This is a genomic window from Pseudomonas sp. PDM27 (assembly GCF_019219205.1).
Taxonomy (GTDB): domain Bacteria; phylum Pseudomonadota; class Gammaproteobacteria; order Pseudomonadales; family Pseudomonadaceae; genus Aquipseudomonas; species Aquipseudomonas laurylsulfatiphila.
The window spans coordinates 228,061-343,108 of record NZ_JAHUWF010000004.1 but is presented as its reverse complement, the minus strand read 5'-3'; the positions used below and the strand labels follow the sequence as shown (position 1 = coordinate 343,108).

Genomic DNA, 115,048 nt, shown 5'->3' with positions numbered 1-115,048 from the left:
TGCCGAGGTGCAGGCCGAACCGGACGACACCGCCAGATCCTTGAGCGCCATGATCAGCGACTCGCCTTCAACGTAGTTGAAGCTCAGGTTCAGGTTGTGCGGAACGCGGGCGGTCAGGCTGCCGTTGACGTACAGCTCTTCCAGGTGCTCGACCTGCTTGTAGAAACGGTCGCTCAGGGCCTTGATGCGTACGTTCTCGGCAGCCATGTCTTCCTTGGCTACGCGGAAAGCTTCACCCATGCCAACGATCTGGTGGGTCGCCAGGGTGCCGGAACGCATGCCGCGCTCGTGGCCGCCACCGTGCATGGTCGCTTCGATACGTACGCGCGGCTTGCGGCTTACGTACAGGGCGCCGATGCCTTTAGGACCGTAGGTCTTGTGGGCGGAGAACGACATCATGTCGACTTTCAGCTTCTGCAGGTCGATCTCGACCTTGCCGGTGGACTGAGCGGCGTCGACGTGGAACAGGATGCCCTTGGAGCGGAGCAGTTCGCCGATCGCTGCGATGTCGTTGATGGTGCCGATTTCGTTGTTCACGTGCATGACCGACACCAGGATGGTGTCGTCGCGCAGTTCGGCTTCGATCATCTCCGGGGTCACCAGGCCGTCAGTGCGCGGCTCGATGTAGGTCACTTCGAACCCTTCACGCTCCAGTTGGCGCATGGTGTCCAGGACAGCCTTGTGCTCGATCTTGGTGGTGATCAGGTGCTTGCCTTTGGTGGCGTAGAAATGTGCCGCACCCTTGATTGCCAGGTTGTCGGATTCAGTGGCACCGGAGGTCCAGACGATTTCGCGCGGGTCGGCGTTGACCAGGTCGGCCACCTGACGACGAGCGTTTTCAACGGACTCTTCAGCTTTCCAGCCGAACACGTGGGAACGGGACGCCGGGTTACCGAAGTTTCCGTCGACCAGCAGGCATTCACTCATCTTTTGCGCGACACGCGGATCAACCGGGGTGGTCGCAGAGTAATCAAGGTAAATCGGCAATTTCATGGACTATCTCCTAAATCAGGCTGGCTGGCGTGCCGCTAGCTCTTTGGCTGTCATTCGACGGCGGACGCTTCAATCTTGTCCAGGCGTGGCACCTTGCTGTTGCAACGGCGCTGGTCCTGACGCTGGGCTACTTCTTGCACCTCACGGCGAGTCACAAGGTCAGCCAAGCTGATACCGCTCAGAAATTCGTGAATCTGCAGGCTCAGGTCGCACCACAAGTGGTGGGTCAGGCAGGTGTCGCCTTGATGGCAATCACCCTGCCCCTGGCATTTGGTGGCATCGACCGATTCGTTCACCGCATCGATCACCTGGGCGACCTGGATGCCCTGCATGTCGCGGGACAATTGGTAGCCACCGCCCGGACCACGCACGCTGGACACCAGATTGCTGCGGCGCAATTTGGCAAAAAGCTGTTCGAGGTAGGACAGGGAGATGCCTTGGCGCTCGGAGATATCGGCCAGGGACACGGGCCCGTGCTGCGCGTGCAACGCCAAGTCAAGCATGGCGGTCACGGCGTATCGGCCTTTTGTAGTCAGTCGCATGGACAATTACCACGGAGTTCGGAATGAGGCGAGTATGCAATTCCCGAGTATTTAAGTCAACTATAAGACCTAGTACTTTAGTCGGGATTACCCGCAAAGAGCGGGCGCATCATAGCAGGGTCTGCGGCTTAATGGCACACCGCTTAGCGCAGCGCCATTACCCAAATACGACCCCCGATCCCTGTAGGAGCTGCCGAAGGCTGCGATCTTTTGACTTTGATTTTTAAAAAAACAAGATCAAAAGATCGCAGCCTTCGGCAGCTCCTACACAAAGGCGTCAGCTGGCCTGGGTCTGGTCTTTGTCTTTTACGCAGGCGAAGTCTTCTTCGCGCAGCTCAGGCAGATCTTTCGCACAGTAATTACTGCCCAGGTCCTTCAACGCCCCGCACATCCCCTCCAGACGCCCATCGACCGCCTGCAGGTGGTCGAGCAACTGGTTGATGGCGCGAGCCACCGGGTCAGGCATGTCTTCAGTCACGCCGTAGGCATCAAACCCGATCTTCTCGGCCATGGCCTTGCGCTTGGCATCCTGCTCTTCGTCGGACTTGACGATGATCCGCCCCGGAATCCCGACCACGGTCGCCCCCGGAGGCACTTCCTTGGTCACCACAGCATTGGAACCCACCTTGGCACCGGCGCCGACAGTGAACGGGCCGAGCACCTTCGCGCCCGCCCCGACCACGACGCCATCACCCAGGGTCGGATGACGCTTGCCCTTGTTCCAGCTGGTGCCGCCCAGGGTCACGCCCTGGTAAATAGTGACGTCGTCGCCGATCTCGGCGGTTTCACCAATGACGATGCCCATGCCATGGTCGATGAAGAAACGTCGACCGACCTTGGCCCCCGGATGGATCTCGATCCCGGTCAGCCAGCGGCCGAAGTTCGACACCAGCCGCGCCAGCCACTTCAGGTCCGCGCGCCACAGCATCGCCGACAAACGGTGAATCCAGATGGCGTGCATGCCGGGGTAGCAGGTCAGGACTTCAAAAGCGTTACGCGCCGCCGGGTCTCGATGGAATACGCTCTGGATATCTTCACGCAAACGCTCAAACATCATTAATCCTTCCGCTTTAGAAGCTCACCACGGGCCGCTTTCTGGGTTTCCGTGAGGATGCCACGCAAAATATTCATTTCCGCTCGGCTGACCGAGCTGCGTCCGTACAACCGGCGCAGGCGCGCCATCAAGTGCCGCGGTTTTTCCGGATCGAGGAATTCGATGGCCACCAGGGTTTGCTCCAGGTGTTCATAGAATCGCTCCAGCTCGTCCATAGTCGCCAGCTCGGCGCTCTTGACCGAAGCCACCTCTTCCTTCTCGACCTTGCTTGGCTGACCTTGGGCCGCCAGCCAGGACATGCGCACTTCATAGCTCAACACCTGCACCGCCGCCCCAAGGTTCAGCGAACTGAACTCAGGGTCTGATGGAATGTGCACGTGATAATGACATCGCTGCAGCTCTTCGTTGGTCAGGCCGGAATCTTCACGACCGAACACCAGGGCGATTTCCGCGCCCTGCCCGGCTTCCTCGACCACCTTCGTTCCGCATTCGCGGGGATCGAGCAGCGGCCAGGGAATGCGCCGGTCGCGGGCACTGGTACCCAGCACCAGGTTGCAGCCGACCAGGGCATCTTCCAAGGTGGCGACGACTTGCGCGTTTTCAAGGATGTCACCGGCACCGGAAGCACGGGCGTCGGCTTCGTGATGCGGGAACTGACGAGGCTCGACCAGCACCAGCCGCGACAAGCCCATGTTCTTCATGGCACGCGCAGCCCCGCCGATATTGCCCGGATGGCTGGTATTGACCAGGACGACACGAATGTTATGCAGCAAGGGAGGCGCTCTCGAACACGATAATCGGGAGCGGAATCTTACAGCTGAAGCTACCGTTAAGCCATGAAAGCGAACGTCGTCCTTCTCCTGTAGAAACTTTCTGATAGAATGCCCGGCTTTCTTTAACAACCTTAGGTGACACATCCATGCAGCCCATGCTGAATATCGCGCTGCGCGCCGCCCGCAGCGCCAGTGAATTGATCTTCCGCTCCATCGAGCGCCTGGATACCATCAAGGTCGACGAAAAAGACGCCAAGGATTACGTATCCGAGGTGGATCGCGCCGCTGAACAGAAAATCATCGACGCCCTGCGCAAGGCGTACCCGAATCACTCGATCCTGGGTGAAGAGACCGGCATGCACGCCGGCACCGGCATCGAAGGCGAAGAGTACCTGTGGATCATCGATCCGCTGGACGGCACCACCAACTTCCTGCGCGGCATTCCTCACTTCGCTGTCAGCATTGCCTGCAAATACCGCGGTCGTCTGGAGCACGCTGTTGTTCTGGACCCGGTTCGCCAGGAAGAATTCACCGCCAGCCGTGGTCGCGGCGCTCAACTGAACGGTCGTCGCCTGCGCGTCAGCGGTCGCACCAGCCTGGACGGCGCCCTGCTGGGTACCGGCTTCCCGTTCCGTGACGAGCAGATGGACAACCTCGACAACTACCTGGGCATGTTCCGCGCCCTGGTTGGCCAGACTGCCGGCATCCGCCGCGCAGGTTCCGCGAGCCTGGACCTGGCCTACGTGGCTGCCGGCCGTTTCGACGCCTTCTGGGAGTCGGGCCTGTCCGAGTGGGACATGGCTGCAGGCGCCCTGCTGATCCAGGAAGCCGGCGGTTTGGTGAGCGACTTCACCGGCGGTCACGACTTCCTCGAGAAAGGCCACGTCGTTGCCGGCAACACCAAGTGCTTCAAGGCAGTTTTGACGGCGATCCAGCCGCACCTGCCAGCCTCGCTGAAGCGCTAAGCTTCCCGCGACAGAAAAAGCACCCTGCGGGGTGCTTTTTTTATGCCTGGAATTTGATTCCCAACACACCACAAACCCAATGTGGGAGCGGGCTTGCTCGCGAAAGCGGTGGGTCAGCCAGCACCGATGTTTGATGTTAGACCGCCTTCGCGAGCAAGCCCGCTCCCACAGGGGGATTGGTGGTGATGCATAAATTGCGGGCACAAAAAAAGCACCCCGCAGGGTGCTTCTTTTTTATCCAGCTTCAGCAGATCACTGCCCCTGCTGATTCTCCGACAGGATCAACTTGCCTTCCTTATCCACCGGAATCTGGTTGCCCGGATCACGATCCATGCGCACCTTGCCTTCCTTGCCGTCCAGCGAATACCGCACGTCGTAACCTACAACCTTGTCACTGATGTCGTTGACCGTGTTGCAGCGGGTCTGGGTCGTGGTGTAGGTATCACGCTCTTGCATGCCTTCCTGCACCTTGTTGCCGGCATAACCGCCACCGACAGCACCCGCGACCGTGGCGATCTTCTTGCCGGTGCCGCCACCGACCTGGTTACCCAGCAAACCACCTGCCAATGCACCGACCACCGTACCGGCGATCTGATGTTGATCTTTCACCGGCGCCTGCCGGGTGACCGTTACATCCTTGCACACTTCACGTGGAGTCTTGATTTGTGTCTTGACCGGCTCAACGGCGAGTACTTGTGCGAACTCAGGGCCGCTTTTAACCAGGCTGTAGGTGGCCACAGCACCCCCGGCAGTCACACCGACAGCACCCAGTACAGCACCAACCAGCATCGACTTGTTCACATGAACCTCCTGGACCATCACATGCGGAACATGTCCGCGCTTCTCCCAGCCTTGGAGCACAAAAAAAGGCGCGAGTTCAACTCGCGCCTTTTTTGGACTACATCGCAGAGAGAAACTTCCCTCAAGGACGGTCGTCGACTTCCTTCTCGGTATTGGCAGGAGGAATCAGGTCTTCCGTGCTCAGGTTCAGCCAGATCAGCACCACGTTCGCGATGTAGATCGACGAGTAGGTACCCGCCAGAACACCGATGAACAGGGCGATGGAGAAACCGAACAGGTTGTCGCCGCCGAAGAACAGCAGGGCCGCGATTGCCAGCAAGGTGGAGATCGACGTCGCCATGGTCCGCAACAGGGTTTGCGTGGTCGAGATGTTGATGTTCTCGATCAGGCTGGCCTTGCGCAGGACACGGAAGTTCTCACGAACCCGGTCGAATACCACGATGGTGTCGTTGAGCGAGTAACCGATGATCGCCAGTACCGCCGCCAGCACCGTCAGGTCGAAGGTGATCTGGAAGAACGACAGGATACCGATGGTCACGATCACGTCGTGGATCAGGGACACGATCGCACCGACCGCAAACTTCCACTGAAAGCGGAACGCCAGGTAGATCAGGATGCCGCCCAGCGCCATCAGCATGCCGAGGCCACCCTGGTCGCGCAGTTCTTCACCCACCTGCGGGCCGACGAACTCGACGCGCTTGACCGACGCCGGGTTCTCGCCGCCGACCTTCTGCAAGGCCTCAGCGACCTGGTGACCCAGTTGCGGGTCTTCGCCAGGCATGCGCACCAGCAGATCGGTTGTTGCACCGAAGTTCTGCACGATGGCTTCGTGATAACCCGCGGTCACCAGCTGCTCACGCACCTTGGTGACATCGGCCGGACGCTCGTAGGTCAGCTCGATGAGCGTACCGCCGGTGAAGTCCAGGCCCCAGTTCATGCCCTTGTGGAAGACACTGAACAAGGCCAGTGCGGTAAGGAACAATGTGACGCCGAACGCAAAGTTGCGAACGCCCATGAAGTTGATTGTACGTAACATGGCAGCCCCTTAAATCCACAACTTCTTGAAGTCACGACCGCCGAAGATCAGGTTGACCATCGCGCGGGTCACCATGATGGCCGTGAACATCGAGGTAAAGATCCCGAGGGACATGGTCACTGCGAAGCCCTTGACCGGGCCGGTGCCCATGGCAAAGAGGATGCCGCCGACCAGCAAGGTGGTCAGGTTGGCGTCGAGAATCGCGGTGAAAGCCCGGCCGAAGCCTTCGTTGATTGCGCGCTGCACGGTCATGCCGGCGGCGATCTCTTCACGGATCCGCGAGAAGATCAGCACGTTGGCGTCGACCGCCATACCCATGGTCAATACGATACCGGCGATGCCCGGCAGGGTCAGCGTTGCACCCAGCAGCGACATCAGCGCCAGCAGCATCACCATGTTCACCGCCAGAGCGACGGTGGCGATGAGGCCGAAGAAGCGGTAGATGGCCATGATGAACAGCGAGACGAACAGCATGCCCCACAGCGACGCATCGATACCCTTGGTGATGTTGTCGGCACCCAGGCTTGGACCAATGGTGCGTTCTTCAGCAAAGTACATCGGTGCAGCCAGACCACCGGCACGCAGCAGCAGCGCCAGCTCGGACGACTCGCCCTGGCCGTTCAGGCCGGTAATACGGAACTGGGCACCCAGCGGCGACTGGATGGTCGCCAGGCTGATGATCTTCTTCTCTTCCTTGAAGCTCTGGACCGGCACGTCTTTCTCGACGCCGTTGACCACTTGCTTGGTGTAAGTGGTGACCGGACGCTGCTCGATGAAGATCACCGCCATGCTGCGACCAACGTTCGAACGGGTCGCACGGCTCATCAGCTCGCCGCCATGGCCATCCAGACGGATATTCACTTCTGGCCTGCCGTGCTCGTCGAAGCCGGCCTTGGCGTCAGTCACCTGGTCACCGGTGATGATCAGGCCGCGCTCGATCAGCGCAGGAGGACGGCCGCCTTCACGGAACTCGAAGGATTCGGAAGTGGCTTTCGAAGCACCCGGCTCAGCAGCCAGACGGAACTCGAGGTTGGCCGTCTTGCCGAGGATACGCTTGGCTTCGGCGGTGTCCTGCACGCCCGGCAGCTCAACCACGATGCGGTTGGCGCCCTGGCGCTGGACGATCGGTTCGGCAACACCCAGCTCGTTGACGCGGTTACGTACCGTGGTCAAGTTCTGCTTGATGGAGTATTCGCGGATTTCCGCCAGCTTGGCCGGGGTCATCGCCAGACGCAGCACCGGTTGACCATTGAGGTCGGCCGGAACAATGTCGAAATCGTTGAAGTTCTTGCGGATCAGCACACGAGCCTGTTCACGGCTGTCTTCATCAGCGAAGCCCAGCTGGATGGCACCATTGAGTTGCGGCAGGCTGCGATAGCGCAGCTTTTCTTTACGCAGCAGGCTCTTTACATCGCCTTCGTAGACTTTCAGACGTGCATCGAGGGCTTTGTCCATGTCCACTTCCAGCAGGAAGTGCACACCACCGGACAAGTCCAGGCCCAGCTTCATCGGGTGCGCAGCGAGGTTGCGCAGCCATTGCGGGGTGGTTTGTGCCAGGTTCAATGCAACGACGTAGTCATCACCCAACGCCTTGCGTACAACGTCCTTGGCCGGCAGCTGGTCTTCAGCCTTGGTCAGGCGAATCAGACCGCCCTTGCCGCCCTCTGCCAGCGTGGCAGCCTTGACGTTGATCCCGGATTCCTTGAGCGCAGCGCTCACGCGATCCAGATCAGCCTGATTGACCTGCAGCGCAGTGCTTGCACCGCTGACCTGAATGGCCGGGTCATCAGGATAAAGATTGGGAGCGGAATAAATCAGACCGACCGCCAGCACCGCCAGGATCAGAATGTATTTCCACAGAGGATATTTGTTCAGCATCACGCCGCCCGTTTATGACGCGGGGCGCCTTGCGCGCCCCGTCGATTGAAAATGAAGTTGAAACTTAGATCGCTTTGAGCGTGCCTTTTGGCAGCGTCGCGGCGATGGCGCCTTTCTGGAATTTCATTTCGACGGTGTCGGAAACTTCCAGAACGACGAAATCGTCGGCCACTTTAGTGATCTTGCCGGCGATGCCGCCGGTGGTCACAACTTCGTCGCCTTTCTGCAGGCTGCTCAGCAGGTTTTTCTGCTCTTTGGCGCGCTTGGCCTGTGGACGCCAGATCATCAGGTAGAAGATGACCAGGAAGCCGACCAGGAAAATCCACTCGAAACCGCCGCCCATAGGGGCTGCCGCAGGGGCTGCAGCGTCTGCCATGGCATTAGAGATAAAAAAGCTCATTTAGCACTCCAGTTGCAAATGTTGAATCTTGGGGTCAGGAAACTCAGTCCAAAGGCGGAACAGGTAACCCGCGTTTGGCATAGAAGGCATCGACAAAGGCGGCCAATGTACCCTGTTGAATAGCCTCGCGCAAACCAGCCATAAGCACTTGATAATGACGCAAGTTATGGATGGTATTGAGCATGCTTCCCAGCATTTCGCCGCACTTGTCCAGGTGATGCAGATAAGCGCGGGAGAAGTTCTGGCAGGTATAGCAATCGCAGGTCGGATCGAGCGGCGAATCATCATGGCGATGGAACGCGTTTCGGATCTTCAGCACGCCGGTATCGATGAACAGATGCCCATTGCGGGCATTACGGGTTGGCATCACGCAATCGAACATGTCCACACCGCGGCGCACACCCTCAACCAAGTCTTCCGGTTTGCCAACGCCCATAAGGTAACGAGGTTTGTCAGCCGGCATCATGCCTGGCAGGTAATCCAGCACCTTGATCATCTCGTGCTTGGGCTCGCCCACCGACAGGCCGCCAATGGCCAGGCCATCGAAGCCGATCTTGTCCAGGCCTTCCAGGGAGCGCATGCGCAGGTCCTGGTGCATGCCGCCCTGAACGATGCCGAACAGCGCCGCCGTGTTGTCGCCATGGGCTTCTTTCGAACGCTTGGCCCAACGCAGGGACAATTCCATGGAAATACGCGCGACATCTTCATCAGCCGGGTACGGCGTGCATTCGTCGAAAATCATCACGATGTCGGAGCCCAGGTCACGCTGGACCTGCATCGACTCTTCCGGACCCATGAACACCTTGGCGCCGTCGACCGGGGAAGCGAAGGTCACGCCCTCCTCCTTGATCTTGCGCATGGCGCCCAGGCTGAACACCTGGAAACCGCCGGAGTCAGTCAGGATCGGGCCTTTCCACTGCATGAAATCGTGCAGGTCGCCGTGCTTCTTGATCACTTCCGTGCCCGGGCGCAGCCACAGGTGGAAAGTGTTGCCCAGAATGATTTCAGCGCCAGTCGCCTCGATATCCCGTGGCAGCATGCCCTTGACCGTGCCGTAGGTGCCCACCGGCATGAAGGCCGGGGTCTCGACGGTACCGCGCGGGAAGGTCAAACGACCGCGACGAGCCTTGCCATCAGTGGCCAGCAGCTCGAAAGACATACGACAGGTGCGACTCATACTGTTTCCTCTGGGCCGCTTGGAGCGGGATTACGGGTGATGAACATCGCATCACCGTAGCTGAAAAAGCGGTAACCGTTGTCGACCGCGGCTTTGTAGGCAGCCATGGTTTCCGGATAACCGGCAAACGCCGAAACCAGCATCAACAGCGTGGATTCGGGCAAATGGAAATTGGTGACCAGGGCATCGACCACATGAAACGGCCGGCCAGGGTAAATGAAAATATCTGTATCGCCGCTGAACGGCTTGAGCACGCCATCGCGGGCAGCACTTTCCAGCGAGCGCACGCTGGTGGTCCCCACGGCCACCACGCGACCACCGCGAGCGCGACAGGCGGCAACGGCATCGACCACGTCCTGGCCGACTTCCAGCCATTCGCTGTGCATGTGATGGTCTTCGATCTTCTCGACCCGCACCGGCTGGAACGTACCCGCGCCGACGTGCAAGGTCACGAACGCCGTCTCGACGCCCTTGGCGGCAATCGCCTCCATCAGCACCTGATCGAAATGCAGCCCCGCCGTCGGCGCCGCCACCGCGCCCAAACGCTCGGCGTAGACAGTCTGGTAACGCTCGCGGTCGGCGCCTTCATCCGGGCGGTCTATATAAGGAGGCAACGGCATGTGCCCGACGCGGTCGAGCAGCGGCAACACCTCCTCGGCAAACCCCAGCTCGAACAACGCATCGTGACGCGCCAGCATCTCGGCCTCGCCACCGCCGTCGATCAGGATCTTCGACCCAGGCTTGGGCGACTTGCTGGAACGCACATGGGCCAGCACGCGATGACTGTCGAGCACCCGCTCCACCAGGATTTCCAGCTTGCCGCCGGAAGCCTTCTGGCCAAACAGCCGCGCCGGAATCACCCGGGTATTGTTGAACACCATCAAATCGCCGGGGCGCAAATGCTCCAGCAAATCAGTGAATTGACGGTGTGCCAGGGCGCCGCTGACCCCATCCAGGGTCAACAGACGACTATTGCGACGCTCGGCCAAAGGATGGCGGGCAATCAGCGAATCAGGGAGCTCGAAAGTAAAGTCAGCAACGCGCATGATGGGGTTCGTCTAGCAGGGCCGGGAAGTCTAGCGGAATTATCAAAAATTCTCCATGTACCTGATTGACCAGCGGTTATCTCATCTCTATACTTCGCCGCCATTGAGCCCTGATGGCGGAATTGGTAGACGCGGCGGATTCAAAATCCGTTTTCGAAAGGAGTGGGAGTTCGAGTCTCCCTCGGGGCACCAAAATTAAGAAAGGTCTTGCTTAGCAAGGCCTTTTTTTTCGCCCGCGATAAAGTGGCCAGCCCCCCACCGACAAACGCCCCGACAACGCACCAACCTGTAGGAGCTGCCGAAGGCTGCGATCTTTTGATCTTGCCTCTCTTCTGCCCTCCTCGCCGGAAGAACATTTCACAAGGATTCCCCCCATGGAATTGCACCTGGAAACCGTCGCCCTCTTCTCCCTCAAACTGGCTTATGAATCGGAAGGTCAGAGCCCGATTTTGCGGGATGATTTGGTGATGGGTGATTACCAGCGGGATGTGTTTGAGTTGCTGGTGCGGCGGGGGGATGTTGAGGGGATCCAGGTGAAGGTGGGTGAGTGTGTGGGGTTGGCGTTGGAGGCTGTTGGGGGTGTGGATAAGCCGTTGGGGCGGGAGTTGGGGAGGTTGGTGGGGGAGTTTGCCGGGATTCGGGCGATGGAGGGACTTGATGGGCCGCTTGTTGCGCTTAAGGATTATTTGAAAGACATTCAGTGAATGAGGCGGGCGGCTTGGAGCTCCCTGATAGTGGGCCGCCGCAGGGCGCTATTATAGCTTTTTTAATCTGCCCCCTCTTTTACCAGTGCTTTTTTCCACTGCGAGCTTAGATAAGTTAGTTCTGAAACCAATCGCCAAACACTTTAATCAACCATAACTGCGACATGAGGAAGATACAATTCAACCCCTTAAAATAACTAACCGAAAAGGAAGGCACTCCAGTTCCTAATTTAACTAGAATCAAAGAAAAATAACAAATTACCGATTTTTGCCCTCTAAAAATACAGCAGAATGGAGGGGGCAGATTTATTTATTACCCGAAATATATCCACCTCCTTACACCTACTTTTAGTGCTCCACCCACCAAAATTTATACATCAAGCTCATCTAAATATTTACATAAAAAGCTCCAATCTTCTCACCGTCCAAAAATAGCAATTTTTGCCTCGATTAAAAAATCCTCAAGCTCCTGTGGGTGCTCATCAATCCACATTTCACACACAACGGAAAACAGCCTATTGAAATCCCACCCAAACACCCGATTCACGTTATGGAAATAGTCGTGAAAATCCGAACCCGCTGCAAAGGCCTTTGCCTGACTAACTTTCACTTCGGAAACCATAAGCTTAGCAGCAAGGAATGCCGTCGGCTTTGACTTAAAGTAAGCCGCCATAAGTTCATCCGGAGCCAGGTTAGTAGGTAGAAAAAAATATTCCCCTCCTTTATTTAAAGCTGCTTTATTACCACGGCAGTCACCGTCATACAACCCTACAAATTTAAATCCTTTATGAGGAAATGCTAATCGACTCAAATCGGTAGAAACATGTCCATCAGAACCGGACTTATGATAATAAAAGCTATTTATAGAAAATTCCGTTGAACTATTAAACAAAGCCTTAGCAAACAAAATACCCCCAACATCTTCCAAAAATAGCATTCCTATTTTGGGAGAAACCAACCCCAAACTCTCAAGATGAGATGCCATACCATCCACAATGGAAAAACTTTTAATCCCCTCATCAGTCCTCAAAATCAAATGCACTCGACTAGAAGGTATTCTCTTTAGGATATGCTCCGAATGTGTCGCCAACATCAAAGTAATACCTAACCCAGCAACAACCTTTGCTAAAATATTTGTCAATCTTTCTTGACTCGCAGGAGGCAGAAAACTTTCTGGCTCCTCAACAAAAAGAACCTTACCCCCTTCAACATTCTCCATATACCTTACTAACCACCAAAAATAAAATAATGATAGTTCCCCCATCCCCATTCCGGAACTATCATAGACAACCCCACCCAACTCGACTCTAAAAAATGGAAAGGCAGGATAATCTTCGAATTCACCCTCGACCGTGGTCATCCAGACTCGACTATACTCATTCCCAGTTAGATAATTTATTACGCTTAATTCGTCTGAGGTCGCCAGACTTTCCCCATGCTGCTCAATCAACTCTATAATATTTGTTTGCTGGAGCAACATATCCTGAAAAAGTGGGATCAATGTGCAAGGATCAAACATAAAAGAAGCTAATTCCATTTCCGCTTGACCCGAGAAAGCCAAGCCTTTATCCGCCTCTTCATAATTTACATATTTTTCATACCCTACGCGATTTACCTTCAGATTAATTTTAAGCTTTGCATTCTGCAAAATAGGTGTTTTGAAGGGTGCACGATTACTGTATTCCCCAAGAAAAAGTATCGATATTACGATGATCGCCAGCGCATCATTATTCATTGTGGCAAGACTTCATAAACAGCTTCTCTACACGAATTTCCAAACTTTTCGCCGATCTCACCTACAACCAACCGCCTACGTCTCCTCCAATCACGGCATAAGCCATTTCCCAGCCAGCAATATATCTGCCACTCGCCCAATTCACTTAATATACTTCACGCAGACCCCAAAAATAATAAAAACAAGACTTAATAGCCAACATAACCCCCATGAGACAACTAGCATTCGTTTCAAACCCTTGGGAAATTTTTCGACTTCCGCAGCATTAACGATACCTCGTCTGACGGATATTCCCGGCATCATCAAAACCATAGTGAGAACCCCACTGCGCATAACTTTCCCAACAACACCGAAATCAGAAAATGCGGCCTTGTTAACTTTCACAAAATGACTATTACACAACAACGCTTCCGCTTTTTCGGTGTGAGCTTGCACAATATAAATCAACCATATCGCTACAAATAAAAGCGGACCAAGTATTATTAAAAATATCAAACCGACGTGGGCGTTATTCACTGCGCTATTTTCTCAAAGAGGAATTCGCCAATATATTCACCTGCCATTTCGCCTATCTTCCCTCCTTCGACCCCACCCACTGCACCGCCAACTACGCCGCATACGAGTGCACCAGGCCCGCCACTTGCGACACCTAACACCAACATACACCCAAAGATTGTAGCCTGCCCTCCAATGGCTCCTACAACGGCTCCACCAACAAGGCTTCCCGCCAAAGAAGAACCCTCGACGTACTTCGCCTTCGTACACTCATCCTCCCGTCCCAACGCACATGCCTGCTTGATCTTCAGCCCGGCAGAGGCAACCTCCAACGCAGTGCCAATGTAGACTCCTCGCTTGATCAGCATCGCCGCCCTGGCCACGCCACTAACCTTCTGCGCATAACCGGCAATCTCGCCAGTACTCATGTAACTCTTGGTCGAAATCCCCAGCATTCGTTTTATCGAACCTTGGGAACGAAGCCCCGAGCCGTAGGCGGCTACATTGCCCAATTGTTTTTCCAGCTTGACGAACAACCTGGCGCGTTCGCTGTAGAACCTGTCTCTGGCGGCAATAGATCCGCTGCGCAGATAGTTTTCATGGGCCTGCTCGATCTCCTCTAGCGTAGTCTTGATCGCAGCCATGTGTTTGCTCCACCCATCACTGACAACCCCGGCGCCAAAAGCGCCATCGTCGAGTAAGCCCTGCAGCAATTCGAAGTTGTCGAGAAAGAAGTCGTCGGCGTCGACTTGATTAGTCAGCAGAGCGAGGTGAATGTCCCTCGCTTTGGTCATCAAGTACGCCTCTTGATAGGTACTGGATGAGGTCGTTACATCACCGATGATCACTAACTCGCCTGCCAACACCACAGTGTTGGCGATATGGCTGTTGAGTGCATCAAACTTGGTTCTTGCAATGCCAGTTAGTCGCAGCTCGGCCTTGAGGGATTCAAAAGACTGGGTTCGGGAGTTGATAAACGCTAGAGGCTCTGTCATCTGTGCCTCACGAATATCTTTTATTGCCGATGCGATCCCAGCCGCCAGCTATGTTTCCGCCGCCTGCACCATCGCTGCGTTTTTGCTGGGTGTACACGGTTTTAATGCGGCCGTAATTCAGTTGCACGATTTCAACTGGAATGCCGGCTGCGGCATTTTGCGTGTAGTCGGCGATGATGACTTCCTCGAGCACGATCTCGTAGTACTTGAGCTTGTCGGTACCCGCCCGGCTCAGCACCAGGGTGACTTCTTTCAGGTGCTCACCGGCGCAACTGGCTTCCATCAGTTTGCAGCTGGATTTGTCCAGAGTTTTGGTAAAAGTGAAATGGCTCAGCGTTGTCCGGCCGGCAGTTGCGCCACCGGCAGAGCTGGCGGTGGCTGAAGTGCTTTGATAGGTGCTAAAGCTGTAGCCGCTCACTTCGATCCAGTTGCGGTATTTTTCGTCCAGCGCTTCGCCTGGAATACCTTCGATTTTGATAAAAGCATCAAACGCCATGGGACCGCTCCTTGGCAGGGTGGATTGTCTGGTTTTTAAAGGACCAGGAAATCTACGCCGTTCGGAATCAGCGATGACTCATTCAGCCATTGCCAAAAAACAGAATCAGATGTTTCCGACTCTGTTTCGGCGGTCGGATGTAGGACGTTTCCGCGCAGTAGGCATTGGAGGTGGGTTGTGGGGCGTCGTCAGCTTTGATGGTGGTTGGGCTGGCGCTTTCGCGAGCAGGCTCGCTCCCACAGGGGTAGCGGCGTACTTCAGCGCATCTGCTCCGTAGAATCGCCCTTGGTTCTGATGCTTCTTCTCACCGGTAATGCTTGCTATACATCAGCCATCGACAAGCCCTTTGGGCATTAGGCCAGTGTGTGAACGCCCCTTGCGGCACTCATCTAGACTTAATGGATAGTCGTAGGCAGAACCGAGCACGTCGCTTTGGTGCAGGTCGATCAATAGCGGCGTGGCAAGCTGCCCTTTATGCCCAGTAGAGGTGCGACGAAGATCGTGCCGGGCACAACAAGATGCCCGCTCAGGGTGCCCTGGCCAACGGCCAAATTGCCACGATACCGTGACGTGGTGTGAGTGCCGCAGCCGACACTTTCGGACGACCGACGACCTTCTGGTTTGTCCGTGACCGTGAGGATTGCTGAATGCCTGATGAGATGTTGCACCTGCCTGTGGTCAACAGTTTGCTGGAGCGCCACAAGGGCTCTGCGGGTGCGCTGTTGCCCATTCTTCATGATATTCAGGAGCGCATTGGGTACATCCCCGATGTCGCCGTCCCCGAGATTGCCCATGCCCTGAACCTGAGCCAGGCCGAGGTTCGTGGGGTGATCAGTTTTTACCATGACTTCCGTACTGCGCCGCCCGCGCGGCATATCCTGCGGTTGTGTCGGGCCGAGTCGTGCAAGAGCCGTGGTGCCGAGCAATTGGCTGCGCAGTTGCGTGAGCGTCTGCAACTGGATGACCACGGTAGTAGCGCCGATGGCAGCATCAGTTTGCGGCCGGTGTATTGCCTGGGTGCCTGTGCCTGTTCGCCGGCTCTGGAGCTGGATGGCCGGGTGCATGCGCGGCTGAGTGCCGAGCGTCTGGATGCGTTGCTCGACGCTTGCCGGGAGGACGCGTGATGCCGACTCTTTATCTGCCCTGTGATTCGCTGGCCCGTGCTGTGGGTGCCGACGAGGTCTCGACGGCCCTGATCACTCAGGCCAAGGAACGCAATCTGCCGCTGGAGTTGCAGCGCACCAGTTCGCGCGGGCTGTATTGGCTGGAACCGTTGCTGGAGGTGGACAGCCCGCAAGGTCGTATTGGCTTCGGGCCGCTGACCGCTGCCGATGTGCCGTCGGTGCTTGATGCGCTGCAAGACGAGCCGTCCGCTCATCCGCTGGCCTTGGGCCTGGTGGAGGAGTTGCCTTATCTGAAGACTCAACAACGCCTGCTGTTCGCCCGCGCCGGCATTACCCGGCCGCTGTCGCTGGACGATTACCGGGCCCATGGCGGTTTCGAAGGTTTGAACAGGGCCGTCACCCTTGGCGGCGAGCAGACCGCGACTGCGGTGTTCGATTCGGGCCTGCGTGGCCGTGGTGGTGCGGCCTTCCCCGCCGGGATCAAATGGCGCACGGTGCGTGCGACCGAAGCGGCGCAAAAGTACATTGTGTGCAACGCCGACGAAGGCGACTCCGGCACATTTGCCGACCGCATGCTGATGGAAGGCGACCCCTTCCTGCTGATCGAAGGCATGGCCATTGCCGGCCTGTGCGTCGGCGCCACTTACGGCTACATCTATGTGCGCTCGGAATATCCGGATGCCGTGGCCACCCTGCGCAACGCGCTGCAGATTGCCCGGGAGAACGGTTACCTGGGCGCCAATGTCGGCGGCAGTGGTCAGGCCTTCGATATGGAAGTGCGGGTCGGTGCCGGTGCCTACATCTGCGGTGAAGAAACCGCGCTGCTGGACTCTCTGGAAGGAAAGCGCGGGATCGTGCGCGCCAAGCCGCCGATTCCTGCCTTGAAGGGGCTGTTCGGCCAACCGACCCTGGTGCACAACGTGCTGACCCTGGCCTCGGTGCCGCTGATTCTGGCCAAGGGCGCGCAGTTCTATCGCGACTATGGCATGGGCCGCTCCCTGGGCACCATGCCCTTCCAGTTAGCGGGCAATATTCGTCACGGTGGGCTTGTGGAACGGGCTTTTGGCCTGTCGCTGCGGGAGCTGGTGGAAGACTACGGCGGAGGTACCGCCAGTGGTCGGCCGCTGAAGGCTGCACAGGTGGGCGGCCCGCTCGGCGCCTGGGTGCCGCCGTCGCAATTCGACACGCCGCTGGATTACGAAGCCTTCGCCGCCATCGGCGCGATGCTCGGTCACGGGGGTGTGGTGGTGGCGGACGACACCTTGGACATGGCCCACATGGCGCGTTTCGCGATGGAGTTCTGCGCCGAGGAATCCTGTGGCAAATGCACGCCGTGCCGCATCGGCTCGACCCGTGGCGTCGAGGTGATCGACCGCCTGCTGGCAGCGCCGGACGCGAGCGGTCGCGATGAGCAGGTGATCATCCTCAAGGACCTGTGCGACACCCTGCAATACGGTTCGCTGTGCGCATTGGGCGGCATGGTTTCCTTTCCGGTCGCCAGCGCCCTCAAGCACTTCCCCGCCGACTTCGGCTTGCAGCCCTCGGAGGCCGAGCAATGATTACTCTCTTCGACCCGAACACAGACATTGACCTTGGTACTCCTGCCCGCGAGAGCGAGGTGCAAGTCACCCTGAGCATCGACGGCCGCAGCATCAGCGTGCCCGAGGGCACCTCGGTGATGCGCGCCGCTGCGCTGCTGGGCACCACCATTCCAAAACTCTGTGCCACCGACAGCCTGGAAGCCTTCGGCTCCTGCCGCATGTGCCTGGTGGAGATCGACGGCATGCGCGGCTACCCGGCGTCCTGCACCACGCCGGTCACTGAAGGCATGAGCGTGCACACCCAGACGCCAAAGCTCGCGACCCTGCGCCGCAACGTCATGGAGCTGTACATTTCCGATCACCCGCTGGACTGCCTCACCTGCTCGGCCAACGGCAACTGCGAGCTGCAAACCGTGGCCGGCCAAGTCGGCCTGCGGGAGGTGCGTTACGGCTATGAGGGCGACAACCATCTGGCGGATGTGAAGGACACCTCCAACCCCTATTTCGACTACGACCCGAGCAAGTGCATCGTCTGCAACCGCTGCGTGCGCGCCTGCGAAGAGACCCAGGGAACCTTTGCCCTGACCATTACCGGGCGCGGTTTCGAATCCCGGGTGGCCGCTGCGGGTGGGGATAACTTCCTCGACTCGGAATGCGTGTCCTGCGGCGCCTGTGTGCAAGCCTGCCCGACTGCGACGCTGATGGAAAAAAGCGTAGTCGAACTCGGTCAGCCTGAACGCAGCGTGATCACCACTTGTGCCTACTGCGGCGTGGGCTGCTCGTTCCGCGCCGAGATGAAAGGCGACCAGCTGGTGCGCATGGTTCCGGACAAGAACGGCCAGGCCAACCATGGCCACTCCTGCGTCAAGGGGCGCTTTGCCTGGGGCTACGCCACCCACCCGGATCGCATCACCAAGCCGATGATCCGCCAGCACATCAACGACCCGTGGCAGGAAGTCAGCTGGGATGAAGCGGTGACCTACGCCGCCAGCGAATTCCGTCGGTTGCAGCAGAAATACGGCCGCGACTCCATTGGTGGCATCACCTCCAGCCGCTGCACCAACGAAGAAACCTATCTGGTGCAAAAGCTGGTACGCGCCGCGTTCGGCAACAACAATGTCGACACCTGTGCGCGGGTTTGCCACTCACCGACCGGCTATGGCTTGAAGCAAACCCTTGGCGAGTCCGCTGGTACCCAGAGTTTCGATTCGGTGATGCAGGCCGACGTGATCCTGGTGATGGGCGCCAACCCCAGCGACGCCCACCCGGTGTTCGCCTCCCAGCTCAAACGCCGCCTGCGTGAAGGCGCGCGGCTGATCGTCATCGATCCACGGCGCATTGATCTGGTGGACTCGGTGCACGCCCGCGCCGAATACCATTTGGCCCTGCGCCCGGGCACTAACGTCGCCATGCTCAACGCGTTGGCCCATGTCATCGTCACTGAAGGGTTGCTCAATCAGGCCTTTGTCGACGCCCGTTGCGAGGGCAGCGATTTCGCCAATTGGAGCGAGTTCGTCAGCCGTGCGGAGAACTCGCCGGAAGTGCTGGGTGCCATCTGCGGTGTGCCCGCTGCCGATATCCGTGCTGCGGCGCGTCTGTATGCCACGGGCGGCAATGCGGCGATCTACTACGGCCTCGGCGTCACCGAGCACAGCCAGGGCAGCACGGCGGTCATGGGCATCGCCAACCTCGCGATGGCTACCGGCAACATCGGCCGCGAAGGCGTGGGCGTGAACCCGTTGCGGGGGCAGAACAACGTTCAGGGTTCCTGCGACATGGGCTCGTTCCCTCACGAGTTGCCTGGCTACCGGCACATTTCCAACGAGGTGGTGCGGGCGCAGTTTGAACAGGCGTGGAACATCACCCTGCAACCCGACCCGGGCCTGCGCATTCCCAACATGTTCGAGTCGGCCCTGGCCGGCAGTTTCAAGGGCCTGTATTGCCAGGGCGAAGACATCGCCCAGAGCGATCCGAATACCCAGCACGTCACCGCAGCCCTGTCGGCGATGGAGTGTGTGGTGGTGCAGGATATTTTCCTCAACGAAACCGCCAAGTTCGCCCACGTGTTCCTGCCGGGCGCCTCGTTCCTGGAAAAAGACGGCACCTTCACCAACGCCGAGCGACGCATCTCCCGGGTGCGCAAGGTCATGGACCCGCTGGGCGGCAAGGCCGACTGGGAAGGCACGGTGGCCCTGGCCAATGCCCTGGGTTACCCGATGAACTACAAGCACCCATCGGAAATCATGGATGAAATCGCCAGCCTGACGCCGACTTTCACCAACGTCAGCTACGCCGAACTGGACCGCCACGGCAGCCTGCAATGGCCGTGCAACGCCGCGGCGCCAGACGGCACGCCGACCATGCACATCGAGGAATTCGTGCGCGGCAAGGGGCGTTTCATGCTCACCGGCTACGTGCCCACCGAGGAAAAGGTCAACACTCGTTATCCGCTGCTGCTGACCACCGGGCGCATCCTCAGCCAGTACAACGTCGGCGCCCAGACCCGGCGCACCGAGAACGTCGCCTGGCACGACGAAGACCGCCTGGAAATCCACCCGACCGACGCCGAGAGCCGTGGCATCAACGAAGGTGACTGGGTCGGCATCGGCAGCCGCGCCGGCCAGACCGTGCTGCGTGCGCGGATCACCGAACGGGTCGCCCCGGGCGTGGTGTACACCACCTTCCACTTCCCGGAATCGGGGGCCAACGTGATCACCACCGACAACTCCGACTGGGCCACCAACTGTCCGGAGTACAAGGTCACGGCTGTGGAAGTCAGCCGCGTTTATCACCCTTCGGAGTGGCAAAAGCGCTTCCAGGAGTTCAGCGAAGAACAGGACCGTTTGCTCAAGGATCGCCGCCACGCCCGTGGTGATAAAGCCGAGGTACGCCGATGAGTACTGACAACCTGATCAAGATGGCCAACCAGATCGCCCAGTACTTCGCCAGCCAGCCGGACCAGCAACAGGCGGTGCTCAGCGTGCGCAATCATCTGCAGATGTACTGGGCGCCGAGCATGCGCAAGGAATTGCTGGCCTGGCAGACGGAGCATAAAGGGGCGGACCTGCACCCGCTGGTGCAGGCGGCGGTGAGTGGGGCGGGTTGGGGGGCTTAGGTTCAACCTGCTGGCTGAACCCCTGTAGGAGCGAGCTTGCTCGCGAAAAACTCAAGGACACCGCGTTTATCCAGGATTTACGCGTTATCGTTGACGACCATCGCGAGCAAGCTCGCTCCTACACATCCTTCCGTGACGCTGTCACCGTCACTTCAATCGCCCGGACACTGATCGCCGCAAACGTCGCCGTCATCAGTACCCCATTGAAACCCAGCAGGATCGCCAGCACCCGTGACACGCCCAGTTTGGGTACCAGTTCTCCGTAGCCGATGGTCAGGCCGGTCACGAAGGCGAAGTAGACGCCGTCATACGGGCTCCACCCTTCCAGGTGGGCGATGATGAGGCCGAACGCAATGATCACCAGCAGCAGTATCGAGAAGATCGGCCACACCACTTTGAAGTAGAACCAGACGGCCTTGTAGAACTCGTGGCGGACGTTTGATGCTCGGGTGAGGTTCATGTCGTGGGCTTCCTGGGGTTTGACTGATGCACAGCGGTTCAATACCCCGTTCAGCTTGGCACAAGCGCTGAAAACTGCGACCAACGGGGCATCATCTCTAGCCAGGACTATGACAAAGATGACGCCCTCTGGACTATCCAAAAACCGCCCGGCGCCGGTGGATTCCTGTAGGAGCGAGCTCGCTCGCGATGGTCGTTAACGATTACGCGGGCTTCCTGGTTAAACGCAGCGCTCTCCAGTCCATCGCGAGCAAGCTCGCTCCCACAACAACAGTGCCAGGTTTATCCCTCAGTTCGCTTCGCTTTCCCGGATCAGCTTCTTGTTGATCTTGCCGACGCTGGTCTTGGGGATTTCGGCGACGAACTTGAACTGCTTGGGGATCGCCCATTTGTTGATGCGGCCGCCGTCGACGAAGGCCTGCAGGTGCGTCTCGAGGATCTTGCGGTCGAGGTATTGCCCCGGCTCGCACACCACCATGGCCATGGGCCGTTCGCCCCACTGCTCATCGACGATGCCCACCACCGCGACGGACATGACGCCCGGGTGTTCGCTGATCAGGCTTTCCAGTTCCAGGGAGCTGATCCACTCGCCGCCGGTCTTGATCACGTCCTTGATGCGGTCCTTGATTTCCACGCCGCCCTGTTTGTCGATCGAGGCCATGTCGCCGGTGTGCAGCCAGCCGTTGTGCCACAGCTCCGCGCCTTTGTCCGGGGCCTTCAGATAGCCCTGGGTCAGCCACGGCGCGCGCACCACGATCTCGCCCAGGGACTCGCCGTCATGGGCCACGTCGTTGCCCTCGGCGTCGATGATCTTCAGGTCGACCAGCGGCACCGGTGTGCCGGTCTTGATGCGGATCGGCAACTGGGCTTCGGCGGATAGCTGAAGGTCTTCGTCGCGCAGGTAGGTCAGGCACAACAACGGGCAGGTTTCCGACATGCCGTAGCCGGCGTGCACCACCATGCCTTTGGCGCTGGCTTCACTGGCGATGCCAAGCGTCAGCGCACTGCCGCCGAGGAGCATTTTCCAGCCGTCGAAACGGGTCGCCTTGCCTTCCTCGCAGTTGAGGATCATCTGCAGGATGGTCGGCACGCAGTGGGAGAAGGTCACCTTCTCTTCGCGGTACAGCTTGACCAGGCTGTTGGGTTCGTAGCGGCCAGGGTAGACCTGCTTGATGCCCATCAGGGTCGCGACATACGGCACGCCCCACGCATGTACGTGGAACATCGGCGTGATCGGCATGTACACATCGTCGGAACGCAGCAGCGGCTGGCCCTGATAGACGCCCAGGGTGCCGACGGCATTCAGGGTGTGCAGCACCAGTTGCCGGTGGCTGAAGTACACGCCTTTCGGGTCGCCGGTGGTGCCGGTGGTGTAGAACAGCGTGGCGACCGAGTTCTCGTCGAAATCGGGGAAGTCGTACTGGTCCGGGGCCAGGGACAGCAACTGCTCGTACTCACCGAGCACCGGCAGCGAGGTCGCGGTCGCCTCGTCATCGGTGAGCTGCAGGTAGCCTTTTACCGTTTCCAGCCGCCCGTGGATCTGTTCGACCAGGGGCAGGAAGTCGTCATGCACCAGCACCAGGTCATCCTCGGCGTGGTTCATGGTGAACAGCACCTGCTCCGGCGACAGGCGAATGTTCACCGTGTGCAGCACCGCGCCGATCATCGGAACGGCGAAGAAGCATTCCAGGTAGCGGTGGCTGTCCCAGTCAAGCAGGGCCACGGTGTCACCGGCCTTGACCCCGGCCGCCGTCAGCGCATTGGCCAGGCGCCGAATGCGCTGGTTCAGCGTCTGGTAGCTGTAGCGCAGTTTGTCGGCGTAGACGATTTCCCGGCCCGGCTCGTAACGCACGCCGGACAGCAGCAATTGCTTGATCAGCAAGGGATAGGCATAAGCGCCGTCGGCAGGCGGAATTATTTTTGTTTTCAGCATGGTTGGAGTTCCTTGTCCTTCGATCAGAACTGATCGGCTTTCAGCTCGTAGAGGCAGTCACTACCGGCCTTGACCGATGCGCTCAACGAGTGGATACGCGGCAGCAACCGGGCGAAGTAGAAACGCGCGGTGGCCAGTTTGCTGGTGTAGAAGTCGTCTTCGGCATCCCCGCTGATGACGGCCTTGGCCATGCGCGCCCACATGTAGGCGTAGGCGGTGTAGCCAAACACGTGCAGGTACTCGACCGAGGCCGCGCCGATTTCATTCGGGTTGCCCTGGGCCCGGTCCAGCAGCCACGCGGTCAGCTCGTCGAGGGTGTCCACGGCAGCATTCAGCGGCTTGGTGAACTCGTCGAGCTCCGCAGCGGCGTTAGCGGTAAAGTTGCGGATCTCCGAGGCGAACAAGCGGTAGAGCGCCCCGCCGCTGCCGACGATCTTGCGCCCGGCCAGGTCCAGGGACTGGATGCCGTTGGTGCCTTCGTAGATCTGGGTGATGCGCACGTCGCGCACCAGTTGCTCCTGGCCCCACTCGCGGATGTAGCCGTGGCCGCCGAAGACCATCTGACCGTGCAAGGTGGTTTCCAGGCCCATGTCGGTCAGGAATGCCTTGGCCACCGGGGTCAGCAGTGCCACCAACTCCTGCGCGCGATTGCGCGTGACTTCGTCTTCGCTGTACCTGGCCGTGTCCAGTTGCAACGCGACGTAGCTGGAGAACGCACGGCCGCCTTCGTTCAAGGCTTTCATGGTCAACAGCATGCGGCGCACGTCCGGGTGCACGATGATCGGGTCGGCGGCCTTGTCCTTGTTCTGCGCACCGGTCGGCGCACGGCTTTGCAGACGGTCGCGGGCGTAGGCGACGGCGTTCTGGTAGGAACGCTCGCCCTGGGCCAGGCCCTGGATGCCCACACCCAGACGCTCGTAGTTCATCATGGTGAACATCGCCGCCAGGCCTTTGTTCGGCGCGTCGACGATCCAGCCGGTGGCGCCATCGAAGTTCATCACGCAGGTGGCGGAGGCCTTGATGCCCATCTTGTGTTCGATGGAGCCACACGACAGCGTATTGTTTTCACCCAGCGAACCGTCGGCGTTGACCAGCACCTTGGGCACCAGGAACAGCGAGATGCCCTTCGGCCCCGCCGGTGCATCCGGCAGGCGCGCCAGTACCAGATGGATGATGTTCTCGGTCAGGTCGTGGTCGCCGCCGGTGATGAAGATCTTGCTGCCGCTGACCTTGTAACTGCCATCGGCCTGGGGTTCGGCCTTGGTGCGAATCAGGCCCAGGTCGGTGCCGGCATGGGCTTCGGTCAGGCACATCGAACCGGTCCAGGTGCCGGCGTACATGTTTGGCAGATAGCGTTGCTTGAGCTCTTCGCTGGCGTGGGCCTTGATCGACAGGCAGGCACCGGCGGTCAGCATCGGGTACAGGCCGAACGACAGGCTGGCCGAGTTGACCATCTCTTCGACCTGCGCCGAAATCGCCTTGGGCATGCCCATGCCGCCGTACTGCGGATCACCGCCGACACCGACCCAACCGCCCTCGGCGAAGGCTTGATAGGCCCCGGCAAAACCCTCTGGCGCGGTGACCGAACCATTGCTCCAGGTACAGCCCTGTTCGTCAGTGGCGCGGTTCAAGGGTGCGATGACTTCGCCAGTGATCTTGCCGGCCTCTTCGAGGATGGCAGCGGCGGTTTCTTCATCGATCACGTCAGCCAGGCCGGGCAAACTGGCCCAGAGCCGGGACACCTGGAAAACCTCGTTGAGTACGAAGCGCATGTCGCGCAGGGGAGCTTTGTATTCAGACATCTTGGCTTACTCGGAAGTGGTCAGGGCATGGGGCATGCCCGGACGTTCAGTGGATTCAGTGTTCTCGGCGGCGGTAGCGGAACCCGGCTGAGGGGCCCGTTCGCGCAGCAGGAAATACGACAGGGCCGGAATCAGGATCAGCGCACCGAGCATGTTCCACAGGAACATGAAGGTCAGCAGGATGCCCATGTCGGCCTGGAACTTGATCGGCGACCAGACCCAGCACACCACGCCGGCGGCGAGGGTGATACCCACCAGCCCGACCACCCGGCCGGTAAAGGACACGGCGTTGCGGTAGGCCTGGGACAACGGCAAGCCCTGGCGCTGGAAGTGCAGTTGCACGCTGAGCAGGTACAGGGCGTAGTCCACGCCGATGCCGACGCCGAGGGCGATCACTGGCAAGGTCGCGACTTTCACGCCGATGCCCATGGCCACCATCAGGGCCTCACAGAGGATCGAGGTCAGCACCAGGGGCAACAGCGCCACCAGCGTGGCCCGCCAGCTGCGGAAGGTGATCAGGCAGAACAGCGTCACCGCCGCGTACACGTACAGCAGCATGGTGTGATTGGCTTCGCGCACCACGATGTTGGTCGCGGCCTCGATCCCGGCGCTGCCGGCGGCGAGCAGGAACTGGCGATCCTCCGTGCTGTTTTCCTTGGCGAACTTATCGGCAATCGCCACCACGGCATCCAGGGTCTCGGCCTTGTGATCCTTGAGGAAAGCGATCACCGGCATCAGCGAGCACTCGGTGTTGAACAGCTCCGGGGAGTTGACCGAAGCTTGCTGCGCGGCGTAGTTGAGCACGTCCTGGTTGCGCTGGATGCTGTTGAGCTTGGGGTTGCCTTCGTAGGTGCCGGCGGTGATCTGCCGTACCGCGTTGACCAGCGAAGCCGTGGCCTGAACGCCCGGATACTGTTGCAGTTCCCAGGCCAGGCGGTCGGCGAGCACCAGGGTCTTGTAGTTCAGGCAGCCTTCCGGCGCGGTCTTGATCATCACCGCGAACAGGTCGCTGGACAGCGCGTAATGCTGGGTGATGTAGGCGTTGTCACGGTTGTAGCGAGAGTCGGCGCGCAACTCCGGCGCACCGCTTTCCAGGTCGCCGATCTTCAGGTTGAGGCTGACCACGTAACCGCCAATGCCCATCAGCACCGCGACCAGCACAGCGCCTGTGGCCCACTTGGCGGTGGTGAAGCGATCGAGCGCGTCCCACAACCGGCCGAAGCCTTTGTGCTTTTCGGCGCGGGTGTCGATTTTCAACGCGCGCTCGGCGGCCTTGGCGCCAACTCCGACGTAAGACAGTGCCACCGGCATCAGCAACAGCGAAGTGAAGATCAGCACCGCGACACCGATGCTGGCGGTGATCGCCAGGTCCTGGATCACCGGGATGTCGATCAGCATCAGCACCGCAAAGCCCACGGCATCAGCCAGCAATGCGGTGACGCCGGCGATGAACAGACGGCGGAAGGTGTAGCGCGCGGCGATCAGCTTGTGGGTGCCACGGGCGATGTCCTGCATGATGCCGTTCATCTTCTGCGCGGCGTGGGACACGCCGATGGCGAAGATCAAAAACGGCACCAGCACCGAATACGGATCGATGGCGTAGCCGAGCCAGGCGACGATGCCCAGCTGCCAGACCACCGCGACCAGCGAGCAGCCGACCACCAGCAAGGTGCTGCGCACGCAACGGGTGTAGGCGTAGATGATGGCCAGTGAAGTGACGACCGCCAGACCGAAGAACATCATCACCTGGATCAGGCCGTCGATCAGGTCGCCCATGAGTTTGGCGAAGCCGATCACCCGCACCTTGTAATGGCCGGTGCCTTCTACCCCGGACTTACGCGCAGCGCTGTCGCCGGCGTATTCGATCTTGTCGCGCAACTGCTCTTCGAGCATCTGCGAGAACGCGTGGTAGTTGATGCGCTGGCCACCGGCGGCGGCTTTGTCCAGCAGCGGCACGACCAGCATGGTCGACTTGAAGTCGCTGGCCACCAGGCTGCCGACAATGCCGGCGCGGGAAATGTTCTGGCGCAGCTGTTCGATCTGCTCAGGCTGCCCTGAATAGGTGTCGGGCATCACCGGGCCACCCTGGAAACCGTCCTCGGTGACTTCGGTCCAGCGCACTGCCGGACTCCACAGCGACTTCATCCAGGCGCGGTCGACGCCTTCGGTGAGGAACAGTTGGTCGTTGACCTGCTTGAGTACGTCGAGGTATTCGGGATCGAAAATATCGCCCTGGGTGTTCTCCACCACCACCCGCACCGAGTTGCCCAACCCGCGCAGCGAAGCGCGGTTTTCCAGGAAGTTCTGGATGTACGGCTGGCTCTGCGGAATCATCTTTTCGAAGCTGGGACGCAGCTCCAGGCGTGTCGCCGCCATGTAGCCGAGCACCACGGTGGCCAGGGCCATCAGCAGCATGAACAGCGGACGGAAGTTGAACACCAGGCGTTCCAGGCGGTTGCCGGAGCGGTGGTCGAAATCACGCAGATCGCGGATCACCGGCATGGCGTCTTGTTTGATGTTGCCCATGTCTGGGTTCTCGCTCTTAGGGTTCGAGGGCTGGATCGGCGGACAGCGTCCGGGCACCACGGCTTCCCGCCAGCACCAGGGCGCCGTCGGTGGACTGGGCAGCGCCGGCGACCGGCGTCGGTGCCGGTTGCCGCACCAGATGCATCTGCGCGCCCGTCCCCTGGCTGACCAGCATCTGCCCGCCCTGGGTGAACAAGCGATAATTGCCACGGGCATCGATCAGGCCCGCGGTGATGCTGACGCGCAGGCCGCTATCCAGCGCAGTCCAGCTCTGACCGCCATCGGTGCTGCGCAGCACGTTGCCGCGCAGGCCGTAGACCAGCACTTCGCCGGGCTTGCCGAGCACGCCGAAGAAGCTGCCCTGATACGGCGTCGGCACGGCATTGAAGCGTTGGGCGCTGTCGTCCCACTTGAGCAACAGGCCTTGCTCGCCGGCGATGTACAACGCATCGCCAGTGGAGGCGATGGCGTTGAGGTGAAAGCCCTGCGGGTTGTCGGTGCGGTCCTGGTATGGCGTCCAGGTCTGGCCGCCGTCGTCGGTGCGCAGGATCAGGTTGAACACGCCGACCACATAGCCGGTTTTTTCGTTGGCGAACCAGACGTCGAGCAGCGGTTTGTCCGCGCCCTGATCGACTAGTCGTTGGCCTTCCATAGCCAACTGGGGCCATTGCTCGTTGCCCGGCTCGGCCTTGGCCAGCGCCGAGTAATGTTTGATCAGCAATTCGCCGATCTGGCGACCGTCGAGTTGCTTCTTCCAGGTCGCGCCGGCGTCGCTGCTGTGCAGCACTACACCGTCGTTACCGACCGCCCAGCCCTGGGCTGGCGTTGAAAAATTCACGGCGGTGAGATCGGCGCTGACCGGCACGGCGGCCTGCTGCCAATGCTGACCGGCGTCATCGGAAAACAGAATATGGCCACGCTGGCCGACGGTAATCACGCGCCCGCCGGCGCGCGTCATGCCGGACAACGGGCTGTTGATCGCCAAGGCACTGGCCCTGGCGGGCAGGTCCAGTACATCGACGTATTCGGCTGCCTGGGCGATGCCCTGCGACAGGCCGAGCACAACACCGAACGCCAAACGCACAATATTATTTTTATACGAACACATGCTGCGTCCTCTTCGGAAAACCGCGTCGAGGCACACTTGCGTGTGCCTGACGGTAAAACCTCACGCCGTGCAGGTCATGTGGGAGCGAGCCTGCTCGCGATGGTCGTGAACGATGACGCGTGCTGTCTGGATGCCCGCGTCGCCCTCTGGTCCATCGTCGGAACGCCGCCCGGAGCAGGCTCGCTCCCACAGTGGATCGTGGCTTAGCGAATGCCGGCGCCTGCCAGGGATTCCGAAGACCACTGGGCCTTGGAGAGCGGCTCGATGTACTTGATGCCGCCGTAAGGACCGACCACACCGTTGATGTTGTACGAACCACCCACCAGGTCGTAGATCATGAAGGGCGTCGAGTCCGGAACCTGCTTGTCATAGCTCTGGCTCAGGAAGGCGAAGGAACCACGATAGAGCTGACCACGGGCGTCATATTGATCCGAGGCCAAAGCGGTCCAGCTGTCTTCGTCGAGGTAGAAGCGGCGCTTGGCGTAGATGTGACGGGCACCGGCCTTGAGGTTGCCTTCGACGACCCACACGCGGTGTTTTTCCCAGCGCACGAAGTCAGGCGACAGGTGATTGGCGGTGGTCAGCGACTTCGGATCCTGGACATAGGTCAGCTTGTAGGTGTTGTAGGGCACGATCATTTCCTGCTTGCCCACCAGCTTCCAGTCGTAGCGGTCCAGCGCACCGTTGAACACGAACACGTCGTCGTAGGTGCCCGCACCGGCGGTACCCGGGTTAGGCGTGTCGTAGGCCAGGCTTGGCGCCAGTTTCACTCGACGCTGACCCGGCAAGTACTGCCAGGCACGACGTGGCTGTTGCAACGGGTTGGCGGCGTCCTTGAGCATGATCGCCTCGCCGGCACGGCGCGCAGGGCCGGTGTACGCCAGCTTCATCTGGTAGTACACGTCGGCGCTGCTGATCGGCTGCGAGAGGTTTTCATAGATCGGGTAGGAGATGTTCGCCTGCCCGGTGGTCGCCAGGCTCGGCACACCGGCGGAGTCGACGTTCCAGGAGTCGTACTTGGAGCTGATGCTGACGCCCTGGTAGCGCAACAGGAAGTTCCACATCGCTTCGTTGCCCGACTGCGGAATCGGAAACGGAATGCCCGGCAGCACGTTGTCGATGGCCAGGCCACCTTCCAGGGACTTGGCGCCGCTGGCGTTCTTCACGCCGTTGTCCAGAATCGCTTGAGGCAGCGAAACGGTGCGGTGCGTCGGGAACACGTCGACACGGAACGTCGGGAAACGCTTGGCCAGTTCTACCGTGGTTGCCGTGAGCATGCCCTTGTATTGATCGACGTTCTTGCCGTCGATCACCACCAGCGGCTTTTCACTGGCAAACGGATCCGGGCGCATGCTGTCGCCGGCTTTGAAGCTGGCCGGCGCGGTGGTCAGGCCACCGTTGTAGGCGGGGATGGAGCCATCGGCGTTCCCGGCTTTTTCGGCGCCCACCAGCGTCAGGCTGGTGCCCAGTTTGGCGGCTTCCTGGGCTGAAACAGCGGCCTGTGCCTGGGCGGCGAAGACCATGGCCAGCGAAGCGGCCAACACGGTTTGTACAAATTTCATCTTGTTATTCTCCTGCTTGCATTGAGCAAATCAGTGGTGAATCAGAATGTTGTTTTCATCGTCAGGTACAGGGCGCCACGGTCCTCGGTCGTGGCACCACCGCCGGAGAAGGACGAGTAGCCGCCGGCGTAGCAGGCGTAGTTTTCGTTGCCGCTGAAGGCGTTCGGGGTGGAGCCGTCGCCGCCGTTCGGGCCGGTGCTCACACCGCTGACGTTGCACTTGTCGGTCTGGCCGAAGGAGTCCACGTACTTCAGGTCGACAAAGTATTTGTTGTACACAATGGCGCCCACGCCCACGGCATAGTTGCCGGTGTCCTTGGCCCCGCCACCGGAGACCGGCGACACGCCGTCGAGACCGACGTTGACGGACATTGGTGCGTTGAGATCGACACCCGGGAACACCTGGTACCAGGTCGGTGTGAAGTTGACTGCCAGGCCCCAGTTGTCACGGGTCGGCGCGTCGATGCCGCGATAGCTGTCCTTGCCCTTGTAGAGCGCTTCGTTCTTGCTATCGAGCTTGAGCAGGTTGCTGTAGTACAGCTCGGCCAGCACGGTGGCCTGATCGAACACCGGGGTTTTCGGCAGGGTCATCAGACCGTTGAGTGTCCAGTGCAGGGTGTCGCCTGTGGCGCTCATGCTGTCGCCACGGCTCGGGGTGTCGTAGATCACACCGGTGGCATCCGTACGTGCAGGCAGCAGACCCAGACCTTGACCCAGGCCCAGCGGGCTGCGGGTACTGACGATCGCCGGGATACTGGCCAGCGGCATGTTGTGGCGAACGTTCAGGTCCGAACCGACGCTGATCCCGCCGACATCCTTGGACAGACTCAGGCCAAGGATCTTGATGTTGTCGGCATAGGCCAGTTGATAGGTGGCGGTGTCCAGCGAATTGAGAGTGTTGATCACCGCAGGCACTTGCCCCGCCGGACGGGTGCCGTTCGGGTTGGCCGAGGTAATGCCCCTGGCGTCCAGATAGGCTTGCGGCAGGATTTCCGAGGTTTCGCGGTAGTAAACGCCGAGGGTGCCATCCAGCCACGCCGGCGACCACTTGGCCATGACGCCCCAGTCGCCGCTGTCATGCGGTGTCAGGTCCTTGCCGCGACGCACATTGGTCAAGGCGTTGCACGGCGCCAGGCCACAACCCAGCGGGCTGCCCGGTACCACGGCGTTGGTGTTGCCCAACAGGAACGATTGCGCGCCGAAGCCGACCAGGTCGGAACCGCCGTAATAGGTGCCCGCTTCCGGCAGGCGCGCGGCATCCCAATTGAGGAAATACTGGGCACCCACGGTCAGCTCGGGATTGACGGTGAACGTCATCGACAGCTGGTTACGCGGAACGAACAGTTCCTTGGCCTCGGTACCCGGCGACGCGGCAAGCTTGGCCAGGTCGAGGCCGGACTGGCCATAGCTGACCGAGTGCACCGGGTTGAGAATGGTCTCGCCCCAGAACACGTTGTGCTGGCCGGCCTTGGCGCTGAACATCGACTCCTCGCCCACTTCGGTGCTGTAGAACACGAAGGCATCGAGGATTTCGCCCGAAGGACCGCTGTAGTAGCGCTGGGCATAGTTACTCAGGTGCGGGCTGCCGTTGCCGACGTTGTCACGGGTGACCCCGGCCAGGCGCGGGTCGTTGGCAATCAGGCCCGAACGCGCATCGTTGCCGTTGACGAACGGGTTGGAATTGGAGCCGGTGTTGTCATAGGCCTTGTCGTACCAGCTGGCGGCGCTGACACGAAAACCCATGGCGTTCTTGTAGACCACATCCATTTCGGTCAACAGGTCGATACGGTTGGTGATGTTGGTGCCGGCCTTGCGGAAGTTGTAGTCGCCGTCGTTGTTGTTCGGCGTTCCCAACATGCGTTTGTCGGCGCTTTCGGTGCGCACGCCGTAGTTGTACTTGATGGTGTTATCCACCCGTACGTTCCAGTCCGGATTCCCCGTCTCGATTTCGGCCCCATGGGCCACCGGTACGGTTGCCGCGAGAATGGCCGAGGCCAGCAAGGTGTAGCGTGGAGCGGTGAAGCCGTGACTCTTGTTGTTGTGCATTGCGTTGTCTCCGCCTTTTTGTATTTGTTTTTAGCGCAGCCGCCCTCACGCAAACCTCTTCGTGTTTGCGTTTAAGGAATGAGGGCAAATGCCGGTGGCGTACTGCCAGTCCAGCTCCTTGTACTAGCGGTCCAGCTCCAGGATGAGTGTTTCGGCTTGCGGCCAGTGGCCAAATCCTGCGGCCGGATTGAGGTGACCGACATCGCCCAGATTGAGCAATTCGGCGCCCCAGCCTTCTGCCATGCGGGTGACCGCAGGCAGCGTGGCAAGGTGATCGTTGGTGCTGCCGGCCACGATGCTGCGAAATGGCAGCGGGCCTTGTGGCAGAGGATTCCAGCCCTGGCTACGCAGGGTTTCGGAAGATGGATAGTTTGCCGGCCAGACCGCATCGAGGTCCGGTGGCGCGGCCAGCAAAGCGCCCTTGATCGGACGGCTGTAGTGCGCAGCCCAGTGCGCGACCATCAGTACGCCGGCACTGTGGGCCACCAGAATCACCGGCCCGTCGATCTGCTCGAGTTCGTGCTGGATGGCCCGCACGCGAGCCATGCAATCGAGCTTGTCGGTCTCCAGCGGCGGGACGCTACGCACGTTGCTCAGCCTGGCTTGCAGCAACGTTTGCCAATGTTCGGCCACGTGCTCGCGCAGACCTGGAACGATCAGAACGGTGGCGGCAGTTTGCAGTTTGTCCACGGTCAACACCTTCGCTTTCTCGATAACTCGACTGGCTGTTTTCGCCAGGGGCTTTTTGTAGGGTCGACATTAAATTGAGCCCACCCGAAGCGCTTTACATTGGACGTCAGGCACTTTTCTTTTGATGACAAATTGTCGGACACTCAGACGCGTGACCGCCGGTCTAAAAACCCCGCAGGTTGGCGCAGGGTCACTGTAATCAACGGATGAGCGCTGATGGCTCCCTGCAGCGTAGAAGATGGGTGAGCGCACAGCATGAAAACCATCAACGACATGACAACTGTTCAACTGTTGATACGCTGGATATAGTCGCCACGCTCACGCCAATCACCACCGGCACAGGGAAGCCCTCGCATGACCAAGCTTGTTCGCGCCGCCGTCTTGACCAACTACCTTGAGGTCACCCAGTACCTGGGCTTCAACCCGCGCGACGTGCTGGCCGCTGTCGGCCTGAGCAGGGCCCAACTGCAAGCCCCTGAACACCGCATCCAGATCGATGCCGCCGTGCGCCTGCTGGAAGACTCCGCCGCCGCCAGCGGTTGCCAGACCTTCGGCCTGAGCATGGCCGAGTCGCGCCAGCTCTCGGACTTCGGCGTGGTCAGCCTGCTGCTCAGCCACCAGCGCACCCTGCGCGATGCCTTGCAGGTCGTGGTGGATTACCGACACCTGATGAACGACTCGCTGGCCATCTTCATCGAAGAGGCCGGCAAGATGGTGATCATTCGCGAAGAGGTGGTCACCGAAACGCCCATGCCCAGCCGCCAGGCCACGGAGCTGGCCATCGGTGTGATGTTCAGGCTGTGCTCGGCCCTGCTGGGCTCACACTGGCATCCCTACAGCGTCAACTTCATGCACCAGGCACCGGACAACCTGCACCTGCACCGCCGGCTGTTTGGCTGCAAACTGGAGTTCGGCAGCGAGTTCAACGGCATCGTCTGCCCCGACATCAGCCTCGACATGACCAACCCCAACGCCGACCCGGCCATGGCCCGCTACGCCCAGAGCTACCTCGACTCGCTGCAGGGCCACGAAGGCACCTCGATGCTGTTCGAAGTACGAAAGGCGATCTACCTGCTGCTGCCCATGGGGCGCGCCACCATCGAACAGGTCGCCCAGAGCCAGGGCATGAACGTACGCACCCTGCAACGCCGCCTCAAGGACGACGGCTGCGCCTTCAACGACGTGATCAACGACGTGCGCCGAGACCTGGTGCTGCGTTACCTGGACAACCCGAACTACTCGTTGAGTCGGATTGCCGACATGCTTGGGTATTCGATGGCGAGTTCGTTTACGCGGTGGTTTATCAGCCAGTTCGGGATGCCGCCGGCTTCATGGCGTGCGCAAAAACAATCCACGGCAAAACCTGTCGCCGGCCCGAAAGAATCCTGAGTCGAGCACACAAAAAAGGCTCTTCATGTAGGAGCCAGCTTGCTGGCGATGGACTCCAGTACGCCGCGTTCATCCAGATCTCACGCGTTATCGTTAACGACCATCGCAGGCAAGCCAGCTCCCACAAGGGACCGCGCCCACGCTAAAACTGTAGGAGCCAGCCTGCTGGCGATGGACTCCAGTACGCCGCGTTCATCCAGATCTCACGCGATATCGTTAACGACCATCGCAGGCAAGCCAGCTCCCACAAACGACCGCGCCCACGCTAAAACTGTAGGAGCCAGCCTGCTGGCGATGGATTCCAGTACGCCGCGTTCATCCAGATCTCACGCGATATCGTTAACGACCATCGCTGGCAAGCCAGCGCCTACAAGGGACCGCGTCCTAGTCCAAACCGGTGAAAGCAAAAAAAACGGCGACTGCTGGTACAGTCGCCGCGAAAGACCGGTGTTTGTGACACCGGTCGAGAGCCCCACGGCATGAGGAGTCAACGCCGTGTGGCCCTGCCATAAAACCTGTGCGTGACGAGGCGTTCAGAGCCCCCAGCGCAGCAGCAACAACACCAGCACGACGAGGAACACCGTCTCCCCCACCATCAGCAGGATCGGCTTGACCCCGACCGCCGCCAGCTCGCGCAAGCGGGTCTTCATGCCCAGGGCACTGATGGAAATCACCAGGCACCAGCGCGACAGTTCGTTGACCGTGCCTTGCACCGCAGGCGCGATCCATCCAGTGCTGTTGATGCAGGCCAGGATCAGAAAGCCAACGGCGAACCATGGCAACAGCGGCGGGCGCTTGCCGGTCGGGTCGGCGCCCTGCATGCGGGTGATCATCGCGGCGGTGACGATCACCGGCAGCAGCATGGCAACGCGCATCAGCTTGACTACTGTGGCCGTGTCGCCGGTCTCGGTCGACATGCTGTAGCCGGCGCCGACCACCTGGGCCACGTCGTGGATCGTGGCGCCGAGGAACACGCCCGCCACCTGCGGCGACAACTGCAGCCAGTTGGCGATCATCGGGTAAACGATCATCGCCAGGGTCGACAGCGCCGAGACGCCGATCACAGTGAACAGTGTGGCCCGCTCTTTCTGCGGATGGTTCGGCAGCGCCGCTGCCAATGCCAGGGCCGCCGAGGCGCCGCATATGGCGGTCGCGCCACCGGTGAGCATGCCGAACAGGCGCTGGAAACCCAGGGCCTTGGCGGCAATCACAGACACGCCGATAGTCACTACCACCAGGATCACCACCAGCGCGATCGGCTTCCAGCCCAGCGCGGCCATTTGCTCCAGGGTGATGCGCATGCCCAGCAGCGCCACGCCAATGCGCAGCACCGTGCGGGCGGTGAACTCGATACCGGCCTTGCACGGACCGTCATCGGCGAGAAAATTCAGGGCCATGCCCAGCAGCAAGGCGAATAGCATGACCGGCGCACCGTAGTGCTCGGACAGGAACGACGCGGCGGCCGCCACGATCAGGCTGACGATAAACCCCGGTGCCAGTTCGCGCGTGCGACTGTGGATGCGGGTGAGAGCAATGGCGCTCATGGCGCGGCCTCCTCGGAAACGATGACGATAAACGCCTGGCCGTCGATGATCTCGACCGGGTAGTTGGTGACTTTGACTTGCCTGGAGTTGAGCAAGTAACCGCTGTGCAAATCGAAGCGCAGGCCATGGGCGCAGCATTGAATCACCCGGCCCTCAAGGCGCCCGCCACACAGCGAAGCGCCCTGATGCGGGCAGCTGTCGTCGATGGCAAACAGCTGCCCGTCGACGTTGAACAACGCCAGGCTTTTGTCCTCGAATTCGAACAGCGCCCGGCCACCGGCCTGCGGGTGTTTGCCGGCCGGCACGGGAATGCGCCGGGTCATGCGGGCTGCCGCTCGCGATCACTTTCCTTGAGGGCCTCGTTCATAGCCCCGAGCAGCGCCTGAGCAGGTTGTGCACCGATCACCGTCATGCGGTTGTCGAACTTGAAGCTCGGCACGCCACTGGTCGCGCCGGGAGATCCTTCGAACGGCGTGGCATCGCCCTTCAGGCAATCGAGCAGCCCGTGCGCATCAACGCCGCAGGAGCGGGCAATGGCCAGCAAGGTCTCGCGGCAACCGAGGTTTTCGCGTCTCAGGAAGTAAGCGGCGAACAGGCGTTCGAGCAACATTTCACGCTGACTGGCATTGCCCAGTTCGCTGACACGCTTGAACAAGCGATGGGCGTCAGCGGTGTTGGGCATCGTCTCGATACGGCTGAGGTCGATGGCCAGGCCAACCGCACTGGCCGCCTGCTGGACCTGCTTCTGGCGCATGGTCATGGCGTCGGCATTGCCCAGGCGCTTGCGATAGAAATCGGCGAAGGGTTCACCCTCTACCGGTATCTGAGGCAATAACTGCACGCCATGCCACACCGTGGTGATCTGCACATCCGGGTGACGACTGCGAAACTGCACCTGCGCATGCTCCAGTTGGCGTTTGCCGATCAGGCACCAGGGGCAGATAAAATCGAAAAACACATCAATACGTAAACGACGACTCACAACTTCACCTCTAAACCCGCTTCACCGACAGGGTCAGGCACGCTCTGACCCTGAAGCCGGGCAATATCTTTGTGGTAATGACACTTGGCATAAAAGAACACCGCCGCCGCCGCGAGGCTGACCAGTGGCACCAGTTGAAACGCGGCATGCAGACCGATGAGGTCGGACACCCGGCCGGTGATGAACGGTCCCGGTGCCAGCCCCAGCATGTTGTTGGCCAGGGTCAGCGTGGCGAACGCCGTACCGTGCACCGAGTAATGGGTCAGGTTGGCAACCATCGCACCGGCGGGGCCGGTGGTGCCGGTGGCAATCGCCATGCCCAGGCAGATCAGCAGCAGTTGCACTGGCCCTGCCGGCAAGGCAAACGCCGCCGACAACAGCAGGCAACTGCCCAGGCAGAAGCCGATGGCCAGGCTGACCTTGCGCTCCGGCGAGTTGCGACACAGGCGATCGCTGAGCATGCCGCACAGGATCATGCCCGCACCGCTGCACAACACGATGATCGCCGCCATGCCGCCGGCCTTGTCGGTGGGCATGTCGTAGTAGCGATTGAGGTAGCTGGGAATCCACACCATCACCGTGCCGCCGACGAACAACTGCAAGCCGCTGGCGATATAGGTCGACACCACCGAACGGCTGGACCACAGCGTGCGCAGCGGACGCTTGACCGCGGCAGCCGTCTTGTTCGCAATCTGCGCGGCACGTTGTGGCGCAATGCGCGCCTCCTTGACGATGAGCGGATAAATCAACGCCAGCACCAGGCCAAACAATGACATGCCGGCGAACGACCAGCGCCAGCCCAGCTTGGCGGCAATCGCACCACCCAACGCCATGCCCAACACCGAACCGAACATCCCGCCCGCCATGAAGGCACTGGCCAGGGTGGCCCGCATGTGTTTGGGGAACACCGAAATCACCACCGCGATGCCCACGCTGCCGTAGGCGGCTTCGCCGACACCGACCATGAACCGTGCGATGAACATCTGCTGGTAGTCCTGCGCCAACGCGCAACCCAGGGTCGCCACGCTCCACAGGAACGCCATCAGCGCCAGGCTCTTGACCCGGCCGAAGCGGTCGGCCATCAACGACAGGGGAAACGTCAGCAGGCCGACCATCAGGGCAACGATGCCGCTGAGCAGACCCAGCTGTCCGTCGCTCAACGCCCACTCAGTCTTGAGCAGGGGGAATACCGCGTTCAGTACCTGACGCGACATGTAATCGGAAATCAACAGGCCGAACGTCAAGGCAAAGACGATCCAGGCATATTGGCGCGCAATGCCGACTCCGCTGGAGTCGTCATCGTCAGCGGCTATTGGGTGAAAGGCCATGCAGCCTCCTCAAGAGCTTTGTTTTATTTTTGTTATCAAGCGTGTAACGGTCAGGCGGACGAGAGGTCACGGCCTCTCGTCCCGACCCTCGGTCAACCGCGTTGCGGTACACCTTTTTGCCCAGCCTTGCGGTTGGGGGCCATGCCGTTGGCCAACAGGGTTTCTTCAATGGTTTCGTACTGCACACCGATGCGGTAGATCTCGCGGGCTTCTTTGCCGGTGGCGATTTCGCGGCCCAGTTCGTGGGCGATGCGCACGGTTTGCTGGATCTGCGCCACCGAGCCGAAACGATCGCCCTTGTGATCAATGATAGTGTCTTCATTGCCCACGCGCGGGTGCATGCCCATGGCCATCGACATGGTGTTGAACGGCATGACGTTCTTGAGCAGCGATTCGGAGGTCAGGGTGCAACCGTCCGGCGCGCGGTGGATGAAGTTGAAGAAGTTGAACGGGTTCGGGCCGTCGAAGCCGCCGCCGATGCCGATCCAGGTCAGGTTCAGCGGGCCCTTGTAGATGCCCCTGCGCACCAGGCGCTCGAGGGTTTCCATGGCGTGCATGCCGGTCAACTGGAAGTGCGGCTGGATGCCGTTGTCCATCAGGCGCTTGAGGTGCTCGGCAACCCATGCAGGGCCGGCCGGTACGGTCATTTCACTGTAGGCGGCCTGGGTCAGCGGATTGGCCAGGGAAGTGCCTTCCAGGTATTCCGGATACAGCAGCTCCATGATGTTCATCTGGGTGGTGTTGATCGCCACGGTGACCTGATCCGGCTTGGGGGTCAGCTCGGCCAGCATGTGGCGGGTGTCGTCGGACAGCCACTTGGCCGCTTCGCCATCGCTTTCCGGGGCGAAGGAAATCGAACCGCCGACCTGGATGATCATGTCCGGCACGGCTTCACGCACACCGGCGATCAGCTCGTTGAATTTCGACAGGCGCTTGGAGCCCTTGCCGTCCAGTTCACGCACGTGCAAGTGCAGCACCGTGGCACCGGCTTCATAGCATTCGACCGCTTTCTGGACTTGCTCGTCCATGGTCAGCGGGATGTCTTCCGGGAAGTCTTCCGGCATCCATTCCGGGCCGTACGGGGCCACGGTGATGACTACCTTTTCCATGTTTTCCGGGTGCAGCGAGTCGTCGAAGAATTGCATGGTCTACTCCAGTTCTTATGCCAGTTCTTATGATTGTCCCGCCCACCCGGGGTCGTGCCGGGTAAGCGTGTTTACGAGTGCGAATGCAGGTGGCGTTCGATCAGAACGTCTTGTCGCCGATGATCCCGGCACGTTCCATCTTGCGATGGCAGGGCGGGTAATCCATGACGGCGTAATGCTGGGTACTGCGGTTGTCCCAGATGGCGATGCTGTTCGGCTTCCAGCGCCAGCGCACCTGATACTCGGGGATGTACGCCTGACTGATCAGGTAGCGCAGCAACTCGCCGGCGCCGGGGTTGGCGTCCTGGCCGAAGCGCACCCGCTCAGGGGTGTGGTAGTTGCTGAAGTGGGTGGTGAAGGCGTTGACGAACAGCACCTTCTCGCCGGTTTCCGGATGGGTGCGCACCACCGGGTGCTCGGCGTCCGGGTACATCGCCTTGAGCGCCAGGCGTTTTTCAATCGGCATCGCCGCACCGAAGCTCGCTTCGATGCTGTGGCGGGCACGCAGGTCGGCGATCTTGACCTTTACCTCTTCCGGCAAGTTCGCATAGGCCTGGACCATGTTGGTCCACATGGTGTCGCCGCCCACTGGCGGGCATTCCACGCAACGCAGCACGCAGCCCATCGGCGGTGCTTCGCGCCAGGTGGCATCGGTGTGCCAGGCGTTTTCATAGCGGTCCATCGGCTGGTCCGGATTCTTGTAGATCCGCACCAGTCCCGGATGATCCGGATCACTGCCGGCCACCGGATGATCTTCCAGCTCGCCGAAGCGTCGGGCGAAGGCCACGTGCTCTGCGCGGGTGATGTCCTGATCGCGCAGGAACACCACGCGGTGCTTGAGCAACTGGGCGCGAATCTCGGCAAACAGACCGTCGTCATGCACCGCGTCGGCCAGGTTGACGCCGATCAGTTCGGCGCCAATGCTGCAGGTCAATTGTTCGACTTTCATGGCTGGCCGCTCCTTAAACGACGAAAATCGAAGAGCCGGTCGTCTTGCGCGATTCAAGGTCGCGATGGGCCTGCACTGCGTCCTGCAAGGCGTAGTGCTGGTTGATCTCGATCTTGATCCGGCCGCTGCCAACGTGGTCGAACAACTCGCCGGCCAGGGCGGCTTTTTCCGCCGGGTCGCTGATGTAGTTGGCCAGGGCAGGACGGGTCAGGTACAGCGAACCTTTCATCGCCAGCATCACCGGGTCGAACGCCGGGATCGGACCGGATGCGGTACCCACGCAGACCATCAGGCCACGGGGTTTCAACGAGTCCAGCGAACCCATGAAGGTGTTCTTGCCAACACTGTCGAACACCACGTTGACGCCCACGCCGTCGGTCAGTTCGCGAACGCGAGCGGCGACGTCTTCATGGCTGTAATTGATTGTATGGTCACAACCGTGAGCCCGGGCGATTTCCGCCTTTTGCTCGGTCGACACCGTGCCGATCACGTTCAGGCCCAGCAACTTGGCCCACTGCGAAACGATCAGGCCGACACCGCCGGCAGCGGCGTGCAGCAGGATGCTGTCGCCAGCCTTGAAGTCGTAGATGCGGCGCATCAGGTACGAAGACGTCAGGCCGCGCATGGTCATGGCGGCGGCGGTTTCGAAGCTGATGGTTTCCGGCAGCTTGATCAGCGGCGCGGCCGGGATCAGGCGCTCGGTGCTGTAGGCGCCAAGGGTATTGAGAAAACCGGTGTAGGTGACGCGGTCACCGACTTCGACGTTGGTGACCCCTTCACCAACGGCCTGGACCACGCCGGAAGCCTCGACGCCCATGCCATTGGGCATAGGAATCGGATAGGTACCATTACGGAAATAGGTGTCGGCGTAGTTCAAGCCAACCGCCACATGACGGAGACGAACCTGGCCTGGACCGGGTTCGCCGACTTCGACGTCCTCGTAACGTAGAACTTCGGGACCACCGGTTTCATAAAAGCGTACGGCTTTGGCCATTTTTCTTATTCTCCAATCTGCAATATGGGCGTGTTGCATCGAATTGCGCTGATTGGACTGTAAGTTGCCACCTGCCGCGATGCTTCTCATCAGACGACAATGGCTTTTCATTTCGTGACAGGCCTGACGCCCCCTCCTTCGCCCCGAAGCTACTCGACCTGGATCGGCCCTCTGGTCCCGGCGTCGCTGTCGCTCCAGTAGTCTTCGTTGATCAACCGTCGGTCGCCCTGAATGGTGAAAGTGAGCTTGCCTTGATGGAATTGCAGCGTACCGTCGGTGCGCTTGGCCTTGACCCGTTCGCCATTGACCCAGACGTTTTCTTTGGCGTCGATACGAATGGTGGCGACGGTCGTGCCAGCGTCACTTTTGGCGACCCACTGGCCGGCATAGGGGGGTGGGCTGGTTGTGCTGTCGGTAGCGGCCGGGGCCTGCGGGTTGCTGAACCCGGCCTTGGCATTTTCCGCCCTGGTTTTGTGGATGTCGCAGCCCTCCAGCTCGCTGACCTGGGTGCAACCGGAGGCTTCGAGTTGTTTGCGGTATTTGTCGTTGATGGCGTGGGCTGGGGATTGGGTGAATAGCAGAATGGCCAGTGCCGGCAGGATGATTTTTTTCATGTTTTTTCTTCTCCGATGGTGACTTTTGAAGGTCAAAATTCTGCGAGATAATTCACTGCACCCTGTATTTCTTTATTGTATATGCCTGGCAATCAACACGCACCCCGCACTCTGCAACACCGTACGCTCTACCCTCCACTTATTCCATGCGAGGCGCAGCCAAGAACCTCAACTGCAATCGACACAGTCACTCTGTATACATCTCTTTCGCAAAATGACCAAATTTCAATAATACGCCAATCAAAAATATTGCAGCAACGGAAACCAGGTGGCCGCACTAACGACCACCAAGTATCCACGCAACTAGTTAATTTATTCTGCTTTCTTCCAACCTTCTAGTCTTGTCGAGTTAAATCTACCCAACCTCTATTCCTCACCTGCACTTTCCCCGAATAACGCGTCATTGAAAACCTTATCTACCATATTTATATCGTTTTGCTTCTTAGCCTCAATATCACCCTCCAGCTTGCTGCGGGCGTCCGTCACCTTTGCTGCCAACGACTCCAACCTCTGCCCTTTCAACTCATTGTGATTATAACTGCTAGATCTCAGCTTATAATTTAAATGGTTGATTTCCCCCGACGCGCACTCTAACTGATCTTTCAAGGTTTCGAACTCAAAGTCCAATTTTTTTTGTATATGCGGATCCCACCCTGAACCTCCTCTCTTCTCCACAAACTCCGAGACGCCTTGGTGTACAAGTTCAATATTTTTCGCCAATGATTTCATATCACTATTATGCACTTTTTCATTAGTGACCGCCGCTGTAATTCTCGACACCATAGCATTCAAACAAATCATTTCACCCCCCAAAAACAATTATAAGCATACACATCACATATCAATCCGAAAGCCCGACTCAATTCCAGCCAAACAAATAAACAACTTTGAACCTACGACACAACACAGATATTAACTATCAATTTTCGCTCATCATATAAAACCTCGCCTCCTTCTTTCACTCATTTAAGACATATTCAATACAACCTTGATATACAGAGTCCCTACAATAAACGGCGCGCAACAGGTAACAGGCAACAGCAACCACTTGGGTTATCATCCCCACCCTCCGCGCCAAGCGCCTTGACCCCGGAAGTCCGTATCCTTGCTATCGCCTGCCCCGCAAACCGCATTGCCCCCCGTCCTCGTCGGGCCGTTGCTGCGGCGTCTTGAGTCGACGCGCCTGGTGCTTTGGCTGGTCGGGTCCCGGGCGCTGTCGCTGACCTTGCGCCTGGAGGGTGTCGGCGACATTGCCTTGAACAGCGGGCAGTGCACGATCATCCCGATAGGCACCCATGCCTTTGTCCATCTGATCGATGTGTCGCTGAACAGCGCCCAGCCCTTCGATACGCAGATTGAATATGACTTGTTGATAGACGGCGGTACGGGGGGAATCGCGGATTGGGCGCCGCATCTGTTGTATGGCCAGGCGCTGCGACCGAACCTGGTTGTGCGTGAGCGCATCGATCAACTGCTGCATGGCTCTTGCCGCAAACCCCATCATCCGGCGGCAGACGGCTTGCTCTGCGTCGACCGGTTGCTGGCGCAGGAGCATGCAGCCGAGGACCGCCCGGCACTGCTGATGATGACCGGCGATCAGGTCTATGCCGACGATGTCGCGGGGCCGATGCTGCGGGCGATTCACGCCTTGATCGAGCGCCTGGGCCTGTTCGGCGAGCACCTCGAAGGCGCTGTGGTCAGCGACAGCGCCAGGCTCTACGAGCATCCGGCCAGTTACTACCACCGTGCGGACCTGCTGCCGGCGCTGCAAAGCAATGAAACCCTGCGCGAGCGTTTCTTCGGTGGCGCACGCAAGCCGATCTTCACCAGCAGCAGTGCCGACAATCACCTGGTGACCTTCGCCGAAGTCATGGCCATGTACTTGCTGGTCTGGTCCCCAGTGCCCTGGACCCTGATTGCGCCCCAGGCACCGACGCTGACGCCGGAACGGCTCAAGCGCTACGCCCTGGAACAGACGCGCATCGATGCCTTCACGGCCGGCCTTGGCAACGTCGCGCGGGCCTTGGCGCATTTGCCGACGCTGATGATTTTCGACGACCACGACATCACCGATGACTGGAACCTGTCCGCCCAATGGGAGGAAACGGCCTACGGCCATCCGTTCTCCCGGCGCATCATCGGCAACGCGCTGCTGGCGTACATGCTGTGCCAGGGCTGGGGCAACAACCCGGATGCCTTCGCTGCCGTACTGGAGAAGGCCGTCGCGTTGAGCGCCAGTGGCGATGACCGCTACCTCGATAGCGCGGTCCAGGACGACTTGATCAATGATCTGCTGAAATTCCAGCACTGGCATTACGTACTGCCGACCACCCCGGCCATGGTCGTGATCGACACCCGCACCCGGCGCTGGCGCAGCGAAATGAATCTCAAGCAGCCCTCCGGCCTGCTCGACTGGGAAGCCCTGAGCGAACTGCAACAGGAACTGCTGGACCACCCGAGCGCGATCATCGTTTCACCGGCGCCGATCTTCGGCGTCAAACTGATTGAAACCGTGCAGCGGGTCTTCAGTTGGTGCGGTTATCCACTGCTGGTGGACGCGGAAAACTGGATGGCCCATCGCGGCGCAGCCCAGGTGATCCTGAACATTTTCCGCCACTCGCGCACGCCGGGTAACTACGTGGTGCTGTCGGGCGATGTGCACTACTCCTTCGTCTATGAAGTGCTGATCCGCCACCGCAAGGCCGGGCCACGCATCTGGCAGATCACCAGCAGCGGCATCAAGAATGAATTTCCCCCCACCCTGCTCGAGTGGTTCGACCGCCTCAACCGCTGGCTGTACTCACCACGCTCGCCACTGAACTGGCTGACCAAACGTCGACGCATGCGCATCGTGCCGCATGTCCCGGAACACGCCGAAGCCGGAGAGCGGCTGTGGAACTCGGCGGGGATCGGGCAGGTGTTCTTTAATGAAAAGGGTCAGCCGCAGGACATTTTTCAACACAACGCCAATGGCTCACCAAAGACACGAATGGTTGCGCCGGAGGGTGAGTACTAAAGGTATAACCCCTGTGGGAGCGAGCTTGCTCGCGATGGCGGCGTATCAGTCGACATCGATGTTGGCTTTGAGTCCGTCATCGCGAGCAAGCTCGCTCCCACAGTGATCCTCGTCAGGCACATAGGTAGAGGCAACTCGGCATGAACCTCACCCGCACCCTGATCATCGGCAACTCCGGCTCCGGCAAGAGCTGGCTGGCACAGCGGCTGGCCGAGCAATTGCGTGAGCCCTGGACCGATCTCGACCGGATTCACTGGCTGTCCGACGAACACAGCATCCCCCGCCCCCGCGCGGAAGCATTGGCCATGGCACGGATCGCGGCCGACGAGCAGCGCTGGGTAATCGAAGGAGTTTACGGCTGGATCGCCAGCGAAATCCTCCATCGCGCCACGGCGTTGATCTGGCTGAGCATCGGCGACGAGGAATGCGTGGCCAACATTCACCAACGGGAAACACAGGATGACGAACGGTTGGTGGCATTGCTGGAGTGGGCTGGCAGCTACCGCAAGCGTGATGACTCAAGTGGATTTGCTGCGCATCAGCGGTTGTTCGAAGATTTTGATGGCTCGAAGATCCACCTGCATGATCGGGCTGAAATCGCGGACTTCGCTACACAAATAACGCCCCCGTAGGAGCTGCCGAAGGCTGCGATCTTTTGATCTTGATTCTGCTGTCGCAGCTCCGCCACAGATCAAAACAAAAAGATCGCAGCCTTCGGCAGCTCCTACACACGCAGGTGTGTCAATCCTCCTTCACCACACCACTCACCCCCCTGACAATCATCTCCACCTCCCGCTCATCAAGCGTCAGCGGCGGTAGCAGGCGAATGGTTTTCCCCCGCGTGACATTGATCAGCAAGCCATGATCCCGCGCAGCGATCAGGCTCAGGTCGCGGATCGGTTGCTTGAGTTCGATGCCGATCATCAGCCCCTGACCACGGATCGCCATGACGTTCGGGTTGCCCGCCAACTCGGTGCGCAATCTGTCGAGCAGGCGCGCGCCCTGGAGCCGTGCGTTTTCCAGCAGCCCTTGTTCCTCAACGATATCCAGCACGGTGCAACCGACCCGGCAGGCCAACGGATTACCGCCGAAGGTGCTGCCGTGGCTGCCCGGCGTGAACAGTTCGGCCGCCTTGCCACGGGCCAGGCAAGCGCCGATGGGCACGCCGTTGCCCAGGCCTTTGGCCAGGGTCATGACGTCCGGAACGATGCCTTCGTGCTGGAACGCAAACCACTGGCCGGTGCGGCCGATGCCGGTCTGGATTTCATCGAGCATCAACAGCCACGAGCGCCGATTGCACAGTTCGCGCACGGCCTTGAGATAACCCGGTGGCGCCAGTTGCACGCCGCTTTCGCCCTGGATCGGTTCCATCAGTACCGCCACGATCCGCGAACCGTAAGCCTGTTGCACCTTGTCCAGCGCATCGAGGTCGCCGAACGGCACTTTGACGAAATCCCCCGGCAGCTGATTGAACCCCAGGCGCACCGCCGGGCCGTCGCTGGCCGACAAGGTGCCGAGGGTGCGGCCATGGAACGCGTTCTCCATGACCACCACCAGCGGCTGTTCGATACCTTTGTGCCAGCCATGCAGCCGGGCGATTTTCAGTGCGGTTTCGTTGGCTTCGGCCCCGGAGTTGTTGAAAAACGCCCGGTCCATGCCCGCCAGCCGCGTCAGTTTCTGCGCCAGCCGTTGTTGCCAGTCGATGCTGTAGAGGTTCGACGTGTGCAGCAGTAACCCTGCCTGCTCAACGATGGCGGCGACGATTTTCGGGTGGGAGTGGCCGACGTTGGTCACCGCCACACCGGCGACTGCATCCAGGTATTCGCGCCCGGCCTGATCCCACAGGCGAGTGCCCAGGCCCTTGTCGAAACTCAGGGCCAAGGGTTGGTAAGTGCTCATCAGGCAGGCGGCGGTCATGACGTCAAGCTCCAGCAAGGGTCGGTGTTTTTGCAGTATGGTTAGCCACCTGAGCTGGATAAACGCTGTAAAACTTCAATCATTTATAAGCTGGGCTTGATAATGGATCTGTTCCAGGCAATGAGCGTCTACGTGAAAGTGGTGGAGACCGGCAGCATGACCGCCGCCGCTTTGCAGTGCGATATGTCCACGACCATGGTCGGCAACCACCTCAAGGCCCTGGAGCAGCGGCTGGGTGTGCGCCTGCTCAACCGCACGACGCGGCGTCAGCGGCTGACCGAGTTCGGTGTCGCGTATTACCAGCGTTGCCTGGAAGTGCTGGGGCTGGTGGCCGATTCCGAGCGTCTGGCCGAGCAGGCCCTCGACGAACCGAGCGGGACGCTGCGCATCACCGCACCCCTGACCTTCGGCACCGAACGCCTGGCACCGGCACTGAGTGAGTTCAGCCGGCAAAACCCGCGGGTGAAACTCGACGTGGTACTGACCAACCGGCGCCCCGATCTGCTGGAAAACGGACTGGACGTAGCCTTTCGCCTCGGCGCGCTGGAGCCCTCCAACCTGATCGCCCGCCCGCTGATCGACTACACCCTGACCATGTGCGCGTCACCGGACTATCTGGCCCGTCGCGGCACACCGCAAACGCCTGAAGACCTGCGACACCACGACTGCCTGTCCTTTGCCTATCCGGCCGGGGATGACTGGCAATCGGTGCAAAAGGAATGGCGCCTGGCCGGGCCCGAGGGCGAAGTCAGCGTGGGGGTCAGCGGGCCGATGCTGATCAACAGTTCGGCCGGTTTGCATCAGGCGGCGCGGACCGGCATGGGCATCGTGATGATGCCCGACGCCCTGGTCGAGCAGGACCTCAAGGAGGGCAAACTGTTGGCCTTGATGCCGGATTACCGCCCGCCCAGCCGGCCGATGCACCTGGTCTATGCCCAGGATCGCCACCGCTTGCCGAAACTGCGACGCTTCGTCGAATTCGCCGTACAGATGTGGGGCAAGCACTAGTCGGCCGAACAGGCCATGCACTAATCTGCTGACAGGCGAGTCACTGGCAAGGAGAGCTCAGATGGGCGAAGCGTCGAATATCGAACCGTTGAAGTTCAATGTCGAAGACATGAGCGACGGCATGCTGCACACCATTCTCGAGCTGGTCAGCGACGGCATTTGGGACTGGAACGCCAACACCGGCTTCGTCTACCGCACGGCGCGCTGGTACGAGATGCTCGGCTATACGCCTCATACTCTGGACAACAACGTGCTGACTTGGGAAAACGTCATCCATCCCGATGACTACCCACGCGTCATGGCCCTGTTTGACGACTACCTGAGCCAGCGTGCCAGCGGTTATCAGGCCGAATATCGCTGCCGCATGCAGGACGGCAGCTACCTGTGGATAGAAGACCGCGGCCACATCCTGGCGCGCAATGCCGATGGTTCGGTAGCGCGGATGATTGGCGCGCACCGCAGCATTGAAGACAAGCGCCGACTGTTCGAGGCGCTCGAACGACGCAATCACTCCCTGGAGGCGTTGATCGAAGAACGCACTCAGGAGTTGTCACGGGTCAATCATCAATTGCAGCTGCAGCTCGAAGAAAACCGCAAGCTGGCGCAAACCGATGCGCTGACCGCCGTTGCCAATCGCTATCGACTCGAACAGGTCCTGCCCCAGGCCTGCGACCGTGCCCAGCGCTTTCGTGAACCCCTGTCCTTGATCGCCATGGACATCGACGACTTCAAGACCATCAACGATCACTACGGCCATGCCTTGGGCGATGCTGCGCTGGTGCATGTGGTCGAGATCGTCAAACGCTTCGTGCGCGAGGGCGACCTGCTGGCCCGTTGGGGCGGCGACGAATTCATCATGACGCTGCCCAACACCCCGTTGGCCGAAGCCCGGACCCTCGCCGAGAAGATCCGCCACGGCCTTGCGGACTTGCTGCCCGTGGGAGACTTTCAGGTGACCATGAGTTTCGGCGTGGTCCAGCGCTTTGAGGAAGAACAGCAGACTGGCCTGATGGCACGAGCCGATCAGGCGCTGTACCGCTCGAAAATCGCCGGCAAGAACGTGATCTCGGGATAACCCCTTACCTCCCCGCCTTCACCAGCACCGGTTGCTCCTGATAGCGATCCGGGTACAGCTGCTTGAGCTGCGCCACTTTCGGTAGATCGTTGATCACGATGTAGGGATAGGTCGGATGTTCGGTGAGAAAGTCCTGATGTTCCTCCTCCGCCGGGTAGAAGCCGTTGTAGCTTTCCAGCCGGGTCACGATCGGTTTGTTGAACGACTTGGCGGCGTCGAGCTGGGCGATGTAGGCCTGGGCGACTCGTTGCTGTTCGCTGCTCCTGGTAAAAATCGCCGAACGATACTGGGTGCCGGTGTCCGGTCCCTGGCGATTGAGTTCGGTCGGGTTGTGCGCCACCGAGAAGTAGATTTGCAGCAAGGTGCCGTAGCTGACCTGAGCAGGATCGAAAGTGACTTCGACCGACTCCGCATGGCCGGTATTGCCGTCGCTGACGCGCTCGTATTGCGCGGTATCGGCCGCCCCGCCCGCGTAACCGGAGACGGCGTTTTTCACACCTTTGACGTGCTGAAACACCCCTTGCACGCCCCAGAAACAACCGCCGGCGAACACCGCGGTTTCGCTGCGGGCCTGGGTGGTTTCGTCGAGGGCCGGCGGTGGAATGACGACGGCTTCTTCAGCACCACTGAGAGAGAACGCCGAGCATGACCCGATAACGCCAACGGTGGCCAATGCCAACAGCGTACGGCGCCAGGGGAACTGGTTTTTCATGTAAGGAACTCCTGAATGATCCAAGGGGGCAGGCAGTCAAAATCAGACGGTTCGGGGCACGAATTTCATCGCCAGGCCGTTCATGCAGTAGCGCAGGCCGGTGGGTTTCGGGCCGTCATCGAAGACATGGCCCAGATGCCCGCCACAGCGCCGGCAGTGCACCTCTTCGCGGACCATGCCGAACGCACGGTCCTGGCGGGTGGCCACGGCCTTGTCCAGGGGTGCCCAGAAACTCGGCCAACCGGTACGGCTGTCGAACTTGGTGGCCGAGGAAAACAGCGGCAGGCCGCAACCGGCACAGGCGAAGGTACCGTCACGGTGCTCGTTGTTCAGCGGGCTGCTGTAGGCCCGTTCGGTGCCCTCCTCGCGCAGGATGTCGTACTGCTCGTCACTGAGGATCGCGTGCCATTCACTGTCGCTGTGGGTCACTTCGAATGTTTCCGCTGCGCTGGCCTCACTGATCAAGGCCGAGCCTGTGGAAAACTTCGGCAACAGGCCGATTGCCAGGGCTGCAACGCCCAGTCCGCTGCTCGCTAGAAGAAATTTCCGTCGTGAAAACATGCTCGTCTCCAAAAATCCAGGGGTGTTTCATGCAACACAGCCTAGGCTTTGGGTGATCGCCAAATCCTCACGGGAAGTTAAACAATTCGTGATAACTCGGGCCCCGAAAAACCCGCACAATGGGTATGCCAACCTTGAACACTGCTATTGCTGTGGGAGCGGGCTTGCTCGCGAAGACGGAGTGTCAGTCGATGGTGATACTGGCTGACCTGACGCTTTCGCGAGCAAGCCCGCTCCCACAGGTTTTTTGAACATAAGCCGAATGGCATGCGCTCATTGCACCGAAGGATTGACCTGGATGGAACAGACCAAACGCGTCCTCGTGGTCGAGGACGACCAGCACATCGCCGACCTGATCTGCCTGCACCTTCGCGATGAGCAGTTCGAGGTGGTGCACAGCGCCGATGGCGATGAAGGCATGCGCCTGCTGCAACAGGGCAACTGGGACGCACTGGTCCTCGACCTGATGCTGCCCGGTGTCGACGGCCTGGAAATCTGCCGCCGCGCCCGGGCCATGGCGCGCTACACGCCGATCATCATCACCAGCGCGCGCTCCAGCGAAGTGCACCGGATTCTCGGCCTCGAACTGGGTGCCGACGACTACCTGGCCAAGCCCTTTTCCATGCTCGAGCTGGTGGCCCGGGTCAAGGCGCTGCTGCGCCGGGTCGATGCCATGGCGCGCAACCTGAAGATGGACGCCGGCAGCCTGCTCACCGACGGCCTGGCGATCGACCCGATCACCCGCGAGGTGGCCCTCGACGGCCGACGCCTGGATCTCACGCCCCGGGAATTCGACTTGCTGTATTTCTTCGCCCGCCAGCCCGGCAAGGTGTTTTCGCGCATGGACCTGCTCAACGCCGTGTGGGGCTACAGCCACGAAGGCTACGAGCACACGGTCAACACCCACATCAACCGCCTGCGCGCCAAGATCGAGGCCGATCCGGCGCAGCCCGTACGCATCCTCACTGTGTGGGGCCGCGGCTACAAATTCGCCACCGGGGAGGAGCCGCAGCCATGAGGCTGACCCTGACGCAACGCCTGTCCCTGGTGTTCGCCGTGCTGCTGCTGGTGTGCTGCGGCACGTCGGCGTGGATGCAGGTGCGCTCCAACCAGATGCATGAACAGGAAGTGGTGCAAGGCTTGTCCCGCGACCTGGCGCAGCACATCGCCAGCGACACGGTGCTGATGGACACCCAGGGCCTGATGCCCAACGCCGTGCGCGATTTGTTCAGCAAGCTGATGCAGGTCAACCCCAGTGTCGAGGTGTACCTGCTCGACACCGAGGGCAAGATTGTCGGCAGTGCCGCGCCCGAGGGCCGGATCCGTCGGGAGCGGGTCGACCTCGCGCCGATCCAGCGCCTGCTGCGGGGCGATCCGCTGCCGATTCCCGGCGACGACCCGCGCAGCGTCGATGCGCGCAAGGTGTTCAGCGCAGCACCGCTGAAGGTGGACGGCAAGCCGGTGGGTTATCTCTACGTGGTGCTGCTCGGTGAGGATCACGACCGCCTGGCCGAACGCGGTGCAACCAGCGCGGCGCTCAACACAGCGCTGCTGTCCATCGGACTGGTGGCATTGCTGTGCCTGATTGCCGGTCTCACCGCGTTTGCCCTGATCACCCGGCCGTTGCGCCGCTTGACCGAAACCGTGAGCCAGTTCGACATTGATGGCGTACCGGTCACAGCGCCCCTGCCCGTCGCGGTGGAAAAAGCCGCCAGCCACGATGAAATCGCCGTGCTCGATGCCGCGTTCCGGCAGATGCAGGCCCGCCTGGGCGAGCAATGGCGTTCGTTGACCCGCCAGGACCAGGAGCGCCGCGAACTGGTGGCGAACATCTCCCACGACTTGCGCACGCCGCTGGCCTCGCTGCACGGCTATCTGGAAACCCTGTCGCTCAAGGACGCCACGCTGTCCCCTGCCGACCGCCGTCGCTACCTCGGCATCGCCCTGGACCAGAGCCGCAAGGTCGGTGGTCTGGCGCAGTCGCTGCTGGAACTGGTGCGGCTGGAGCACGGCTTCGTGCAGCCGGTGCTGGAGCGCTTTTCCCTGACCGACCTGGCCCAGGACATCTTCCAGAAATTCGAACTCACCGCCGAGGCGCGCCAGGTCGAACTCAAGGCCTCGTTCGCGCCAAACGCCTCGGCTGCCTGTGCGGATCTCGGGTTGATCGAGCGGGTGCTGACCAACCTGTTCGACAATGCCCTGCGCCATACCCCGCCGGGTGGCGAGGTCGAACTGGGCCTGCGCCCGCAAGGGTCGTACATCGAAGTCACGGTCAGTGATACCGGCCCCGGCATCGCCCCGGAACTGCGCGAAGGTTTGTTTCTGCGCCCGTTCAATATCGGCGGCGCACGGCGCGATGGCGGGTTGGGGCTGCGGATTGTGCATCGCATCCTGCAATTGCATGGGCGCGAGATTCAATTGGTCGATGTGCCGGGACGGGGGGCGACCTTTCGGTTTTCGTTGCCGATCGATGAAGAGACAGCGTCGGCGCTGGCGGTGCGGTCGATGAACCTCAATACACCGAGGCAGGCCTGACAGACCGCAGCGCCTGTTTCGCGAGCAAGCCCGCTCCCACATTTGGAATGCATTCCCCTGTGGGAGCGGGCTTGCTCGCGAAGAGGCCAGCTCAAACAACATAAAATCCGGATCAGCCCCGATAGTCCGGTGCAATGCGCTCCAGCATCCGCAACAACGCCGCCCAAGCCAATTGCATCGCATCCGGATCACTCAACTCCCCCTCATCCAACGGACGCCCCGGATCATTGAACTGCCGCTCGGTGTGCGCGCAAACCTCCGCCGACGGCAACACCAGTTCACCGGCAGCTTGCGCCGCCAACTGAATGTCGCAGGCCTTTTCCAGGTAATACATGCGCATGAACGCCTGCCCAACCGTCTCGCCCACCGTCAGCAAGCCATGGTTGCGCAACATCATCACCGGCTTGTCACCCATGTCCGCCACCAGCCGTTGCTGCTCGCTCAGGTCCAGCGCCACGCCTTCATAATCGTGATAAGCGACACGACCATAGAACTCCATGGAAATCTGATTGACCGGCAACAACCCGCACTTCAACGCCGCCACCGCACACCCGGATTTGGTGTGGGTATGCAGCACGCATTGCGCGTCTTCCCGAGCACCGTGGATCGCACTGTGAATCACGAAACCCGCCGGGTTGACCGGGTACGGCGATGGCTCCACTGCGTGACCATCGAGGTCGATTTTCACCAGGTTGGACGCGGTGATTTCGTCGAACATCAGCCCGTAGGGATTGATCAGAAAGTGATGCTCCGGCCCCGGAATCCGCACCGAGATGTGGGTGAAGATCAAATCGGTCATGCGAAAGTGCGCAATCAGGCGGTAGCAGGCCGCCAACTCTTCACGCAGACGTTGCTCTGTCGATGTCATACCCCGGCAACCTCTTTCACAGTGCAATCCTCCAGCCCTTGCCCCAATGCCTCCCAGCCATCGAAACCCCGGCGAGCGATGAACACCAGGCGTGTGGCGTTGGTATGAGCGTCATCCAGTGCCGGCAGAAACTGACTGCGGGTGCCGACATGTTGCAGCCAGTGCGCCGTGCTGCCCGGCGTCAGCAACACCAGGCCTTTGACCCGGAATACATCGCTGGGCAGCGCCCTCAACCAGCCACGCAAGCACTCAACGTCGAGGGCCGCGTTGCTCTGCCACAACCAGCTGCTGAACATCTCGCCGTGATCGCCATCGGACACCCGGGTCAGCGGTTTCTGTGCCCGAGGCTCAAGGTCCAGATCGGTATCCAGCCACAACGCATCGGGCAACTCGGCTTGCACACTTTCATGCACACGCGTCCTGGCGCCCAGTGCATCGCGCAACGCCTGCAACTGCGCCTCATCGACCAGGTCGGTCTTGTTCAGCAACAGCAGGTCAGCAGCGGCCACCTGCGCCCGAGCCAGGCGCGCGTATTCACCCTCGAGTTGCAGATGGCGGGTGGCGTCGACCACCGTAATCACCATGTCCAGTTGCATCTGGCTGCGCAGCTGTGGATAAGCCAGGGTCTGCACGATACGCTGCGGATCGGACACACCGCTGCACTCGATGACGATGCGCTCCAACCTTGGTTCAAGCTGCGCCAGACTGCCGAGTTGCGCCAGCAGGTCTTCCTGCACCGTGCAGCAGATGCAGCCGTTTTGCAGGCTGTACACCGCGTCGGTGACTTCGGAAACGATGGCCGCATCGATGTTCAGCTCGCCGAAATCGTTGACGATCACCGCCAGCCGACTGCCTTCGGCACGGCGCACCATACGGTTGAGCAAAGTGGTTTTACCGGCGCCGAGAAAGCCCGACACCACGGTTACGGCGATACGTGGGGAAGTCATTCTGCCTTGCCCTCCAGCACCGGTGGTTCGCCCTGCCAGACGGCTTTGAGGCCGACGGTTTCCAGCGTTGAGTGGCGGTCGTAGACCAGTTGCCCCTCAACGAAGGTCAGCAGCACCTGGGTCTTGTGAATGTAGTTGCGTGCCGGTGCAGCGAACAGGTCGCGGTCGATCACGATCAGGTCCGCCGACTTGCCCACTTGCAGGCTGCCGGTGCTGTGTTCCAGGCCCATGGCCACGGCGCCGTTGCTGGTGATCACGGTCAGCGCCTGCTCGAGGCTGATCGGGTCGCCGAAGCACGCCGGGTCGTCGTTCCACGGGTTCTGCCGGGTGATCATGGTTTCCAGCGCCAGCCACGGGTCGATGGACGCCACCGGCCAGTCGGTGCCCATCACCGCAGTGCCGCCGGCGGCGAGCACGCCTTTGAAATCGTAGATGCGCTTGAGGCGTTCCTGGCCGTAGCCGGAACGCGCGCCGCTGGCGAACGGCGTCGGGTACCAGGCGGCCGGAGAAAACTCGGCGATGACATTCAGCTCCTTGAAGCGCGGCAGGTTGCCGGGGTGTAGCAGGGTGCTGTGGGCGCACTGGTGGCGCACACCGCTGAAACCGTTGCGACGACGGGCCTCGGCCACGGCATCGAGGAACACGTCGGAGGCGCCGTCGCCGGTGCAGTGGGCGATCACGCGTATGCCCTTGCGGTCCATGTCCACCACCATGTCGGTGATGTGTTCCGGGGTCAGGTTGAGCTTGCCGCGCCAGCTCGATTCCTGCGGCCACGGGGTCAGCAGGTACGAAGACTTCGGCTCCACGGTGCCGTCGAAGTGGAACTTCACCGCGTTGGCGCTCAGGCGCGCGCTGCGGTAGTAGTGACGTTCGCCGGCCAGCAGTTCCCAGCGACGACGCACCGGGAAGATGTCGTCCTGCCAACTGATCGCCGCTTCGATGCGCACCGTCAGTTCGCCGCTGTCGTCCAGTTCCTTGAGGGCCTGCAATCGCTGTTCGCAGACGTGCACGTATTTGCTCGCCGTGACGCCGCGCGAGCTCTGGAAGTGCACGCCATCGCGGTAGGCACGGCGCAGCACGCTGACCGGTGTCGGTGGCATGGCGGCGTGGATCATCGCGTAGGCACCGTCGATCATCAGGCCGGTGGGTTCGCCGCTCAGCTCGTCACGCTCGAAATAACCGTTGCGCGGGTCGGACGTGTGGCGGTCGATGCCGGCCAGCTCCAGGGCCTTGGAGTTGACCATCATGGTGCCCCACATGCGGTCGAGCAGTGCCACCGGGCGGTCCGGCATGACGCTGTCGAGCCACTCGCGGCCCGGGGTCAGGCCGGCCTCGCGGAAGGTGTAGCGCACCCAGTATTGGCCGTAGATCCAGCCGTCGCCGGGATGGCTGTCGGCATAGGCGAGGATGCTTTCGCGCAACTGCTCCGGGGTCGGGTCTTCGATGCCGACGTCGAGGTCATCGGCGTAGCGCGGTGCCAACGCGAGGTCGGGGTGCGTGTGCATGTCGTGCAGGCCCGGCATGCAGAATGCGCCTTGCAGGTCGTGCACGCGGGTGTTCGGGCCCTTGAACATCTCGATCTGGCCGAGGCTGGCGACTGCGATCAACTTGCCGTCGCGGATGGCCACGGCCTCGGCCCACGGGTTGGCCGGGTCCTGAGTGTAGATGCGACCGTTGGCCAGGATCAGGTCGGCGTAGGTCCCCTGCACGGAATGGGTAGAGGAAAAGTTATCGGACTCAGCCATGTAAGCCACCTTTGAGTTCAGGAGATTGAAAGGTCTGCCGACGTTGTGCGTGTCGGCGACCTGAAAAAATTGTTGTTGTTTTAGTCAGCCAGAAAGGTTGTAGCGTCGACCTCGATCATCACCGGCTCAACGCTACTGCCGAGTTGCCCCAGCAGTTCGCGCAAACCGCCCAGATCACGTGCCCGGTGGTGGCTGACGTGGCAGCTTTGCGCGAAGGCGGCGAAGTCCGGCGTGAGGATGTCCACCCCCAGCAACGGCACCGCCTTGGCGTTCATGTAGTCGCGGATTTCGGCGTAGCTGCTGTTGTTCCACAGCAGCAGGATCACGCCGACGCCGGCCTCTTTGGCGGCGATCAGTTCGGCGCTGGAAAACTGCAAGCCACCGTCGCCGACCAACGCCACCACCGGGCGCAAGGGTTGGGCCAGCTTGGCGCCGATGGCGGCGGGCAAACCGTAGCCGAGGGTGCCGTAGCCGCTGCCAGCGTTGAACCAGCTATTGGGGGTTGGCGCCCGATAGCCGAGCGCGCCCTGGTACACCGGTTGGGTCGAATCGCCGACGATCAGTGGCTGCGGCAAGTGATCGCGCAGGGTATCGAGCAGCGCTTGCATACGGGATTGTCTGGCGCTCCAGCCGGCGTGTTCGAGGGCGTTAACCTGGGCCACTCGCTCAGCCGCCCAGGCTGGATCGGCCTGGCGCTGCGGCAGGCGATCGAGCAACAACAGCAAGCCTTGACCGGCATCGCCCAGCAAGCCGACCGTGGCCGCTTGTACGCCGAGTATTTGCATGGGATCGATGTCCAGGCGAATCAGCGGTGCCTTGAACTGCACAGGGCCAAGGCCGAAAAAGTCGTAGTCGGTTTCCCCCAGCTCGGTGCCGACGGCCAGCACCAGGTCGGCCTCGGCAAACAGCTCGCGACCATGGGCCGAGGACTGCACACCGTCGAGCAACAAAGGATGTTCAGGGGCCAGCAAACCGCGGGCGTTGGTGGTCAGCGCCACGGGGGCCTGCAGGCGTTCGGCGAGTGCGGTCAGGGCCTCACTGGCCCGGCGCGCACCGCCACCGGCGAGAATCAACGGACGCTTGGCGTTGTTGATCAGGGCCACGGCGTCATCGATGGCTTCCAGCGCCGGGGCCGGCGCGGCCGGCAATGAACGCGGGCGCAGGTCCAGCCCGTCGGCAGACATTTCCAGCACATCCAGCGGAATCTCGATGTGCACCGGACGCGGCCGCGTACAGCCGAACAAGGCAAAGGCCCGTGCCAGCACTTCCGGCAATTGCGACGGGTGTTGCAGCGTATGGCTGAAGGCGCAGACCCCGGCGACCAGCGCGCGCTGATCCGGCATTTCGTGCAGGTGGCCATGGCCCAGGCGCAGGTGTTCGCGACGATTGCAGGTGGAAATCACCAGCATCGGCACCGAGTCGGCATAGGCCTGGCCCATGGCGGTGATGATGTTGGTCATGCCCGGCCCGGTGATGATGAAGCACACCCCGGGCTTGCCGCTGGCACGGGCATAACCGTCGGCCATGAACCCGGCGCCCTGCTCGTGGCGCGGGCTGATGTGCTTCAGGCGACTGCCGTGCAGGCCACGATACAACTCGACGGTGTGCACGCCGGGAATGCCGAAGACGGTTTCAACACCATAGCCTTCCAGCAACTGAACGAGCGCCTCGGCACAACGGGTCATGCAGCACCTCTTGGATAAGGGGCCAGCGAGGCCCAACGACGAATGGGGCTAGTATTGTTGAATCAACCGATACAACAATCGATTTTTTTTGGCCTGACTGTTCGATTTACGTCACCATACAGAAGAGCAAGCGCTAACCTTGTGGCGAGGGAGCTTGCTCCCGCTGGGCTGCGCAGCGGCCCTAAAACCCGATTCACCTCGGCATACATTTGCGACTGCTTCGCAGTCGAGCGGGAGCAAGCTCCCTCGCCACAGGTCTGGCTCATGTCTTCAAACATTCAATGGGATGATTTATGCGTTTTCCTTCGATGACAGCCCTTCGTGCGCTGGATGCGGTTGCCCGTCTGGGCAGCGTGTCGGTCGCGGCCCGTGAACTGAACCTGACCCGCAGCGCCATCAGCCACCAGATCAGCAAGCTCGAGGAGTGTGTCGGTTTCGCCCTGACCGAGCGCATTGGCCGAGGCATCGGCCTGACGTATCAGGGCGAACGTTATGCGCGGGAAGTGCACGGGATTCTCTTGAACCTGCTCGACGCCGGGCAGTTGGTCGACGACCAGGAAATCTCCGGGCGGCTATGCGTCAGTTGCGCGCCGGGGTTCGCCACCTATTGGTTGTGTCACCACATCGGTGCTTTTTTACGGCAGTACCCGCAAGTGCAGTTGCAACTGGTTTCCCCGCGCACACCCGACGACACCAACAACCACAACGTCGACCTGTTCATCGCCTACGGGATTGGCGACTGGCCGGAAATGAATGTTGAAGAGATTGTGGCTTTGCGCTTCTTCCCGGTGTGCAGCCCGCGCCTGATCAACGCCTTGGGTGGTCTGAAAAGCCCGCAGGAACTGAGCAGCTACCCCTTGCTGCACATGACCGACTACTCCGACTGGCGCGTGTGGCTGACCGCCGCGGGGGCTTCCGGGGTCAATGCGACGAGCGGCATCCTGTTCTCCGATGCGCACTGCGCCCAGTCCGCGTGCATTGCCGGCCAGGGCATCGCCATCGGTGACAACCTGATCAGCGGTGACGCGTTATCCAAGGGTTTGCTGGTGCGCCCGTTCGACATCGGCATCGACCTGCACCGTGGCTATTATCTGGTCGCCGACCCGCAGAAGGCGGACCGCACCGTGGTCCAGGCCTTCAGCAACTGGGTCAAGACCCAGCTGCAGTCATCCCGCCAGACCTGGCAGGACACCCTGTAAAAGCACATCACATTCCCCTGTGGGAGCGAGCTTGCTCGCGAAAGCGGTGTGTCAGTCACCAAAAAGGTTGAATGTGACGCCGCCTTCGCGAGCAAGCCCGCTCCCACAGGGGAAGGCTCTGTTTCAGGGCCTCTGGGCTGCATGGAATCCCCGGTCCATTTGTTCAATAAAACTAACCAATACGAGCAAAATAATTCCATTGATGTAGCGATATTTTTAACAATAATAAGCCCAAAGCCCATTTCGGATTCGCATCCGTCCTCGTACGTCTTATGGGCAATAAAAAGAGGAACCTCATTGTGTCCAGCCGTTCAGCGATCCAGCTCAGCGCTCAAGGTATCAGCCAGTATTACGGCCGTTTCGCGGCGCTGGATAACGTCGATCTCGACGTTCGCCAAGGTGAATTTCTTACCCTGCTGGGTCCGTCCGGCTCGGGCAAAACCACCTTGCTGATGATTCTGGCCGGTTTCCTCAGCCCGACCTCGGGCAAGCTGATGGAGCAAGGCGTCGACATCATCCGGCGCTCCGCCGAGAAGCGGAACTACGGCATGGTGTTCCAGGGTTATGCGCTGTTCCCGCACATGAGCGTGGCCGACAACGTGGCCTACCCGCTGCGCATCCGCAAAGTCCCCGCTGAAGAACGCAATCGTCGGGTCAAGCACATCCTTGAAGTGGTCGGCCTCGGTGCGCACATGCACAAGAAGCCCGCCGAGATGTCCGGTGGTCAGCAGCAGCGCGTGGCGATTGCCCGGGCGCTGGTGTTCGAGCCGGAACTGCTGCTGCTCGACGAACCACTGTCGGCGCTGGACAAGAACCTGCGCGAACAACTGCAAACCGAGCTGCAACGCATCCACCGTCAGGTCGGCACCAGTTTCGTGTTCGTCACCCACGACCAGAACGAAGCGTTGGCGCTGTCCTCGCGCATCGCGATCTTCAACCACGGCAAGCTGACCCAGGTCGACACCCCGGAAAACATCTACAACCGCCCCGAGAGCCGTTTCGTCGCCGAGTTCCTGGGCAAGATGAACCTGTTCCCGCTGGACAACCTGACCCGCAACGGCCAGAACGCCAGCGGCCGCTGCGGCACCAGCGTATTGCATGCCCAGGCGCCGAACGCACTGAGTGCGGCACCGATTGTGCTGGCCGTGCGCCCCGAGCACATGGAGCTGCACAGCGAGTGCCCGACCCGGGACGGCTACAACGTGATGCCCGCACAACTCACCGACAAGGTTTATCAAGGCTCCAGCACCCACCTGGCACTCAAGGTCGGCGGCGACACGCTGCCGATCAACCTGTCCGTACCCGGCAATCACCCGGGCGCGTCGATGCCCAGCGGCGCGCCGGTGTGGCTGAGCTGGCCTGTGCAGCAAAGCTTCCTGCTTCAGGCCTGAACCCCCAAAAAACTGCGTCACAAAGCTCTCTTCCAATGACAACAAAAAGGCCGGTGCCCACGCAGGCACCGGCCGACTGAGGACTTGCCCATGCGCCAGGATCACCAACAAGACTGCATCGAAGTGCTTATCGACAAGGCCCGCGACGGTCAGATCAACCGCCGCACCTTTATCCAGGCCATGGGCCTGCTGGCAGCGGTGCCCCTGGCGCTGCGCAGCGGCATCAGCTGGTCGGCGGACAAGCCGCTGGTGGTGGTCAACTGGGGCGGCGACGCCCTGAACGCATTCCGTTCGGCGTGGACCGACACCTTCACCAAAAACACCGGCATCCAGGTGCGCATCGACGGTGCCGGCCCGACCGAAGGGGCCATCCGCTCTCAGCTGGCCAGCGGCCAACCGAGCTGGGACGTAGTCGACGTCGAGAGCTACAGCGCCATCGTGCTGGGCCGGGAAAAGATCCTGCAGCCACTGGACTACAACACCATCAAGCGCGATCAGGTAGCCCCGGCGCTCTCCTCCGACTTCGGCATCGCCAGCTACCAGTTCAGCTACGTGATGGCCTGGGACAGCGAAAAATTCGGTGAAAACGGGCCGAAGACCTGGGCCGATTTCTGGGACGTGAAGAAATTCCCCGGCAAGCGCACGCTGTACAAATGGATGAACGGCATGCTCGAAGCGGCGTTGCTGGCCGACGGCGTTCCGGCTGACCAGCTGTACCCGCTGGACGTGCCACGGGCGCTGAAGAAGATCGACGAGATCAAGCCGCACGTCCTGTCGTTCTGGAGTTCGGGTGCCGAAAGCCAGCAACTGATGGTCGACGGCGAGGTGTCGGTGGGTGCGATCTGGCACACCCGCGCCAAGCTGCTCAGCGAAGACACCGACAACCGCGTGCGCTGGAGCTTCGACAACGGCTTCATCAACTCCAGCAGTTGGGCGGTATTGAACGGCAACCCCGGCGGCACTCAACCGACCATGCAGTTCATCCAGCAAGCCTTGCAGCCTGAAGGCCAGCTCAAGCTGTTCGAACTGCTGGGCAACGGGCCTTCCAACAGCGCCACGGAGAAGCTGATGTCGGCCAAGCAACTGGAAGCCAACTGCGCCTCTGAAGAAAACCTGAAAAAGCAGATCGCTCTCAACGCCCAGTGGTACGCCGACAACTACTCCAAAGCCCTGGAAGAGTACCTGACGCGGTTGTCCAAGTGAGCCTGTGACCATGACCACCACCCTGACCTCGACCCTGACCGCCCCCAAGCCCCGCTTCAGCTCGCCGGGCCTGGAGCGCGGCCTGCTGCTGTTTCCGCTGCCGGTGTTGCTGCTGGTCTTCTATGTGCTGCCGTTCCTCGGCGTGGTCGGCTGGAGCTTCTCGCTGCCGACGCCGGGTATCGAGCAGTACCAGCGCATCGCCACGGACCCGGCGATCCACGAGATGCTCTGGCGCACGTTGCGCCTGTGCCTGACCGTCAGTGGCCTGGCCTTGATGATCGGTTACCTGCTGGCCTACTGCTGGGTGTTCAGCCCGCCGTTCTGGCAGCGCGTGGTGGAGATCTGCATCTTCATTCCGTTCTGGATTTCCGTGCTGGTGCGGGCCTTCGGCTGGTTGATCGCCCTGCGCAGCAACGGCGTGCTCAACAACGGCCTGATGGGCATGGGCCTGATCGATCAGCCGCTGCAACTGAGCCGCAATGAAATCGGCGTGGTCATCGGCATGCTCCACGTGATGATCCCGTACGCGGTGTTCCCGCTGCTGTCGACCATGCGTCAACTCGACCAGCGTGTGCTCATGGCCTCGCGCGGCCTGGGGGCCGGTGCCTTGCGCACCTTCTGGCAAGTGCTGCTGCCGCAGACCCTGCCGGGCATTCTGGGGGCGTTCATCATGGTCTTCGTGTTCTGTCTGGGCTTCTTCATCACCCCGGTGCTGTTGGGTGGCGGGCAAACGGTGATGATCGCCGAGTATGTGTTCCTGCAAATGTTCCAGACCAGCAACTGGGGCCTGGGCGCGGCACTGAGCGTGGTGTTGCTGGCCCTGGTCAGCGCGCTGATCTGGGTGCTGTTGAAAATGACCCGCGTCAACCGACTGGTAGGCTGAGATCACTATGAATACCCATCGCACAAGCCTGAGTACGCGGCTGTTGGCCGTGGTCGCCATGGCCTTCATGCTGTTCCCGCTGCTGACGGTCATTCCGGTGTCGTTCACCAGCAAGCGCTTCCTGTCGATGCCCGAAGGCAACTGGTCGCTGCGCCACTACGAAGCGCTGGTGAGCAACCCGGACTGGTTCCACGCCATCAGCCAGAGCCTGACCATCGCCTTCGCCACCAGCGTCATCGCCACCTTGCTGGCCGCGAGTTTCAGCCTCGGCATCTGGTACATGCGCTCCAAATGGGCCACGGCCCTGATCGGCCTGGTGCTGTTGCCGATGGCGATCCCGCCGGTGATTTCCGCGCTGGTGCTGTACTTCATGGAGACCAAGCTCGGTCGCTTCGCCCCGGGCATGGGCTACGACACCCTGACCGGCGTGGTGATTGCCCACGTGATCATGGTGGTGCCGTACGGCGTGGTGACCATGCTGGTGGCCCTCAGTCAGATCGACCGGCGCATCGAACTGGCCTCGCGCAACCTTGGCGCCAGCCTGATGCAGACCACGTTCATGGTGATCCTGCCGAACCTGAAGTTGGGTCTGGCCTCCACCGCGCTGTTGGGTTTCGCCCTGTCCTGGGAAGAAGTGGCGGTGACGCTGTTCATCACCAGCGTCAACGTCGACACCCTGCCCAAGCGCATCTGGAGCGGCTTGCGCGATAACGTCGACCCGAGCGTCGCGGCGATTTCGGTGTTGTTGATCTCGCTGACGTTGCTGGTGCTGATCGGACGGCTGGTGGTTCAGCATCTGGCGGATAAACGGGCGCAGAAGCTATTGCACCCATAATCGCGTCATTTCTCTCGGTAATCAGAAAGCCCCGCTTCGTCATGGTCGCGGGGCTTTTTGTGGGAGCGAGCTTGCTCGCGATGAGGGAGTGTCAGCCAACATCAAGGGGCCTGACAGATTGCCATCGCGAGCAAGCTCGCTCCCACAGGGATCCGGGTTGGCCAAAGAATCTGTGGTCAGCCCTCTACAAAGCAAAAACATGACCAGCCGCCTGTTGATCCGTGACAACGCGGTCCCGGTCCAATAGATTAGGCGGCCTGAAAAAGCCCCCGGGCTTTCTCGCCCCTATTCAAGCTGAAAAAAGTAGTGAAATTTCAATGTCCGATTCCAACACCGCTGAATCCGTAGTCACCTTGTCGTCCAAAGCGGAATACGAAAACTCCATCAATCTTTCACAACACGTACCCCAGGCGAAAACCATCAGCGAGATGGTGCTGGACGCGTTCCAGTCCACCCGCGAAAGTGACCAGATCCGCGAACTGCGCGCCGCCATTCGGCAGGCCCACGACAGCTTCGACGACGACAAGGCCTATGAACTGATGGGCCAGCTCAAGCAACTCAAGGACGCCGAAGCCGCCGACATCGCCGCGCTGGAAGACCTGAGCAGCAAGTTCCCGATCAGCCGCATCCTCTCCAGCTTCAAGGACGACCCGGCGTTCCAGGAAATCGTCTACGGCCTGGCCCTGAAGGTGCTGAACCAGACGCACCAGGCCATCAGCAACCCGAGCGGTGGCAAGAGCAAGGCCGCCAAGGCCAAGAAAGAAATCGAAGTGTTCACCATCAGCAAGGACGGCATCAGCGTCACCCTGCCGCTGCGCACCCCGCGCTCGCGCCTGAACGTCGACCGTGAAGCCCTGGAGTTCCTCGGTTTCACCTTCGTTGGCGAAGGCGAAGAGGCGGAACTGGAAAGCGAGACGTTCCTGGACAACAGCGGCGCCGAGCAAGCGGTCAACCGCAAGAACATCATCACCGCCCTGCAACAGCAGACGGCGTTCGATGGGTACAGCATCGCTGCGCAGTAAGGCGCCCTGTGGTCAGAGGGCTGCCTGTGGCGAGCGAGCTTGCTCGCGCTCGGCGGCGCAGCCGTCGTAAACCCGGTGAACTCGGTTTTTCTGAAGTAACGCGGGTAACTTGATCAGGGCGGCTTCGCCACCCAGCGGGAGCAAGCTCCCTCGCCACAGGTCACTCACTGACTCAAATAAGAGCCCTGCCCTAGCGCAGGGCTTTTTATTGCCCGTGATTCGGGCAAAACCGCGATTACTCTTCCAGTATCGACGCACAACAACACTTCCCTTCACCCATGAGCACCACGGGTCCGCCTGCGGGGAGCGTCAACTCACTTTCCAGCCCAGACCTCGGTGGTGCAACTGCTGAGGTCATCATGAACACGACCCCTTTGTATCGCCAACTGGCCAATCACTATCTGGACGCTATCCGCAGCGGCACCTTGAAAACCGGTGAACGCTTGCCCTCGATCCGCCTGATGATGGAAAAACACGCCGTCAGCCTGTCGACCGCGGTGCAGGTGTGCCGGGAACTGGAAGACTGCGGCGTGCTGGAAGCCCGACCGCGTTCCGGCAACTACATTCGCCAGCCCGACACCCTGCCCAGGCCCGCCCCGGTTGCCTCGGCGCCAGCGCTGGATACCAGCGCCTATGTCGGCATTCATCAACAGGTCTCAACGGTGCTCAAGGCCAGCCAGCGCGCAACGGTCAAGGTCAATTTCGCCAGCGCCTACTGCGCGCCGGAGCTTTATCCGCTGAAGACCCTGCAAGACAACATGATCAAGTCGCTGCGCTACGACACCCGCCTGCTCGGCGCCGCGGGCTCGACCTGCGGCAACAGCGCATTGCGTCACCTCCTGGCGCGGCGGGCGCTGGCCAGCAAGACCCACCTGGTCCCCGAACGGATCGTGATCACCAACGGCGCCACCGAAGCGATCAACCTGGCCTTGCGTGCGGTCACCCGCCCGGGCGACACCGTGGCCGTGGAGTCGCCGACCTTCTACGGTCTGCTGCAAATTCTCGAAAGCCTGAGCCTGCGGGTACTGGAAGTCCCGGCCTCGGCCCACACCGGGCTCAATCTGGCAGCCCTGGAACTGCTGCTGCAAGGCCCTGAGCGGGTCAAGGCGTTGATCGTCATTCCCAACCTGCAAAACCCGCTGGGCAGCATCATGCCCGACGCCAACAAGGCACGGCTGGTGAAACTGTGCGCCGAGCACGACACCGTGCTGATCGAGGACGACACCTACGGCGACCTGGTGGACACCGAGCAGCCGCTGTCCACGCTCAAACATTGGGACCGCACCGACAACGTGATCTATTGCGCCTCGCTGAACAAAACCCTGGCACCGGGCATGCGCCTGGGCTGGATCAGCGCCGGCAAATGGCACGACCGTGTGGAGATGCTCAAGCACACGCAGTCGCGGGGGTGCGAGCTGATATCGCAACTGGCGGTCAGCGAATTCATGCGCACAGCGTCTTATGAACGTTACCTGCGGCGCTTGAGGAAAACCCTGACCGTACAACGCGCGCAGATGAGCACGGCGATCGCCCGCTATTTCCCCATCGGCACCAGCGTGACCCACCCACAAGGCGGCACGTTGTTATGGGTGGAATTGCCTCGCCGGCATTCATCCATGGCGTTTTTTCACGAGGCGCTGAAGGTCGGCATCCAGATTTCCCCTGGGGATATCTTTTCCAACACCGAGCGTTTCGATCACTTTGTGCGCATTGGCTGCGGCGCGCCGTATTCGCCGCGGATCGATGAGGCACTGCAGGCGTTGGGACGTATCCTGAAAGCTCAGGGTTAACACCGGCACTGTGGGAGCGGGCTTGCTCGCGAAGGCGTCAGTGCATTGAAAATTGCTGTGTCTGACACACCGCTTTCGCGAGCAAGCCCGCTCCCACAGGGTTTGAGGTGATCTTCAGCTCGGGGGTTGGTGCAGGCAAATGATATGTGGGTCATCATTCCAGTGCGGAAAGCGCTCGGCGATCAGCGGGTCGTGGCCGGGGATGACGTGGTCCTGGCTGTCGGCCAGGCGGTCGATCTCGGTGAAGGCTTCGAGGGTTTGCGCCAGGTCATCGAGGATCGGAAACGGACTGCGCTCACGAATGTTGACCCACAGGTGCGCGGCATCCGAGGCCAGTACAATCCAGCCGCGCTCAGTATTCACCCGCACCACCTGGCTGCCGGGCGTATGCCCGCCCACCGGGTGCAAGGTCACGCCGGGAACGACCTCGACGACGCCCGTGTGCAAACGCATCCGCCCTTCGAACAGCGGCGGCAGCGCCGACATCACGTCCTCGACCTCGTAGGTTTTGTTCACCGTGCGATGGGACATTTTCGGCCCGGTGCAAAAACGCAGTTCCGCTTCCTGCAAATGCACGGTCGCCTTCGGGAACAACCCGAGGTTGCCGGCATGGTCCCAGTGCAAATGGGTGAGGATCAGGTGCTCGACTCGGGCCGGATCGATGTCCAATTGCCGCAGGGATTCCTCCGGCAGGCGGTACATCTGGCGATTGCGCCGGTGCGCCGTGGCCGGTTGGAAACAGGTGTCGACCACGATCACCTGCTGCTCGTTGCGGATGACCCAGAAGTAGTAATCCAGCGGCATCGGCGCATTCGGATCACCGCAACAGGCGTCGTAGAGAAAATTCTCCCTGGCGGTGCGCTGGGCGTTTGCGCCGACACGGATGGCGAACACTTCGTACACAGGCGTGGACATAGACACCTCCGGGTTCAGGCGGCCGCCGTGGTTTTGAGGGTCGGACGGAAGTCGAAGTCGATCTGCTCGCTGATGCCCAGGTCCTGTGCCAGTTTATGCAGCCCGCTGTAGTCGCGCATGATGGTCGCGTTCCTGTTGCTTTCGCGGGTGTCGGCAATGATCAACGCCGCCTCCTCGACCCCGAGCTGCGTCAGAATCGCCTCCCACATCGAGTAGTCCTGGGCGATAAAGGCACTCAGCGCCACCGACAGGTTGCGTGCGAAAAATTCCCGCTGAGTCGGCTGCATATTGGCGTACATGACCTTCGCCACTTCAGCCAGCACCTTGCTGTGAGCGTATTCGTCGCGGTTGTGCAGCTCGGCCACCTGGCGGTTCTGCGGCTGGATGCTCTGGTCATCCGCCAGCAAATCCAGATAGGCGTTGACGCTGATCTCGGCCACCACCGCAAAGGTGATCGCCGCCAGATCCCGCTGCCATTGCTCGGTCAGCTCTGCCTGCAAGGCCTTCAGGCGCAGGTAAGTGACGGACGGCGGCAGATCCAGATCCTGATCCAGCGCCCGCTCCAGCCTGGTCCGTTCGATGGCGCGCAGGTGCATCAGCGTGTGGTAGTGCTCGTCGATCAGGGTCTGTTGCATGGCCTCGCGAAAATGCCAGTCGTCCTTGCCCAGGTACTGATTGGCAATGACGCTGAGGGCCGGATTGACAATGTGTTCTTCGGCGGTGACGGTGCGCAGGTTGTAGCCGATCCAGCCCCAGGTCACCACGCTGCTTTTGAGCTCGTCACTCAAGGCCCGGAATGTCGGGTGATGGAAAAACGGCACCATGCACTCCGGGTAATCCGGGCGCAGCGGGTCGAACGCTTCAATGATCTGGGCCCTGTCCGGCGCACAAACGGAGGCGCGCCTGGTCCAGGCCTGGTTGAGCCGCACGATCAGTTGATGATCGACCTGGGCGATCTCGATTGCTGTTTGCATGACGCGATACCTGTAAGACGCGTACCCGCCAAGGGGTACGCCAAAAGAATGAAAGGCGCCGGAAAAATCAGGCCAGCCAATAGCGGGTCAGGTTGCGCGCCGGATCAGTGTAACGACTGCGGGCGTGAATCATCCGCCAGTTGTCCCAAATCAGCAGGCATCCGTCGGGAATCAGCACCGGAATGTTGTGCTCGACGAAGTAGGCCTCGCCGAGCGCGGCAAACCTGGCCAGCGGCGAGGTGCTGTTGGCGACCTGGGATTGTTGTAGAGCGTCCCTGGACGGGTTTACATCGCCGTAGTGAAACTGGTTGTAGCTGAAGCGGAAAATATCCCCGTCCTCCGTAGGCGTGAGGATGTATTCCTTGACCCGCCGTTGTCCCGGCTCGCCGGGTTTGGCGGTGGCGACAAATTCTACCGGCGTGTCATCCAGCCACTCACGCAGTTCTGGTTCACTGCGCTCCAGGGACTTGAGAAATTCGTAGCCGTCCACCAAACCAGTGTGCCCGCCCCCGCACGTGGCCTGCTTATGGCAATGCAACGCCAGATAACGCGGCGGCGGCCCGTACACGGGCGCTTCGGTGTGGGGGCCAATGCCGTTCATGCTCTGGGAATACGGCAAGTCTTCGTAACCTGGCTTGCGAGTGATGGGAAAGGCCATCTGGCCGTTGAACTGCGGAATGATCGGACCGAACTCATGCAAGGTGCCTACGACATCATCGGCAAATTCTTCCGGGGTCAGCACAGTCCAGCCCAACGTCGACAGCTCTTCATGACGATGGCCGAGCGAAATGTAAGGTTGAGACGCAACAATCCCTTGATCTGACATGGTGAGATTCCTGGCAGGTGATCAGGCGTTTACGGTTGAGGTGTAGGCGGCAATGAAGTCGCGGCAGGCGTCGCCCGGTCGATAACGGCGCTCATCGATGCTCTGCACCGGGGTGATTTCGGCGGCGGTGCCGGTGAGAAAACACTCGTCGAAGTCGCCAAGCTCCGTAGGCAAGATCGTCCGCTCGACCACCTGATAATCCAGCGCCCTGGCCAGTCCGATCACGGTTTGCCGGGTGATGCCATTGAGAAAACAATCCGGCAGCGGGGTGTGCAGCGTCCGGCCTTTGACGAAGAACACATTGGCGCTGGTGGCTTCAGCGACGTGGCCGCGCCAGTCGAGCATCAGCGCATCGTGGTAACCCGTGTTCTCGGCGTCGTGCTTGCTCAGCGTGGCGATCTGGTAATGCCCGGAGGCCTTGGCCTCGAACGGGCTGCTGCAGGGTGGCGGACGGCGCCAGCTCGCGGTTTTCAAGCGGATGCCGGCCATGCGCGCCGCCGGGTCGAAATAGCTCGGCCACTGCCAGCAGGCGATGGCCACGTGCACACGGTTGAAGCGCGCCGAGGTGGAGATCATTTCACTGCCGCGCCAGGCCACCGGGCGCAGATAACCCTCGACCACCTTGTTGCGTTGCAGCAGTTCATGGCTCGCCGCTTCCAGTTCGGCCAGCTCATAGGGGATGGCAAAGTCCATCAGGTGCGCCGAGCGGTACAGCCGCTCGCTGTGCTCGCGCAGCTTGAAGATCCTGCCGTTGTAGACCCGCTCGCCTTCATACACGGTGCTCGCGTAATGCAGGCCATGGGTCAGTACATGCAACTGCGCCCGGGACCACTCGACGAACTCGCCGTCGAGCCAGATGACACCTTCGCGCTGATCAAACGGGATACTGCTCATTTCCATATCTCCCCATTGCTCATGAATGTTCCTACGCCGTTTCCAGCAACACCGGTATCAATTCCGGCACGGCGGCGAGCTCGGTCTGAAAGAAGAACGAACGCTCGCCGAAGGCCGGTTGCAAGTCATCGAACCAGGTCACTTGCGGATCGAAGCGCGCGTAGAACGTGCGCAACACCCATTGCGGATTGCGTGCCTGGAGGAACTGCAGGACGAAGACTTTTTCCCCGGCGACGGTCTCGATGCCGTTGATCAACACCTTGCCGTAGAAGGTGCTCATGGACGGCCCGCGCACCGTTCGCGCAAGCCCCGACACCGTGCGGTACGCCGCCTGGAAGATCTCGAAGGCCCGGGCCAGCGGCATCGCGAAGTAGTGGCTGGGGCCGGTGTCACGCTCGACGAACATGTAATAAGGCACGGCCCCGAGCCGTACGCCTTCAGTCCACAGCGCGGCCCAATCGGCGGGATTTTCGTTGATGTGGCGGATCACCGGCGCCTGCATGCGCAGCGTCGCGCCCGTCGAGCGGATGCGCTCGATCGCCTGGCGGGCAATGGCCTGGCGGATCTCCACCGGGTGGTTGTAGTGGCCCATGATCGACAGGTTCTTACCCGCCGCGACGATGCGCTGGAACAGCGCCAGCAGCTCGGGCGCATCCTTGTCGCTGACAAAACGCTGCGGCCAGTACGCCACCGATTTGGTGCCGATGCGGATGCTCTTGAGGTGTGGCAATTGCAGCAGCGGCTCGATGTAACCGGCCAGCGAGCGGGTGTTCATGATCATCGGGTCGCCGCCGGTAATCAGCACATCCGTGACTTCGGTATGCACCCGCAGGTAACTGACCAGTTCCTGGGACTCTCGGGCGTTGAACTTGAGTTCTTCCTCGCCGATGAACTGCGCCCAGCGGAAACAGAAGGTGCAGTACGCGTGACAGGTCTGACCGGCACCGGGGAAAAACAGCACGGTCTCGCGGTACTTGTGCTGGATGCCCGGCAGGACTTTGCCGTTGAGCGTGACGCCGTTGTGGGTCAACTGCCCGGCCGGATGCGGGTTCATGCGCAACCAGATCACCTCGATCCGGCGCTTGATCGCCGCGCTGTCATCCAGCTCGATCAGTTGCTTGAGCGAGGCATATTCCTCTGGCAGCAACATGTCCTTGTGGGGGAAGGTCATGCGGAAAACCGGATCGTCCGGAATGTTGTTCCAGTCGATCAGCGTGCCCAGCACGTATTCGTTGGTGCGAAACGGCATGACCCGGGCCACCACGGTCATGGCCTCCTGCAATGCCGGCGTCAGCTTGTGCCAGTAAGGCGTGTCGCGGATGGTGCGTGAGTTATAGGGTTTGTAGCGTTCGTGCTCCGACAGTCCTTGCATGGCCGCGCTCCTGGTGGTTGCCCTGAGTGTTGTTAGGCGATGGCCGGCGCTTTGCGCTCTATGTCCATCCACGCCCGAACGCTGTCGCGGTCCCACTGGCGACGCACATAGGCTTGGAGCCGTACCGGCACCGGATCGCCGTTGGCAACCAGGCGGTTGAGCATGATTGCCAGGTCGGTGTCGGCAATGCTCCAGTCACCGAACAGATGCTCGGCGCCCTCCTCCAGCAAATGGTCGGCGACGAACAACAGCCGCTCGACGGCGGCTTGGGCCTCGTCGGACAGCGCGGTGTTTTTCTTGCCGAAGTACACCAGGTCAAACGGGCGTTCCTTGCGCACTACCAGCAAGTCGCTGCGCAACCAGGCCTGCAATTGACGGGCGCGGGCACGCTGCTGGAGACCCTGTGGATAGAGACTTTTATGCCCCGGACAGAGTTCGTCGAGGTACTCGGCAATTGCCGAGGATTCCGACAAGGCAAAATCGTCGTGAACTAAGGTTGGAATTTTGCAGGTCAACGAAAGATCGCGATAACTCGCCCTATAGTTTTCGCGTGATTTCAGATCCACCGTGACAAGTTCAAATGAAAGTTGCTTTTCCTTGAGCACGACAAAAGCCGACATCGCAAAAGCGCTGACATGATCGGCGCCGACATACAGTTTGAGCTTCCTGTTTTCCATAGAGCACTCCATTCACTGACTGCAGGGATTAACGTGCATTGGAAGTGATCGTAGTTAGTTGAATGAAGGCTGAATAGATACAGAATTTGTCCGTTTCAATCGATACAGAAAGTTGTTTTTTACCGGCAGACACGCAGCCAAAAGCGCTGCAAATGGGGATACAGGGGCAGGCCTCTAAAACAAAAAAAAGGGAGCCAACGAAGGTTGGCTCCCTGGGTTGATGCGTTGGGAAATTACGGCTGGGTGGTGATCAGGCCATGGCTGTCGGCAAAGTTCGAGAGCAGTGCCATTTGTGGCATGTTGCTCATGTTGAGCATCGCCAGAGGCTCGTGTTTGCTGGTGTTGACGAAGCCATGTCGGGTCCAGGCCGGCACCAGCAGCACGTCGCCGCTGCTGACGTCGACCTCATCGGCATCGCCGAGGGTCAGCACGCCGCTGCCACACTGGATAACGAACAGATGCCACCAGGAATGGGCATGACCGTTGAGCGTCACACCGGGGTTCAGCCATTGCATGGCGATCGCCATCCCGGGCGTCACGGCACAGCCGTCAATGCTCTTGTCGTGAGCCAACGCGACAATATCAACGTCGCTGGCCTCAAGGGTCTGACGCATTCCCGCCAGCTCAGTGCCTTTCCACACCTTGGCACTTTGCTGTCGATGATGCAGGCTCTGACGAAAGTCTTTATATGAAAAAAACGCACCTTGAAAGTTATCCATTCGCACGTCCTTTCTTTTTATTTCCCACACTTTAGCGCTAAACCTTAAGTTATAGGTTCAGCGCTGTAAAGTCTGGAAATTTTTTACAAAACCGATGGGCGCAAGGCAGCAATCATGTCCACTTCTATCGCGGCATTCTTGGGTAATTGATAAACACCGACTGTAGTGCGCGTATGTTTACCGGCATCACCCAACACGTGACTGAACACATCCGAGGCGCCGTTGGCCACTTCGCTCAAGTCGACAAAATCCGCCGTGGACTTCACATAGACCGTTACCCGGATCAATGACTTGATCTTGTCCAGCGAACCGATGGCATCGACAATCAACGCCAACCCGCGCATCGCACTGATGCTGGCGGCCGCTTGCGCATCGGCCATGTTGAGGTCCAGCCCTACCCGGCCGGGGTAATGGATCTTGCCGTTCATGCGTGGCACCAGGCCGCTGATGTACAGCTCATCGTGATGACGGATCAGCGGCGCGTAATGCCCGCCTGCGGTGTTTTCGCCATAGATGTCATAGCCAAACTCTTTGGCCAGGGCGATGAAGCGTTCATCGCAGGTCATGTGCTGGATCATTGATCGAACCCTCTTGATCGGTAATGCAAAAAACGGGTGCTTGCGGGCTCAGCACACGGCGCGGGTGGCCGGTGCCAGGCAAGTCACCTCAATGCGTGACTCAATCGACTCGGCCAGGCGCAACAGGTCGTTGCTCAGTTGCCCGTAGTGTTCGTTGAACAACACGATGTGGCCGATGAATGAGAAGTTGTCTTTGACCAACGCGCTGACCGAGTCGCCAATACGTTTGGCGTACTGTCCTTCCATCAGGTCGATGCGCAGTGCGCGGGCCAGGGTCTCGATGTCTGGCGTTGCCCGCAGGATGCCGCCGGCCGGCGCCCTGAGCAGGCGAATGCCGCAGTAGCCGCGAGCCACTGGCTCATGCTGCTCGGTCTTGCCTTCCACCGCCCAGCGCACCCAGCGCTCCCACGGATCGAAATTGACGAAGGCGTGCCTGGCCAGGTCCCAGATGTGCATGCCGCCAGGGCGCATGTTGGTTTCCACGGCGCTGGTCAGGTTGTCGCGGCGCAGGAACACTTCGTTGTGCCAGGCACCGTTGTCCCGGGACACCAGACCCGCCATATGCCGACCGGCAGCCATCAAGCGTGCCTGGACCTCAGCCGAAAGCGGCGCGGGGACGACTTGCTGGATCTCTGCGCGGTAGGCGCCTTCGGTGGTGGTTTTTTCAGTCACCCAGGTGCTGCCGGCCACGCAGTCCCAGCTGTATTCGCGGGCGTTCTGCACCAGTTCTTCAAGGACGATGCCGCCTTCGCGGTAGGGCTTGAGTGCGAGCCAGGCGTCATCGCACTCCGAAGGGTGATGGATCACGCGACAGCCTCGGCTCGCCCCTTCGCAGGCCGGCTTGATGAAGGCCTTGCCGCCCAGTTCGACGACGCGCTGGCGCAGTTCCGGCAGGCTTTCGACCCGCACGGAAAACACCGGCCGATATTCTTCGGGGGTGCTACTGGCCGTCGCTTCGAGCCGGCGAAAGATCTGCTTGTCCAGGCCCGCCCGCGCTTCGTCCGGGGTAATGCCCGGCAGACCGAAGTGACTGGCCAGCGCTGCACCGAGCAGCACACCGCGATCGGAGAACGGCAGTACGCCGATCAGCTTCCAGCTGTCGGCATTCAGGCACCCCACCACCAGTTCAAGGGATGTCGCCACGTCTTTCTCCGCCAGCGAAGTGCTGCAGACGTGATCGGCCACCTGGTCGTCGTGGGGCTGAATCTTCTCGACCAGCAGGATAAGCCTGGCGTTGTAGAGCGACTTGCACAGTTCGCGCAGTTTCTGGATGTCGTGAACCCGATTGCCGTTGTAACCGACCACTACCACGCATGAAGTCGTATTCATAATGCCCCCGACCTGCAAAGTGAAAACCGCAACGGCGATGACTCAGTCATGCAACGACGCATTGGATTGACGGTTGAGCCAGTACCAGGCCAGGATCCCGCCGGCGCCGATGGCGGCGAGGACCAGCGCGTTGTCCGGCGCCGGCACCACTCGCATGATCAACACGGTCAGCCCGGCCCCTACACCCAGGGACACTTCCTTGACGAACATGTTGTTTTGCTTGACCGAGAAGTAATCGAGGTAGCTGAAGGCGCATTCGGCGATCGACAGCAACGCCACCCAGATCAGCGCCCCGACAAGGGTTTCGACGTGGAACGCGGCGGGCGAAGACAACACGGCAAAGCCGCCGACGATGATCCCGATCACCGCCACGACCTTGAAGCGTCCGGTGCGCTCGATCAGCTTCATTACCGGCACCTGGGCGAAGACCACCACGGCGCTGTTGAGGATCAGCATCAGGCCGTACCAGGCCGGCAGCTCGCCGGTCTTGAGCAGGATCGCCTGTGGCAGGATCGAGAACACCCCGAACAGCTTGATGCCCATGATGATCCCGGCGATCACCCAGGGCAGTTTGTTGCCCCAGTTGCTACCGACCTGACTGGCCGGGCGGGCCAGCACCGGCTCGGTGGTGAAGGTCGCGCCGAGGGCGATCGGCAGGCACAGCAACACGAACGCCGCCGCACCGAGGAAAAACATCGTAGGCGTGAGCAGCGGCGACAGCAGGATCAAACCGGCCACCAGGCTGCCCATGTTCATGGCCACGCGGTTGTAGGCCGCGCCTTCCTTGGTCTGGGCCGCCTCGCTCTTGATCAGGTAACCGGCAATGGCAATGCCGTAGGCAAACAGTGCGGCGGCAAACATCACCATGCCTTGATTACTGGTTAGCGCCAGCAGCACCAGTCCAAGGCCGGCACACAGCAGCGTGACGCTCAGGGAGCGGCGGCCAAGCACCAGTAAAGTCAGGGGCAACAACAGCAACAGGGCACGATATCCAAGGGCCAGGATGCTGTTGGTGGCCGTGTCGAGCCAGACGTTGGCCTTGCCCAGCACCGCGAACAGCGAGACAGCCGTGATGATCCGGATCGTGAATAACCGCAGGTTAATGACCGGCTTGGCTACCGCGACGGTTGTTTCGACACTCATGCAGCACCTCAGGAACCGGATGAACGCCCGCCAACCAAGGCCGACATTCAGAAAAGTCTGTAAGGGCATGGTAGAGAGAGAGGCTTGTCCTGATCAGGGCAAGTTCGTATAGAATCCAACGAACTTTACTGCCGGAGAGACCAGTAAAATGCAGGTTCAACGAGCAGTCATCAAAGCCATTGAATTCCAGCCCGGCGCGCCGCTGGTGCAGCAGATCGTCGATCAGCTGACGCAAGCCATCAGCACCGGGGGCCTGCCCCACGGCGCCAAGCTGCCGCCGATTCGCGAACTCTCCGACTTGATGAACGTGGGCAAGTCCACGGTGGTCGATGCCCTGGACCGCATGCGGGCCAAGGGGCTGGTGGTGTCGCGCCAGGGCTCGGGGCATTACGTGCATCGCTCCGAAGCGGCGCTGAAAAGTGGTACCGGCCCGGACCTGCAACCTCAGGACACCCTCAGCGTGATTCGCCGCGCACTGCTGCTGGACAACGGCGCGCTGCGCCCCGGCTGCGGTTTCCTGCCAACCTCGTGGCTGCCCGCCGAAGAATTGCAGAAAGCCGTGCGCAGTACTCTGCGAGCTACGTCGTTGCGCATGGGCGAGTACGGCGTGGCCGGCGGTTACTTGCCTTTGCGCCAGGCTTTGCGGGTCAAACTGGCGACCTTCGGCATCGAAGCGCCGGTGGACCAGATCATCACCACCGCCAACACCATGCAGGCCATCGACCTGCTGATGCGCCTGCTGGTCAAACCCGGCGACACCGTACTGCTCGATGACCCCTGCTACTTCAACATGCACGCCAACCTGGCGCTGCACGGGGCCAAAGTCATCACCATCGCCCGGGATTGCGACGGCATGGACCTCGACGCGCTCGAGCAACTGCTGATCGCCCACAAACCCGTGCTGTACATGACCAACAGCACACTGCATAACCCCACCGGCCACTCGTTCTCCCCGGCCCAGGTCTACCGCTTGCTGGAACTGAGCCACCGCCACGGCTTCCACATCGTCGAAGACGATCTGTACTGCGACATCCAGCAACGCCGCACCCCGCGTCTGGCGGCCAGCGGGCTGGACAATGTGAGTTATGTGTCGGGCTTCTCCAAGACCCTGACCGCCAACAGCCGCGTCAGCTACACCGTACTGTCACCGCAACTGGCGGCACGCATGGTCGCCCTGAAAATGGCCTGCGGTGGCGTGACCTCGGAACTGGCGGAGCAGATCACCTGCACCATGCTCAATGACGGCAGCTACGCCAAACATGCGCGGCGCACGGTGGACCGGTTGTATGAATCCAACAGTCGAGTGGCCGGCTGGCTGGCGGAGGCCGGGTGTTCACTTTCCTCGCTGCCCGGCGAAGGCGTGTTTATCTGGGCGCGGTTGCCGGATGGATTGCATGCCGAGAACCTGGCACGACAAGGGCTGGAGAACAACATGGTATTGGCGCCGGGGACATTGCTGAGCAAAGGACCGAATGCCAGTCAGTTCCTTCGTTTCAATGTGGCGCATAGCGATAGTCTGCAGGTGCGTGAGCGGTTTTTCCGGTTGCTGGATAAACCCCATAAATAACTGACTGCTCTCAATCCTGTGGGAGCGGGCTTGCCCGCGAAGAGGCCGTCACATCCAGCATCAATATTGCCTGACACACCGCCTTCGCGAGCAAGCCCGCTCCCACAGGGATTGCGGTGTCCCGGCCATCCCCGGCCAGCAGATCGCTACGATTGCCGCCCCCATCCTTGCCGGTTAACTTCGCCCCCCCTGTAGGAGCTGCCGCAGGCTGCGATCTTTTGATTTTCAGCGATGTCAGTTCCGTCAAAGGTCAAGATCAAAAGATCGCAGCCTGCGGCAGCTCCTACAGGGGGGTTGGTGCTGTACTCAAAATTGGCCCCAACAAAAAGCCCCGCTCTTCTCTCGAAGGCGGGGCTTTTCGTTACAGCATCTAAACCTTAAGGCGCGTACGTCAGCAGCAACTCGGTCGGCACTTTGAAGTCCAGGGACATCATCACGCTCAACGCGGTAATGGTGAAGATCGAGAACACGAACAGCTTGCGTGCCCAGACCGTGTCATCCACTGCCTTGTAGCCGGTCCAGGCCATGTACAGCCAGTACATGCCCATGGCCGCGGCGACGGCGAGGTAGCTCATGCCGGCGTAGCCACTGAAGGTCAGCATCAAGGTCGCCACGAGGAAGGCCAGGATGTAGATCAGGATGTGCTTCTTGGCCACTTCGATCCCGCGTTTCACTGGCAGCACCGGAATCGATGCGGCCAGGTAATCGTTGAAGCGGAAGATCGCGATGGCATAGGAATGCGGCATCTGCCACAGGCTGAACATCACCAGCAGGGTCAGCGCAGCCATGTCGAAGGTGTTGCTCACCGCGACGTAGCCGATCACCGGCGGCATGGCGCCCGACAGGCTGCCCACTAGCGTGCCGTGAACCGACTTGCGCTTGAGGTACAGGCTGTAGAAGCCGACGTAGATCACGAAGCCGATGACGGCGAACAGTGCAGCCAACGGGTTGGCCACCTTGTACAACAGGGCAACGCCGGCGACACCCAGGACGGTCGCATAGATCAGGGCCAGTTTCAGGGAGATCAAGCCCTGGACCAGCACGCGGTTCTTGGTGCGCTCCATCTTGATGTCGATGTCGCGGTCGATGCAGTTGTTGAACACGCAACCGGAGGCAACCACCAGGGACGTGCCGATCATGGCGGCCAGGAAGATGGCCAGATCGACATGCCCTTTGGAGGCCAGGAAAAATCCGCCTGCCACAGAAAGCACGTTACCGAAAATGATCCCCGGTTTGGTGATTTGGATAAAGTGCTTAAGGGACATGCGGATCTACCTCACTTCGCCATCATGAACGTGTGGATGCTGAACATGATCCACAGCGACAAGCCAACCAGCAGGACAATCACGATCGCGGCGAAGACAAACGCAATCACGTTGTTACGCTGCGCGGCCGAACGGTCCAGGTGCAGGAAGTACACCAGGTGCACCAGCACCTGGATGACGGCGAACGCGACGACGATCATCAGGGTGATCGACTTCGGCAGCGTCGGGTACATCACCAGACCGAACGGGATCAGGGTCAGGATCACCGACAGGATGAAGCCGATGGCGTAGGACTTGACGCTGCCGTGACCGGCATCGTGGCTGTCATGGCCATTGTGGGAATGAGCTGCGTTAGCCATTTACATAGTCCCCATCAGATAAACAACGGTGAATACGCAGATCCACACGACGTCCAGGAAGTGCCAGAACAGGCTCAGGCAGCTCAGACGGGTCTTGTTGGTCGCCGTCAGGCCGTTTTTCTGCACCTGATACATCATGATCGCCATCCAGATCAGACCGCTGGTCACGTGCAGACCGTGGGTGCCGACCAGGGTGAAGAACCCGGACAGGAAGCCGGAACGGCTAGGGCCGTAGCCTTCGGAGATCAGTACGTGGAACTCGTTGATCTCCATGCCGATGAAGCCGGCACCGAACAGGAAGGTCATGGCCAGCCAGCCCAGGACCTGCTTCTTGTTGCCACGGAAGAACGCCAGCATGGCGAAGCCGTAGGTGATCGAACTGAACAGCAGCAGAGCGGTTTCGCCCAGTACGTATGGCAGTTCGAAGATGTCGTGGCCCGACGGGCCACCCGCTACGTTGTTAACCAGTACCGCGTACGCCGCGAAGATCGACGCAAACAGAATGCAGTCGGTCATCAGGTAGAGCCAGAAACCGTATACGGTCATCTCGCCCGAGTCGTGGTGATGGTCATCATGCCCATGTCCATCGACATGGGTGTGTCCAGCATTGGTCACTAAGTTCGACATGGTTTAAGCCTGTTCCAACGAGGTTTCAACACGGGTGGCGGTGGCCGGGATTTTCCCTGCCGCAACCAGACGCTTGTGCTGCTCGGCTTCGATGCGCTCGATCACGTCGACCGGCACCATATAGCCTTGATCATCACGGGCCGCGTGGATCACGAAGTAGATCACGGTGCCAGCCAGGCTCGCGATTGCCAGCCACCAGATGTGCCAGATCATCGCGAAACCGAACACGGTCAGCAGCGCGCCCATCACCACACCGGTCGCGGTGTTGTTTGGCATGTGGATCGGCTGGTACTTGGCCGGAACCTTGTACGCGGTGCCGTTTTCCTTGGCTTCGGTGAACGGGTCGACAACGTCGGCTTTAGGCAGCACAGCGAAGTTGTAGAACGGAGGTGGCGACGAGGTCGACCATTCCAGGGTGTGTGCATTCCACGGGTCGCCGTGTTCGCACATGTTTTCCGGCTTGTTGCGGTCACGCACGCTGACGTACAGCTGGATCAGCTGGCAAGCGATACCCACGGCGATCATCACCGCACCGAACATGGCGACGTACAGGTACGGCACCCACTCAGGGTTGGTGGTGGCGTTCAGACGACGGGTCATGCCCATGAAGCCCAGTGCATAGAGCGGCATGAACGCGACGAAGAAGCCCGAGATCCAGAACCAGAATGCAGCCTTGCCCCAGCCTTCGTGCAGCTTGAAGCCGAACGCTTTAGGGAAGTAGAACGCGAAACCTGCGATGTAACCGAATACCGCACCGCCGATGATCACGTTGTGGAAGTGCGCGATCACGAACAGGCTGTTGTGCAGAACGAAGTCGGCACCCGGGATGGCCAGCAGTACGCCGGTCATGCCGCCGATGGCGAAGGTCACCATGAAGCCCAGGGTCCACAGCACCTGGCTGGTGAAACGCAGACGGCCCTGGTAGATGGTGAACAGCCAGTTGAACAGCTTCACACCCGTCGGGATGGAAATCAGCATCGTCGCCAGACCGAAGAAGGCGTTGACGCTGGCACCCGAACCCATGGTGAAGAAGTGGTGCAGCCAAACCATGAAGCCCAGGATCGAGATCGCGCCCGATGCGTAGATCATCGAGTGGTGGCCGAACAGTTTCTTGCCGGTGAAGGTCGAGATGACTTCGGAGAAGATACCGAACGCTGGCAGGATCAGGATGTACACCTCAGGGTGACCCCAGGCCCAGAACAGGTTCACGTACATCATCGGATTGCCACCAAGTTCATTGGTGAAAATGTGGAAATCCATGTAACGGTCAAGCGTCAGCAGCGCCAGGGTAGCGGTCAGGATCGGGAACGAAGCCACGATCAGGACGTTGGCCCAGGTGCAGGTCCAGGTGAAGATCGGCATGTCCATCAGCTTCATGCCAGGGGTACGCATTTTCAGCACGGTGGCCAGGAAGTTGACCCCCGTCAGTGTCGTACCCAGGCCCGATAGCTGTAGCGCCCAGATGTAGTAGTCCATCCCCACGCCAGGGCTGTATTGCAGGCCCGACAGCGGCGGATAGGCAACCCAGCCGGTCTTGGCGAATTCGCCGACGCCCAGGGACAGGTTGATCAGCACCACGCCGGAAACCAGCAGCCAGAAGCTCAGGGAGTTCAGGAACGGGAAGGCAACGTCACGCGCGCCGATCTGCAGCGGCACTGCAAGGTTCATCAGGCCGGTGAAGAATGGCATCGCCATGAAGATGATCATGATCACACCGTGAGCGGTGAAGATCTGGTCATAGTGTTCAGGTGGCAGGTAGCCAGGCGAACCCTCGGTGGCCATGGCCAGCTGGGTACGCATCATGATGGCGTCGGCAAAGCCGCGCAGCAGCATGACCATGGCGACGATGATGTACATCACGCCGATTTTCTTGTGGTCGACCGACGTCAGCCACTCGGTCCACAGGTAAGTCCACTTCTTGAAGTAGGTGATTGCAGCGAACAACGCCAGACCACCGAGCGCGATCATGGAGATGGTCACCATGACGATCGGCTCGTGGAACGGGATCGCTTCCCAACTTAATTTACCAAACATCGTTTACTCCTCTGCCCCGGCAGCTGAATGCGAGTTCATGTCCGTAGCGGCCACTTCTTTCTCTTTCTTCTCGTGGTGCACCTTAGGACCCGGTTTCATGCCTTCGTACTTGTCGACGATGGTCTGGAACAGGTTCGGCGTCACCGAGGAGTAGAGCTCGACTGGGTTGTTCTGGCTCTGCTTGGAAAGGGCTGCGTATTCAGCTTGTTCAAGCTGTTTAGGTGCCTTTTTGACTTCACTTACCCAGGCGTCGAAATCTTCCTGGGAAGTTGCGATCGCTTTGAATTTCATGCCGGTGAAACCAGCGCCGCTGTAGTTGGCGGAGATACCGTCCATTTCAGCGTTTTCGTTGGCGATCAGGTGCAGCTTGGTCTGCATGCCCGCCATCGCGTAGATCTGGCCACCCAGCGCAGGGATGAAGAACGAGTTCATCACGGCGTCAGAGGTAATGCGGAAGTTGATCGGGGTGTGCGCCGGGAACACGATCTTGTTGACCGTGGCGATGCCTTGTTCCGGGTAGATGAACAGCCACTTCCAGTCCAGCGCGACCACTTCGATGGTCACCGGCTTGACGTCCGATTCCAGCGGCTTGTACGGGTCCAGAGCGTGGGTCGACTTGTAGGTGACGTACCCCAGGGCAATGATGATCAGCACTGGAACGGCCCACACCGCGATCTCGATCTTGGTGGAGTGGTTCCATTTCGGGGTGTAGGTGGCGCTGGTGTTGGACGCGCGGTATTTCCAGGCGAACAGGAAGGTCATGACGATGACCGGAACCACGACCAACAGCATCAGCAGCGTTGCGGTGATGATCAGGTTTCGCTCGTCCAGACCGACCTGGCCCTTGGGATTGAGCAAGGTCATGTTGCAGCCTGACAGCAACAACGTGCCGATCAGCGGCAATAAGCCTAGTAGTCTGGGGTACCTGTTTTTACTCATCTCACGACCTCTAAAGCAGCTTGCGCAATGCAGTTGGGTTTTGATCGCCAACACTTCACCCTGCCAAGGGTTGGCATTTTTCTTGGATTGAATAAGGGCATGCCCGTCGTGCGTCAGACGCTGTACGACAAATCCCGGGCCTGCGGTGAGTTCTTATTCGAATTCGTGGTCAAAGGCCTTGTTACAGACCAATTCCATTTGGTGCGGGTAGTTGGAGGCTCCGACACCTGGGCATCGCATGAAGCCACCAGACCTCTCGACACCCTGTTCCTGCTCACACCTGGTTAAGATTTGAGCAGCGTCGGGAATTCAGTGCGGGCGATTGTAGATATGTAGCGTTTTATAAACCATGTCTCATCCCGAAATAATTTTTATCCGAACCGGCAACAATCATTCACCATTTTCGCAAAAGTGGCGCATCTTATCGAAATTGATTCTCAACAAAAACACCAAAATAAGTAGGTCTTCCACCCGCAGTTCAGACAGTATCGGGGGCCTCCCTGCTGCCCTTTACCGTGCCAAAGGCCCGATATGACGGGGGCTCTGGCCAATCGTAAGCCCCTGTTAAAACTGCCTGTTCGGGTCCGGGACGGAAAAAACCGGGAGCCTGCAAAACAGCCCAATTTCGTTACGATTCCATGTGCCAATCCAGCTTCCATGAACGCCCTGCGACGCTGACTCTGTGACAACATGTCGCACATGTGTCGCACCCTTGGCTGCCCCACATCAGGGTCTTTTTACCAGGCCTTCGGAATGCGCTCCCCAACACAAAAGAAGCCCCGCTCCTCTGTGCAAGGAACGGGGCTTTTTTTGTCCGACAATGCGTGGCGACCGATGACCTCAGCGCTGCGCTTTGCGGTTACGCGACGTCAACAGCGGGACCAGTACCACGATCAATACGAAAGCCACCAGCGCCCACTGCGCCAGCGACAAACCGAGGATCGGCGGGTATGGCGTGGAGCAGAAACCATCGACCTGGAAACCCAGTGGGAAGATCTTCGCCAGCGGCAAGTCATCGACAATCGGTTGCAGCACATCGATGCCACAGCTGACCGCCGGATAGAACTGCGTATAGACGTGATGCCCGGCAACGCCTGCACCTGCCAGCGCGCAGATCACCACCAGGGTTTCGAACACCGTGATGCTGCGACGGTTGCGCATGGCCGCGCCGATGAAGGCGAAGATCGCGATCAGCAGCAACGCATAACGTTGCAGGATGCACAGCGGGCAAGGCGCCTCGCCCAGGACAATTTGCATGTACAGCGCGCCGCCGATCAACGCCAGGCAAATGATGCCCAACAACACCAGGTAGCGCCGCTCACGCCCCAACCGCATGGATTCATCGCTCATCGCGTTTCCCTTCAAGATTCGAGTGCCCGCCAGTCTACACGCTGGCCCGGACCTTTGAGAGTCTGGAGCATGTCCGGGGGATTCGGGGGAAATAGACGACAAAGCGGTTAAGGAGGGATTAACTTTTAAAAGATCGCAGCCTCCGGCAGCTCCTACATCGGAATGGATTGCATCCTGTAGGAGCTGCCGAAGGCTGCGATCTTTTACTCCAGCGCCGCTGCCGGCCCGAAGAACTCATAGCGGCTTTGCTTCTCCGGCACACCCAGTGCCTTGAGATGGCGCTTGATGGATGCCATGAAACCTTTCGGCCCCAGGAAGTAAACATCCAGGTCACGCTGCTCCGGCAGCCATGCATTCAACTGCTGCTGGCTCAACAAACCGACCTTGTGCGCCGCCGGGCTCACGCCGTCGTCCTCGGAATAGCAGTAGAAGCGCTTGAGTTGCGGGTGACGCTCGGCCAGGCCGTCGATCCAGTCGCGGAAGGCATGCACGCTGCCGTTGCGCGCGCAGTGGATGAAATGCACCGGCCGCCGGGTTTCCAGCGCCGCTTCGAGCATCGCCAGGGTCGGGGTGATGCCGACGCCGCCGCTGATCAGCACCAATGGTTTGTCGCTGGCAGTCAGGGTGAACTCGCCCGATGGCGGGAACAGCTGGATGCTGGCGCCGACATGCATCTGGTCATGCAGGTAGTTGGACGCGCGACCACCGGCTTCACGCTTGACGCTGATGCGGTACTGGCCTTTGTTCGCCAGCGCCGACAGCGAGTAGTTACGACGGATCTCTTCACCGTCGAGGATCAGTTTCATGCCGATGTACTGGCCGGGTTCTGCCTCGAGGATCGGGCCTTTGTCCGCCGGTTCGAAGTAGAACGAAGTGATCTCGGCGCTCTCCTGGACCTTGCCTGCCACGATGAATTCCCGCGCCCCGCGCCAGCCGCCGTGGGCCTGTTCTTTTTGGTCATATACGCTGGCTTCGGCACCGATCAGGATGTCCGCCAGTTGGCCGTAGGCCGCGCCCCAGGCCGCGATCACTTCAGGGGTGGCGATCTCTTCGCCCAGTACTTCGGCGATCGCCCGCAGCAGGCAGCTGCCGACAATCGGATAGTGCTCAGGCAGGATCTGCAGGGCCACGTGCTTGTTGATGATCTTGGCCACCAGGTCGCCCAACTGGTCGAGCTGGTCGATATGGCGCGCGTACATCAATACGCCGTTGGCCAAGGCTCGCGGCTGGTCACCGCTGGCCTGGTGGGCCTGGTTGAACAGCGGGCGGACTTGCGGGTATTCGGAGAGCATCATGCGGTAGAAGTGCGTGATCAGCGCCTCACCACCGCTTTCGAGCAGCGGTACGGTGGATTTGACGATGGCACGGTCTTGAGCGCTCAGCATAAGGTGACTCCTGGTCTTCTTGGGTTGCTAACGGATTACCCTATGCGTATCAGCTTTCGTGCCAACTATTTAATCGTTAAAAATCAATTAGTTAATAACTTAATAGTCATTTAGACACTGCCTGCTTTATAGTCATACCGACTACACGGAGTCACTATGACTGCAAAACCACTGCTCACCGCCTTGCTGCCCCTGGTTTCCGACCTGTCCCGCGAACTGCCCGAGGGCGAGCGTTATCGCCGCCTGCTGGAGGCCATGCGCGCCCTGCTCCCGTGCGATGCCGCCGCCCTGCTGCGCCTCGATGGCGAATGGCTGGTGCCGCTGGCCGTCGACGGCTTGAGTACCGACACCCTCGGTCGGCGCTTCAAGGTCAGTGAGCACCCGCGTTTCGCAGCGCTGCTCGGCAGCCCCGGCCCGACCCGTTTCGCTGCCGACAGCGACTTGCCTGATCCCTATGACGGTCTGGTCGATGGCCTGGATGATCATCTGGAAGTCCACGACTGCATGGGTTGCCCCTTGTTCATCGATGAGCGCCCCTGGGGCCTGCTGACCCTCGATGCCCTCGATCCGGAGCGCTTCGAACCGATCGAACTGGATGCCCTGCAAGCTTTCGCCAGCCTGGCCGCCGCCACGGTCAACGCCGCCGAACGCATCGAGCGGTTGAACAACCGGGTCGAAGATGAGCATCAGCGCGCCGAGGTCTACCGCCAGGCGAGCGGCCAGCAAAATCGCGAGATGATTGGCCAAAGCAAGGCCCACAAGCGTCTGGTCGAAGAAATCAGCCTGGTCGGCGGCAGCGACCTGACCGTGCTGATCACTGGCGAAACCGGGGTCGGCAAGGAGTTGGTGGCCCAGGCCATCCATGCCGCCTCGCCCCGCGCCGACAAACCGATCATCAGCCTCAACTGCGCCGCGTTGCCCGACACCTTGGTGGAAAGCGAGTTGTTCGGCCATGTCCGCGGCGCCTTTACCGGGGCGATGAACGACCGCCGTGGCAAGTTCGAGCTGGCCAATGGCGGCACGCTGTTTCTCGATGAGGTCGGTGAGCTGTCGTTGACGGTGCAGGCCAAGCTGTTGCGGGTGCTGCAGAGCGGTCAGCTGCAGCGATTGGGCTCGGACCAGGAGCATCAGGTCGACGTGCGCCTGATCGCAGCGACCAACCGTGACCTCGCCGAGGAAGTGCGCAGCGGTCGTTACCGTGCCGACTTCTACCATCGCCTCAGCGTTTATCCGCTGCTGGTGCCGGCCCTGCGCGATCGCGGGCGCGATGTGCTGCTGCTCAGCGGTTACTTCCTCGAGCAGAACCGTTCGCGCATGGGCCTCAACAGCCTGCGCCTGAGCAGCGACGCCCAGGCCGCGCTATTGGCCTATGACTGGCCCGGCAATGTGCGCGAGCTTGAACATTTGATCGGCCGCAGCGCCTTGAAAGCCCTGGGTAATTGCAAGGAACGGCCGAAGATTCTCAGCCTGAGCGCCGCCGACCTGGACTTGCCCAACGCCAGCGTTGAAACCGCTGCCGAGCAGCCTGTCGCCACCGTCACCCAAGCGCCGACCGGCGATTTGCGTGAGGCCACCGAGCGTTATCAGCGTCAAATGATCGGTGCCTGCCTGGAACGGCACAACAACAACTGGGCAAGCGCGGCCCGTGAGCTAGGCTTGGATCGGGCGAACCTGGGGCGAATGGCCAAAAGGCTCGGCATGAAGTGATGGCCCCTTCGCGAGCAGGCTCGCTCCCACAAAGGCAGCGACAATCCCTGTGGGAGCGAGCCTGCTCGCGAAGGCGGCCTGACATTCAACGGAAATGCTAAAGCCTGCCCCCGACAAGTCGATAACCCGGCATCGAAGTCATGGCGATCCCGGGATTGCCCGTCACCTTTTTCCAGAGAAGGTTCATATGTCCTCCACCAAAGCCCGCGCAGACTCACTTTCGCTTCTGCTGTTTACCCTGCGCAGCGGCAAGCTGATGGCGATCAACCTGCTCAAGGTCAGTGAGATCATTCCCTGCCCGCCGCTGACCCGGCTGCCGGAGTCACACCCCCACGTCAAAGGCATCGCCACCCTGCGCGGTGCATCGCTGTCGGTGATCGACCTCAGCCGCGCCATTGGCGAGCGTCCGCTGGAAGACCCGAACGGCGGCTGCCTGATCGTCACGGATGTCAGCCGCTCCAAGCAGGGCCTGCACGTGCAGGCCGTGAGCAAGATCGTCCATTGCCTGACCACCGACATCCGCCCGCCGCCCTTCGGCTCCGGTGGTTTGCGCGCCTACATCACCGGCGTGACGTCAGTCGATGGCACCCTGGTGCAGGTACTGGACATCGAAAAAGTCATCCACGGCATCGCCCCGGCACAAATCGAAATGGCGCCGACCGAACTGAGCATGGAAGACGCCGAACTGCTCGGCAACGCGCGCATCCTGGTGGTCGACGACAGCCAGGTCGCCTTGCAGCAATCGGTGCACACCTTGCGAAACCTTGGTCTGCAATGCCATACGGCCCGCAGCGCCAAGGAAGCCATTGACTGCCTGCTGGACCTGCAAGGCACCGCGCAGCAGATCAACCTGATCGTCTCGGACATCGAAATGTCCGAGATGGACGGCTACGCCTTCACCCGCACCCTGCGGGAAACCCCGGACTTCGCGCATCTATATGTCTTGCTGCACACGTCGCTGGACAGTGCGATGAACGCCGAGAAAGCCCGACTGGCGGGGGCGAACGCGGTGCTCACCAAGTTCTCTTCGCCGGAGTTGACCCAGTGCCTGATCACTGCGGCCAAGGCTGTCGCTGAACAGGGTTACTGAGCCTTGGCCGAGGACTTTTGCTGGCTGATGCGGCGCGACCTCACTGAAGTCGTGCCGTCACCCGATTGGCCAGCCGGCCTGCAACTGAGCGAATACCATCCCGAAATCGGCGCAGCCGTGCACCGGTTGATGGAATTCGGTTACCTCGAAGGTGGCGGTCGCGTGGCAGCGCTGGACATGTGGCAATGGCAGTTTGAAAACGACCCGGAATATGACCCGGCGCTGTGCTTCATCGCCCGGGATGCCGAAGGCATTGTTGGCGTGTGCCAGTGCTGGACCAGCGCCTACATCAAGAACCTGGTGGTGCACCCGCGATTCCAGGGCCGGGGCTTGGGGCGTGCCTTGTTGTTGCAGGCGTTCAAGGTGTTCCAGCAACGGCGCGAAGGATGTGTGGACTTGAAGGTGCTGGAAGACAACCACCGGGCGCGGCGATTGTATGAAAGTGTCGGGATGCGTGCCGTTCGCCGGGAGCCGGTTCCAGACTGATACGCCGCAATCGCGAGCAAGCTCGCTCCTACAGGTTACCCGTCGTACGCACAATCTGTGGCCACACTCGGTCACTGTGGGAGCGAGCCTGCTCGCGATGAGGCCCACATAATCTGCGCCAAATCTTCAGGCATACTCACCTTTCGGCCACTGCCCCAAGGACGCCTGAACCATGAAAGCAGCCACCCTGACTATTCTCTGCCTCACCGCCCTCGCCTCTCAGGCCCACGCCTCCAGCCCCGATGCCTGGGCCGCCTACGACAAGGCCGTACTTGCCAGTTGCACCAAGGCCAGCGGCCTGAAAGACACCAAACCCGTGGGCAACGCCGCGCAGTTCGATGACCGGGTTGGCTATACCGCGCTCCTGCTCCAGGGCCAGTACCCGCAAAAGCACATGAAAGGTGCACAAGGCACCGAGCTGTGCCTCTACAACAAAAAGAGCAAAACCGCGTACGTCACCGAATGGGACTCCATCCGCCCGACCGCCAAGGCCAATTGAGTGGCGCACATTTCGTTGCGGGCAGTTTGATCAAAAACTTGGGCTACCGGCAATGGCCCCATCGCGAGCAGGCTCGCTCCCAAAAGGGATCTTCAGTGAACATGGAATTTGTGTACGACACAGATTCACTGTGGGAGCGAGCCTGCTCGCGATGACGGCAGGCCAGGCACTGGAATTTCAGCGCTTGCCCATCGACCGGCGAGTCCCCGGCGGCGCCATGCCCGGCGTCTTGGTGTGGCCGTTCTTGGCGCCGTTCTTGTACCACGGCTGGTTCGAGCCCTTGGCTGCCGCCAGTTCGCCCGGCTTGAACGGGAACTTGAATGCCGGGATTTCGGCTTTGGTTTCGCTGTCGGCGCTGGAGTCGACGCTGTCTGGCAGCTCTGCCTGCACGTCGCTCTGGGTGTCGGCGACCGGCGGTTGTTTCGGGGAAGTCATGAAAGCTCCGGGTGATGCATGAATTGTCGGGCCCGGTGAGTGAGCCGCGAAAGAGGGCAGTATAACGGAACGGCAGCGACAAGCTTCAAGCGACAAGCTTCAAGTTAAAAGCGATGAGGTCGACTTTTAAACTTGCAGCTTGCCGCGTGAAACTTGTAGCTTGCTAAGCATTCTTCACCGCCCGACGAGCCCGCCTCTCATGAAAAAGACTGTCCTGGCCTTCAGCCGCGTCACTCCGGCAATGGTCGAACGCCTGCAACAGGATTTCGACGTCATCGTGCCGAATCCGAAAAACGGCGATATCAACGCCCAGTTCAACGAAGCCCTGCCCCATGCCCACGGCCTGATCGGCGTTGGTCGCAAACTCGGCCGCGCCCAATTGGAAAACGCCGCCAGCCTGGAAGTGGTGTCCAGCGTCTCGGTGGGCTACGACAACTATGACCTGGCCTACTTCAACGAACGCGGAATCATGCTGACCAACACGCCGGATGTGCTCACCGAAAGCACCGCCGACCTGGCGTTCGCGCTGTTGATGAGCAGCGCGCGTCGCGTTGCTGAACTGGATGCCTGGACCAAGGCCGGGCAATGGCAGGCCACTGTCGGTGCGCCGTTGTTCGGTTGCGATGTGCATGGCAAGACCCTGGGCATCGTCGGCATGGGCAATATCGGTGCGGCCATCGCCCGACGTGGTCGCCTGGGGTTCAACATGCCGGTCATCTACAGCGGCAACAGTCGCAAGACCGGGCTGGAACAGGAACTCGGCGCGCAGTTTCGCAGCCTCGATCAGTTGCTGGCCGAAGCTGATTTCGTCTGCCTGGTGGTACCGCTCAGCGAAAAAACCAGGCACCTGATCAGCCATCGCGAACTGGCGCTGATGAAGCCGAGTGCGATACTGGTGAACATCTCCCGTGGCCCGGTGGTGGATGAACCGGCGCTGATCGAAGCGCTGCAAAACAAGCGCATTCGTGGTGCCGGGCTGGACGTGTACGAAAAAGAACCGCTGGCCGAGTCACCACTGTTCCAGCTGAACAACGCCGTGACCTTGCCGCACATCGGCTCGGCCACCCATGAGACCCGCGATGCCATGGCCAACCGTGCCCTGGCCAACTTGCGCAGCGCCCTGTTGGGGGAGCGCCCGCAGGACCTGGTAAACCCGCAAGTCTGGAAGGGCTGACGCAAAACGGGCAGGTGATACAAGCGCCTGCCCTTTGCCTTCAGAAGTTCGATTAAAACAAACTTGAATTCAACTAATACACACTTTGCAATTCAGCACATCACCCAGCAATAGAACCATCCGCTAAGATCCGTTACTTAAAAGGAAACCTTCCTTGATAATAACGGAGAAAAGTCTTGAACTCACTCAACACCGACCAGATCATTAGAATCAGCAAAGCCTCGATTGTGCTATTTATCAGCTTTTTCGGGTTATTGACGACTTACAACAATTTCGCCGATTACTCCACAAACTACGAATACCTCGCACATATACTGAGCATGGACACGACCCTGAATCAACTCAAGTACAGTAATAGAGCCATCACATCGCCCATGCTTCATCATCGGATCTTTTGGTTGCTCATCACACTTGAAATCATGTTTACACTCCTCTGCACAATAGGAGCCTACTATCTTTACAAAAACATAAACACCAGCAAGGAAGCGTTCCACGAAGCAAAAAAATTTGCAGTTATCGGGTTACTGATTGCTATATTTATATATTACGTTTGTTTTCAGGCCATCGGTATCGAATGGTTCAATATGGACGAATCAAAAAAATGGAACTACAGGGACTGGGGTCGGCAAGCCGTTGACTTCATAATGTTATCCCTGATCTATATTGTACTGCCGATCGAGAGCGGAGAGCCGCCACTCTCGCCCGCCTCTGCTGAATCACGCTAACTTGCCAGTTCCCTGCATCAACGGCACTTTGGGTTTACGAAATACCAGTACGTTGCCCGACATCACCAACACCAGCCCCAACAGTGCCGGCACCGTCCACTGATAACCCTCGGCGAACGCCGACACGTTGAGCGCCACCACCGGAAACAACACTGTGCAGTACGCCGCCCGCTCAGGCCCCATGCGGCCGACCAGTGTGAGGTAGGCAGTGAAACCGATGACCGACCCGGGAATCACCAGGTACAACAGTGAGCCGATGTAACGCGCGCTCATTTCAATGTCGAAGGGAATGCCTTTGACCAGGCACCACACCGAGAGCATCGCCGCCCCGTAGGCCATGCCCCAGGCATTGGTGGTCAGCGGCTTGAGACCGGCCTTCTGTTGCAGGCTTGAAAGCATGTTGCCCGCCGAGAAACACAAGGTGCCGCACAAAGCCAGACCAAGGCCGAGCAAGGTTTCCGGGCTGGCGGTATGCCCGGCCAGTTCCGGCCAGAACAACAGGCCCAGCCCAAGCAGGCCCAACGCACCGCCCATCAGCACGTTGCGGGCGATTCTTTGGCCGAAGAACACTCGCGCGTTGAGGGCGTTCCACAGGGTGGCGGTGGAAAACACGACGGCCACCAGACCGCTGGGGATCCACTGGCTCGCGGTGAGGAAACACATGAAGTTGACGCAGAACAGGCACAGGCCCTGAGCCAGGCAAATCAAATGCCCGCGACGGTTCATCACTTGCAGGCGCCGACTGAGCAGCAGGATCACGAACAGCACCAGCGCGGCGAGGCCGAAGCGATAGACGATCGACACGGGAATCGCCACCACGCCCAGTTGCCATTTCAAGGCAATCCAGGTGGTGCCCCAGATCAGCACGGTCAGCAGGTACAAAGAAAGGTTCATGGCAAAGGCTCCTCGATAGGCGCCCAGTGTCCGGCGTCACGCCTTGGGGTACTTGCATAAACTTGCGCTTTTGTCTGGCGACAGGCTGGCAGGCGCACGTCTACGGAGTAGGATGCAGGGCGTTGGATGCTGGTGTTAGAGAGCAACGATCATGGCTGCACTGGATACCCTACAAGTCTTTCAAGCCCTCAACAGCTCGCCGAATGCTCGTCTGGAGCACAGCGCCGAGCTGGGTGACGGCATGTCTGCCGCCTTGTGGAGCAATCACCACGACGCCCGGGAATACGAGGCGCCCAGCCACCACACGTTGTCCTGTTACATAGCTGGCGGCACCGGCACCTTCCGTCGCGGTCAGCCCGGCAACAAGGGCGGCCCGGACAAACTGTGCATCCTGCCGGCCGACCACCAGTCAGGCTGGGTGATCAACGGCGACATCCGTCTTGCACACCTGTATTTCAGCCCCGAACAATTTGCCCTCGGCTGCGTCACCCTGCTTGATCGCGAGCCACGGGAAATGCAGCTGCGCGAGCAGACCTTTCTCGATGACCCGCAGCAGGCGCTGCGCTTTCGGCAGTTGATCCGCTTGAACTGGGACGAGCCGGGCGAGCGCCTGCTGACCAGCAGCCTGGCCCACGAACTGCTCAGCCATGCCCTGCTCAGCCAGGTCAACGCCCGACAAGGCCTGCGCCTTAAAGGTGGATTGGCCGCGCATCAGCGCCGGCATCTGGTGGAGTACATCGACAGCCATCTGGACCAGGCCATCAGCCTGGGTCAATTGGCGGCTTTGTGCGCGTTGTCGGAGTACCACTTCGCGCGGATGTTCCGCGAAAGCTTCGGCTTGCCGCCCCACCAGTACCTGCTGGCGCGACGCCTGAACCGGGCGCGGGAATTGCTGCGCACGACCTCGCAACCACTGGGGGAGATTGCGCTGGCTTGCGGCTTCTCCAGTGCCAGCCACTTCACCAACCGCTTTCGCCAGGCATTGGGCGCAACACCCGGCGAGTATCGACAGGCGTTTTTGCGCTAGAGCATTGCGATCCCCCTGTAGGAGCTGCCGCAGGCTGCGATCTTTTAACCCGCTACGGCAAGATCAAAAGATCGCAGCCTTCGGCAGCTCCTACATTAAAACTCCAGGGTGCTGGACAACGTCACCTGCCGCGAATCCCCCATGGAAACAAAGAACCGGCTCGCCGCCGAGGTGTAGTAGGTGCGGTCGAACAGGTTCTTCACGTTGAGCTGCAACTTGACCCTCTGCCCGTCGACCTGGGTGTCGTAGGTGGCAAACGCGTCGGCCACGGTGTAGCTCGGCAGGTCGAAATCGTTCACCGCGTTGCCCGCGCGCTCCCCCACATAACGCGCCCCGGCGCCGACCCGCAGTTGATCAGCGCCAATAACGCTGCCGAAATCATAAACCGCCGACAACGAGCCGCTGTTCTTCGCCACGTTTTGCAGTTGAGTACCCTTGTAAACCGGGTCTTCGGTGACTTCGGCATCGGTGTAGGCGTAGCTGCCGATCATGCTCCAGCGATCGGTGAGCTGCCCGCTCAAGTCCACTTCCAGGCCACGGGAACGCACTTCGCCGGCGGCGCTGTAGATCGTGGTCGGGCCTTCGGCGTTGGCCACCAGCACATTGCGCTTCTTGATGTCGAACAACGCGATGTTGCCGGTGACGCGGCCCGGCAGATCAAGCTTGGCCCCCAACTCCCAGGCCTTGGCTTCTTCCGGCGCGATGCCGCCGTCAAGCACGGTACTGCTGCCGCTCAACGGTGCGATGGTCGAGTTGGGTTTGAACGATTCTGTGTAGCTGCCGTAGAACGACAAGGCATCGGTGTACTTGTACACAAGCCCCGCGCGCGGCACCCATTTCTGCCCGTTGCTGTCGGTGTTGGCGTGGAACGGCACGCCTTTGCCGGCGTACTGGTCGTACATCTGGAAACGCGCGCCGGCCACCAGAATCCATTGCTCGTTGAGGTGGATGAAATCCTGCAGGAAGGCCGAATCGCTGCGCAGCTCATCGGTCTGCGCACTGTCGGGAGCGCTGACGGTGGTGCCCGCTACTTCCTGGCCATAGATCGGGTTCACGTAGCTGAAGTTGGTACGGCTTTTCTGGCGGATCAGGTCTTCGCGATAGATCTTGCGGTATTCGTCGTCGATGCCGAACAGCAGGTCGTGCTGCAGGCCGAGCACATTCACGTTGCCTTCGAGGCTGGCGGTGGTGAATCGGTCGGTGCTGATCGCGTTCTGCGTGCCGTCCATGCTGCGGGTCAGGGTGCCCTTCCTGGTGTCGATGGCGGTCACGCGCACCTGGCTGGCGTCGTAGGTTTCGCGGTTCCAGCTGTAGCCGAAATGGGCTTTCCAGTTGTCATTGAGTTCGTGATCAGCCTCGAAATGATAGAGATCCGAACGCCCTTCCATGTTGTTGAACGGCTCGTCGAGACGCTCGTTGCGCGAGATGTCCAGCGGGTGGTTGGTCCGTGGGTCGATCAGCGTGCCGCGGTCGAACGGCGTGAGGAATTCGCGGTGCTCATAGGCGAACAGCAGCTTGGTGCTTTCGCCGTACCAGGCCAGCGACGGCGCAATCAGGCTTTCGCGATGCACGCCGAAGTTGCGCCAGTAATCTTCGTCTTCGTAGTCCAGCACCATGCGGTAGGCCAGCCCGGAATCGCCGAGGGCGCCGGTGCTGTCGAGCGTGCCGCCGCTGCCGTTCTTGCCATCGTCATAGCTCGAACCGCGCGCGGTCAGCGCGTTGTACTGCTCAAGTTCAGGCTTCTTGCTGACCATGTTGACCACACCGCCCGGATCCTGGATGCCATAGAGCAACGAGGCCGGGCCCTTGAGCACTTCGACCCGGTCCACGCTGGCGTTGAGGCCGCGGCCCTGCACGATCGGCATGCCGTCGCGCATGATCGAGCCATTACGGTTGTCGCCAAAACCGCGAACCATCACCGAGTCCTGGGTGCTGCCCAGGGTATTGGCCTGGGTGATACCGCTGACGTTGGCCAGGGCGTCATCGAGATAGCGCGGCGCCTGGTCGCGGATCACCTGGGCCGGGACGACATTGATGGTCTGCGGGATGTCCTGAATCGGGGCCGAAGAGCGCATCACCGAAGAGGTCGGTGGTGGCTGGTAGCTCATGGACTCATCCATCACCGAGGTGATGGTGGTCGCGCCCAGGTTCAACGCACCTTCAGTCGGCCGCGGCTCCAGCGCCATGGTATGGCCGTCGGTGCGGCGGAACGTCAATCCCGAGCCGGTGAGCAGACGTTGCAAAGCCTGTTCGGCGCTCATCTGGCCATTGACCGCCGGCGCATTGAGGCCGTACGGCGCTTCATCGGTGTAGACGACGCTGATGCCGGTTACCCGGCTGAAATCACTCAGGGCCTGGGGCAGCGGTTTGGCGGCCAGCGAGAAACTGAACTGCGCTAGCGGCTGACTGCTGCCTGACTCTGCGGCCAGCGCCAGGCCAAGCGGCCACAACGCCGATGCCGAAAAGCTCAACGCAGACACACCCAACCATTGTTTGACCGAACCCGATTTTGCCCTGGACTTCATGACTCATGACCTGTGTAGAACCGCAACGGATGCGAATGACTCGCAGTTTCAGTCACTACACGGATGGCGCTGGGGTTTACCTCATCACAATTTGACAATATTTTTACTCAGGGTGATGCAGTGTTTGAACTGGCCCCTTCGCGGGCAAGCCCGCTCCCACAGGGTTCTATGTTGTCCCCCAATGTGGTGGTCGACTCAAAACCTGTGGGAGCGGGCTTGCCCGCGAAGAGGGCGCCAGCTTCAACGCAAAATAATCAGATGCCCCAACACCTGATGCTGCTCAAACCCCAACACCCCCTGCAACGAACTCAACACCGCCTGCGGGTTCCTGCTCGGGAAGCTGCCACTGACCCGGCGTGCCGCCAGTTCATCGTTGAGCAACACGATCCGTCCCGGGTAATAGCGCCCCAGATCTCGCACCACATCGGCCAGCGTCGCCTTGTAGTAATTCAGCCAGCCCTGGCGCCAGGCCAACTGCGCCTCGCTGTCCACCGCGTGGAGCATTTGCGCCGAGCCCTCGCCGTAGGCGACTTGCTGGCCGGCGGTGAGAATTTGCTGTTCGGCGTCCTGGTCCGCCGTCACCCCGACTCGCCCGGACAGCACCGTGACCTGCGCCCCCCGAGGCTGCAAACGGACTTCAAACTGCGTACCCAGCACCCGTGCCTGGCCTTTCTCGGCGTCCACCACAAACGGCTCACCGGTGTGAGTAACGCTGAAAAACCCGGCGCCGCGACGCAGTTGCACATGCCGCTCGCCGCGACTGAAATCCACGGCGATGGCACTGTCGGCATCCAGTGTCACCTGCGACTGATCGGCCAAGGTGACGGTGCGGATTTCCCCCGGTGCCGAGACGAAGTCCGCACCCAGGTCATCGATCCAGCGCGAGGGCTGCCAGCCTGTACCGAGACTGACCATCAACAGCAGACACGCCGCCATCGCCAGCGCACCGGACCAACGCCCGACCGTGCTGCGCCGAGGCTTGTCCATGGCGTTGAGATACCTCTGCAAGGCCAGGGCCTCTTCATCGGCGAGCATGCGCGCCGGTCCTTCGCTCAGCTCCCACAAGACCTGCGCCCGGGCATAGGCCTCGGCATGGGCGGGATCGGCCTGCAACCAATGACTGAAAGTCGCCTGATCAGCACTGCTGGGCTGGTCATGCAACAGTCTCAGCCAGGCCAGCGCTTGCTGTTCCTGAGCGGGCGTCGGGGTGACGCGTTCGAAGTGGTTCACGGTGCTTTCCCTGGCGTACGCGGTTCGGGTTCCCGAAGGCTGGCCTTGCAGGCTTCGAGGGCGCGCATCATATGTTTTTCCACGGCACTTTGGGACAAGCCCATGGCCTTGGCGATCTCGGCGTATTTACGGCCGTGAATGCGATTGAGCAGAAATATCTGCCGCGTGCGCTGCGGTAACGCGCGCAATGCGGTTTCGACGTGGCGCAGATCGTTGCCCGCCTCCAGCGCCGCTTGCGGTCCGCTGCCATGGCTGTCCGGTGATTCCACCAGCATGCCTTCGCTGGCCCGCACCCGTGTGCCTTCACTGCGCAAATGATCGATGGCGATGTTGCCGGCGCAGCGCAACAGATAGGTACTGAGTTCCTCGACTTGCACCAGCGGCCGCCGCCAGAACCGCAGGAACAAGTCCTGAACCAGATCCGCCGCCGTCGCCCTGCAACCGACACGCCGACTCACCAGCGCTTCCATTTGCGAACGCTGGGAGAGAAAGACCTGGAGAAAATGTGCACGGTCGCCGCGCGGTTGATCACGCTCGGTATCGTGGGGGTCGGGTGGGAGAGTCATCATCGTTCATGTTTCGACCTGAAAACCGGGGAGGCCACGACAGCGTCAGGGGGCCGGCAAGGCCGCAATATTAATGATAAATATTCTCATATGCAAAAAGATCGGGTGCAGCCTCTATCTCGCCCGTTGGCTCATCGCCAACCTGGCTGCCCACAGCCCATGCCAATGACCATGGCGTCCAAAAGCCACCGAAACAAAAACGGGCCTGCAATGCAGGCCCGTTCTCATGGGAAGGTAAAAAGTGAATCAGGTGTCAGCCGTTAAGCGCCGCCTGTTCGTTTTCCAGAAACTCTTCTTCCAGCAGCTGGTCGGCATGGGTGCCACTCTCGATGGGCACCACATTCGCTCGTTTGCCGCGTAATTTGCCGAACATATGCTCCAGCGCATGTTCAAGTTTGGTGGCTGCTCCGTCTATCGCCTGCTCCATGGTGGAGGCTTTATGGGTGACGGAAACCGGTTGATGGCCTTTTGGCCGCGCCTCCAGCTGGCAGCGCATGTCGTGGGGACCCGGCTTGTCGCCGTTCTCGTCCCGCAGGTGAACCTCGACGCGTGTCAGGTCCTCTTCGTAGCGTTCGAGCGTGCTCTCAATGGTCGTACGTACCCACTCCTCCAGTCGTTTACTGCCTTGAATATGGTTATCGCTATTGACTTGGATTTGCATAGTTCATCCCTTATTTCAGCTAGCTCGCGAGAGGCCGGTCAGCTAAGCCCTTGGGCGTCATCACCGTGACCTCTTGGTTACACAATCGGTCTGTACGCTGAACAATTCAACCCCTAAAAAAAGATAAATATTCAATCGCAAAAAAAGCCGGACAACCGGTAAAAGCGCTGTTAAGGTCGGGAGTTGGGTCGCCCTGCTCTTGCGTAACAATTGCTCACATTTGCTGCTCCCCCAACGGGTGCAGGCTGCGAAAAACTCCCGCTTCCTCCACCAACCAATCGTGCACTGCGCGCACACCCGGATGGCTCAATGCCCCCGGTGCGTAAAGCAGCATGTAGCGCTTGTGGTTGGGCACCGCCAGACCAAACGGCACGATCAACGCCCCGCGTTCCAGCTCATCATTGAGCAAGGTTCGTCGGGCAATCGCCACCCCCATCCCGGCGATGGCCGCTTCGATGGTCAGGTGATTGCGATTGAAGGTATGCCCGCGACGCACATCCGCCCCTTCGAAGCCGATGGCGTTGAGGTAAAACTCCCATTCCGCATATTCGTAGCTGCCGCGCCAGGCGGTGATGTCGTGCAGCAAAGGAAAGTGCATCAGGTCTGCCGGACCGTGAAGCGGCGGACGCCCCCGCAACAGGCTCGGCGCACACACCGGAAAAATCTGTTCATCGAGCAAGGCTGTGGATAACAGGCCCGGGTAGCTGCCGTCGTTCAGGTCGATTGCCAGGTCGAAGTCGCCTTCATGCAACGGCACGCTGCTGTCCTCGGCCACCAGGCGCAACTGGATGTCCGGAAAACGCTGCTGCAAGCGCGGCAGGCGCGGCGTCAGCCATTTGCTCAGGAACGACGGAATCGAACGCACCCGCAGAATCCCGCTGATCATGCCCGCATCCAGTCGGCGCAATTCCGCGTCGATGTTGCCAAAAGCCTCGTTGACGGTAATGGCCAGGCGCTGGCCCTCGGCGCTCAGCTCCACGCCACGGGCGCGGCGGTGAAACAGGCGAAAGCCCAGGCGTTCTTCCAACTGGCGGATCTGCTGGCTGACCGCCCCCGGTGTGATGTGCAGTTCTTCGGCGCAGCGGGTGAACGACAGGTGCCGCGCGGCACAGGCAAATACGTTCAGCCAGACGTAGGTCTGGGCATGTAATTGACGGCTCATCGTTTAGTCCTGCTAAAGGATGTCTTAGGAAATTTCGTTGGTCACGTAGGACCTTGGCGGGCAGTATCGCCGACATAGCGCTTGTCCTACAAAAATGGCGGCGATTTCTCTTCCATTACTTGTACAGGCTTTAGCATGGCTATCAGTGTTTTCGATCTCTTCAAAGTCGGCATCGGCCCGTCCAGTTCCCATACTGTCGGTCCGATGCGCGCCGCCGCGACCTTCGCTCAACAACTGCTCGAACAGGGTTTTCTGACGGACGTGCGACGCGTGGAGATTCGCCTTTACGGCTCTCTGTCGGCGACCGGCGTCGGTCACGCAACGGACCGCGCCTGCGTCATGGGCTTGATGGGCGAATGGCCCGACAAAATCGATCCCACCACCATCGACAGCCGCATTCACACCCTGCGCGAAACCGGCAAATTGCGTCTGGCAGGCGTTGCGGACATTGCCTTCGACTGGCACCGCGATCTCCTGTTGCTTGACGAGAGCCTGCCCTACCACCCCAATGCCATGTCCCTGACGGCTTTCAGTGAAACCGGCGAGCTGTTCGAGCAAACCTATTACTCGGTGGGCGGCGGTTTCATCATCGAAGCGGCCGAAGCCGAGTCCGGGATCGCACCGGCCGGCGATGTGGTGCTGCCTTACGATTTCTCCAGCGCCGCCGAACTGCTCAAGCTGTGCAACGAGCACGGGCTGCGGGTCAGTGAGCTGATGATGGCCAACGAACGGGCATGGCGTGGGGATGCCGAGATTCGCGAGGGCCTGCTGCATATCTGGTCGGTGATGCGCGAATGCGTCGAGCAGGGCTTGCGTCACGAAGGCATCCTGCCCGGCGGTCTGAATGTTCCACGCCGAGCGGCGAAACTGCATCGCAGCCTGCAGGAAATCGGCAAGCCGAATGTCATCACCTCCACCTTGTCGGCGATGGAATGGGTCAACCTGTACGCCCTGGCCGTGAACGAAGAAAACGCGGCAGGCGGGCGCATGGTCACGGCACCGACCAACGGGGCAGCGGGCATCATTCCGGCGGTGCTGCATTACTACATGAAATTCAATGCCGATGCGTCCGACGACGACGTGGTCGCGTTCTTCCTGGGCGCAGCCGCCGTTGGCATCCTGTGCAAGAAAAACGCATCGATCTCCGGGGCCGAAGTCGGCTGCCAGGGCGAAGTCGGCTCTGCCTGCGCCATGGCCGCCGCGGGGTTGGCAGAGGTGCTGGGAGCAAGCCCGGAACAGTTGGAAAACGCCGCCGAAATCGGCCTGGAACACAATCTCGGCCTGACCTGCGACCCGGTTGGCGGTCTGGTGCAAGTGCCGTGCATCGAACGCAACGCAATCGCCGCCGTGAAAGCCATCAACGCCACGCAAATGGCCCTGCGCGGTGATGGCAAGCACTTCATTTCCCTGGACCGGGTGATCCGCACCATGCGCGACACCGGAGCCGACATGCACGACAAGTACAAAGAGACGTCACGGGGCGGACTGGCGGTGAACTGGGTGGAGTGCTGACCGTTTTGGTTGCACGCCCGCCGTTATTGCCCTGAAACGTGCAGAAAACGCGGCCCCCCCTGTAGGAGCGAGCTTGCTCGCGAAAAACCCTCAGGCCCCGCAAGTCATCTGGTTTGACGCGTTATCGTTGACGACCATCGCGAGCAGGCTCGCTCCTACAGAACCTGTTTTTTGTCCGACAATTTTTCCGGCATGGGCCTTGCTACTTCCCTGCTGGAACAATGATAGCGAGATGGCCGATGGTCTGGTGTTGCGAACTAATCCCGATATCGGCCGGTCAACAACTGCACGTTCAATCAGGCGGTGACGCATCATGGACAACCCTTTCCAGCTCATTACCGATGCCTTTGCAGCGGATTACCAGATCAACCTGAGCATTCAGGGCCTGGACGGCAGCATCATGCTGACCCTCTCAACCAGTGGCCGCGTGGTGGCCAAACGCATGATCAGCGCCGAACAACGCAATGACCCCCAGCGCCTCAAGCGACTGGTTCAAAGCATTCAATTCGGCATTGCCATCGAACAGGGCCACAGCGCCGTGGCCATCCTCGAATCCATGACCGCCGGCAGCGGGCGGACCTTGCCGCCCCCTCCCGTCAAAGGGCAGCTGCGCCCAACGCTCGGGCTCTAGATTTCGCCCTTTTCCACCTCAGGATGTTCACTGGAACCCGCGCCGGTCTTGCGATGCGGGTTTTCGATCTTCACCGAGGGAAATTGCGACGAAGCGTAACGCACCACCAGAATCGCAAACGCCAGCAGCAGGATCCCGCCACACAGGTAAATGATCCCCAGGTCCGGCGGGTTGTGGTGCGAAACGTTGGAAATCAGTAGCCGCGTCAGCGCGGTGATCGCCACGTAGATCAGGAAGCGCACGGGCATGTGGTTGGTCTTGAAGTAAATCCCGACCATCGCCCCCAGTTCCAGGTAGATGAACAGCAGCAGGATGTCATCGATCTTGATGTGCCCCTCTTCGATCATCCCGAGAAACTCCATCACCGCCGCCCACGCGGTCACCGCACCGATGGCGAACAGCGCCAGGTAATGAAAGGTCTCGACGAACAGATTGCCCAGGGACTCGGCCAGTTCATGCACGCTCTGCCGCAGTTTTTCGGCCCAGTTGATTTTCACGATGATGCTTCCTTAGGTCGGCTCGACCGGATGATGCGGGTTGGACGTGACGGTTGTTCTGCATGCAGAAAAAAGGCCAGCCCATGATGGCGAGCCGTTCCGGATTGCGCGCCGTGGCGTTTGGTCGCACCTGTGCAGCGCCTCGCCTGACAAATGTCGAAACCGGTCTACATTAAAAAGCCACTACCCAAAAGACAGGGTTTCGCTTATTCTTTAGCTGTATATAGATACAGTAGTCGAAACCGACAACCAATGTGAAGGCATGTGAGGTGGTGAATGGCCGTCGAAGTGGTATACCGCAGCAGCCGAGATCTGGAGCGCTTGTTCATGGATAAAGCCGAAGCTGACCGTCATGACAAAATGCTCGAACTGGCCGAATTGCTGGCTGAAGTGTTGCAAAAAGCCGTTCCGTCCCTGACCGAGCAGCAAGTGGAAGAAGCCGGGATCTACATGGCGAAGAATCGCGATGTGTTCGCCAAGGCGTTCAAGAGTCAGCCGGACGCCCTGTCCGAACTGCTTGCGGCACCTGTTGAAGTCGCCGAGCCGGTTGCAGTGCCCGCTCCTGTGGAAGAGGCAAACGCTGAGCCGGTTGCCCCGGCCAAGCCAGCCAAGGCTGCGAAAACAGCAAAATAAGCGACACCCGAATTGAATAGGCCCTGAGTCCGATGGAGTCAGGGCCTTTTTCATGTCCGAAGATCAAAAGATCGCAGCCTTCGGCAGCTCCCTGTAGGAGCTGCCGAAGGCTGCGATCTTTTGATCTTATTATCGATACAGCACCTTTTCCGCCAACTCGTCCGCCACCCGTGCCGGCGAACGTTTTTCCGCCTGGGCGTGGGCAAACACCTCGGTCAGGCGCGAGCTGATTTTCGACAGGTGTGCGGTGATGGTCGACAGTTCTTCACCACGGTGCTTGAGCGACACATAGATCAACCCGCCAGCGTTGATCACGTAATCCGGTGCGTACAGGATGCCGCGACGTTCCAGTTGGTCGGCGACATCCAGATGCGTCAGCTGATTGTTAGCCGAGCCGGCCACTGCCGAGCAGCGCAGTTGCGTCACGCTGTGACTGTTCAGCACCCCGCCCAAACCGCATGGCGCAAGAATATCGCAAGGCGTGCTGAGCAGTGCATCGTTGGCGATGGGGTGAGCCCCGAGTTGCTCCATCGCCAGTTGCACCTTGCCGTGATCGATATCGCTGACCAGTAGTTCGGCCCCGGCGGCGTGCAACTGTTCTGCCAGGGCATAACCGACGTTGCCCAGGCCTTGAATGGCGACGCGCAGGCCTTCGAGGTTATCGCTGCCCAGTCGCGCCATCGCAGTGGCGCGAATGCCAGTGAATACGCCCATCGCCGCGTGCGGCGCCGGGTCACCTGCCGAGGTGGTGCTCGTGACGTGTTGGGTCTGTTGGGCGATGCAATCCATGTCCGCCACTGAGGTGCCACTGTCGATGGCCGTGATGTAGCGCCCGTCCAGCTGATTGATACAGCGCCCGAAGGCTTCGAACAGCGCGGCGCGGTTGGCCACATGAACAGGGCGAATGATCACCGCCACGCCGCCGCCCTGGGCCAGGCCCGCCAGTGCCGCCTTGTAACTCATGCCTTGGGCAAGGCGCACCGCATCCTCGACCGCAGACTCGTCGCTGGGATAGGCAAGATAACGACAACCACCCAGGGCAGGCCCCAGTCGGCTGTTATGAATGGCAATGACCGCCTTCAAGCCGGTGACCGAGTCAACGCTCAGATGCAGCGATTCAAGGCGGGTACTTTGCATGAGAGCGAACATCGTAAGGCTCCCGAATCACTTCTTGTAGACGCCAGTATAGGCTTGCGCCCGAAAATTGCAGAAGCGCACCGGAATAAGCGCGGCTGCGATGCAGGCTTTCGGAAATAACCGGAATTCGCGCTTGTACAGCACTGGACGAATGCCGGAGAGGGGACTAAAACGAGGCATTGCCCGGAGATTTTGATGACCCCGCGCCAATCGTTTTTCGCCTGCCTGCAACGTTCACCGCCCGCGCTGTTCGAGGCCGCGCTATGGATTGCGGTCGAGCATGACGGTGACGTGAAGCCCCAAGCGGTACTGGCCGATTTCCAGGAGTTGCAGCAACGGGTCAGCGGTGGCTTGCCGATGCTGCCGGTCAGTGAACTGGCCCAACCGCTATTGCGGCGCATGAACGACCTGGGCTTTGCCCAGGACGACTTCACACCTTTGCGCCCGCAAGTGGCACTGCTCGACAAGGTACTGGAACGCCGACGAGGGCAACCCTTGACGCTGGGGTTGATTGCGCTGGAGTTGGCCAGGGGCCTGGAGATCCCCATGGTCGGGGTCAACTTTCCCGGGCATTTCCTGCTGCGGGTGCCGGGCGCCGATCATTTGCTCGATCCCTGCGGCGGCCGCCGCCTTTATCCGAACGATTGCCGAGAGTTGTTGCAGCGCCAGTATGGCCCGAACATGAAGCTCAGCGCCGACCATCTGGTCACCGCCGAGCCGGTGCAGATGCTGCAACGGCTGTCGCGCAACCTGCGCCAGTTGTACCTCTCCCACGACGACTTCATCAATGCCCTGATCGACGCCGGGCGCGTCCTGGAACTGGGCAATGCCAGCACCGCCGACTATCTGGCCCGAGCCAGTCTGTACCAACGGCTGGACTGCCCGAACGCCGAGCGTTTTGACCTGGAGCACGCACTGCTGCTCACCGACGATCCCATCCAGCGGATTCGCCTCACGGAACGGCTGGGGCATCTGCCGCCGAATGCCATCGTTCATTGATCAAAAATCATTGTGGGAGCGAGCCTGCTCGCGAAGAGGGAGTGTCAGTCAAATCAATATGACTGACATACCGCTATCGCGAGCAAGCTCGCTCCCACATTGGGTTGGTGTGAACCGTTATGGCGTATCTGGCTGATTCGCCGGATGCGCCTGGATGAACGCCGGATGCGTCGCCGCCAATGCCGCCACTCGACGAATCCGAGGATAAGCCTCAAGAGAAACATTGAAACGCTCGGCCGCGTACAGCTGCGGGATCAAATAGACGTCCGCCAGCCCCGGCTCGGGGCCGAAGCAGTAACCGTCATCACCGATCAACTGCTCTACCGTGGCCAGGCCCTGGCCGACCCAGTGACCGATCCACTCCACCACCTGCGGTTCGTCGTGACCCGACTGGCGCAGCCGATTGAGCACACTGACGTTGTGCAGCGGGTGCACATCGCAGCCGATCACTGCCGCCACGCCACGCTCATGTGCGCGGGTGGCGAGCTCCTTGGACAGCAGCGGCACCTGTGGATAACGTTCCTCCAGGTATTCGATGATCGCGGGAGACTGGATCAGCAACTCGCCTTCATCGGTACGCAAGGCCGGCACGCGGCCCTGCGGATTGATGCCCAGATAAGGTGGCTGTCGATGCTCGCCGCCCTGGGGTGCGATCAGGTTGACGGGCAGGGATTGATAATCCAGGCCCTTGAGCGCCAACGCGATACGCACCCGGTACGACGACGTCGAACGGTAGTAAGTATAGAGTTCCATGCCCCGCTCCTCTCAGCGCGCCGGCAGCACTTTGCCGCGGCACTCACCGAAACCGATGGACGCGAAACCGTCGCGGCGGCAACGGCCGCGCAGGATGATTTCGTCACCGTCCTCAAGGAACTTGCGCACCTCGCCCGAGGCCAGTTCGATCGGCTTTTTACCGCCTTCGGTAATTTCCAGCAGGCTGCCGAACTGACCGTTCTCCGGCCCCGACAAAGTGCCCGAACCGAACAGGTCACCGGCCTGCAATTGGCAGCCGTTGACGCTGTGGTGCGCGACCATTTGCGCCACGGTCCAGTACATGTGCTGTGTGTTGCTCAGGGTCAGGCGATGGGCCGGCAGGTTCTGCTCGCGCATGGCCTCGGTGAGCAGCAGCACTTCCAGTTCAATGTCGAACCCGCCAGCGGCCTGATCGCGCTTGTCGAGCAGGTACGGCAGCGGCTGCGGATCGCCTTGCGGACGCGCAGGCTGGGCACGGCGGAATGGCTCCAGCGCTTCGGCGGTGACGACCCACGGCGAGATGCTGGTGATGAAGCTTTTCGACAGGAACGGCCCCAAAGGCTGGTATTCCCAGGCCTGGATGTCCCGTGCCGACCAGTCGTTGAGCAGGCAGAAACCGGCGATGTGATCGGCAGCGTCGCCGATGGCAATCGAGTCGCCCATATCGTTGCCCTGGCCGATCCAGATGCCCAGTTCCAGTTCGTAGTCCAGGCGTGCGCAAGGGCCGAACGTCGGTTCGCTCTGACCGGCCGGCAACGTCTGGCCTTTCGGGCGGCGGACGTCGGTACCGGACGGGCGAATGGTCGATGCACGACCGTGGTAGCCGATTGGCACGTACTTGTAGTTCGGCAGCAACGGGTTGTCGGGACGGAACAGTTTGCCGACGTTCTGCGCGTGCTCGATGCCGACGTAGAAGTCGGTGTAGTCATTGATTTTTGCCGGCAGGTGCATCTCGCAATCCGCCGCCAGCGGCAGCAGTTTTGCGCCCTGGGCTTCGATCTTGCCGTGCAGGGTGCTACCCTCGGCGAACAGTTCCAGCAAACGCTCGCGCAACGCGACGCGAGCCTCACGCCCCAGTTCGAAGAAGGCATTCAACTGACCGCCAAGGGTCGCTTCGACCGCTGCTTTCGCAGCGCCATCGAACAAACCGGCCTCAAGGGCCGCTTGCAGGTCAAAGATGTGTTCGCCAATGGCCACGCCACTGCGCGGTGCCGAGCCGTTGAGGCTGAACACGCCCAGCGGCAGGTTTTGCAGGGGGAAATCCGCATGGTCGTTGGCGGATGCAACCCAGCTGCGAGTGATGGAAGTCTGCGTCATGGGTTATCTCCGGGTCGGGTCGAAAGTGGCGGGCAGCGTAGCCCAGCAGGCATCGTAAGTGTTTTGCAGTTGCGGGCAATCGAGGGCGAAACGGCTCGGGCGCAACACCTGGCTGGTCTCGAACATGAAGGCCATGGTGTTGTCGATTTTCGCCGGTTTGAGGTCCGCGTTGATCGCTTTGGTGCAAGTCTCTCCGTCGGGGCCATGGGCGCTCATGCAACTGTGCAAGGACGCACCGCCGGGCACAAAGCCTTCGGCCTTGGCGTCGTATTCGCCCTGGATCAAACCCATGAATTCGTTCATCAGGTTGCGATGGAACCAAGGTGGACGGAAGGTTTTCTCGGCCACCATCCAGCGCGGCGGAAAAATCACGAAGTCGAGGTTGGCCAGGCCGTGGACACTGGTCGGCGAGGTCAGCACGGTGAAGATCGAAGGATCAGGGTGATCGAAACTGACGGTGCCGATGGTGTTGAAACGGCGCAGGTCATATTTGTACGGCACGTTGTTACCGTGCCAGGCAACCACGTTGAGCGGTGAATGATTGAGCTCGCACGCCCACAGCTGTCCGAGGAATTTCTGCACCAGCGTGGTGGGTTGTTGCAGGTTCTCGTAGGCCGCCACCGGGGTCAGGAAGTCCCGCGGATTGGCCAGGCCATTGCTGCCAATCGGCCCCAGGTCCGGCAGACGCAGCGGCGCGCCATGGTTTTCGGCGACATAACCACGGGCCTGCGGGTCGAGCAGCTCGATGCGGAATTTAAGGCCACGTGGCAGCACGGCAATTTCCAGCGGTTCCAGTTCAAGCACGCCCAGTTCGGTGGCAATGCGCAGGCGCCCCAGTTCAGGCACCAGCAACATCTCGCCGTCGGCGTTGAAGAACACACGCTCCATGGAACGGTTCGCGCGGTAGTTGTAGATGCTGATACCGGCCGGTTTTTCCGCGCCCGAGTTGGCGGCCATGCTCACCAGGCCGTCGATGAAATCGGTCGGCTCGGCGGGAATGTCCAGCGGGTTCCAGCGCAGGCGGTTGGGGGTCACCTCACCCAGCGGGCCGCCGGCCAGTTGCCGGTCCAGCTTGACGAATGCCGGGTGATTGGCCGACGGCTGAATGCGGTACATCCACGTCCGCCGCGCCTCGCTGCGCGGCATGGTGAACGCCGTGCCGGAAAACAGCTCGGTGTAGAGACCGTACGGGGCTTTTTGCGGGGAGTTCTGGCCGACAGGCAGTGCGCCGGGCAAGGCTTCGCTGCTGAATTCGTTGCCGAAGCCTGACAGGTAGGCCAGCGCTGGCATCGTTGAATCGGGGTTCATGGAGCCTCCTGAACAGGGAGTCGGCAGTGGCCGCTCGCTCTGCTGCAGAGGTCGAGGCACGCCTGGGTTATTTTTATCGTAATTTGATTACGCATAACGTAATTTGATTGGTATTGACCGTCAAGCTATAAAGACGCCCATTCGTCCCGGGATCCCAGCCACCATGGAAAAAACCAGCGACAACAACGGTAAACAGAAAGTCCGCTCGGCCGAGGTGGGCACTGACATCCTCAAGGCTCTGGCCGAGTTGTCGCCTTCGACTTCGCTGTCGCGCCTGGCCGAACACGTGCAGATGCCGGCGAGCAAGGTCCACCGCTATTTGCAGGCGCTGATCGCCAGCGGGTTTGCAGAACAGAACGCAGCGACCAACCATTACGGCCTGGGCCGTGAAGCCTTGCGCGTGGGGTTGGCAGCACTCAACAGTATGGACGTGCTGAAAGTCGCCGCCCTGCCCCTGGCCGAGCTGCGCGACGACTTGAACGAAACCTGCTTTCTGGCGGTTTGGGGCAATCAGGGCGCGACCGTGGTGCACATCGAGCCGGCAGTGCGTGCGGTGACGGTGGTGACACAACTGGGCTCAGTGCTGCCGCTGCTCAGTTCTTCGACGGGACTGGTATTTGGCGCCTACCTGCCGAAACGCGAGACCGAGGATCTGCGCGTGCAGGAATTGCAGGCCCACGCAGCCCATGTGCTGGCAGACGATCAGGCCTACGCGACCCAGTGCGAACAAATCCGCGCACGCGGTTTGCACCATGTACATGGTTTGCTGCTGCCAGGGGTGGATGCCTTGTCGGCACCGGTGTTCAACGCGATGGGCAGAGTGGTTGCCGTGCTGACAGTGGTGGGGCCGACTTCGTTGTTCCATGCCGATGAAAACGGACCGGCGGCGCAAAGCCTGTTATCCGCCAGCCGTGCGGTGAGCTGGCGCATGGGTCATGAACCCGCCGCCTCCGCAACCTGATTGCGACAGCTGTGCCAACCAGGCAGGGTTGGCATGCCTTTAATTCATTTCAAAACCAAAAACCAACACTTAACAAACCTGCATTATCAACCCCAACTTTTTCGCCATGGCAACTGCCTGTGTGCGTCGCTCCACACCCAACTTGCTGTGAATGCGCCGGGCATGGGTTTTCACCGTATGCAACGAAATGAACAGTTGTTCGGCGATTTGCTGATTGGAGTTGCCTTGGGCGATCAGGTCGAGCACTTCAAGCTCTCGCCCGCTCAGCAAACTGACATCGGTGCCCCTGTCGACCACTGGCGCCGCTCCCTGTAGACGACAGATCAGACCCGGCTGGCGCAAATTCAGATCACGCAATGCCTGTTGCCCATGACAACGCTTCACCAAGGCCAGTCCAGCCTCCAGTGCGGCATGAGCCATGTCCGGCTCGCCCGTCAGGTCCGCCACTTCGCAGATTGCCAATTGCAACTCCGTTTCCAGCGCCAGCATGGCCTGTTGTTGCGCCTGCTTGAGTAACGCCTTGAGGCGATCCAATGGACATTGCGCCAATTGAAGTTGAGTCTCGGCCAACACCAACTGGTATTCGATACGCGCAATCAGTTGCAGCGTGGCGGGTGGTGCCTGGCGTGCATGGGCCCCGCGATAATGACGCAAGACTCGGGTCAGCGCTTCCCGGACCAACTCCGGGCGCCCTTGTTGCAGCCAGAAATGACTGCTGATTTGCAGCAGTACGCTGCGATACACCGTGTCGGGGATCTGCCGTTGCTGCATCAACCGTTCGGCTTCGCGCAGACGATCAAACGCATGGGCATAATCGCGCTGGTTGGCGGCCATCTGCGCTTGCCCGAGAAAGCCATACAGCGCGTGCTTGTCCTGGCTTTGCAGACAGTCCTCCAGGCCGGACTGGAAGAAACCGGCGGCCAGCTCATCTTGTCCCTGACAGAGAGCCAAGCGTCCTCGCCGCAGGGCAATTCGTCCCAACAGCGGCGTCGGTCGATCAGCCTCTCGAGACAACAGCGCAACAGTATCAGCCAACAAGCTCTCGGCGCGTCGGGGCGCTCCGCGCATCTCCAGCAACTGCGCATGATCGAGTTCAAGCAGCCCTTCGAACAACAGGGAGCCTTGGGCGCGCGCCAGGCACAGTGCCTCACGATTGAACGTCTGCGCCACATCGAGTTCGGCGTTGAGTAACGCCTGCTGGGTCAGTCCTGACAGGCACAACACTCGCGCCGGCCAGGCATCGACGCCCAGCTCGGCCAGCGCTTCGAGAAAGTGCCCGCGGGCCGCCTCCATACGACCTTGCAAATGCAGCAGCCAGCCCTGTTGCGCCTGCCAGCGTGCCAGCAGTTGCCGTTGCAGCGCCTGCGTAGGCTGCGGGGTAAATCGTGCCAGTTGCTCGATACACGCGGCGGCAGGATCGAAACGTCCGGCAAACAACAACGCCGCGCTGACCAGTCCTACCAATTGCGGCGTAACAAGGGTCAACTCAGCCTGTTGACGCTCGTGGAGTTTCAACAACAGACAGACATTTTCGCGCCGGAACAAATGTTCGAGGCTGAAGTGCTGCAACAGACTGACCGCCACTTCGAACTCCTGCGCCAACAGCGCCTGCTCGAACGCACCTTGCCAGTCCTCTTCGGCGCTGAACCATTGGCACGCGCGGCGATGCCAGGATCGCCCGGCCGGGGTCGGCTCTTCAGCCATTGCCCGGGCAAGTGGCTCGAAGATCCGCAACCACTCGACGGAGTCTTCCCAAGGCTCAATGAAGCAGCCCATGTCCTGCAACGCGTGCAGCCACTGCGCGCCCTCTCCCGTACCGAAAAGATGCTCGCACAAGCTGGCGTTGAAGCGTGGCAGATGAACCAACACCTGCCAGACCTCAACCAACTCCGGCGGCAAGGTGTTGAACAACTCGTGCTGCAGATAATCGAGCAACGTTGCCGAACGCCCCTGCTCACCCGACCACGGGCAACCATTGAGTAACGCGATCCGCACGCCAGCGCACCAGCCACCGCTACGCTCAACCACCCTCCTGGCGGTCCGGGCCGCCAGGGTCGGCTCGACATGACCGAGCAACTGCCCGACCTCGGCCTCGGTAAACGCCAGCGCCCGGCCTTCGCACTCGTACACCTCATCATCGAGCAGCAGCCGCGGCCAGTTGCAGGAGGGTCGACGACGGGAACCCAGCCACCAGGTCAGCGCCGGGTTGGCGACGGCCAACAGGCGATCGAGCATCCGGTCGAGTTCCGGGTTGGGTGCACGGCAGTAATCATCCAGGAACAGCCAGGTCGGCGTCTGTAATCGGGCCAGATGCGTCAGCAGCCCGGGCTCATCCGCCGAGGGCAGATCCAGCGCTTGCGTCAGGCGCAACAGAAAATCGGCAGCACTCAACGACGCCCCCGCCAGCGGCAGCCAACAGACCCGACAGTGCTCCGGCGCCCGCAGCAGGCATTCGCTGAGCAACGCGCTCTTGCCACTGCCGGGCGGTGCGCAAAGCAACTTCACCCTCGCGGTTGACACCAGCATGGGCTCGACCAGCCGCTCGCGGGACAGATGATGGGACGACAGTCGGGGCACAAGGCCAGGGCGGTCCGGACAGTGCGTCATTGCAGTCATTGTGATGCGCCTTTTTTTATAATTCTGGCGCCACCCTAGACCCCTCCCGAGCGCTTGTTGAAGAAGTATTCAACACACTGATCGCCCCCTATAAAAAAGGTGACCGCAAAGTCACCCTTTTGTGTAGGAGCCTGTAGGAAACCTACCTGACCCCCGTGCTACGCAAGGCTGCCGGTGTGTAGTCCCCCGCTTTTGCATCGATGTTGAACTCGAAGCTGCGCTTTTCTTCGTTCTTCATTCCCAGTGCGATGTAGCGACCGGCAATCAGGTCATACAGCGCTTCGACGGTATAGGCCGGCACCTGGTGATCGTAGTAGAACTGGGCATGCCCTTCGGCGACGCGCCAGAGCTGTCCACGCCCGTCGTAGTGGTCGGCCAGCGCCACCTGCCAGCTGTCTTCGTCGATGTACATGTGGCGCTTGGCGTACACGTGCCGCTCGCTCGGCTTGACCGTGGCGACGACCTCCCAGACCCGGTGCAACTCATAGCGGGTCAGGTCCTGGTTGATGTGCCCGGCCTTGATCACATCGGTGTACTTGAGGTCTGGCGAGTCGAGCTTGTAGCTGTTGTAGGGAATGTACATTTCCTTCTTGCCGATCAGCTTCCAGTCGTAGCGATCCGGCGCGCCGGAAAACATGTCGAAGTTGTCGGTGGTGCGCAGGCCATCGGATGAGGTGCCGACACCGTCATAGGCGACCTGCGGCGCACGCCGTACCCGACGCTGGCCGGCGTTGTAGATCCAGGCCTTGCGCGGTTCCTTGACCTGATCGAGCGTCTCGTGAACCAGCAACACGTTGCCCGCCAGCCGCGCCGGTGCGGTCACTTCCTGCTTGAAGTAGTTGAGCACGTTATCGTCGCTACCCGGTTTCAGATCACCGAGCAACGACGGCACGGCGACTTCGTCCTTGAAGCGGATCACCGTGAAATCACCATTGGACTGCGGTGTCGCCTGGGTGATGGTGCGACGCAGATTGCCGCCGTGGTAACGGGTGACGTGGTTCCAGATCACTTCCACGCCATTCTTCGGAATCGGGAACGCGTAGTAGCGATTGCCGGTGAAGTTGGCCAGACCGTTACCGTCGTTGATCGGTGTTACGTTCAGTGCACTGCGCTTGGCCGACTCATAGATTTCTGCCGGTAACGCCACGGTGCGGTGGCTGGGATAGACCGGAATCTTGTAAGTCTCAGGATAGCGTTTGAACATCGCGATCTGGCCGTCGGAAAGCTTGTCCTTATACTGGTCGACGGTCGCTGCGGTGATCACGAACAATGGCTTTTCGTTGGCGAACGGGTCGGCCAGGAAACCTTTGCTGTCCACCGCGCCAGCGTTTTTCGGGATGCCACCGGTCCAGGCCGGAATCGAACCATCGGCATTGCCGGCCTTCTCGGCACCGAGCGGGGTCAGGCTGGTGCCGAGCTTGTTGGCTTCTTCCGGCGAAACCGCGGCCATCACCTTGGCGGCCAGCAGACTCAGAGCCAGAACGGTGCCCAATTGCAGAATCATCTTGCGCATTGAATTCATCCTTTTCAGCCAGATCAGAAGTTCACACCAAAGCTCAACGCCACGAAGTCCCGGTCAGTGAGGACGTTGTAGTCCCCACCGAAAAAATCGGTGTAACTGAGGCTCGCGGTATAGGTGTTGCGATAGTCCGCATCGACACCGAGGCTGATGGCCTTGGCGCCTTCGTTGAACAGGCCGTTGGGGCCATAGCCGGAGACGTCGTGGGACCACGAGAGATTGGGCCTGACGTTGATCCCGGCGATGAGGTTGTTGTAGTCGAGGATGGCCCGGGCGCGATAACCCCATGAAGTCGAGGTCACGAAGCCGCCGGTGTCGCCGCCGAAACCATACTGGCCATACACCGAGTCGCGGCCGTAGCGCAGTTTGCTGCGTGCTTCCAGGCCACCGACCCGAACCACCCCCGCCTCACCCACCAGCGTCAGGCGATCCGCACCGGCGACCTGATCGATGAAGTGCGTCAGGGAGCTCTGGATCTGCGTCACTTCCTTGCGGCGGTAACCTGTGTTGTCAGCCCCCGGTGACGTGGCGATGGGCGACGCCGCACCGCCTGCAATCGGATTGAGCATGGCCAGGGTCAGGTCATTGGTGTTGACCTGCACCGGGAGGTTGGGGCGGTAGCTGATTTCCCCGCTCCACGCAGTGCCGGTCGATAAGGTGGTGGCGAAGCTGGCGCCGTAGAGGCGGATGTCCTCCGGGTATTCGAGGTAATACTGGCCGCGACCGAGCATCACACTCTGGGCCAGGCCTGAACCGCTGCCGGGGGCGATTCGGTTGGCGGCGGCGACGATTCCCGGAAGGCTTGCCAACGTACTGAGCCCGGCGGTGGTGGTCCCGACGCTGGGGCCGCGGCTGTGGTAGTTCATGAAGTACAGGCCGTACTCGGTGTCGTCCCCCAGCCAGCGCAACGCCGTACCCCACTGTCCGGAATCCCGGGCATCACGGTCGCCGCCACGGGGAACGATCACGCCCTCTTTGCTGACCTCGAAGCCCTGGCCAAAGGCTGCAGCAATCGGCTGCAGCGGTGCAATGGCCGGGCTGGCGACGGTGTAGCCCTTGTTGCAGCCATCGGCCACCACATCGACACCAAAGAAGGTGCCGCAGTTATCGACGACCGTCTGATCCCATTCCAGTTGATAGAAGCCTTCCACGGTCAACTTCTCCGTCAGGCCCTGGGAGGCGAACAGCATGTTGACCGGGATCAGGCCCTCCTTGATCTCGGCGCCAGGGCGACGGAACGCGGACACGTCGACCGGATTGATGCTGTTGATCGAGTTGCCGATGAAGGTGCTCTCACCCCAACTGACCACCTGCTTGCCGGCACGCACCGTGCCCGGCAAATCGGCGAGGGAGTAGTTGTGATAGACGAATGCGTCGAGGATTTGTCCGCCTGAAGACTTGGCGCCTTCTTTGCGATTGTGATCGCTGATGTCCTTGAATGGGCGGCTTTCATCCTTCAGCTCGAAGTCGTACCAGTACTTGCCACGCACAAACGCACCGGTGTCGCCGTACTTCAGTTCAAGGTCGTGAATACCCTTGAAGATCTTCGAGAAGGTTTCACCTTTCTTGAAGTTCAGGCGCCCGTCGTCACCGGTCGAAGACTGACCGGAACCGCCATTGACGGTGCCTACCAGAGCATCATCCGCATCCCGCATGCCCCAACTCGCGCCGACTGACAGCGAGGAGTCGAACGTCCCCT

Annotated in this window: 104 protein-coding genes, 1 tRNA gene and 1 pseudogene (2 of these 106 running past the window's edge); 35 read left to right on the top strand and 71 right to left on the bottom strand. The window is 60.5% G+C overall.

Features of this window, described 5'->3' with window-relative positions:
* From KW838_RS11740 to trmJ, 4 genes are all read right to left on the bottom strand, one after another.
* Positions 1-993, bottom strand: partial view of an IscS subfamily cysteine desulfurase gene (locus KW838_RS11740; protein WP_008057730.1) — the 5' portion only. Its footprint begins 222 nt before the window's first position; the window shows 993 of its 1,215 coding nt (coding positions 1-993); it begins with the start codon at positions 991-993; its stop codon lies beyond the left edge, outside the window.
* Between the two features lie 50 nt (positions 994-1,043).
* Positions 1,044-1,535, bottom strand: a complete 492-nt coding sequence (gene iscR, locus KW838_RS11735) for a Fe-S cluster assembly transcriptional regulator IscR (protein WP_007974010.1) — start codon at positions 1,533-1,535, stop codon at positions 1,044-1,046.
* A 277-nt stretch (positions 1,536-1,812) separates the two neighbouring features.
* Positions 1,813-2,589 carry a serine O-acetyltransferase gene (cysE, locus tag KW838_RS11730; protein WP_015093624.1) on the bottom strand — a complete coding sequence of 259 codons (777 nt, stop codon included), beginning with the start codon at positions 2,587-2,589 and terminating at the stop codon, positions 1,813-1,815.
* Positions 2,590-2,591: 2 nt separating this feature from the next.
* Complete coding sequence (gene trmJ / locus KW838_RS11725; RefSeq protein ID WP_007974014.1) at positions 2,592-3,362, bottom strand: tRNA (cytosine(32)/uridine(32)-2'-O)-methyltransferase TrmJ; 771 nt, start codon at positions 3,360-3,362, stop codon at positions 2,592-2,594.
* 146 nt (positions 3,363-3,508) lie between these two features.
* Between trmJ and suhB the strand changes: the two genes are divergently transcribed.
* Entirely contained in the window at positions 3,509-4,327 is an 819-nt protein-coding gene (gene suhB / locus KW838_RS11720) for an inositol-phosphate phosphatase (protein WP_007974015.1), read from the top strand.
* A 252-nt stretch (positions 4,328-4,579) separates the two neighbouring features.
* On the opposite strand, the gene KW838_RS11715 is transcribed toward suhB, so the two are convergent.
* From KW838_RS11715 to queA, 6 genes are all read right to left on the bottom strand, one after another.
* Positions 4,580-5,128, bottom strand: coding sequence for a glycine zipper 2TM domain-containing protein (locus tag KW838_RS11715; protein ID WP_015093622.1), 549 nt, complete (start codon positions 5,126-5,128; stop codon positions 4,580-4,582).
* Positions 5,129-5,249: 121 nt separating this feature from the next.
* Positions 5,250-6,164, bottom strand: coding sequence for a protein translocase subunit SecF (secF, locus tag KW838_RS11710; RefSeq protein WP_218501150.1), 915 nt, complete (start codon positions 6,162-6,164; stop codon positions 5,250-5,252).
* A gap of 9 nt (positions 6,165-6,173) precedes the next feature.
* Positions 6,174-8,042: a protein translocase subunit SecD gene (gene secD, locus KW838_RS11705; protein ID WP_102702728.1), complete on the bottom strand. Its 1,869-nt coding sequence runs from the start codon at positions 8,040-8,042 to the stop codon at positions 6,174-6,176.
* A 64-nt stretch (positions 8,043-8,106) separates the two neighbouring features.
* A complete protein-coding gene (gene yajC, locus KW838_RS11700; protein WP_007956696.1) occupies positions 8,107-8,442 on the bottom strand; it encodes a preprotein translocase subunit YajC in 336 nt (111 codons plus the stop codon).
* 43 nt (positions 8,443-8,485) lie between these two features.
* Entirely contained in the window at positions 8,486-9,601 is a 1,116-nt protein-coding gene (gene tgt, locus KW838_RS11695) for a tRNA guanosine(34) transglycosylase Tgt (RefSeq protein ID WP_162130301.1), read from the bottom strand.
* A 14-nt stretch (positions 9,602-9,615) separates the two neighbouring features.
* A complete protein-coding gene (gene queA, locus KW838_RS11690; RefSeq protein WP_007982725.1) occupies positions 9,616-10,665 on the bottom strand; it encodes a tRNA preQ1(34) S-adenosylmethionine ribosyltransferase-isomerase QueA in 1,050 nt (349 codons plus the stop codon).
* A 107-nt stretch (positions 10,666-10,772) separates the two neighbouring features.
* Between queA and KW838_RS11685 the strand changes: the two genes are divergently transcribed.
* Positions 10,773-10,857: transfer RNA gene (locus KW838_RS11685), tRNA-Leu, on the top strand.
* A gap of 182 nt (positions 10,858-11,039) precedes the next feature.
* Positions 11,040-11,369 carry a hypothetical protein gene (locus tag KW838_RS11680; protein ID WP_218501149.1) on the top strand — a complete coding sequence of 110 codons (330 nt, stop codon included), beginning with the start codon at positions 11,040-11,042 and terminating at the stop codon, positions 11,367-11,369.
* Positions 11,370-11,787: 418 nt separating this feature from the next.
* Here the strand turns inward: KW838_RS11680 and KW838_RS11675 are convergent, their stop codons facing one another.
* From KW838_RS11675 to KW838_RS11660, 4 genes are all read right to left on the bottom strand, one after another.
* On the bottom strand, positions 11,788-13,104 hold the full coding sequence (locus KW838_RS11675; RefSeq protein WP_218501148.1) for an AAA family ATPase: 1,317 nt from the start codon (positions 13,102-13,104) through the stop codon (positions 11,788-11,790).
* A gap of 141 nt (positions 13,105-13,245) precedes the next feature.
* Complete coding sequence (locus KW838_RS11670) at positions 13,246-13,620, bottom strand: hypothetical protein (protein WP_218501147.1); 375 nt, start codon at positions 13,618-13,620, stop codon at positions 13,246-13,248.
* The gene (locus KW838_RS11665) at positions 13,617-14,594 is read right to left on the bottom strand and encodes a hypothetical protein (protein ID WP_218501146.1); all 978 of its coding nucleotides are present in this window, start codon (positions 14,592-14,594) and stop codon (positions 13,617-13,619) included. The genes KW838_RS11670 and KW838_RS11665 overlap by 4 nt, the downstream gene beginning before the upstream one ends.
* Before the next feature lie 7 nt (positions 14,595-14,601).
* Positions 14,602-15,090: a type VI secretion system tube protein Hcp gene (locus KW838_RS11660; RefSeq protein WP_218501145.1), complete on the bottom strand. Its 489-nt coding sequence runs from the start codon at positions 15,088-15,090 to the stop codon at positions 14,602-14,604.
* A 647-nt stretch (positions 15,091-15,737) separates the two neighbouring features.
* Between KW838_RS11660 and KW838_RS11655 the strand changes: the two genes are divergently transcribed.
* From KW838_RS11655 to KW838_RS11640, 4 genes are read left to right on the top strand one after another with little or no spacing between them, the layout of a single operon-like run.
* On the top strand, positions 15,738-16,214 hold the full coding sequence (locus KW838_RS11655; RefSeq protein ID WP_007982711.1) for a formate dehydrogenase subunit gamma: 477 nt from the start codon (positions 15,738-15,740) through the stop codon (positions 16,212-16,214).
* Positions 16,214-17,773 carry an NADH-quinone oxidoreductase subunit NuoF gene (locus KW838_RS11650; RefSeq protein ID WP_218501144.1) on the top strand — a complete coding sequence of 520 codons (1,560 nt, stop codon included), beginning with the start codon at positions 16,214-16,216 and terminating at the stop codon, positions 17,771-17,773. The genes KW838_RS11655 and KW838_RS11650 overlap by 1 nt, the downstream gene beginning before the upstream one ends.
* A complete protein-coding gene (gene fdhF, locus KW838_RS11645) occupies positions 17,770-20,652 on the top strand; it encodes a formate dehydrogenase subunit alpha (RefSeq protein WP_218501143.1) in 2,883 nt (960 codons plus the stop codon). The genes KW838_RS11650 and fdhF overlap by 4 nt, the downstream gene beginning before the upstream one ends.
* Positions 20,649-20,870, top strand: coding sequence for a formate dehydrogenase subunit delta (locus tag KW838_RS11640; RefSeq protein ID WP_095965789.1), 222 nt, complete (start codon positions 20,649-20,651; stop codon positions 20,868-20,870). Before fdhF ends, KW838_RS11640 begins: the two co-directional genes overlap by 4 nt.
* 118 nt (positions 20,871-20,988) lie before the next feature.
* On the opposite strand, the gene KW838_RS11635 is transcribed toward KW838_RS11640, so the two are convergent.
* The 8 genes from KW838_RS11635 to KW838_RS11600 form a co-directional block, all read right to left on the bottom strand.
* A complete protein-coding gene (locus KW838_RS11635; RefSeq protein ID WP_218501142.1) occupies positions 20,989-21,330 on the bottom strand; it encodes a potassium channel family protein in 342 nt (113 codons plus the stop codon).
* Positions 21,331-21,618: 288 nt separating this feature from the next.
* Positions 21,619-23,262, bottom strand: coding sequence for a fatty acid--CoA ligase (locus tag KW838_RS11630; RefSeq protein WP_218501141.1), 1,644 nt, complete (start codon positions 23,260-23,262; stop codon positions 21,619-21,621).
* Between the two features lie 23 nt (positions 23,263-23,285).
* Positions 23,286-25,064: an acyl-CoA dehydrogenase C-terminal domain-containing protein gene (locus KW838_RS11625; RefSeq protein WP_218501140.1), complete on the bottom strand. Its 1,779-nt coding sequence runs from the start codon at positions 25,062-25,064 to the stop codon at positions 23,286-23,288.
* Between the two features lie 6 nt (positions 25,065-25,070).
* Positions 25,071-27,590: an RND family transporter gene (locus KW838_RS11620; RefSeq protein ID WP_218501139.1), complete on the bottom strand. Its 2,520-nt coding sequence runs from the start codon at positions 27,588-27,590 to the stop codon at positions 25,071-25,073.
* A gap of 16 nt (positions 27,591-27,606) precedes the next feature.
* Entirely contained in the window at positions 27,607-28,698 is a 1,092-nt protein-coding gene (locus tag KW838_RS11615) for a YCF48-related protein (RefSeq protein ID WP_218501138.1), read from the bottom strand.
* 203 nt (positions 28,699-28,901) lie between these two features.
* A complete protein-coding gene (locus KW838_RS11610) occupies positions 28,902-30,260 on the bottom strand; it encodes a DUF1329 domain-containing protein (RefSeq protein ID WP_102702188.1) in 1,359 nt (452 codons plus the stop codon).
* Between the two features lie 41 nt (positions 30,261-30,301).
* The gene (locus tag KW838_RS11605; RefSeq protein ID WP_218501137.1) at positions 30,302-32,305 is read right to left on the bottom strand and encodes a DUF1302 domain-containing protein; all 2,004 of its coding nucleotides are present in this window, start codon (positions 32,303-32,305) and stop codon (positions 30,302-30,304) included.
* Positions 32,306-32,428: 123 nt separating this feature from the next.
* A complete protein-coding gene (locus tag KW838_RS11600; protein WP_218501136.1) occupies positions 32,429-32,995 on the bottom strand; it encodes an alpha/beta hydrolase in 567 nt (188 codons plus the stop codon).
* 354 nt (positions 32,996-33,349) lie between these two features.
* On the opposite strand from KW838_RS11600, the gene KW838_RS11595 reads away from it, so the two are divergent.
* On the top strand, positions 33,350-34,384 hold the full coding sequence (locus KW838_RS11595; protein ID WP_102702185.1) for an AraC family transcriptional regulator: 1,035 nt from the start codon (positions 33,350-33,352) through the stop codon (positions 34,382-34,384).
* A gap of 533 nt (positions 34,385-34,917) precedes the next feature.
* Here KW838_RS11595 and KW838_RS11590 read toward each other — a convergent pair.
* The 9 genes from KW838_RS11590 to KW838_RS11550 form a co-directional block, all read right to left on the bottom strand.
* Positions 34,918-35,928: a YeiH family protein gene (locus tag KW838_RS11590; RefSeq protein WP_218501135.1), complete on the bottom strand. Its 1,011-nt coding sequence runs from the start codon at positions 35,926-35,928 to the stop codon at positions 34,918-34,920.
* Positions 35,925-36,251 (bottom strand): Rieske 2Fe-2S domain-containing protein, encoded by a 327-nt coding sequence (locus tag KW838_RS11585; protein WP_015093598.1) that lies wholly within the window; start codon positions 36,249-36,251, stop codon positions 35,925-35,927. Before KW838_RS11585 ends, KW838_RS11590 begins: the two co-directional genes overlap by 4 nt.
* Positions 36,248-36,910, bottom strand: a complete 663-nt coding sequence (locus tag KW838_RS11580; RefSeq protein WP_102701057.1) for a DsbA family protein — start codon at positions 36,908-36,910, stop codon at positions 36,248-36,250. Before KW838_RS11580 ends, KW838_RS11585 begins: the two co-directional genes overlap by 4 nt.
* Positions 36,907-38,238, bottom strand: coding sequence for an MFS transporter (locus tag KW838_RS11575; protein ID WP_102701058.1), 1,332 nt, complete (start codon positions 38,236-38,238; stop codon positions 36,907-36,909). The genes KW838_RS11580 and KW838_RS11575 overlap by 4 nt, the downstream gene beginning before the upstream one ends.
* A 92-nt stretch (positions 38,239-38,330) precedes the next feature.
* The gene (locus KW838_RS11570) at positions 38,331-39,383 is read right to left on the bottom strand and encodes a 3-keto-5-aminohexanoate cleavage protein (RefSeq protein ID WP_007979210.1); all 1,053 of its coding nucleotides are present in this window, start codon (positions 39,381-39,383) and stop codon (positions 38,331-38,333) included.
* 100 nt (positions 39,384-39,483) lie between these two features.
* On the bottom strand, positions 39,484-40,332 hold the full coding sequence (locus KW838_RS11565; RefSeq protein WP_102701059.1) for a TauD/TfdA family dioxygenase: 849 nt from the start codon (positions 40,330-40,332) through the stop codon (positions 39,484-39,486).
* A 13-nt stretch (positions 40,333-40,345) separates the two neighbouring features.
* The gene (locus KW838_RS11560; protein ID WP_015093595.1) at positions 40,346-41,326 is read right to left on the bottom strand and encodes a quinone oxidoreductase; all 981 of its coding nucleotides are present in this window, start codon (positions 41,324-41,326) and stop codon (positions 40,346-40,348) included.
* A 149-nt stretch (positions 41,327-41,475) separates the two neighbouring features.
* Complete coding sequence (locus KW838_RS11555) at positions 41,476-41,940, bottom strand: hypothetical protein (RefSeq protein WP_218501134.1); 465 nt, start codon at positions 41,938-41,940, stop codon at positions 41,476-41,478.
* A 366-nt stretch (positions 41,941-42,306) separates the two neighbouring features.
* On the bottom strand, positions 42,307-42,741 hold the full coding sequence (locus tag KW838_RS11550) for a hypothetical protein (protein WP_218501133.1): 435 nt from the start codon (positions 42,739-42,741) through the stop codon (positions 42,307-42,309).
* Positions 42,742-43,045: 304 nt separating this feature from the next.
* On the opposite strand from KW838_RS11550, the gene KW838_RS11545 reads away from it, so the two are divergent.
* Both KW838_RS11545 and KW838_RS11540 read left to right on the top strand, forming a co-directional pair.
* Positions 43,046-44,956: an alkaline phosphatase D family protein gene (locus tag KW838_RS11545; protein WP_218501132.1), complete on the top strand. Its 1,911-nt coding sequence runs from the start codon at positions 43,046-43,048 to the stop codon at positions 44,954-44,956.
* Between the two features lie 140 nt (positions 44,957-45,096).
* Positions 45,097-45,588 (top strand): adenylate kinase, encoded by a 492-nt coding sequence (locus KW838_RS11540; protein ID WP_218501131.1) that lies wholly within the window; start codon positions 45,097-45,099, stop codon positions 45,586-45,588.
* A 109-nt stretch (positions 45,589-45,697) separates the two neighbouring features.
* Here the strand turns inward: KW838_RS11540 and KW838_RS11535 are convergent, their stop codons facing one another.
* Positions 45,698-46,873 (bottom strand): aspartate aminotransferase family protein, encoded by a 1,176-nt coding sequence (locus KW838_RS11535; protein ID WP_218501130.1) that lies wholly within the window; start codon positions 46,871-46,873, stop codon positions 45,698-45,700.
* 102 nt (positions 46,874-46,975) lie between these two features.
* Between KW838_RS11535 and KW838_RS11530 the strand changes: the two genes are divergently transcribed.
* Together KW838_RS11530 and KW838_RS11525 are read left to right on the top strand one after the other, a co-directional pair.
* Positions 46,976-47,881 carry a LysR family transcriptional regulator gene (locus KW838_RS11530; protein ID WP_218501129.1) on the top strand — a complete coding sequence of 302 codons (906 nt, stop codon included), beginning with the start codon at positions 46,976-46,978 and terminating at the stop codon, positions 47,879-47,881.
* 61 nt (positions 47,882-47,942) lie between these two features.
* Positions 47,943-48,956 (top strand): sensor domain-containing diguanylate cyclase, encoded by a 1,014-nt coding sequence (locus KW838_RS11525; RefSeq protein ID WP_102701064.1) that lies wholly within the window; start codon positions 47,943-47,945, stop codon positions 48,954-48,956.
* 4 nt (positions 48,957-48,960) lie between these two features.
* Here KW838_RS11525 and msrA read toward each other — a convergent pair whose 3' ends face one another.
* The gene (gene msrA, locus KW838_RS11520; RefSeq protein WP_218501128.1) at positions 48,961-49,668 is read right to left on the bottom strand and encodes a peptide-methionine (S)-S-oxide reductase MsrA; all 708 of its coding nucleotides are present in this window, start codon (positions 49,666-49,668) and stop codon (positions 48,961-48,963) included.
* Positions 49,669-49,710: 42 nt separating this feature from the next.
* Entirely contained in the window at positions 49,711-50,229 is a 519-nt protein-coding gene (msrB, locus tag KW838_RS11515) for a peptide-methionine (R)-S-oxide reductase MsrB (RefSeq protein WP_218501127.1), read from the bottom strand.
* A 298-nt stretch (positions 50,230-50,527) separates the two neighbouring features.
* On the opposite strand from msrB, the gene KW838_RS11510 reads away from it, so the two are divergent.
* A complete protein-coding gene (locus KW838_RS11510) occupies positions 50,528-51,247 on the top strand; it encodes a response regulator transcription factor (RefSeq protein ID WP_116581040.1) in 720 nt (239 codons plus the stop codon).
* Positions 51,244-52,764, top strand: coding sequence for a HAMP domain-containing sensor histidine kinase (locus tag KW838_RS11505; RefSeq protein ID WP_218501126.1), 1,521 nt, complete (start codon positions 51,244-51,246; stop codon positions 52,762-52,764). The genes KW838_RS11510 and KW838_RS11505 overlap by 4 nt, the downstream gene beginning before the upstream one ends.
* Before the next feature lie 112 nt (positions 52,765-52,876).
* Here the strand turns inward: KW838_RS11505 and KW838_RS11500 are convergent, their stop codons facing one another.
* The 4 genes from KW838_RS11500 to KW838_RS11485 all read right to left on the bottom strand — a co-directional run bounded on the left by KW838_RS11500 (position 52,877) and on the right by KW838_RS11485 (position 58,009).
* Complete coding sequence (locus KW838_RS11500; protein WP_218501125.1) at positions 52,877-53,632, bottom strand: class II aldolase/adducin family protein; 756 nt, start codon at positions 53,630-53,632, stop codon at positions 52,877-52,879.
* Positions 53,629-54,579, bottom strand: coding sequence for a GTP-binding protein (locus KW838_RS11495; RefSeq protein ID WP_218501124.1), 951 nt, complete (start codon positions 54,577-54,579; stop codon positions 53,629-53,631). The genes KW838_RS11500 and KW838_RS11495 overlap by 4 nt, the downstream gene beginning before the upstream one ends.
* Positions 54,576-56,324 (bottom strand): amidohydrolase, encoded by a 1,749-nt coding sequence (locus KW838_RS11490; protein ID WP_126049409.1) that lies wholly within the window; start codon positions 56,322-56,324, stop codon positions 54,576-54,578. The genes KW838_RS11495 and KW838_RS11490 overlap by 4 nt, the downstream gene beginning before the upstream one ends.
* 80 nt (positions 56,325-56,404) lie before the next feature.
* The gene (locus KW838_RS11485) at positions 56,405-58,009 is read right to left on the bottom strand and encodes a 5-guanidino-2-oxopentanoate decarboxylase (RefSeq protein ID WP_218501123.1); all 1,605 of its coding nucleotides are present in this window, start codon (positions 58,007-58,009) and stop codon (positions 56,405-56,407) included.
* A 293-nt stretch (positions 58,010-58,302) separates the two neighbouring features.
* Between KW838_RS11485 and KW838_RS11480 the strand changes: the two genes are divergently transcribed.
* The 7 genes from KW838_RS11480 (at position 58,303) to KW838_RS11450 (ending at position 66,332) form a co-directional block, all read left to right on the top strand.
* The gene (locus KW838_RS11480) at positions 58,303-59,208 is read left to right on the top strand and encodes a LysR substrate-binding domain-containing protein (RefSeq protein WP_102701073.1); all 906 of its coding nucleotides are present in this window, start codon (positions 58,303-58,305) and stop codon (positions 59,206-59,208) included.
* 299 nt (positions 59,209-59,507) lie between these two features.
* Complete coding sequence (locus KW838_RS11475; protein WP_102701074.1) at positions 59,508-60,599, top strand: ABC transporter ATP-binding protein; 1,092 nt, start codon at positions 59,508-59,510, stop codon at positions 60,597-60,599.
* A 90-nt stretch (positions 60,600-60,689) separates the two neighbouring features.
* Entirely contained in the window at positions 60,690-61,802 is a 1,113-nt protein-coding gene (locus KW838_RS11470) for an ABC transporter substrate-binding protein (protein ID WP_218501122.1), read from the top strand.
* A gap of 10 nt (positions 61,803-61,812) precedes the next feature.
* Complete coding sequence (locus KW838_RS11465) at positions 61,813-62,685, top strand: ABC transporter permease (RefSeq protein WP_095965821.1); 873 nt, start codon at positions 61,813-61,815, stop codon at positions 62,683-62,685.
* A gap of 7 nt (positions 62,686-62,692) precedes the next feature.
* Positions 62,693-63,520 (top strand): ABC transporter permease, encoded by an 828-nt coding sequence (locus KW838_RS11460; RefSeq protein WP_015093575.1) that lies wholly within the window; start codon positions 62,693-62,695, stop codon positions 63,518-63,520.
* A 317-nt stretch (positions 63,521-63,837) separates the two neighbouring features.
* Positions 63,838-64,542 carry a hypothetical protein gene (locus KW838_RS11455; RefSeq protein ID WP_218501121.1) on the top strand — a complete coding sequence of 235 codons (705 nt, stop codon included), beginning with the start codon at positions 63,838-63,840 and terminating at the stop codon, positions 64,540-64,542.
* 359 nt (positions 64,543-64,901) lie between these two features.
* Complete coding sequence (locus KW838_RS11450) at positions 64,902-66,332, top strand: PLP-dependent aminotransferase family protein (protein WP_102701076.1); 1,431 nt, start codon at positions 64,902-64,904, stop codon at positions 66,330-66,332.
* 114 nt (positions 66,333-66,446) lie between these two features.
* On the opposite strand, the gene KW838_RS11445 is transcribed toward KW838_RS11450, so the two are convergent.
* The 10 genes from KW838_RS11445 to KW838_RS11400 form a co-directional block, all read right to left on the bottom strand.
* Positions 66,447-67,247 carry an N-acyl homoserine lactonase family protein gene (locus KW838_RS11445; RefSeq protein ID WP_218501120.1) on the bottom strand — a complete coding sequence of 267 codons (801 nt, stop codon included), beginning with the start codon at positions 67,245-67,247 and terminating at the stop codon, positions 66,447-66,449.
* A gap of 14 nt (positions 67,248-67,261) precedes the next feature.
* Entirely contained in the window at positions 67,262-68,221 is a 960-nt protein-coding gene (locus tag KW838_RS11440) for a diiron oxygenase (RefSeq protein ID WP_218501119.1), read from the bottom strand.
* A gap of 67 nt (positions 68,222-68,288) precedes the next feature.
* Entirely contained in the window at positions 68,289-69,047 is a 759-nt protein-coding gene (locus tag KW838_RS11435) for a TauD/TfdA family dioxygenase (protein WP_218501118.1), read from the bottom strand.
* A gap of 21 nt (positions 69,048-69,068) precedes the next feature.
* Entirely contained in the window at positions 69,069-69,941 is an 873-nt protein-coding gene (locus KW838_RS11430) for a branched-chain amino acid aminotransferase (RefSeq protein ID WP_218501117.1), read from the bottom strand.
* Between the two features lie 31 nt (positions 69,942-69,972).
* Positions 69,973-71,313 (bottom strand): KamA family radical SAM protein, encoded by a 1,341-nt coding sequence (locus tag KW838_RS11425; RefSeq protein ID WP_218501116.1) that lies wholly within the window; start codon positions 71,311-71,313, stop codon positions 69,973-69,975.
* Between the two features lie 32 nt (positions 71,314-71,345).
* Positions 71,346-71,990, bottom strand: a complete 645-nt coding sequence (yfcF, locus tag KW838_RS11420) for a glutathione transferase (protein WP_218501115.1) — start codon at positions 71,988-71,990, stop codon at positions 71,346-71,348.
* Between the two features lie 233 nt (positions 71,991-72,223).
* Positions 72,224-72,709 carry a cupin domain-containing protein gene (locus tag KW838_RS11415; RefSeq protein WP_102701082.1) on the bottom strand — a complete coding sequence of 162 codons (486 nt, stop codon included), beginning with the start codon at positions 72,707-72,709 and terminating at the stop codon, positions 72,224-72,226.
* Positions 72,710-72,792: 83 nt separating this feature from the next.
* Complete coding sequence (locus tag KW838_RS11410) at positions 72,793-73,287, bottom strand: RidA family protein (RefSeq protein ID WP_102701083.1); 495 nt, start codon at positions 73,285-73,287, stop codon at positions 72,793-72,795.
* A gap of 48 nt (positions 73,288-73,335) precedes the next feature.
* The gene (locus KW838_RS11405) at positions 73,336-74,616 is read right to left on the bottom strand and encodes an acetyl-CoA carboxylase biotin carboxylase subunit family protein (protein ID WP_218501114.1); all 1,281 of its coding nucleotides are present in this window, start codon (positions 74,614-74,616) and stop codon (positions 73,336-73,338) included.
* Between the two features lie 42 nt (positions 74,617-74,658).
* The gene (locus tag KW838_RS11400) at positions 74,659-75,759 is read right to left on the bottom strand and encodes a hypothetical protein (protein ID WP_218501113.1); all 1,101 of its coding nucleotides are present in this window, start codon (positions 75,757-75,759) and stop codon (positions 74,659-74,661) included.
* A gap of 148 nt (positions 75,760-75,907) precedes the next feature.
* Here KW838_RS11400 and KW838_RS11395 point away from each other — a divergent pair, with 148 nt between their 5' ends.
* On the top strand, positions 75,908-77,326 hold the full coding sequence (locus KW838_RS11395; protein ID WP_218501112.1) for a PLP-dependent aminotransferase family protein: 1,419 nt from the start codon (positions 75,908-75,910) through the stop codon (positions 77,324-77,326).
* Between the two features lie 377 nt (positions 77,327-77,703).
* On the opposite strand, the gene cyoE is transcribed toward KW838_RS11395, so the two are convergent.
* From cyoE to cyoA, 5 genes are read right to left on the bottom strand one after another with little or no spacing between them, the layout of a single operon-like run.
* Positions 77,704-78,591, bottom strand: coding sequence for a heme o synthase (gene cyoE / locus KW838_RS11390; protein ID WP_102701087.1), 888 nt, complete (start codon positions 78,589-78,591; stop codon positions 77,704-77,706).
* An 11-nt stretch (positions 78,592-78,602) separates the two neighbouring features.
* Positions 78,603-78,950, bottom strand: a complete 348-nt coding sequence (gene cyoD, locus KW838_RS11385) for a cytochrome o ubiquinol oxidase subunit IV (protein WP_007970373.1) — start codon at positions 78,948-78,950, stop codon at positions 78,603-78,605.
* The gene (locus KW838_RS11380; RefSeq protein ID WP_102701088.1) at positions 78,951-79,577 is read right to left on the bottom strand and encodes a cytochrome o ubiquinol oxidase subunit III; all 627 of its coding nucleotides are present in this window, start codon (positions 79,575-79,577) and stop codon (positions 78,951-78,953) included.
* Positions 79,578-79,580: 3 nt separating this feature from the next.
* A complete protein-coding gene (cyoB, locus tag KW838_RS11375; RefSeq protein ID WP_218501111.1) occupies positions 79,581-81,611 on the bottom strand; it encodes a cytochrome o ubiquinol oxidase subunit I in 2,031 nt (676 codons plus the stop codon).
* Between the two features lie 3 nt (positions 81,612-81,614).
* The gene (gene cyoA, locus KW838_RS11370; RefSeq protein ID WP_102701090.1) at positions 81,615-82,550 is read right to left on the bottom strand and encodes a ubiquinol oxidase subunit II; all 936 of its coding nucleotides are present in this window, start codon (positions 82,548-82,550) and stop codon (positions 81,615-81,617) included.
* A gap of 27 nt (positions 82,551-82,577) precedes the next feature.
* Here cyoA and KW838_RS11365 point away from each other — a divergent pair, with 27 nt between their 5' ends.
* Positions 82,578-82,838 carry a hypothetical protein gene (locus KW838_RS11365; protein WP_007970369.1) on the top strand — a complete coding sequence of 87 codons (261 nt, stop codon included), beginning with the start codon at positions 82,578-82,580 and terminating at the stop codon, positions 82,836-82,838.
* Positions 82,839-83,390: 552 nt separating this feature from the next.
* Here KW838_RS11365 and KW838_RS11360 read toward each other — a convergent pair.
* Positions 83,391-83,900, bottom strand: coding sequence for a disulfide bond formation protein B (locus KW838_RS11360; RefSeq protein ID WP_218501110.1), 510 nt, complete (start codon positions 83,898-83,900; stop codon positions 83,391-83,393).
* Between the two features lie 203 nt (positions 83,901-84,103).
* The gene (hmpA, locus tag KW838_RS11355; protein ID WP_218501109.1) at positions 84,104-85,285 is read right to left on the bottom strand and encodes an NO-inducible flavohemoprotein; all 1,182 of its coding nucleotides are present in this window, start codon (positions 85,283-85,285) and stop codon (positions 84,104-84,106) included.
* A 156-nt stretch (positions 85,286-85,441) separates the two neighbouring features.
* On the opposite strand from hmpA, the gene norR reads away from it, so the two are divergent.
* From norR to KW838_RS11335, 4 genes are all read left to right on the top strand, one after another.
* A complete protein-coding gene (gene norR, locus KW838_RS11350) occupies positions 85,442-86,992 on the top strand; it encodes a nitric oxide reductase transcriptional regulator NorR (RefSeq protein ID WP_218501108.1) in 1,551 nt (516 codons plus the stop codon).
* A gap of 187 nt (positions 86,993-87,179) precedes the next feature.
* Positions 87,180-88,082, top strand: a complete 903-nt coding sequence (locus KW838_RS11345) for a chemotaxis protein CheV (RefSeq protein WP_007970363.1) — start codon at positions 87,180-87,182, stop codon at positions 88,080-88,082.
* 27 nt (positions 88,083-88,109) lie between these two features.
* Positions 88,110-88,568, top strand: coding sequence for an N-acetyltransferase (locus tag KW838_RS11340; RefSeq protein WP_173900831.1), 459 nt, complete (start codon positions 88,110-88,112; stop codon positions 88,566-88,568).
* Positions 88,569-88,740: 172 nt separating this feature from the next.
* A complete protein-coding gene (locus KW838_RS11335; RefSeq protein ID WP_102701094.1) occupies positions 88,741-89,067 on the top strand; it encodes a hypothetical protein in 327 nt (108 codons plus the stop codon).
* 177 nt (positions 89,068-89,244) lie between these two features.
* Here KW838_RS11335 and KW838_RS11330 read toward each other — a convergent pair whose 3' ends face one another.
* A complete protein-coding gene (locus KW838_RS11330) occupies positions 89,245-89,502 on the bottom strand; it encodes a hypothetical protein (RefSeq protein ID WP_102701095.1) in 258 nt (85 codons plus the stop codon).
* A gap of 199 nt (positions 89,503-89,701) precedes the next feature.
* On the opposite strand from KW838_RS11330, the gene KW838_RS11325 reads away from it, so the two are divergent.
* A complete protein-coding gene (locus KW838_RS11325; RefSeq protein ID WP_218501107.1) occupies positions 89,702-90,676 on the top strand; it encodes a D-glycerate dehydrogenase in 975 nt (324 codons plus the stop codon).
* Positions 90,677-90,852: 176 nt separating this feature from the next.
* Positions 90,853-91,401: a DUF2165 domain-containing protein gene (locus tag KW838_RS11320; RefSeq protein ID WP_102701097.1), complete on the top strand. Its 549-nt coding sequence runs from the start codon at positions 90,853-90,855 to the stop codon at positions 91,399-91,401.
* Here KW838_RS11320 and KW838_RS11315 read toward each other — a convergent pair.
* Positions 91,393-92,295, bottom strand: coding sequence for a DMT family transporter (locus KW838_RS11315; protein WP_218501106.1), 903 nt, complete (start codon positions 92,293-92,295; stop codon positions 91,393-91,395). The genes KW838_RS11320 and KW838_RS11315 overlap by 9 nt on opposite strands.
* A 151-nt stretch (positions 92,296-92,446) precedes the next feature.
* Here KW838_RS11315 and KW838_RS11310 point away from each other — a divergent pair, with 151 nt between their 5' ends.
* The gene (locus tag KW838_RS11310) at positions 92,447-93,322 is read left to right on the top strand and encodes a helix-turn-helix domain-containing protein (protein ID WP_218501105.1); all 876 of its coding nucleotides are present in this window, start codon (positions 92,447-92,449) and stop codon (positions 93,320-93,322) included.
* A gap of 95 nt (positions 93,323-93,417) precedes the next feature.
* Here KW838_RS11310 and KW838_RS11305 read toward each other — a convergent pair whose 3' ends face one another.
* The 5 genes from KW838_RS11305 to KW838_RS11285 form a co-directional block, all read right to left on the bottom strand.
* Positions 93,418-95,847 carry a TonB-dependent receptor gene (locus KW838_RS11305; protein WP_218501104.1) on the bottom strand — a complete coding sequence of 810 codons (2,430 nt, stop codon included), beginning with the start codon at positions 95,845-95,847 and terminating at the stop codon, positions 93,418-93,420.
* Positions 95,848-96,087: 240 nt separating this feature from the next.
* Positions 96,088-97,077: a FecR family protein gene (locus KW838_RS11300; protein WP_218501103.1), complete on the bottom strand. Its 990-nt coding sequence runs from the start codon at positions 97,075-97,077 to the stop codon at positions 96,088-96,090.
* Positions 97,074-97,646: an RNA polymerase sigma factor gene (locus KW838_RS11295; protein WP_218501102.1), complete on the bottom strand. Its 573-nt coding sequence runs from the start codon at positions 97,644-97,646 to the stop codon at positions 97,074-97,076. Before KW838_RS11295 ends, KW838_RS11300 begins: the two co-directional genes overlap by 4 nt.
* Before the next feature lie 250 nt (positions 97,647-97,896).
* Positions 97,897-98,304 (bottom strand): HPF/RaiA family ribosome-associated protein, encoded by a 408-nt coding sequence (locus KW838_RS11290; protein ID WP_218501101.1) that lies wholly within the window; start codon positions 98,302-98,304, stop codon positions 97,897-97,899.
* A 214-nt stretch (positions 98,305-98,518) separates the two neighbouring features.
* Positions 98,519-99,466: a LysR substrate-binding domain-containing protein gene (locus tag KW838_RS11285; protein ID WP_102701103.1), complete on the bottom strand. Its 948-nt coding sequence runs from the start codon at positions 99,464-99,466 to the stop codon at positions 98,519-98,521.
* Between the two features lie 135 nt (positions 99,467-99,601).
* Here KW838_RS11285 and KW838_RS11280 point away from each other — a divergent pair, with 135 nt between their 5' ends.
* Positions 99,602-100,978: an L-serine ammonia-lyase gene (locus tag KW838_RS11280; RefSeq protein WP_218501100.1), complete on the top strand. Its 1,377-nt coding sequence runs from the start codon at positions 99,602-99,604 to the stop codon at positions 100,976-100,978.
* A 90-nt stretch (positions 100,979-101,068) separates the two neighbouring features.
* Here KW838_RS11280 and KW838_RS11275 read toward each other — a convergent pair whose 3' ends face one another.
* Positions 101,069-101,293 carry a hypothetical protein gene (locus KW838_RS11275; RefSeq protein ID WP_218501099.1) on the bottom strand — a complete coding sequence of 75 codons (225 nt, stop codon included), beginning with the start codon at positions 101,291-101,293 and terminating at the stop codon, positions 101,069-101,071.
* Between KW838_RS11275 and KW838_RS11270 the strand changes: the two genes are divergently transcribed.
* Positions 101,292-101,609: a DUF3509 domain-containing protein gene (locus KW838_RS11270; protein ID WP_218501098.1), complete on the top strand. Its 318-nt coding sequence runs from the start codon at positions 101,292-101,294 to the stop codon at positions 101,607-101,609. The genes KW838_RS11275 and KW838_RS11270 overlap by 2 nt on opposite strands.
* On the opposite strand, the gene KW838_RS11265 is transcribed toward KW838_RS11270, so the two are convergent.
* The gene (locus tag KW838_RS11265; RefSeq protein WP_015093539.1) at positions 101,606-102,106 is read right to left on the bottom strand and encodes a phosphate-starvation-inducible protein PsiE; all 501 of its coding nucleotides are present in this window, start codon (positions 102,104-102,106) and stop codon (positions 101,606-101,608) included. The genes KW838_RS11270 and KW838_RS11265 overlap by 4 nt on opposite strands.
* Before the next feature lie 276 nt (positions 102,107-102,382).
* Between KW838_RS11265 and KW838_RS11260 the strand changes: the two are divergent.
* Positions 102,383-102,622, top strand: a pseudogene (locus KW838_RS11260) (YebG family protein); the annotation flags it as partial.
* Positions 102,623-102,868: 246 nt separating this feature from the next.
* On the opposite strand, the gene KW838_RS11255 reads toward KW838_RS11260, so the two are convergent.
* Positions 102,869-103,888, bottom strand: coding sequence for a Glu/Leu/Phe/Val dehydrogenase dimerization domain-containing protein (locus KW838_RS11255; RefSeq protein WP_102701455.1), 1,020 nt, complete (start codon positions 103,886-103,888; stop codon positions 102,869-102,871).
* A 183-nt stretch (positions 103,889-104,071) separates the two neighbouring features.
* Here KW838_RS11255 and KW838_RS11250 point away from each other — a divergent pair, with 183 nt between their 5' ends.
* Complete coding sequence (locus KW838_RS11250) at positions 104,072-104,875, top strand: SirB1 family protein (RefSeq protein WP_218480057.1); 804 nt, start codon at positions 104,072-104,074, stop codon at positions 104,873-104,875.
* Positions 104,876-104,992: 117 nt separating this feature from the next.
* Here KW838_RS11250 and maiA read toward each other — a convergent pair whose 3' ends face one another.
* From maiA to hmgA, 3 genes are read right to left on the bottom strand one after another with little or no spacing between them, the layout of a single operon-like run.
* Positions 104,993-105,628 (bottom strand): maleylacetoacetate isomerase, encoded by a 636-nt coding sequence (gene maiA, locus KW838_RS11245; RefSeq protein ID WP_102701457.1) that lies wholly within the window; start codon positions 105,626-105,628, stop codon positions 104,993-104,995.
* A 12-nt stretch (positions 105,629-105,640) separates the two neighbouring features.
* Entirely contained in the window at positions 105,641-106,945 is a 1,305-nt protein-coding gene (fahA, locus tag KW838_RS11240; RefSeq protein ID WP_102701458.1) for a fumarylacetoacetase, read from the bottom strand.
* 3 nt (positions 106,946-106,948) lie between these two features.
* A complete protein-coding gene (gene hmgA / locus KW838_RS11235; protein ID WP_007970332.1) occupies positions 106,949-108,253 on the bottom strand; it encodes a homogentisate 1,2-dioxygenase in 1,305 nt (434 codons plus the stop codon).
* A 163-nt stretch (positions 108,254-108,416) separates the two neighbouring features.
* Here hmgA and KW838_RS11230 point away from each other — a divergent pair, with 163 nt between their 5' ends.
* Positions 108,417-109,214, top strand: coding sequence for an IclR family transcriptional regulator (locus KW838_RS11230; protein ID WP_218501097.1), 798 nt, complete (start codon positions 108,417-108,419; stop codon positions 109,212-109,214).
* Positions 109,215-109,283: 69 nt separating this feature from the next.
* Here the strand turns inward: KW838_RS11230 and KW838_RS11225 are convergent, their stop codons facing one another.
* The 3 genes from KW838_RS11225 to KW838_RS11215 form a co-directional block, all read right to left on the bottom strand.
* Complete coding sequence (locus KW838_RS11225) at positions 109,284-111,830, bottom strand: LuxR C-terminal-related transcriptional regulator (protein ID WP_218501096.1); 2,547 nt, start codon at positions 111,828-111,830, stop codon at positions 109,284-109,286.
* Positions 111,831-111,972: 142 nt separating this feature from the next.
* The gene (locus KW838_RS11220; protein WP_218501095.1) at positions 111,973-113,343 is read right to left on the bottom strand and encodes a DUF1329 domain-containing protein; all 1,371 of its coding nucleotides are present in this window, start codon (positions 113,341-113,343) and stop codon (positions 111,973-111,975) included.
* A 23-nt stretch (positions 113,344-113,366) separates the two neighbouring features.
* Positions 113,367-115,048 carry the 3' portion of a DUF1302 domain-containing protein gene (locus KW838_RS11215; RefSeq protein ID WP_218501094.1) on the bottom strand. It continues 112 nt past the right edge of the window, so 1,682 of the gene's 1,794 nt are visible here — the last part of the coding sequence; its start codon lies off the right edge, out of view; its stop codon occupies positions 113,367-113,369.

Excerpts from the sequence above, each read along its gene's own strand:
- iscR (WP_007974010.1), bottom strand. The coding sequence starts at position 1,535 with ATGCGACTGACTACAAAAGGCCGATACGCCGTGACCGCCATGCTTGAC.
- cysE (WP_015093624.1), bottom strand. The coding sequence starts at position 2,589 with ATGTTTGAGCGTTTGCGTGAAGATATCCAGAGCGTATTCCATCGAGAC.
- suhB (WP_007974015.1), top strand. The coding sequence starts at position 3,509 with ATGCAGCCCATGCTGAATATCGCGCTGCGCGCCGCCCGCAGCGCCAGT.
- secF (WP_218501150.1), bottom strand. The coding sequence starts at position 6,164 with ATGTTACGTACAATCAACTTCATGGGCGTTCGCAACTTTGCGTTCGGC.
- secD (WP_102702728.1), bottom strand. The coding sequence starts at position 8,042 with ATGCTGAACAAATATCCTCTGTGGAAATACATTCTGATCCTGGCGGTG.
- yajC (WP_007956696.1), bottom strand. The coding sequence starts at position 8,442 with ATGAGCTTTTTTATCTCTAATGCCATGGCAGACGCTGCAGCCCCTGCG.
- tgt (WP_162130301.1), bottom strand. The coding sequence starts at position 9,601 with ATGTCTTTCGAGCTGCTGGCCACTGATGGCAAGGCTCGTCGCGGTCGT.
- queA (WP_007982725.1), bottom strand. The coding sequence starts at position 10,665 with ATGCGCGTTGCTGACTTTACTTTCGAGCTCCCTGATTCGCTGATTGCC.
- KW838_RS11680 (WP_218501149.1), top strand. The coding sequence starts at position 11,040 with ATGGAATTGCACCTGGAAACCGTCGCCCTCTTCTCCCTCAAACTGGCT.
- KW838_RS11675 (WP_218501148.1), bottom strand. The coding sequence starts at position 13,104 with ATGAATAATGATGCGCTGGCGATCATCGTAATATCGATACTTTTTCTT.
- KW838_RS11665 (WP_218501146.1), bottom strand. The coding sequence starts at position 14,594 with ATGACAGAGCCTCTAGCGTTTATCAACTCCCGAACCCAGTCTTTTGAA.
- KW838_RS11660 (WP_218501145.1), bottom strand. The coding sequence starts at position 15,090 with ATGGCGTTTGATGCTTTTATCAAAATCGAAGGTATTCCAGGCGAAGCG.
- KW838_RS11655 (WP_007982711.1), top strand. The coding sequence starts at position 15,738 with ATGCCTGATGAGATGTTGCACCTGCCTGTGGTCAACAGTTTGCTGGAG.
- KW838_RS11650 (WP_218501144.1), top strand. The coding sequence starts at position 16,214 with ATGCCGACTCTTTATCTGCCCTGTGATTCGCTGGCCCGTGCTGTGGGT.
- fdhF (WP_218501143.1), top strand. The coding sequence starts at position 17,770 with ATGATTACTCTCTTCGACCCGAACACAGACATTGACCTTGGTACTCCT.
- KW838_RS11640 (WP_095965789.1), top strand. The coding sequence starts at position 20,649 with ATGAGTACTGACAACCTGATCAAGATGGCCAACCAGATCGCCCAGTAC.
- KW838_RS11635 (WP_218501142.1), bottom strand. The coding sequence starts at position 21,330 with ATGAACCTCACCCGAGCATCAAACGTCCGCCACGAGTTCTACAAGGCC.
- KW838_RS11630 (WP_218501141.1), bottom strand. The coding sequence starts at position 23,262 with ATGCTGAAAACAAAAATAATTCCGCCTGCCGACGGCGCTTATGCCTAT.
- KW838_RS11625 (WP_218501140.1), bottom strand. The coding sequence starts at position 25,064 with ATGTCTGAATACAAAGCTCCCCTGCGCGACATGCGCTTCGTACTCAAC.
- KW838_RS11620 (WP_218501139.1), bottom strand. The coding sequence starts at position 27,590 with ATGGGCAACATCAAACAAGACGCCATGCCGGTGATCCGCGATCTGCGT.
- KW838_RS11615 (WP_218501138.1), bottom strand. The coding sequence starts at position 28,698 with ATGTGTTCGTATAAAAATAATATTGTGCGTTTGGCGTTCGGTGTTGTG.
- KW838_RS11610 (WP_102702188.1), bottom strand. The coding sequence starts at position 30,260 with ATGAAATTTGTACAAACCGTGTTGGCCGCTTCGCTGGCCATGGTCTTC.
- KW838_RS11605 (WP_218501137.1), bottom strand. The coding sequence starts at position 32,305 with ATGCACAACAACAAGAGTCACGGCTTCACCGCTCCACGCTACACCTTG.
- KW838_RS11595 (WP_102702185.1), top strand. The coding sequence starts at position 33,350 with ATGACCAAGCTTGTTCGCGCCGCCGTCTTGACCAACTACCTTGAGGTC.
- KW838_RS11590 (WP_218501135.1), bottom strand. The coding sequence starts at position 35,928 with ATGAGCGCCATTGCTCTCACCCGCATCCACAGTCGCACGCGCGAACTG.
- KW838_RS11585 (WP_015093598.1), bottom strand. The coding sequence starts at position 36,251 with ATGACCCGGCGCATTCCCGTGCCGGCCGGCAAACACCCGCAGGCCGGT.
- KW838_RS11575 (WP_102701058.1), bottom strand. The coding sequence starts at position 38,238 with ATGGCCTTTCACCCAATAGCCGCTGACGATGACGACTCCAGCGGAGTC.
- KW838_RS11570 (WP_007979210.1), bottom strand. The coding sequence starts at position 39,383 with ATGCAATTCTTCGACGACTCGCTGCACCCGGAAAACATGGAAAAGGTA.
- KW838_RS11565 (WP_102701059.1), bottom strand. The coding sequence starts at position 40,332 with ATGAAAGTCGAACAATTGACCTGCAGCATTGGCGCCGAACTGATCGGC.
- KW838_RS11560 (WP_015093595.1), bottom strand. The coding sequence starts at position 41,326 with ATGGCCAAAGCCGTACGCTTTTATGAAACCGGTGGTCCCGAAGTTCTA.
- KW838_RS11555 (WP_218501134.1), bottom strand. The coding sequence starts at position 41,940 with ATGAAAAAAATCATCCTGCCGGCACTGGCCATTCTGCTATTCACCCAA.
- KW838_RS11550 (WP_218501133.1), bottom strand. The coding sequence starts at position 42,741 with ATGATTTGTTTGAATGCTATGGTGTCGAGAATTACAGCGGCGGTCACT.
- KW838_RS11540 (WP_218501131.1), top strand. The coding sequence starts at position 45,097 with ATGAACCTCACCCGCACCCTGATCATCGGCAACTCCGGCTCCGGCAAG.
- KW838_RS11535 (WP_218501130.1), bottom strand. The coding sequence starts at position 46,873 with ATGACCGCCGCCTGCCTGATGAGCACTTACCAACCCTTGGCCCTGAGT.
- KW838_RS11530 (WP_218501129.1), top strand. The coding sequence starts at position 46,976 with ATGGATCTGTTCCAGGCAATGAGCGTCTACGTGAAAGTGGTGGAGACC.
- KW838_RS11525 (WP_102701064.1), top strand. The coding sequence starts at position 47,943 with ATGGGCGAAGCGTCGAATATCGAACCGTTGAAGTTCAATGTCGAAGAC.
- msrA (WP_218501128.1), bottom strand. The coding sequence starts at position 49,668 with ATGAAAAACCAGTTCCCCTGGCGCCGTACGCTGTTGGCATTGGCCACC.
- msrB (WP_218501127.1), bottom strand. The coding sequence starts at position 50,229 with ATGTTTTCACGACGGAAATTTCTTCTAGCGAGCAGCGGACTGGGCGTT.
- KW838_RS11510 (WP_116581040.1), top strand. The coding sequence starts at position 50,528 with ATGGAACAGACCAAACGCGTCCTCGTGGTCGAGGACGACCAGCACATC.
- KW838_RS11505 (WP_218501126.1), top strand. The coding sequence starts at position 51,244 with ATGAGGCTGACCCTGACGCAACGCCTGTCCCTGGTGTTCGCCGTGCTG.
- KW838_RS11500 (WP_218501125.1), bottom strand. The coding sequence starts at position 53,632 with ATGACATCGACAGAGCAACGTCTGCGTGAAGAGTTGGCGGCCTGCTAC.
- KW838_RS11495 (WP_218501124.1), bottom strand. The coding sequence starts at position 54,579 with ATGACTTCCCCACGTATCGCCGTAACCGTGGTGTCGGGCTTTCTCGGC.
- KW838_RS11490 (WP_126049409.1), bottom strand. The coding sequence starts at position 56,324 with ATGGCTGAGTCCGATAACTTTTCCTCTACCCATTCCGTGCAGGGGACC.
- KW838_RS11485 (WP_218501123.1), bottom strand. The coding sequence starts at position 58,009 with ATGACCCGTTGTGCCGAGGCGCTCGTTCAGTTGCTGGAAGGCTATGGT.
- KW838_RS11480 (WP_102701073.1), top strand. The coding sequence starts at position 58,303 with ATGCGTTTTCCTTCGATGACAGCCCTTCGTGCGCTGGATGCGGTTGCC.
- KW838_RS11470 (WP_218501122.1), top strand. The coding sequence starts at position 60,690 with ATGCGCCAGGATCACCAACAAGACTGCATCGAAGTGCTTATCGACAAG.
- KW838_RS11465 (WP_095965821.1), top strand. The coding sequence starts at position 61,813 with ATGACCACCACCCTGACCTCGACCCTGACCGCCCCCAAGCCCCGCTTC.
- KW838_RS11460 (WP_015093575.1), top strand. The coding sequence starts at position 62,693 with ATGAATACCCATCGCACAAGCCTGAGTACGCGGCTGTTGGCCGTGGTC.
- KW838_RS11455 (WP_218501121.1), top strand. The coding sequence starts at position 63,838 with ATGTCCGATTCCAACACCGCTGAATCCGTAGTCACCTTGTCGTCCAAA.
- KW838_RS11450 (WP_102701076.1), top strand. The coding sequence starts at position 64,902 with ATGAACACGACCCCTTTGTATCGCCAACTGGCCAATCACTATCTGGAC.
- KW838_RS11445 (WP_218501120.1), bottom strand. The coding sequence starts at position 67,247 with ATGTCCACGCCTGTGTACGAAGTGTTCGCCATCCGTGTCGGCGCAAAC.
- KW838_RS11440 (WP_218501119.1), bottom strand. The coding sequence starts at position 68,221 with ATGCAAACAGCAATCGAGATCGCCCAGGTCGATCATCAACTGATCGTG.
- KW838_RS11435 (WP_218501118.1), bottom strand. The coding sequence starts at position 69,047 with ATGTCAGATCAAGGGATTGTTGCGTCTCAACCTTACATTTCGCTCGGC.
- KW838_RS11430 (WP_218501117.1), bottom strand. The coding sequence starts at position 69,941 with ATGAGCAGTATCCCGTTTGATCAGCGCGAAGGTGTCATCTGGCTCGAC.
- KW838_RS11425 (WP_218501116.1), bottom strand. The coding sequence starts at position 71,313 with ATGCAAGGACTGTCGGAGCACGAACGCTACAAACCCTATAACTCACGC.
- yfcF (WP_218501115.1), bottom strand. The coding sequence starts at position 71,990 with ATGGAAAACAGGAAGCTCAAACTGTATGTCGGCGCCGATCATGTCAGC.
- KW838_RS11415 (WP_102701082.1), bottom strand. The coding sequence starts at position 72,709 with ATGGATAACTTTCAAGGTGCGTTTTTTTCATATAAAGACTTTCGTCAG.
- KW838_RS11410 (WP_102701083.1), bottom strand. The coding sequence starts at position 73,287 with ATGATCCAGCACATGACCTGCGATGAACGCTTCATCGCCCTGGCCAAA.
- KW838_RS11405 (WP_218501114.1), bottom strand. The coding sequence starts at position 74,616 with ATGAATACGACTTCATGCGTGGTAGTGGTCGGTTACAACGGCAATCGG.
- KW838_RS11400 (WP_218501113.1), bottom strand. The coding sequence starts at position 75,759 with ATGAGTGTCGAAACAACCGTCGCGGTAGCCAAGCCGGTCATTAACCTG.
- KW838_RS11395 (WP_218501112.1), top strand. The coding sequence starts at position 75,908 with ATGCAGGTTCAACGAGCAGTCATCAAAGCCATTGAATTCCAGCCCGGC.
- cyoE (WP_102701087.1), bottom strand. The coding sequence starts at position 78,591 with ATGTCCCTTAAGCACTTTATCCAAATCACCAAACCGGGGATCATTTTC.
- cyoD (WP_007970373.1), bottom strand. The coding sequence starts at position 78,950 with ATGGCTAACGCAGCTCATTCCCACAATGGCCATGACAGCCACGATGCC.
- KW838_RS11380 (WP_102701088.1), bottom strand. The coding sequence starts at position 79,577 with ATGTCGAACTTAGTGACCAATGCTGGACACACCCATGTCGATGGACAT.
- cyoB (WP_218501111.1), bottom strand. The coding sequence starts at position 81,611 with ATGTTTGGTAAATTAAGTTGGGAAGCGATCCCGTTCCACGAGCCGATC.
- cyoA (WP_102701090.1), bottom strand. The coding sequence starts at position 82,550 with ATGAGTAAAAACAGGTACCCCAGACTACTAGGCTTATTGCCGCTGATC.
- KW838_RS11365 (WP_007970369.1), top strand. The coding sequence starts at position 82,578 with ATGCAGTTGGGTTTTGATCGCCAACACTTCACCCTGCCAAGGGTTGGC.
- KW838_RS11360 (WP_218501110.1), bottom strand. The coding sequence starts at position 83,900 with ATGAGCGATGAATCCATGCGGTTGGGGCGTGAGCGGCGCTACCTGGTG.
- hmpA (WP_218501109.1), bottom strand. The coding sequence starts at position 85,285 with ATGCTGAGCGCTCAAGACCGTGCCATCGTCAAATCCACCGTACCGCTG.
- norR (WP_218501108.1), top strand. The coding sequence starts at position 85,442 with ATGACTGCAAAACCACTGCTCACCGCCTTGCTGCCCCTGGTTTCCGAC.
- KW838_RS11345 (WP_007970363.1), top strand. The coding sequence starts at position 87,180 with ATGTCCTCCACCAAAGCCCGCGCAGACTCACTTTCGCTTCTGCTGTTT.
- KW838_RS11340 (WP_173900831.1), top strand. The coding sequence starts at position 88,110 with ATGCGGCGCGACCTCACTGAAGTCGTGCCGTCACCCGATTGGCCAGCC.
- KW838_RS11335 (WP_102701094.1), top strand. The coding sequence starts at position 88,741 with ATGAAAGCAGCCACCCTGACTATTCTCTGCCTCACCGCCCTCGCCTCT.
- KW838_RS11330 (WP_102701095.1), bottom strand. The coding sequence starts at position 89,502 with ATGACTTCCCCGAAACAACCGCCGGTCGCCGACACCCAGAGCGACGTG.
- KW838_RS11325 (WP_218501107.1), top strand. The coding sequence starts at position 89,702 with ATGAAAAAGACTGTCCTGGCCTTCAGCCGCGTCACTCCGGCAATGGTC.
- KW838_RS11315 (WP_218501106.1), bottom strand. The coding sequence starts at position 92,295 with ATGAACCTTTCTTTGTACCTGCTGACCGTGCTGATCTGGGGCACCACC.
- KW838_RS11310 (WP_218501105.1), top strand. The coding sequence starts at position 92,447 with ATGGCTGCACTGGATACCCTACAAGTCTTTCAAGCCCTCAACAGCTCG.
- KW838_RS11305 (WP_218501104.1), bottom strand. The coding sequence starts at position 95,847 with ATGAAGTCCAGGGCAAAATCGGGTTCGGTCAAACAATGGTTGGGTGTG.
- KW838_RS11295 (WP_218501102.1), bottom strand. The coding sequence starts at position 97,646 with ATGATGACTCTCCCACCCGACCCCCACGATACCGAGCGTGATCAACCG.
- KW838_RS11290 (WP_218501101.1), bottom strand. The coding sequence starts at position 98,304 with ATGCAAATCCAAGTCAATAGCGATAACCATATTCAAGGCAGTAAACGA.
- KW838_RS11285 (WP_102701103.1), bottom strand. The coding sequence starts at position 99,466 with ATGAGCCGTCAATTACATGCCCAGACCTACGTCTGGCTGAACGTATTT.
- KW838_RS11280 (WP_218501100.1), top strand. The coding sequence starts at position 99,602 with ATGGCTATCAGTGTTTTCGATCTCTTCAAAGTCGGCATCGGCCCGTCC.
- KW838_RS11270 (WP_218501098.1), top strand. The coding sequence starts at position 101,292 with ATGGACAACCCTTTCCAGCTCATTACCGATGCCTTTGCAGCGGATTAC.
- KW838_RS11275 (WP_218501099.1), bottom strand. The coding sequence starts at position 101,293 with ATGATGCGTCACCGCCTGATTGAACGTGCAGTTGTTGACCGGCCGATA.
- KW838_RS11255 (WP_102701455.1), bottom strand. The coding sequence starts at position 103,888 with ATGTTCGCTCTCATGCAAAGTACCCGCCTTGAATCGCTGCATCTGAGC.
- KW838_RS11250 (WP_218480057.1), top strand. The coding sequence starts at position 104,072 with ATGACCCCGCGCCAATCGTTTTTCGCCTGCCTGCAACGTTCACCGCCC.
- maiA (WP_102701457.1), bottom strand. The coding sequence starts at position 105,628 with ATGGAACTCTATACTTACTACCGTTCGACGTCGTCGTACCGGGTGCGT.
- fahA (WP_102701458.1), bottom strand. The coding sequence starts at position 106,945 with ATGACGCAGACTTCCATCACTCGCAGCTGGGTTGCATCCGCCAACGAC.
- hmgA (WP_007970332.1), bottom strand. The coding sequence starts at position 108,253 with ATGAACCCCGATTCAACGATGCCAGCGCTGGCCTACCTGTCAGGCTTC.
- KW838_RS11230 (WP_218501097.1), top strand. The coding sequence starts at position 108,417 with ATGGAAAAAACCAGCGACAACAACGGTAAACAGAAAGTCCGCTCGGCC.
- KW838_RS11225 (WP_218501096.1), bottom strand. The coding sequence starts at position 111,830 with ATGACTGCAATGACGCACTGTCCGGACCGCCCTGGCCTTGTGCCCCGA.
- KW838_RS11220 (WP_218501095.1), bottom strand. The coding sequence starts at position 113,343 with ATGCGCAAGATGATTCTGCAATTGGGCACCGTTCTGGCTCTGAGTCTG.